We start from the raw sequence: 109165 nt of genomic DNA, 5'->3' as shown, positions 1-109165 counted from the left end.
GAAGGCGATCCGGTTCATGGAGGAGTCGGTGCAGGCCCCCGACGCGATCACCAGGTCGCGCACCGCCAGCCGCTCGGTCAGCGCGCCGCAGGAGCCGACCCGCACGACCGACCGGACGTCGTACTCGGTGAACAGCTCGTTGACGTAGATCGCGAGCGACGGCTGCCCCATCCCGGAGCCCTGCACGGACACCCGCTGGCCCTTCCAGGTGCCGGTGTAGCCGTACATCCCGCGCACCTCGGTGTAGCACCGCGCGTCCTCGAGGAACGTCTCCGCGATCCACCGGGCCCGGAGCGGGTCGCCGGGCATCAGGACGAGAGGGGCGATGTCGCCGGGCTGGGCGCCGATGTGGGTGCTCATGGGCATGGACCCTAGGACTAACTTCGACACCGTGACATATCCGCACCTCCGCCTCGCCGAGCCCGCCCACGACCGCGTGGGCGTCCACCGCAAGGACGACGCCTGGCTCGACGCCCGCTGGGCCGAGCCGTCCAGCCGGGTGCTGGTGGTCTCGGGCACCCGCGTCCGCCCCCGCGACGGTGCGCTGGAGTGGGTGACGCCCGCCGAGGCGCCCGTCGGCACCCGGGTGTTGCTCGGCGAGCGCGACGGCACGACCTGGTGGGCGGTGATCGCCGACGGCGCACTCGCGGCCGAGGAGAAGGACGCCTGGCTGCCGCTCCGCGGGCTGCTCCCGGCCCTCGCCGGGACGGACACCGACGAGGCGCCGCTGGTCTTCCACGCCCTCGGCCTCGCCGAGTGGCACTGGTCCACGCGCTTCTGCCCCCGCTGCGGCGGCACGCTCGAGCCGCAGGCGGCGGGGCACGAGCTGCGGTGCACCCAGTGCGGTCGCGCGCAGTTCCCCCGCACGGACCCGGCGGTCATCATGCTGGTGACGTACGGCGAGCCGGGCGCCGACGACGAGCGCTGCCTGCTCGGTCGGCAGGCGGTGTGGCCCGAGGGCCGCTTCTCGACGCTGGCCGGCTTCTGCGAGCCGGGCGAGACCCTCGAGGACGCCGTACGGCGCGAGGTCGCGGAGGAGGTCGGCGTGCCGGTCGGGCAGGTCGACTACTTCGGCAACCAGCCGTGGCCGCTGCCGGCCAGCCTGATGCTCGGCATGGTCGGGCGCGCGCTGTCCACCGACATCGTCGTGGACGCCGACGAGATCGAGGACGCCCGGTGGCTGACGCGCGCCGAGATGCGGGAGCAGGCCGAGGCCGGCACGCTCGTGCTCCCGGGCGGCGTCTCGATCAGCCGCTCGCTGGTCGAGCACTGGTACGGCCGTCCGCTCCCCGGCGCCTGGTGACCGGGACGGTCACGAGGACGGGGACGGCCGTCGTCGTCACGCCAGGGAGGCGATCTTCTCCTTGACCTGGGCCAGGGAGGGGTTGGTCTGGGCGGTGCCGTCGGCGAAGACCAGCGTGGGGACCGTCTGGTTGCCGTTGTTGGCGGACTCGACGATCTGGGCGGCCTCGGGCTGCTGCTCGATGTCGACCACGTCGTAGGTGATGCCCTCACGGTCCAGCTGGCTCTTCAGCCGGTGGCAGTAGCCGCACCAGGGGGTCGTGTACATCGTGAAGCTGCTCATCTGGGACTGTCGCCTCCGCCATCTAGGGTCGTCGTTAGCACCCGATACAACCATCTCGACCCAGGAGTTGTTCCTTGGCCCACGACCTGCTCGCCGCGCTCGACCCCGAGCAGCGGCGCGTGGCGGAGGCGCTGCGCGGACCGGTCCGCGTGCTGGCCGGCGCCGGGACCGGCAAGACCCGCGCGATCACGCACCGCATCGCCCACGGCGTGGCGACGGGCGTCTACGCGCCCTCCGAGGTGCTGGCCGTGACGTTCACGACCAGGGCCGCGGGGGAGATGCGCGGGCGGCTGCGCGGCCTCGGCGCCGGCGGGGTCCAGGCCCGCACGTTCCACTCCGCCGCGCTGCGCCAGCTGCGCTACTTCTGGCCCCACGTGCACGGCACCGAGCTGCCGCAGCTGATCGAGTCCAAGATCGGGCTGCTGGCCACCGCCGCCCGGCGCCAGCGGCTGAGCTCCGACCAGGCCCTCCTGCGCGACCTCGCCTCGGAGATCGAGTGGGCCAAGGTCAGCAACGTCCACCCCGACGACTACCCCCGGCTGGCCGAGGCCCGGGGCCGCTCGGTGGCCGGCCAGGATCCCGAGACCGTGGGCCGGGTCTTCGCCGCCTACGAGGAGGTCAAGCGCGCCCAGGGCCGCATGGACATGGAGGACGTGCTGCTCCTCACCGCCGGGATGCTGCTCGAGGACGAGCGGGTCGCGGCCCAGGTGCGCCGCCAGTACAAGTGGCTGGTCGTCGACGAGTTCCAGGACGTCTCGCCGCTGCAGTCAGCGCTCCTCGACCTGTGGCTCGGGGGGCGTGACGAGATCTGCGTCGTCGGTGACCCCGCGCAGACGATCTACTCCTTCGCGGGCGCCAACGCCGACTACCTCACCGGCTTCGCCGCCAAGTTCCCCGGCGCGACGTCGGTGGAGCTGGTCCGCAACTACCGCTCCACCCCGCAGGTGGTCGAGGCGGCCAACACCCTGCTCGCCGGCACCGGCACGGAGTCCGTCCAGCTCCGCGCGCAGCGACCCGCCGGCCCGGCCGTGACGTTCACGCCCGCGCCCGACGAGGTCGCCGAGGCCCAGCAGATCGCCCGCCGCATCCAGGCCCTGCGCAGCGAGGGCCGGGCGCTCTCGGAGATCGCCGTGCTGTTCCGCATCAACGCCCAGTCGGAGGCCTACGAGGAGGCCTTGTCCGACCTGAAGATCCCCTACGTCATCCGCGGCGCCGCGCGCTTCTTCGACCGGCCCGAGGTGCGCGAGGCCGTCACCCGCATCCGCGGGGCCGCCCGGTCGGGCAGCTCCGAGGTCGACGGGGGAGAGGGCGGCGAGCTGGTCGACGTCGTCAAGGCCACGTTGGCCGGCATGGGGTGGACCGCCGAGGCCCCGTCCGGCCGCGGCCAGACCCGCGACCGGTGGGAGTCCTGGCAGGCGCTGGTCAGCCAGGCCGAGGAGTTCGCCCGGGGCGACGGCGCGACGCTCGGTGCCTTCGTCGACGACCTCGACCGCCGCGCGACCGAGCAGCACGCGCCGGTCGCCGAGGGCGTGACCCTGTCGACGTTCCACGCCGCCAAGGGCCTGGAGTGGGACTCGGTCTTCCTGTGTGGGCTCCAGGACGGCACCCTCCCGATCACCTACGCCGACACCCCCGCCGCGATCGAGGAGGAGCGCCGGCTCCTCTACGTCGGCATGACCCGCGCCCGCGTCGACCTGGCGCTCTCCTGGGCCCAGGCGCGCAACCCCGGGCAGGCCGCGCGTCGCAAGCCGTCGCGCTTCCTCGCCCCCCTCCTGCCGGCCTCCGCGAGCCGCGAGCCCGCCGCGGAGCGTCGCAGCCGCGTGGCCAGCTGTCGCGAGTGCGGCAAGCCCTTGCGCACCGGCGCGGAGAAGAAGCGCGGGCGCTGCACCGACTGCCCGGCGTCCTACGACGAGGCGCTGTTCGACCGGCTGCGCGAGTGGCGCAAGGAGCGCGCCGGCGAGGACGAGGTGCCGGCGTTCGTGATCTTCACCGACGCGACGCTGCAGCTGATCGCCGAGCACAAACCCCAGTCTCCACAGGCTTTGCTGCGCATCAGCGGTGTCGGCGAGGGCAAGTTGGAGCGCTACGGCGAGGAGCTCCTCGACCTGCTGGTCTAGAGGGCTCGGAAGAAAAACAGGAAATACTCATAAAATCGTTTGCTCATTACATCGGGGTGGCGGTAACTTTCCGTCACCAAGCAAATCGCGCACCACGGTCCTGACAAGACCGGCGCCCAAGGAATCGAAGGAGGTGGCCCGCATGATCACCAACACCATCACGATGACGACCCCGACCAACCAGGGGATGGCGTCCGGCTTTGGCATGCCCGCGTGCCGCCACGCTGCCTTCGGCACCCCGGTGACGGGCCGGCGCTCCGTCGATCTCCGAGGTCTGGAGATCGCCCGCGACCGCGTCGTCATCAAGGGAGAGGTGGCTGTCGCCGCCTACGTCCCGGGATCCCACGCCTGGAGTCCGCCCATCTGTTGACACCAACAGACTGGCTCACCTCCAGGCCGCGGACTCCCACCAAGGGATCCGCGGCCTTTGTGTTTCTCAAAGGCCCTGATCCCCCGCCACACCAGCACCACCACCGCGATCAGGTCACCGACAGGAGGTGAGATAGATGACCATCAGCGTTCTCGACCGCACCGCCGGGCCGCAGCGGGACCAGGAGACCACCCTGGGACAGCTGCACGACCAGGCCGGTCACGTCGACGCGGAGCGGCTGCCCTGCCGGGTCAACAACCCTGAGCTGTGGTTCGCCGAGTCCCCGTCCGACGTGGAGTTCGCCAAGGCCCTCTGCCAGGACTGCCCCGTCCAGGCGATGTGCCTCAGCGGAGCCCTCGACCGGCGTGAGCCCTGGGGCGTCTGGGGCGGCGAGCTGTTCCTGCAGGGAGCAGTGATCCCCCGCAAGCGTCCGCGCGGCCGACCCCGCAAGAACGAGGTCGCCGCGTAGCGGCTGCCCCGCCCATCGGAGCACCTTCTCGGAGAGCACCACCCACCACTCATGAACTCGAACCAGAACCGGAGTACCGACATGAACCACCTCATGACCGAAGACCTGGCGCGCGCGCACATGTCCGCGCGCCTGGGAGAGGCGCACCAGCTGCGCATGGGCAGCCGTGTGGCCCGTGCGCGCCGACTCAGCCGCAAGGCTGAGAAGGCTGCGCAGCAGGCGCGCCTCGCCCTCGCTCGCGCTCTGTAGGACCCGGGTGATCGGTCACGATCACCTCCACCCTGATCGCGGGTGAACCCCGGGAGCCGGGTACGACGAACCCTCGTCGTGCCCGGCTCCCTCCCATTTCCCGCCCCGGCCGCTAGCCTCGGGCCATGGTCACGTGCGACTTCTGCGGACGCCAGGAGCCCGACGAGGCCGCCACCCTGACGTGGACGACCTCGGTGGAGAACGGCCGCCACCGCCGCTACTGCGACACCTGCTCCCGCGAGCACCTGCGGGCCATGGAGGGCAAGCTCGACAGCGAGTGGTGGTAGGCCGCTCGCGCGGGCGTCGCAACGCTCCGGCGGTTGAGGTGCGAGGGCCGCCAGGCCCGAGCCTCGAAACCCCGTGCGCCGACCAGCAGGCGTGAGCGACGGCCCCGACGCCTAGACCAGCATCAGACCCGCAGGCAGCTGGTCCCAGGCGCAGCCGCAGTGGGGGTGGCGGAGCCAGGGGCGGGGGATCGGGGTGTCGGTGGGGCCGAGCTCGAGGGTGGTCGACCAGGTGGAGGGCTGGTCGCCCTCGACGTAGCGGAGCAGGTCGCGCACTGCCCACGCGGTGGCGAGGTGGGTCAGGACGGGGTCGGCGGGAGGACCCGGGACCCGGGGCTCGAGCGTGACCTGCTCGATCACCAGGGCCCGCCTCGGGTCGTCCTCGGCCAGGCCGGCGTCGACGCAGCGCAGGCACGCGGTGGTGCCGGGCAGGACGAAGGGGCCCAGGCGCACGGTGCCGAGGCCGGTCGCCAGCACGAGGTGCGGGGTGCCGTCACGGACCAGGTCGTCGAGGGCGGAGCGCGAGAGCTCGCCCTCGGAGGCGACGAGCCACACGTCGGCCTCGGAGCCCGGCTCGCAGACCGCGACGCCCGCCTGGTGCAGCAGCCGGACCGCGACGTCGGCGACGGCCGCGCCCGCCCAGACGCCGACCCGGACGCGCTGGCGGGCCTGGATCCGCGCGGCCGTCGAGGGACCGAACTGCGCCCACGCGGCGCGGGCGGGGTCGTCGTGGCGCAGCCGGTCGAGAGCATCGGCGTCGACCAGCAGCGCGGCGTCGTGCAGGCCCCGCAGCACCAGCCACGCGGAGTCCTCGAGCTCGGGCAGGGGCCGGCCGGCGGTCAGGTCGTCGAGCAGGCGGCGTACGACGGGTCGGTCCGCGACCACCAGCCGGTGTGGGGCGTCGGTGCCGACGCGCAGGTGGGCGTCGTCGTGGCGGGCGACCGTGAGCCCGGGGCGCAGGGCGGGCCGGCGGGGGAGGCCGGGGAGGGGAGGGGCAGCCATGGCCCCAGCCTCGCACCGCGGGGGCGTCGGCCGCCGGGCTCGTCCACAGGCCCGGAAATGCCGGACGGCGGCGCCGTCCCCGAGGGGAGGGCGCCGCCGCGCAGCGTGTGGGGCGTGTCAGCCGTCGATCACGCCTTGCCGAGGATGCGGTTCAGGTTGGTGCTGCAGACGGGGCACACGGCCTTCGCCATGCGGGTGCCCTTGTCGTTCACCCTCACCTCGCCCTCCGCCTCGCGCTTCTCCTTGCACTTCACGCAGTAGAACTCGCCGCTCCAGGTCTCCGCCATGACGGCCTCCTTGCCTAGTCACTCACTTCGGTCGTCGCGACGGGGATGGTGGGGAAGCCCGCCGGAAGGGCGGCAGCGGTGCTGCCGAACCGATTCGACCCTACGGCACCCCCTCGCGCCGGCGCGGCAGGCGCTCCGCGCGCCCGGGACCGGGCCGCGACCGCCTGGGACGGCCTCGGGAGGCCGCTCAGTAGGGTGCGGCCATGGCCGATCTCACCCATCTCCGTCTCGAGCGCCCCTCCCCGGGAGTCGCGCTCCTCGTCCTCGACCAGCCCGAGCGCCGCAACGCGATGTCGGAGGAGATGACCTCCTCCTGGGTCGCCGCCATCGACGAGCTCGCCGCCGACCCGACCGTGCGCGCGGTGGTGGTCACCGGCGAGGGATCGGCCTTCTGCTCCGGCGGGGACACCTCGTGGATCGCCGGGGAGCCCGACGCCACCGTCGACCGGCTGCGCACCCGGATGATCGGCTTCTACCGGGCCTGGCTCTCCATCCGCCGCCTGGAGGTGCCCACGATCGCCGCGATCAACGGCGCCGCCATCGGCGCCGGGCTGTGCGTGGCCCTGGCCTGCGACCTCCGCTACGCCGCCGCGGGCGCCAAGGTGGGGGTCCCGTTCGTCAAGCTGGGGATGCACCCCGGCATGGCCGCCACCCACCTGCTCCCGAACGTCGTCGGCCCGGCCGTCGCCCGCGACCTGCTGCTGACCGGCCGGATCGTCGAGGCCGAGGAGGCGCTGCGCCTCGGCCTGGTGTCCGGCGTGCACGAGCGCGAGACGTTCCTGGAGGACGTGCTGGGCACGGCCGCCCAGGTCGCCGCCACCGCCCCGATCGCGAGCCGGCTCACGAAGCTGGCGCTGGCCGACGGGGGCCACGCGGACGTCGAGTCCTGCCTGCAGTGGGAGGCGCTGGCCCAGCCGGTCACCCTCGCCACGGCCGACCTGCAGGAGGGCATCCGCGCCAGCCGCGAGCGACGGGCGCCGGAGTTCACCGGCCGCTGAGGTAGGGGCGACGGCGGCGCGACTGCGGGTCGGAGGTAGAGGCCCCCGCGCCGCCTCCCGACATTCGCCTTCCCCTTGCGCATGTCGGTCCGCGACCCGGGGGCCTCGTCCGTCCCGAACGCTAGGGACCCGCGGCCCCGCGGTCAACGGGCGTCGATCCCCACCTGTGGACAAGGTTGTGGAGAACTCTGTGGAGAACTGGCTGCCACCGGTGGAAACACGGCGATCTGCCGGGACTGGCCTGTGGAGGACACGCCCGGGACCTGCCCGGACGCGGCCCTGACCTGGGACGATGGTCGTCCACCGGGTGTGGACGAAAAGATCCCGGTGTCTGGCACCGACCGGACGCCGATCCGACAGCCGAGAGAGGCACCTCGATGAGCACCTACGCCGCCGGCCCGGTCGCCGCCCTGCGCCGGATCGCCTTCCTCCTGGAGCGGGCCCGCGAGGACACCTACAAGGTGAAGGCCTTCCGCGGGGCGGCGGCAGCGATCCTGCCGCTGCCCGCCGACGAGGTCGCCCGTCACGTCGAGGAGGGCACGCTCACCGACCTGCCCGGAGTCGGCGCGAGCTCGGCCAAGGTCATCGCGGCCGCGGTGCGCGGCGAGCTGCCCGAGCGTCTCGCCACGGCGGAGGCCGACCTGGCCGGGCCGCTGACCGACGGCGGCGCCGACCTGCGCTCGCTGCTCCGCGGCGACCTGCACTCCCACTCCGACTGGTCCGACGGCGGCTCCCCGATCGAGGAGATGGCGATCACCGCCATCGAGCTGGGCCACGACTACCTCGTGCTCACCGACCACTCGCCCCGGCTCAAGGTCGCCCACGGGCTGAGCGCCGAGCGGCTGACCCGCCAGCTCGCGGTCGTCGAGGCCGTCAACGAGCACCTCGCCGGCAGCGGCTTCACCCTGCTGAAGGGCATCGAGGTCGACATCCTCGACGACGGCGGGCTCGACCAGACCGACGACATGCTGGCCCGCCTCGACGTCCGGGTCGCCAGCGTGCACTCCAAGCTGAAGATGGACGCCTCCGCGATGACGCGCCGCATGATCGGCGCGGTGCGCAACCCCTTCACCAACGTGCTGGGCCACTGCACCGGACGGCTGGTCACCGGCGGGAGGGGCACGCGCCCGCAGTCGCAGTTCGACGCGAAGGCGGTCTTCGAGGCGTGCGCCGAGCACGACGTGGCGGTCGAGATCAACTCCCGGCCGGAGCGTCGCGACCCTCCGACGGCACTGCTGGAGGTGGCTCGCGACAGCGGCTGCCTGTTCTCGATCGACAGTGACGCGCACGCCCCGGGGCAGCTCGACTTCCTCGTCCTGGGCTGTGAGCGCGCCGAGGCGGCCGGCATCGAGGCCGACCGGATCGTCAACACGTGGCCGCGGGAGCGGCTCCTGGAGTGGGCGCGCCAGTAGATTCGGCCCATGACGGAGCCCGAGGGACCTCCGGCGTCCCCGGCGCCCGAGGTGGAGGTACGCCGCAGCGAGCGGCGCCGCCGTACGGTCTCGGCCTACCGCGACGGCCATCGCATCGTGGTGCTCGTGCCGGCGTCGCTCACCTCCGACGAGGAGGCCGAGTGGGTCCGCACGATGGTCGAGCGGATCGAGCGCGCCGAGCGGCGGCGTCAGCTCAGCGACGACGACCTGATGTCGCGGGCCATGCGTCTCAGCGACAGCTACCTCGGCGGGCTCGCGGCTCCCGAGTCGGTGCGCTGGGTGGAGAACCAGCACACCCGGTGGGGCTCCTGCACCCCGGGCGACCGGAGCATCCGGCTGTCCGCGCGGCTGCAGGGCATGCCCAGCTGGGTCATCGACTACGTGCTGGTCCACGAGCTCGCGCACCTGATCGAGCCCGGTCACGACGCCGGCTTCTGGGCCTGGGTCGACCGCTACCCCCAGGCCGACAAGGCCAAGGGCTACCTCGAGGGCTGGTCGGCGGCGGCGCGGCTCGACCCGCCGCCCGGCTCCGACGTCGACTGAGCCCCCGCGGCGCGCGCCACCGCCAGGTCCACCAGCTCCACCAGGTCGCTGCCCGGGTCGGGCAGCGCCGCGACCGGCCACCAGGCCACGTCGAGCGACTCCTCGCTCGCCTCCGGTACGGCGCCGGGTGCGGCCACCGAAAGGAACCGGACGTCGAGGTGGTGGACGTCGCCGTCGGGCCCGCAGAACGGCACCGCGTGCTCGCTGAGCTGCACCGGCACGGGGTCGAGCCGCAGTCGGGTGAGCCCGCCCTCCTCGGTCGCCTCGCGCAGCGCCGCCCCGGCCAGCGTCGGGTCGCCCGGCTCGCAGTGGCCCCCGAGCTGGAACCACCGCCGGGCCTTGGCGTGCAGCGTCAGCAGCACCTGGGTGTGATCGGCGCTCAGCACCAGCGTGCTGGCCGTGAGGTGGTCGGGCCGGCAGTCGCGGGAGAGCCCGTCGGGATGCGCCTCCAGGTGCGCGACGTAGCGCAGCCGCAGCGCCTCCTGGACGGGCGAGGGCGCCGCCCAGCCGCGCAGCGCGGCCAGCGCGTCGGCGTGGAGCGTCACTCGCCGTCGAGCAGCTTGCGCAGCTCGGCGTCGAAGTCGTCCTCGGTCAGCGACTCGGGAGCGCCGGCGTCCTCGCGGAACCCGAGCGGGTCGTCGAGGTCGGCCGACGTCGGCAGCAGGTCGGGGTGCAGCCACACCCCGTCGCGAGCCTCGACGCCCTGACGCTGACGCAGCGAGCCCCACAGCGTGGAGGCGTCGCGCAGTCGGCGCGGTCGCAGCTCCAGCCCGACGAGGGCCGCGAAGGTCTCCTCGGCGGGGCCGCCCGCGGCGCGACGGCGGCGCACGGCCTCCTGCAGGCGCTGGGCCGCGGGCATCCGCTCGGCGGTGGCCTGGTTGACGACCTCGTCGACCCAGCCCTCCACGAGCGCGAGGGCGATCTCGAGCCGCTCGAGCGCGGCGCGCTGGGCCGGGGAGGGCGGCATGTCGAACAGCCCGCCCTCGAGCAGCTGCTGCATGGACTCGGGGTTCTGCGGGTCGACGCCGCTCATCTGCTCCTGGATGCGCTCCTGGAGGCCCTCGACGTTGATCTCGACGCCGCTCGCGACGTCGGTGACCGCGCCGACGAGGTGCTCGCGCAGCCAGGGAGCGTGGGCGAACAGGCGCTGGTGGGCGGCCTCGCGGAGGGCGAGGAAGAGGAGCACGTCGTCCTCGGTGACGTCGAGGCCCTCGGCGAACGCCGTGACGTTGGCGGGGACCAGGGCGGCGCGGCCCGGCGCCGAGAGCGGCAGGCCGATGTCGGAGGCGGTGAGGACCTCGCCGGCGAGGCTGCCCAGGCCGGATCCGACCTGGTTGGCCAGCATCGCGCCCATGGCCTTGCCGAGGATGCCGACGATCGGACCGGCTGCGGCCTGGGCCTCGGGCGGGAGGGCCTTCGCCAGACCGGTGACGGACTGCTCGGCCACCGGGTCGACGAGCACCTTCCAGGAGTCGAGCGTCGAGACGATCCACTCGGCGCGGCTCCAGGCCGCGGTCGAGGTGACGGCCGAGGGGATCTCGGTGACGGCGTCGAGCCAGTGGTCGGCCAGCCGTACGGCGTCGGCGACCGCGTCCTGCTGGCGCTGCGTCGGGCTGGGATCGGGCTGCTGCGCGACGGTCTTGCGGGCGACGTCCTGGGCGACGTCCCAGTTGAGGGCGCCGTCGTAGGGCTGCATCATCGCCTGGATCTGGCCGAGGATCTGGCTGAGGTCGGGCATGCCGGCGCCGCCGGGCCCGCCCAGACCGCCCACGCCGCCGAAGCCACCTGCGCCGCTGAAGAACTGCTCGAACGGCGTGCCCTTGAAGGGGTTCGCGCCGTCGTCGGGGCCCTCGCCGGAGCCGCCTCCGGATCCTGTGCTCATGACCCCACGGTAGCGCCGTCCGGCAAGTCGTATGGTCGTCGTGTGACCCATCCCGCCGTCCGCCTGGTCGATCTCCGTGACACGCCGCTGAGCGTCGAGGAGGTGACCGGGGTGCTCGACGACCCGACCGACGGGGGAGTGACGGTGTTCATTGGCCGGGTCCGCGACCACGACGGCGGCAAGGGCGTCTCCGGCCTCGACTACTCCGCCCATCCCACGGCCCTCGAGCGGCTGCGCGAGGTCTGCGACCTCGTGGCGGCACGGCACGAGGTGCACGGCATCGCCGCCGTGCACCGCGTCGGTCACCTCGACATCGGCGACGTCGCCGTGGTCGTCGCGGCGGCCGCGGCCCACCGCGGGCAGGCGTTCGACGCCTCGCGCGACCTCATCGACACGCTCAAGGACGAGGTCCCGATCTGGAAGCACCAGGTCTTCGGCGACGGCACGGACGAGTGGGTCGGGGCGCCCTAGGCCCTCTCACACCCCTTCGTCTGCGGTCCACGCGGCGAGCGTGTCGGGACCGGTCGCGGCCGTCCGCGCGCCGTACGCTCGAACGCGTGGAGATCCTGCTGTGGCTCGTGCCGCCCGCCGTCGTCACCGTGGTGGCGATGCTGTGGGTGAGCTGGCTCGGCCGCGAGGGCCGGGGTGAGGTGGACCGCGAGGTCGCCGTGCGCCGCCTCGGCGAGGCGCTCGACCGGCCCGCACGCACGCAGAGGTACGCCGCACCCGCCCCGGAGCGCGACCGCAGCACCGGCGTCGCCGTCCGTCCGTCGCGTGCGACGCCCCCGGCCACGCCCGTGCGTCCCGTCGTCGAGCCCCCGGAGCGCCGCGTCTCCTGAGCCCGATCCGGCGCTGCCGAGCCTTGGCCGGGGTGAGAGGGTGGCGCCATGAGTCAGCGCCTGTTGGCCGCGATGATCGCGGGACCACTGGTGCTCGTGCTGCTCGCTTCCGCGGCGTTCCTGCCGCTGGACTACGTCACCTACAAGCCCGGCTACACCGTCGACGTGCTCGCCGAGGCCGACGGCGCGGAGATCATCCAGGTCGACGGCCACCAGTCCTACCGCGACGACGGGGAGCTGCGGATGACCACGGTGCTCGTCTCCCTGCCCAAGGACGACGAGGGCAACTGCGGGAGCGGGTGCCGCAAGAACCTCTACGACCTGATGGCCGCGTGGGTCGACCACGACGACGCCGTCTACCCCTATGACGCGATCTACGACGAGGACGAGACCCAGGAGTCCAACGACCGCGACGGGGCCGTGGCGATGGTGACCTCCCAGGACGCCGCGATCGCCGTCGCCATGCGCGAGCTCGGCCTGAAGTTCACCGCCGCCGTCGACGTCAGCTTCGTGGAGGAGGGCATGCCCGCCGAGGGCAAGCTGCTTCCGCGCGACATCCTGCTCGAGGTCGACGGCGAGAAGATCACCAAGGCCCAGCAGATCTACGACGCCGTGCAGTCCACGCCGTCGGGCGAGAGCCTCGACCTCAAGATCCGTCGCGACCGCACCGTGCTCGACGTGACGCTGAAGCCACGCACCGTCGACGGCCAGAAGCTGATCGGGATCACCCCGGGCAACGGCTACGACTTCCCGTTCGACGTGCGGGTCAACATCGACCCCGACATCGGCGGCCCGAGCGCCGGGCTGATGTTCTCGCTGGCGATCTACGACACCCTCACGCCGGGCTCCCTCACGGGTGGCAGGACGGTGGCCGGGACCGGCGAGATCGCCCCCGACGGCACGGTGGGCGCGATCGGCGGCATCCCGCAGAAGATCGCGGGCGCCCGCGAGGACGGCGCGCAGCTCTTCCTGGTGCCGCCCGACAACTGCCGGGAGGCGCTCGGGGCCGACCCCGGCGACATGCGCCTGGTGCGGGCCACGACCATGCACGAGGCGCTGGGCGCCATCCAGGACTGGGTCGCCGACCCGGACGCCGACCTTCCCTCCTGCGAGGACGCCGCATGACGCTGACCGACCCACTGGACGCCGACCCGGCGCTGGCCTCCGCGATCCTCGAGATCGAGAGCCACCTCGCCCAGGGCGGCTGGGACCAGCCCGCGCGGCTCTACGCCCTGGTCGACACCGCGCGCCTGGTCGACCACGAGCCGGCCCTCGCCGCGGCGATGGGCCTGGACAACTCCTCCGAGCAGGGGTCCCTGACCGCGATCGAGCAGGACCAGCTCAGCCCCGAGGTCGAGCTCGAGCGGGCGCTGGAGTCGATCAGCTGGCCGCCCGAGGTCCTGGGCTGCGCGGCGGTCGTGGAGCGCCTGGTGCTGCCGCCGGACGCCGACGAGCAGATCCCCGACGACGAGACCGAGGCGCAGCGCTACGCCCGCGAGCACCCGGACCGGCAGGAGGTGCGCATCGTCGCCGGCGCCACCCGCCACGGCTCGACGTACTGCGCGCTGCGCCTGCGCGCCCACGACGACGACCAGTCCGTGGTCGGAGGCATCGACCTGGTGCCCGGCCTGCTGGCGCTGCTCGGCGCCACCCTTGACGACGATCCCGCCGACGAGCTGGCCGCCGAGCCCGCCGACGAACCCGCAGAACCCGAGGAGAACCCGTGAGTGAGCTGTTCGACGACGACCCCCGAGACCCCGCACCGCCCCCGGCCTCGCGCCGCTCGCGGGCGCTGGTCATCACGGGTGTCGTGCTCATCGTCTGCTTCTTCGGGCTGACGACGTTCGCGGCGATCTACACCGACCGGCTCTGGTACCGCTCGGCCGGCTACGGCAGCGTCTTCACCACCCTGTTCTGGACCCGGGCCGGCCTCTTCGTCGCGTTCGGCGCGTTCATGGGCATCGTGGTCGCGGTCAACGTCGTGCTGGCGTTCCGCTTCCGGCCGCTGTTCCGTCCGTCGTCGCCCGAGCAGGGCGGCCTCGACCGCTACCGCGACGCGGTCACCCCGATCCGCACCTGGATCGTCGTGGGCGTCGCGCTGCTGCTCGGTCTGTTCGCCGGCACCTCCGGAGCGGGGGAGTGGCGCAACTTCATGCTGTGGCGCAACTCCCAGGACTTCGGCAGCAAGGACGCCTACTTCGACCGCGACATCGGCTTCTACGTCTTCGACCTGCCGTTCCTGCACTACCTGGTCGACTTCACGATGGCGACGATCGTGATCGCGCTGCTCGCGGCGGCGGTCACCCACTACCTCTACGGCGGCGTGCGGCTGCAGGCCAGCCGGGACCGCCTCTCCGGCGCGGCCCAGGTCCAGCTCTCGGTGCTGCTCGGGCTCTTCGTGCTGGTCAAGGCCGGCGACTACTACCTCGACCGCTTCGACCTGGTCAACCAGTCCGGTCGTCTGATCACCGGCATGACCTACGCCGACGAGAACGCGATCCTGCCGGCCAAGACCATCCTCATGGGCATCGCCGTGATCTGCGCGATCCTCTTCTTCCTCAACGTCTGGCGCCGCACCTGGACGTTGCCCTCGGTCGGTCTCGCGCTGCTCGCCCTCTCGGCGGTGCTGCTCGGCATGATCTGGCCCGGCATCGTCCAGCAGTTCCAGGTCAAGCCCTCCGAGGCCGACAAGGAGGCGAAGTACATCGCCGCCAACATCGAGGCCACGCGGGCGGCGTACGACCTGACCGACGTGGAGAGCGAGCCCTACACCAGCAACGCCGCGGCCGACCCGAAGCAGGGCGGTCCGCTGGGCCAGCAGACCTCCTCGGTGCCGCTCGTCGACCCCAAGCTGGTGCGCGCGACCTTCCAGCAGAACCAGCAGGGGCGCAACTACTACTCCGTGGCCGACGTCCTCGACGTGGACCGCTACGAGATGAACGGCAGCGAGCGCGCGCTGGTGCTCGGGGTGCGCGAGCTCAACCAGGACGGCATCAACCCCAGCGACCAGAACTGGTCCAACCTGCACACCGTCTACACCCACGGCAACGGCGTCATCGCGGCGTACGCCAACCAGCGCGGCGCCGACGACAACAGCCCGGGCACCGACATCCAGTGGGCCGAGGGCAACCAGGGCGCCGACCAGGACGCGCTGACGCAGGCGACCGGCGGCTACGAGAGCCGGATCTACTTCGGTGAGGACAGCCCCGACTACTCCGTGGTCGGCAAGGCGAAGGCGGACTCCGGCGACGTCGAGCTGACCCTCGCCGGACCCAACGAGGACGAGGACGACACCACCACCTACGACGGCCAGGGCGGCGTCGACATCGGCTCGACGTTCAACCAGCTGATGTACGCGGTCAAGTTCGGCGAGCCCAACTTCCTGCTGTCGGGCCGCGTGCACGGCAACAGCCAGGTGCTCTACAACCGCACCCCGCGCGAGCGGGTCGAGAAGGTCGCGCCGTGGCTGACCGTCGACGAGGACGCCTACCCGGCGATCGTCGACGGCAAGGTCGTGTGGATCCTCGACGGCTACACGACGACCGACCGCTACGCCAGCGCCGAGCGCGAGTCCTTCGAGGAGATGACCGACGACTCCCTGCAGGAGGACACCGGCCTCGCGACGCTGCCGACCGACGAGATCAACTACATGCGCAACGCGGTCAAGGCCACGGTCGACGCCTACGACGGCACCGTCACGCTCTACGAGTGGGACGAGGAGGACCCGATCCTCAAGGCCTGGATGAGCGCCTTCCCCGACACCGTGATGGAGAAGTCGCAGATCTCCGACGAGCTGCTCGAGCACCTGCGCTACCCCGAGGACCTGTTCAAGGTGCAGCGCTACCAGTACGCCCGCTACCACATCACCGACGCGGACGACTGGTACCAGGGCAACGACCGCTGGGAGGTCCCGGAGGACCCCGACAGCACCCGCAACCTGCAGCCGCCGTACCGCCTGTTCGTGGACGAGACGCCGGCCGACGCCGCCGACGCGGCAGCCCAGGAGACGTGGTCGCTGACGTCGACCTTCGTGCCGTACCGCAAGGAGAACCTCGCGTCGTTCGTGTCGGTCAACTCCGATGCGACGTCGGAGGACTACGGCAAGATCACGGTGCGCGAGCTGACAGACCAGAACACCCAGGGTCCGGGGCTGATCGCCAACGAGTTCAGCAACGACGAGAACGTCCGTGACGCGCTGCTGCCCTACACCTCGGGCGACTCGCCGCCACGCTTCGGCAACCTGCTCACGCTGCCGGTCGACCAGGGGCTCATCTACGTCCAGCCGGTCTACGCCGTGCGGTCGTCCACCTCGGGCTACCCGATCCTGCGGTTCGTCCTGGTCTCCTACGGCGGCGAGGTGGGCGTCGGCACGACGATGACGCGCGCCCTGGCCGACGCGCTGGGGGCCTCGGAGTCCGACGTCGCCCCGGGAGACGGCGGTGAGACGCCTCCGGACACGGAGGAGCCACCCGCGCCGACCGGCTCCGTCGAGGAGCAGATCCGGGACCTCCTCACCGAGGCGCAGGAGGCCTTCGACGCCGCCGACGCCGCGCTCAGGGCAGGCGACCTCGGCACCTACGAGGAGGAGACGACCAAGGCGCAGGAGGCCGTCAACCAGGCGGTCGAGCTCGCCGACGAGCGCGACGGGGGCGCCGCCGGCGACGACGCGACCGCCGAGGAGACGCCCGCGGAGTGACCCGATTTGGACCGCCCCACCCCGTCCGGTAACGTTCTGTTCAGCGACGCGGGGTGGAGCAGTTCGGTAGCTCGCTGGGCTCATAACCCAGAGGTCGCAGGTTCAAATCCTGCCCCCGCTACCACGCCGAGAGGCCCTCACAGTCTGACTGTGAGGGCCTCTCGCATGTGCGCCACCATCGAGCTTCGAGTGCCTGGCAGTACAGTCGTCCCGGTCACGAAACGCTACGAGTAGCGACCCGCTTCACGGAGGTCGAATGTCCGGCACCCTCGAACCGTCCAGCACCCGTGCCAAGGCCGGGCGACCCCGGCAGGCAGATCTCGATGAGCGGTTGGAGGCGGCCGTCCTCACGCTGCTGCACGAGGCCGGACCGGGTGCGGTGACCGTCGAGCGCGTGGCGGAGAGGTCAGGCGTCGCCAAGACGTCGATCTACCGTCGTCATGCCAACCGCGACGCGTTGTTGACCGCGGCCCTGACGAACGCGATCGGCGTTCCCCAGGTGCCGCGCGAGGGCACGGTGCAGGACAAGATCCGGTTCGCGCTGGGGCAGGCGTGGCGTCAGATGGGCGACGTCCTGGGGCCGGGAGGCCTCGCCGCGATCGTCGGGAACTCCGATCCTGCGTTCACCGAGCTCTTCCGTGCCGCGCTACGGCCCTACGACGAGGCGCTCGTCCAGCGGATCGACGACGACTCGCATGCCGGACGGCTTCGGCCCGGCCTCGACGCGGACGGCATCGTCAGCCTGATGCTCGGCGCCTACCTGGGCGCGCTCGTGCGTCACGGTGAGGTGGCGCCCGACCGGCTGGATCGCAGCATGGAGCTGCTCTGGACGATCATGGCGGACCGGGGCTGAGGGACGCACGCTCGACCGGGTGACACCTACCAGTTCGCCGGGGGGTCACTGGCCGGGAACGATCCGCGCCCCCAGATCTCGGGAAGGTCCAGCCCTGTCGGGTCGTCCGCATCGACCGCGCCGGGAGCGGGACGTGGTGGGGCGATGAGCTCCGCGGTCGGGAGTCTCGTAGGCGTGGGTGACGGGGTCATCGACTTCTTCACCTCGTGACCTGCGCTGGTCGGCGGGGCGGTCACGATGAGGTGGAGGACGCTCGCAAGGAGGAGGCCGGTTCCGGTCGCGGTGAGGGCGACGAGTGCGGCTAGAGCCAGGAAGTCGTTCACCGTGGTACCTCCGTCGGTCGGTCGGTGGGGCGGGGCGGCGGGATCGGGTGCCGTCTAGATACGAAACGAGGCGCGTAGCGTAGATATTCCCAGAAGCGGAATATAAACGCTACGCGAATCGTTGCGTATGTAAACGGAAGGAGATCCCCCATGACACTCGCCCATCTGATCTGGTTCATCGCCACCGCGGTCATGACCACCACGGTGCTGACCGTGGGCACCCTGGCCGCTGCCGACCTGCTCCCTCAGCGTCGGCGCGCACGACACCCGGCCACCGAGCCGCGTGAGCGTAGAGATGAGGACTCGTGAGCATCACCGTCCAACTCGTCGTGCTCATCGCTGCGGCAGCAGGGGCCTGCGTCCTTGCCTTCCTGGCACTCTCTCGGGCGGACCGGCGATCGGCGGACGACCGCGATCCGACCGCTGCCGTTGCGCGTTTCCGCCGGGCCGTCGTGACGTACCTCGACGTCGGCGCCTGGTCCGGGCGGACCTATCCGCTCGGCGCGGTCGTGGCGGGGTACGACGGCAAGGAGCACGGCCGCGCCGCCCTGGTGTGGGCCGCGCAGGAGGCGGCGCGTCGCGACGCGCCCCTGGTGGTGCTCCACGCCGCGAACTACCCCGGGATGACCGGCCCTCCCGGCACCGGTCTCCACCACCGCGACCCGGGGGCGCTGGAGGCCGCCGACGAGCTGACCGCTCGTGGCGTGGCCGAGGCCGTCGCCGCCGTTCCCGGTCTCGACGTCCTGGGCGCGACCGAGGTCGCCTCCGCGGGTCGGGCGCTCGTGGAGGCCAGTCGCAAGGCGTCCTTGGTCGTCCTTGGCAGCCGCGGGCACCGCCGCCTCGTCGGTACGTGGCGACGCTCGGTCGGTCTCGAGGTGACCAGTCGGGCGTACAGCCCGGTGGTCGTGGTGAGAGGGGAGTCAGCGGCGGTCCACGTGACGCGCGCAGATCTGCTCGGTCCCCCGCTAGATTGTCGGCGTGGAGCACGAGGATGACGGCACTCTGCCCGTCCTGGTGGCCGCCGGTGTCCTGGTGCGGAACGGCCGACACGTCCTGCTCCAGAAACGGGGCGATGACGGCTCCTGGGGTCTCCCCGGCGGCGCGCTGAACCCGGGCGAGACTCTGGAGCAGGCCGCCCGGCGAGAGCTGCTGGAGGAGACCGGACTCGTGGCAGGGGAGCTGGTCCTGGTCGACGTGTACTCGGGACCGGAGTTCGTGGTGTCCTACCCCGACGGGTTCTCCGCCTACGTCGTGGGCGCCACCTACGAGGCGACCGAGACCACCGGCACGCTCACGGCGGACGGTGGCGAGACCCTGGCGCTCGAGTGGTTCGACCGTGATGACGTCACCGTCCCGGTCAACCCCTTCAACCAGCACCTGCTCCGGAGGGTCGGGCTGGAGCTCGGCTCCGGGTAGCGCTTGCTCGGCCAGAGCTCAGTCGGAGCCTCGAGGCAGCGGCTCACCTAGCGTCGTGATCCGTCGGCCGGCGAGTGGCCGGGTCAGCAGGACCTCCTGCGTCTCCGCCACCACCACGGCAGCGCAGGACAGCTGCTCGGGGTTGGGCAGGTGCGTCACGGTCACGGCGACGTCGACGACGTCGTCGGACTCCGTGACCCGGGGCTCGTACTCGGTGAAGCAACGCGACGAGCCGTAGGTGACGGCAAGGCGCACGCGGCCATCGGCAGCAGGCGTTGCCAGCTCGTAGCTCACCGCTCCCATCACGGTCGGAGGAGGGACCGGCCCTGCGCCGTGCGGCCAGGCAAGCGCCACCGCTCCGAGACCGCACGCCGACGCAAGCCCCAGGGCCACCAGTCTCCGTCCCATCTGCTCGCCCATGCCGGTCCGACGGCGCCGCCCAGCGGGTGGTTCCACGGTGGTTCCCCGGCGACGCGTGCTTCCCCTACGGTGAGGGCCGACGTCCTGTCCGGGCAGGCACGAGGACTGGAGGGCGACATGCGCGACAGCGATGCTCCTGGGGGCGGGGTGCGGGTCGCGACGTGTGAAACGCCCGGCTCGCTCGCGGCGGCCGTGGGCCTCTTCGACGAGTACCGGCACCACTACGGCGCGCCGCGCGAGGCGGACGGCCGCACGCTCGGCTGGCTCACCGAGATGCTGGGTTCGGGCCTGCTCACGGTGCACCTGGCGTGGGCGGGCTCGGCGGACGCTCCGATCGGCCTGGCGACCAGCCACGTGGTCCCCGCCTCGCTGGCGATGGGGTCGTTCTGGCAGCTGCGCGACCTCTACGTGGCCCCGGGGCTCCGTCGACGGGGGGCGGCGGCCGCGCTGGTGACGGCGGTCCGTGCCGCTGCACTCGCGGCAGGTGCGACGCGGCTCTCGCTCGTGACGGAGCCGGACAACGAGGCCGCGCTCAGCCTCTACGGAAGGCTCGGCTTCGCGCCGGTCGAGGGCCTGACGTCGCTCAGCCTCGACCTCGGCCGGCCGGAGGTCGGCGCGTAGTCCACCCGTGAGCAGCACGGACGCGGGCGACCGCGACCGGCCTCCCCCTACTCTGTGGCGCATGGACGACCCCCGATGTTGTTGCCCCCTGCTGCTGCCGGAGCCGGCCGGGGGTGAGGGAGCCTGATGGACAGCCAGACGCTGCTGAACGTCGCGCTGGTGCTGGTGTTCGTCCTCGTCGGTGGGGTCTTCGCCGCCACCGAGATCGCCCTGATCTCCCTGCGCGAGAGCCAGCTGACCGCGATGGAGCGCCAGGGCGGGCGCGGAGCGCGGGTCGCGTCAGTCGCGCGCAACCCGAACCGGTTCTTGGCGGCCGTGCAGATCGGGGTCACGGTCGCCGGCTTCTTCTCCGCCGCGTACGGCGGCTCGACGCTGGCGCCGGACCTGGCGCCGTACCTCGAGGACGTCGGCATGGGCGAGGACGCCGCCCAGACCACGGCGCTGGTCGTGCTGACGCTCCTGATCGCCTACCTCTCGCTGGTGCTGGGGGAGCTGGTCCCGAAGCGGCTGGCGCTGCAGAAGTCCGCCGGCATCTCGCTCGCGGTGGCTCCCGTGCTCGACCGGTTCGCCACGCTGATGCGCCCGGTCATCTGGCTGCTGTCGCTGTCCACCAACGCGCTGGTCCGCCTGCTGGGAGGCGACCCGAACGCCGCCGGCGAGCAGCTCTCCGAGGAGGAGCTGCGCGACCTGGTCTCGACGCACGAGGACCTCGACGAGCAGGAGCGCCGCATCCTCAGCGACGTCTTCGCCGCCACCGAGACCACCATCAAGGAGGTCATGCGCCCGCGCGGCGACGTGTCGTTCGTCGACGGCGCCATGACCGTCGGCGAGGCCGCGCTGCGGGTCCGGGAGCTGCCGTACTCGCGCTACCCGGTCACGGGGGAGGACTTCGACGACATCGTCGGCTTCCTCCACGTCCGTGACCTGCTCGGGACCGAGCGTGACGACCCGCGGACCGTGGCTGACCTGGCGCGACCGATCCTGATGCTGCCGGGCAGCAAGCTCGTCCTGCCCACCGCGGCGACGATGCGCCAGGAGCGGGTGCACCTCGCCGTCGTCGTCGACGAGTACGGCGGCACCGACGGCATCGTGACGCTGGAGGACATCGTCGAGGAGCTGGTCGGGGAGATCCGCGACGAGTACGACACCCAGGAGTCACTGCCCTCCGACGACCCGACCCAGGTGGACGGCGGCACCACCCTCGAGGACTTCGCCGAGGCCACGGGCGTGACGCTGCCCGACGGCGGCTACGAGACCGTGGCCGGCTACGTGATCGCGGTGCTCGGCCACATCCCCGGTCCCGGCGAGAGGGTGGCGGTCGACGGGGCGGCCGACGGGGCCGTGCTCGAGGTCGCCGAGGTGGTGGGTCACCGGGTCACCCGGCTCAGCCTCCACCGCGACCCGTAGCCGGCCGCCGGGTCGTCGGCTCAGGCGCCGATGCGGGGCGGCGGGACGGAGATCAGGTGCAGCATCTCCAAGGAGACCGGTGGGACGGCCCGTCGCTGGTCCGGGCCGGGTGCGCGGCTGACGGTGACCCAGCGCTTCGCGGTCCCACCCCCCACGCCGTCAGCGGGCGACCTCGAGCACCTGCATCTGCACGCCGTTGCCGTAGGTGGCGTGCTCCGTCAGCCGCAGCTGGGTGCGCTCCCGGTCGGCCTCGCTGAAGAGCCGCTTGCCCGCGCCGAGGAGCACCGGGAAGACCAGGAGGTGGTAGCGGTCCACCAGGCCGGCGTCCGCCAGGGCCTGCCCGAGCTCGGCGCTGCCGTGGACGAGGAGCGGGTCGCCGTCGGCACGCTTGAGCTCGGCGACGTCGTCCACCGAGCGCAGCACCGTGGCCGGCCACCGCGGGTCGTCCTGCTCGAGGCTGCGCGAGACGACGTAGCGGGGCATGGCGTTGTAGCCCGCGAACTCCTCCATCGTCGGCCAGACCGGGGCGAACTCCTCGTAGGAGCGACGACCGAGGAGCAGTGCGCCGGCCTCCTGCTCCTCGCGAGCCTTGAGCGCGTAGACGGCCTCGTCGAACTCGACGTCCTTGAAGGTCCAGCCGGCGCTGCGGTGCTCGCCGCCGCCCGGCGCCTCCATGACGCCGTCGACGCTGACGAAGGCGGTGATGATCAGGGTGCGCATGGTGGTCTCCTCGGTGAGGTCGGTGGTGCCTGTCGACCTCACCACGAACGGGACCGGGCCGCCACGACAGGCGCGCCGGGAGATCTTCACGTCCTTCGCAGGCCAGCCGGGTCCGGATCCGGGCGCCGGGTACTGGGGTCGGTGAGCCATGACCCGACCGACCACTTCGTGCACGTCCGCGGCGCGACCGAGCACAACCTGCGCAACGTCGACGTCGACCTCCCGCGCGACGCGATGGTCGCCTTCACCGGGGTGTCGGGGTCCGGCAAGTCGTCCCTGGCGTTCGGCACCATCTACGCCGAGGCGCAGCGCCGCTACTTCGAGTCGGTCGCGCCGTACGCCCGCCGGCTGCTCCAGCAGGTCGGGGCGCCGCACGTGCAGGAGATCACCGGGCTCCCGCCGGCCGTGGCCCTGCAGCAGCGTCGCGGCGCACCGACGTCACGCTCCAGCGTCGGCACGATCACCACGCTCTCCAACCTGCTGCGCATGCTCTACTCCCGCGCGGGCAGCTATCCCGCGGGCGCCGAGCGACTCGGGGCCGAGGCGTTCTCGCCCAACACCGCGGCGGGCGCCTGCTCGCGTTGCCACGGCCTCGGCGTGGTGCACGACGTGGCGGAGGAGCTCCTCGTCCCGGACCAGGAGCTGAGCATCCGCGAGGGCGCGATCGCGGCCTGGCCCGGCGCGTGGCAGGGGGCCAACCTGCGCAGCATCGTGATGGGCCTGGGGATCGACGTCGACCGCCCGTGGCGGCGGCTGAGCAAGAAGGACCGCGACTGGCTGCTCTTCACCGAGGAGCAGCCCTCGGTGCTCATCAAGCCCGAGCGGGACCGGATCGACCACGGCTACTACGGCAAGTTCTGGAGCGCCCGCCAGCACGTCCTGCACGTGCTGTCGGACTCCAAGAGCGAGCGCATGCGCGAGCGGGTGCTGCGCTTCATGCGGTCCACGCCCTGCCCGGACTGCCGGGGCACCGGGCTGCGGCCCGAGGCGCTGGAGGTCACCTTCGCCGGCCTGACGATCGCCGAGGTCAACGCCCTCTCGCTGGTCGACCTGGTCGAGCACCTGCGACCGACGGCCGAGCTGGCCGACGCCGGCGCCGCGGTCTCCTCGGCCGACTCCGGCGAGACCACCGAGGTCGCGGTCCGGATCTCGGCGGACCTGGTGACGCGGGTCCGGGTGCTCCTGGACCTCGGGCTGGGCTACCTCAGCCTCGGGCGGGGCTCCACCACGCTGTCGCCCGGCGAGGCGCAGCGGCTACGGATCGCGACGCAGCTGCGCTCGGGGCTGTTCGGCGTCGTCTACGTGCTCGACGAGCCGTCGGCCGGGCTGCACCCGGCCGACGCCGAGCCGCTGCTCGACGTGCTGGACCGGCTCAAGGCAGCGGGCAACTCGCTGTTCGTGGTCGAGCACGACCTCGACGTCGTACGGCGTGCGGACTGGGTGGTCGACATCGGTCCCGGCGCGGGCGAGGGCGGGGGGCGGGTGCTCTACTCCGGTCCGGTCGCCGGCCTCGAGGACGTGGAGGAGTCGGCGACCGGGCAGTACCTCTCGGGCCGGGCGCCCCGGCTCGAGCACGAGCCGCGGGAGCCGCACGGCTGGCTGCGGCTGCGCGGGGTGACCCGCCACAACCTGCAGGACGTCTCGGTCGACGTCCCGCTGTGCGTGCTGACCGCCGTGACCGGCGTCTCCGGCTCCGGCAAGTCGACCCTCGTGACGCAGGTGCTGTCCGAGCTCGTGCGCGGCCACCTCGGGCTCGCGCCCGACGACGAGGAGGAGGCCGAGCTCGAGGTCGACGTCGAGGACGCCTCCGGCCTCGAGGCGTTCGACCGGCTGGTGCGCGTCGACCAGCGCCCCATCGGCCGCACCCCGCGGTCCAACCTGGCGACGTACACCGGGATGTTCGACGCGGTGCGCAAGCTCTTCGCCGCGACCGACGAGGCGCGTGCCCGCGGGTACGCCGCCGGACGGTTCTCCTTCAACGTCGTCGAGGGCCGGTGCGAGACCTGCCAGGGCGAGGGCTTCGTCTCGGTCGAGCTGCTGTTCCTGCCCGGCACCTACGCGCCCTGCCCGACCTGCGGCGGTGCGCGCTACAACGCGGAGACGCTGGAGATCACCTACCGCGACCACACCGTGGCCGACGTGCTGGCGATGTCGGTGGACGACGCGGCCGAGTTCCTCGCCGACGTCCCGGCGGCCGCGCGGAGCCTCGAGACGCTGCGCGACGTCGGCCTGGGCTACCTGCGGCTGGGGCAGCCGGCCACGGAGCTCAGCGGCGGCGAGGCCCAGCGCATCAAGCTCGCGACCGAGCTGCAGCGGGCCCGGCGCGGTCACGCGCTCTACCTGCTGGACGAGCCGACGTCCGGGCTGCACCCGGCCGACATCGCGCTGCTGCTGCGCCAGCTGCACCGTCTCGTCGACGCCGGCAACACGGTGGTGCTGGTCGAGCACGACCTCGACACGATCGCCACCGCCGACTGGGTGATCGACCTCGGGCCGGGGGGCGGCGACGCGGGTGGCGCCGTGGTGGCGACCGGCACACCGGCCGAGGTCGCGCGCGCCGAGGGGAGCGCGACGGCGCCGTACCTGGCGAAGCGGCTCAGCTGAGGCCGTCGGCGATCGTCGCGAGCGCGTCGGCGAGCTCGGCGGGGCGGCTGTACATCGGCCAGTGGCCCGAGTCGAGGTCGACGTACTCGACGTGCGTGGCCCTCGCGAGCTCGGGGAGGTCGCCCGACGCGACCCAGGCGCGGGCCTCGTCGGGGGAGTACTCGGGGCAGACCATGACGACCGGGACGTCGTAGCGGCGCTCGTCGGCGAGGCGGACGACGCCCGTGACGACGGCCTCGGGCACGTCGACGACCACGGCCTCCATCCGGCGGCGCGCGTTGGCGTCGAGGTCGGCGGTGTCGGGCCCCTCGAACGGCTCCCAGCCGGGGAACGCGAGGACACCGTCGCGGGGCTCGAGGTGCCCGAAGTAGGCCTCGCCGTCGGCGCCTGGGAACCCACCGACCAGCGCCGCTGCCGCGACCCGCTCCGGCCGGGCGTCGGCGGCGATCCAGGCGAGGGTGCTGGCCCCGGAGTGGCCGACGACCAGCGGTCTGCCCTCGGCGGCGTCCACGGCCGCCACCACCGCGGCGGCCTGGTCGTCGAGGGTGGCGGACGCGCCGTCGCCCTGTCCGGGGAGGGTGAGTGCGACCGGGCGGTGGCCACGGGAGGTGAGGCCCGGGACGACGTCGTCCCAGGCGGAGCCGTCGAGCCAGAGGCCGGCGATGAGGATGATGTCCATGCCGTCACGGTAGAACGGGATCCGGACGGTCTGCTTCCGCTATGCGGCAGGCCGGACCTAGGCTGCCGGTCATGGCCCCGGAGAGCAGCCCGACCTCGCGGGCGCTGATGGCGCTCGAGGTGCTGCGGTCCCGCCCCGTGACCACGGCCGACGAGCTGGGCGCCCGGTTGGGCGTGACCGAGCGGGCCGCGAGGAGGTACGTCGCGATCCTGCGGGAGGCCGGCGTCCCGGTCGAGTCGGAGCGCGGTCCGCACGGCGGCTACCGCCTCGGCCGGGGCACCCGGCTGCCCCCGGTGAGCTTCACCCAGGACGAGGCCCTGGTGCTGGTGATGGCCGTGCTGGACGGCCAGTCGACGTCCTCGGACAGCACCGGGCTGGTCGGCGCTGCCCTCGGCAAGGTGGTGCGGGCGCTGCCCGACGGGGTGGGACGCGAGGCGGCCGCCCTGAGCGAGCACGCCTCGGCGTCGCCGCGCGCGGGCGCCGCACGACCCGATGCGGCCACCACGAGTGCCCTGGTCGCCGCGGTCGCGGAGCGCCGTGTGGTGGTGCTCGCCTACCGCAGCGACGCGGGGGAGGCCTGGGAGAGCGAGGTGGACCCCTGGGCGGTCGTGGTCCGCTTCGGTCGGTGGTACCTGCTGTGCCACTCCCACCGGGCCGACGCGGTCCGCACCTTCCGCATCGACCGGGTCGCCGGGGTCCGACCGATCGAGCGGCACTTCGACCCGCCCGAGGACCTCGACCCGGCCGCCGCGCTGGAGCACCACCTCGGCTCGGGCTGGCAGCACCCCACCCGGGTGGTCTTCGAGGCCTCCGTGGACGAGGTGAGGCCCTGGCTGCGCGGCCCGATGGGACACCTGGGGCCGCACGCCGACGGCTGCGTGCTCGTGGGCAGCACCCGCAACCCGACCATGTACGCGCAGGAGTGGCTGGCCGGCGTGCCGTTCGCGTTCCGCGTCGAGGAGGGCCCCGAGCTGCGCGAGGCCGTGGCCGTCCTCGCCGCCCGGCTCGCTCAGTCGATCGGGCGCAGCTCCTCCGCGTAGGACATCGACACCCGGCGCAGGACGCCGTTGTCGCCGACGGCGTACTGGCCCATGCGCCACAGCGGTGGGCTGTAGACGTGCACCGAGATCGAGCCGCGCTCGGCGCCGTTGAGCCGGTGGATGTGGTCGGGGCCGAAGGAGAAGACCCGCCCCGCCGGGATCCGGGTCTCGACACCTCCGGAGGCCAGGGTGAGGTTGTTCTCCGCCAGCTCGCCCGCCACGACCGCCACGGCACCGGAGGAGGAGTCGTGGTCGTGCCAGCCGGTGTCGTTCTCCGGGGTCCAGCACAGCAGCCAGACGTCGACGTGGGCGTCGCGGTGGAGGGAGGCGTAGACGCGCTCGTCGTCGTCGAACCCGACGTGGTGGGCCCACGAGGCCGGGTCGGCGGCGATCGTCGCGGCGAGTTGCGCCAGCTCGTCGGGGTCGAGGTCGCGGTCGGGCAGCGCGCCGAGCGTCACCCGGCCGGCCTCGGTGGCGATGTCCCTCGCCTGCTCCGCCGGTACGGCGGTGATGGTCAGATCGCTCGCGGCCACGGCTGGTCCTCCACTCGGTCCTGCACTGGGTGCTGCACTGGGTCCTGCACTGGGTGCTGCACGGCGGTGAGGTCGGGCACCGCGTCGACCCCGAGCAGGCGACGTGGGTTGGCGACGCGCACGGCGTGGGTCGCCGCGTCGCCGAAGAGCCGCTCGAGTGGCGCGCCGTACGGCCGGTCGCTGCCGAGCACGAGCGCGTCGATCCCGAGCACGCGCACGAGCGCGTCCAGCGCCTGCGCGCCGTACGACGAGGTGTCGAGGAAGACGGCGGGGTCGACGGTGAGCGGGTCCCCGCCGCGGGTCACGTGCCGCTCGTGGTGCACCGGGGCCAGGCCGGCGCCGGCGCCGAAGAGCACCCGCAGCGAGGGGAACAGCGAGCGGCCGCCGACGGCGTGCCAGGCCCACCAGGCGGCCTGCATCTGGCCGGTGTAGGCCACGACGGGCGCCCACCAGTCGGGGACGGGCCCCGCGGTGGGATCGCCGGAGGCGGGACCGGGGTGCACGAACACCGGCACCCCCGCCTCCTCGGCGACGCGCAGGACGCCACCCGCGCGCTCCCAGGCGGCGGGGGACAGCAGCTGGGTCGCCGGCAGCTGCACTCCGACGAAGCCCTCGGCCAGCAGGCCCGCCAGTCCTTCGAGGTCGGGCTCGACGACGGGGACCGAGGCCCAGGCCGCGAAGTGGTCCGGCAGGCGCCGGGCCCCCTCGTGCCAGGCGGCGATCAGTGGGGCGCCGACGGCACGGGGCAGGTGCTCGATGCCCAGCGGCGCCGAGAGCGAGACGCAGGCGAGAGCCACCTCGCTCTCCAGGTCCTGCTCGATCCGGCGCCGCACGTCGTGGTGCGCCGGGTCGACCTCGTAGGCCGGCTCGCCGTGCGTGTGCAGCGTCCACCCGCGCAGGTACGGCGGGCGGGTGCGGGCGCGCAGTCGGTCCAGCAGCTCCTCGGGCCAGAGGTGCTGGTGCACGTCGACCGCGGTGGGCTCTCCCATGTCTCCTCCTCTCGCTCTGTCATCGAGAAAGAAGAGTAACCCACTGCACTTAGTGCGCTATGCATCGGCGCGCCGGACGGTCAGCGCCGGACGGTCGCCTTCACCGTGAACAGCCGGTTGTCGGCGCGGGGCGTGCCCGCGCAGGTGTAGGGCTGGTTCTGGCGGCAGCGGAACCGCGTGCTGGTGTTGACCAGGGTGAGGATGGCGCTGCGCGTCGTGCGCCGGGAGAACGCGATCGAGGTGACCCCGCGACCCTTGCGGTTGAGGGCGACCGGGCGCCTGACCCACTTCCCGCGGGTGGTCTTGACGATCAGGTAGGCCCGTCCGCCGACGGCCCGGCGCGGCGCCGTGACCTTGATGCGCAGGCGCCACTTCTTGCCCTTGAGGGTGGAGTCGGGGCGGAGCACGACGTGCTTCGCGGCCATGTGGTCCACGCGCGTGCGCAGGCTCGTGGTGCGCGTGCTGCGGCCGAGCGTGGTGATCCGGGTGGCGCGGGCGGCCGGCCAGGCCTTGCCCTCGGGGTAGGTGCGTGCGGGGATGGTGTTGGCCGAGGCGTAGGCGCTGAAGACCTTCGGGAAGCCGCCGCGCGAGCGGAGGACGGCCTTGAGCGCAGGGGTGGAGTCTCGTCGTCCCGCGCCGCGGTAGGCGCCGGCCTTCTGCCAGACCTTCTTCACGATCGATCGCCCGTGACGTCGGCTGAGGTACTCCCAGAACGCCCAGTTGCCGTACTGGGCCGAGCTGTTGGGCTGCGAGAGGTCCAGGGGCACCTGGGGCTGCGCCACCTGGCCGTAGGGGAGGTAGCGACGGTTGTCGTTGGCCGAGTCGGCGAACTGCTCCTCCATCCACGTGGCCGTCGACTCCATCAGCCAGGTGTCCTCGCGGAAGTCGTAGCCGAACTGGATGGCGTGGAAGAACTCGTGCGCGGCGGTCACGCGCAGGCTGGTCAGGGGCGGCGCCCCGAACTGCGCCTTCGCGAAGTCGTTGTCGAGCACGCAGAAGCCCGACGCGACGCGACGGGTCCCCGGCACGAGGTACTCCGGCGCGCAGTAGCCGTAGATGAACTGGTTGCCCAGCTCCTTGAGGTAGACGTCGAACTTGGGCCCGCTGGAGTGCCGGCGGTCGGTGCGCGGCTTGCGGTAGCCGAGGCGGCCGACCTCGTACCTCCACACCTTGTCCATCATGCGCAGCGACGTCATCGCCCAGGCCTTGCTGGGTGGAGCGTCGGCGGTGGAGTTCACCCAGTGCAGGCACACCTTGCGCGAGCACTTGCGGGTCGACGGCACCGTGTAGCCGTTCTGGTAGGGGTCGGCCGCGCCGTCGGTGGGCCGGGCCAGCAGCCGGTCAGCCTGGAGCCGGTCGTCGTCGGAGAGGCGGGCACGGGCGCCGAAGAGGTCGCGCAGGGCCAGGGTGGCGTCGGGACGCGCGCTGGGGCCGGTCGTCCGCTCGCGCTTGACCGGGGCGAAGGCGCGGACGGCGCGCTGGAGCGCGTCGTGGGCGGGGTCGTCCTGACCCGGGGTGGTGCGGGGGATCGCGGTGGGGGCGGAGGCGTCGGCCGTCGTGGAGAGCACGGGCATGGCCGTGACGGCGGTGGCGAGGGTGACCAGGACGGCGGCGAGGGAGCGGCGCATCGGTGTTCCTTCGGTCGAGATGTCCCGTGAGCGGAGGAAGGTCACGGGTCGAGATCAGCGTCCCCGGCGCGCCGGAGAGCGAAACCAGTCAGCTGCCGCCCGAGATCTTCTCGATGAGGGCCGTGGTGGAGATCGCGGGGGTGCGGGCGAGGTAGACGACCTCGCAGATGTCGCCGAACTCGTCGAACTTGCCGGCCCAGTCGTCGCCCATCACGAGGACGTCGGCGGCGTACTGCTGGATGTAGTGGCGCTTGAGCTCGAGGCTCTCCTCCACGAACACCTCGTCGACCGGCTTGAGGGCGGCGACGATGGCCAGCCGCTCACCCTGGCTGAAGACGGGCTCGCGGCCCTTCTTGCGCAGGTTCAGCTCGTCGGCGGAGACCCCGACGACGAGCCGGTCGCCGAGGGCGGCGGCGCGCTCGATCACCTTGAGGTGGCCGACGTGGAAGACGTCGAAGGTGCCGAAGGTGATGACCGTGCGCGGTGCCGGGGAAGACATGGGCGCGATTCTGGCACGCGGGGGCGCGTCCACCGCGGACGTGGGCCGTGGGTGAGGATGGTGTCGATGAGCTCTCCCGCCGCCCCCGCCCTCGCTGTCGGCGACCCCGCCGCCGACGCCCTGCGCCGCAGCGCGCTGCGGCGCATGCGGACGGTCGCGGTCTCGCTGCTGCTCTTCGCCGCCGCCGTCTACGTCCTCACCCTGGACGAGGAGGGCTGGCTGGGCTTCGTCAACGCCGGGGCCGAGGCGTCCATGGTGGGTGCGATCGCCGACTGGTTCGCGGTGACCGCGCTCTTCAAGCACCCGCTCGGGCTGCCCATCCCGCACACCGCGCTGATCCCCAAGCGCAAGGACGACCTCGGCAAGGGGCTGGAGGAGTTCGTGGGGGAGAACTTCCTCCAGGAGGACATCATCCGCGAGCGGATCGCCTCGGCCCGCGTGGCGGAGCGGGCCGCCGGCTGGCTCTCCGCGCCGGAGAACGCCCAGCGCGTCGTCGACGAGGTCGCCGACCTGGCCCGCATCGCGCTGTCGAAGGTGCGCGACGACCACATCGAGGCGCTCATCCACGAGGCGCTGGTGCCGCGCTTCCGCGAGGAGCCGATCTCGCCCCTGCTCGGCTCGCTGCTCACCGAGGCACTCAACGACGACCTGCACCACGGCCTGGTCGACATCGCGCTGGAGGAGCTGCACGGCTGGCTCGAGGCCAACCCCGACACGGTGCAGGACGTGCTGCTCGAGCGGGCGCCGTGGTGGGCGCCGGAGCGGATCAACGAGCGGGTCAGCTCGCGCATCCACCTCGAGATGGTGCACTGGGTCGGCGACATCCGCACCGACCCCGACCACCGCGCGCGCCAGGCGCTCGACTCGGTGCTGCGCCAGCTGGCCGAGGACCTGCTCCAGGACCCCGACACCCAGCAGCGCACCGAGCGGCTCAAGGAGCGGCTGCTGGACCACCCGTCGGTGCTCGCCTCCAGCATCTCGCTGTGGGACGCGCTGCGCCGCGCCCTCACCTCCTCCCTCGAGGACCCGCAGGGCGCCGTACGCCGCCGGCTGCAGCAGGAGGTCTCCTCGCTCGCGCACCGGCTCTCGACCGACGCCACGCTGCGGGAGCGCATCGACGCCCGCGCCAGCGACCTGGCGGTCTTCGCCGTCTCGCGCTACGGCGAGGAGGTCACGGCCGTCATCACCCACACGATCGAGCGCTGGGACGGCAAGGAGGCCGCGCGCCGCATCGAGCTGCACGTCGGACGCGACCTGCAGTTCATCCGCATCAACGGCACGATCGTCGGCGGTCTGGTCGGGGTGCTGATCCACACCGTCTCGGTGCTGGTTCACTGAGGGACATGAGCGAGCCCCAGGACGTCCCCATCAGCGACGAGTCGATCCGGCTCGGCCAGTTCCTCAAGCTGGCCAACCTCGTCGAGAGCGGCGCCGAGGCCAAGCCCCTGGTCGCGTCCGGCATGGTGCGGGTCAACGACGAGGTCGAGACCCGCCGCGGCCGCCAGCTGGCCCAGGGCGACGTCGTCACGCTCGCCGGGCAGAGCGCCCGTGTCGCCCACGGCGAGGCCACCGACAACTTGCCCTGGTAGCGCTGGCGACGCAGAACGACCCCGGCCGCCACCGGCGGTCGGGGTCGTTCGGGGGTCAGACGGTGATCGGGTGCTGCGGTGCTAGCGGACCTCGAGCAGGTCGACCACGAAGATCAGGGTCTCGCCCGGCTTGATGGCGCCGCCGGCGCCGCGGTCGCCGTAGCCGAGGTGCGGGGGGATGACGAGCTGGCGGCGGCCGCCGACCTTCATGCCCTGAACGCCGGTGTCCCACCCGGAGATGACCTGGCCGACGCCGAGGCGGAACTGGAGGGGCTCGCCGCGGTTGTAGGACGCGTCGAACTCCTCACCGGTGGAGTGCGCGACACCCACGTAGTGCACCGAGACGGTGCTGCCGGCCGTGGCCTCGGCGCCCTCGCCCTGGGTCACGTCCGTGACGACGAGGTCGGTCGGGGGCTCGGGGTCGAAGAAGTCGATCTCAGGCTTGTCCATGTCCACCAGCCTAGCCCGCGCGGATCGGGTGGCCGTGGCGGGAGGGCGGCGCCGGTGACCGGCGCGTCCCGTCAGCGGGCGCTGCGCCGGCGCGGCGCGGAGGCCGCGCGCTCTTGCGCGACCTCGGCCTCCACCTCGCGCCGGGCGCGTCTGCGGGCCTGCTCGAAGTAGGTCTTCGGATCGGCGAGGGCCCGCGCGATCCGGTCGTCCTGGCGAGGCTTGAGGAGCTTCTGCGTCATCGATGCCGCCCTCCTTCGTGGTCGTTCCACTGTGCCATACGGCTCTGGCGACACTTTAGGCATCGGCTCCGACACTCCGGGCACGGCTGAGGCGCCCATGCGTCCCGAGGTCTCACGCACATTGCGCCAAGGCGGCGGCCAGGGCCGACGCCATCAGGTTGAGCAGGTGCAGGTCGTCGTTCGTGAGGGCTCCCGCGTCGAGGGCGTCCAGCGTCAGCATCCCGTAGGCGTTCTGACCGGCGATGACCGAGACGGAGATGAACGTCCGGTAGTCCCGTGCCTTCGAGAAGTCCCAGCCGGGTGGTGGGTCGGCCTCGATGTCGCGACACAGGAGGTTCTCGCCGGCCAGGACCATCCCGATGGCCGCGTCGCCGGCGGGGGTGCCGGTGACGAAGGTGGTCGTGGGCGAACCGGTCCTCCCGACGTGCAGGATCGGGACCAGCCGGGGCGGAGTCTCGTCCGTGAGCTCGAACCAGCACGACCGGGAGCGCTCCTCCCCGATGAGGCTGGAGGCGGCGTTGAGCACGAAGGGGACGGCCTGAGCGATGAGCTGCTCCCGCACCGCGCGATCGGGCTCGGCGGAGATGCCGCCGAGCTGCCGCAGGATGGGGTCGAGGGCGTCGTTGACGGCCGCGCGCGTCTCCGCCCGGGCGCGCACCTCCCGGTCCACGGCCGACAGCTCCCTGCCCTGGGCTCGCATCGCCCGTACCTGCGGGACGCCGAAGGCAAGACCGGTGAGCGCCAGGTGGAGGGCGAGGAGGAGCCACCTCGGCCACCCCTGGACCGCGGTGACGGCGTAGGCCGCTCCGGTGGAGCCGACCACCACGAGCACGGTGAGCGCGAACCAGACCAGGTCGCGGCGTCGCGGGGGTCCGGGTGGCACGGGTGCGTCGGTCACGGGGGTCGGCTCCATCGGACGGGGCCGACGACGCTAGGCCCCGCCGCCGACAGCCTCAGGTCTGGTGGACGTAGCTGTCGAGCTGGTCGCGCTCGAAGGTGAGCTGCCCGATCTTGTGCTTCACGACGTCGCCGATGCTGATGATCCCGACGATCGACCCGTCCGCGCAGACGGGGATGTGGCGGAAGCGGCGCTCGGTCATCGTCTGCATGACGCCGTCGAGGTCGTCCTCGGGCGCGCAGGTCTCGACGTCGCCGGTCATGATCGAGCCGACGACGTTGTTGATGACGGTGCCGTCGCTGTGCAGGTGGCGGACGACGTCGCGCTCGCTGACGATGCCGTCGAGGCTGGTGCCGTCGGCGCTGACGATGACGGCACCGATGTTGTGCTCGGCGAGGAGCGCGAGGAGCTCGCGCACCCCCGCCTCCGGTCCGATGGTGATGACCTCGGTGGAGGCCTTGGCCTGGAGGATCTCGCCGATATGCATGCCGCGGACGTTACTGCTGCGGCGACTCCCTGGCCAGGGTCTCAGTCGCGGGGCGGTCCGTCGGTGCGGCGGCGGGCGGAGATGTCGGAGACCGACGCGGAGCCCGGCGCGCGCCACTCGGGGTCGTCGGCGTGGTCGGGCAGCGACCCGAGGAACGACAGCGCAGCCTCGTGCAGGTGGCCGTTGGAGGCCAGGGCGTTGCCGCCCCACGGGCCGTCGGAGCCGTCGAGGGAGGTGAACCGACCGCCGGCCTCGCGCACGATGATGTCGAGGGCTGCCATGTCGTAGACCTCGAGCTCCGGCTCGGCGGCGAGGTCGATGGCGCCCTCGGCGATCAGCATGTAGGACCAGAAGTCGCCGTAGGCGCGGGTGCGCCAGCAGCGGCGCATCAGCGAGAGGAAGTCGTCGAGGCGCTCGCGCTCGTCCCAGCCGTGGAGCGAGGCGTAGGAGAGCGACGCGTCCTCCAGGCGGCGGACGTCGGAGACCTGGCACTGCGTGGCCTTCAGCAGCGAGCGGCCGGTCCAGGCGCCGTTGCCGACCGAGGCCCACCAGCGGCGCTGCAGCATCGGCGCGGAGACCACGCCGAGCACGACCTCGTCGTCGACGACCAGCGAGATCAGCGTGGCCCAGACGGGGACGCCGCGCACGAAGTTCTTGGTGCCGTCGATGGGGTCGACGATCCAGCGGCGCTGGCTGTGCCCGGTGGAGCCGGTCTCCTCGCCGGTGATCGCGTCGCGGGAGCGGACCCGCGACAGCGTGCGCCGGATCCCGTCCTCGACGGCCTGGTCCGCATCGGTCACGGGGGTCAGGTCTGGCTTGCTCATCACGTGCAGGTCGAGCGACTTGAAACGCGCGGTGGTGAGCGAGTCGGCGTCGTCGGCGAGCACGTGAGCGAGACGGAGGTCGTCGGTGAAATCGGTCGCCACACGCACAGGCTACTTTCAGCAAAGTGGTTTAGCGTTCATCTATGGAGTTCAACGGACTGCCTCTTCATGCGCTCGTCGTCCACGCGGCGGTCATCTTCGGGCCCGTGTCGGCGCTCGCCGGACTGCTCTACGCCCTGGTGCCGCGCTGGCGCGACCGGTTGCGGTGGCCGTTGGTGGCCACCGTCGCCATCGCCTTCGTGGCGATCTGGGTCGCCTACTTCTCGGGCGAGGACCTCGAGGAGGCCAACACCTACGGCGGTCCGCTCGCTGCGCTGGTCGAGACCCACGAGGAGCGCGCGAACATCCTGCGGCTCTCGGTGACGGCCTTCGCGGTGCTGTCGTTCGTGGCCGCCTGGTGGCACACCCGCACCGGCCCGGTCCGCCACGTGCTGAGCGGTCTGGTCGCCGTCTCCGCCGTCCTCACCCTCGTCTACGTCTACCTCACCGGCGACGCCGGCGCGCAGATCGCCTGGTACGGCATCGAGGGCTGACGGGAGACACGTCAGTAGTCCGGCACGCTCCGCGCCGCGAGCAGCCGACGGAACGACTCGACCCGCTCGGGGTCGGCCTGGCCCTCGGTGACCGCGACGTCGAGGCCGCACTCCGGCTCGTCCTCCCCGTGCGTGCACCCGCGGGGGCAGTCCTCGGTCATCTCGTCGAGGTCGGGGAAGGCCTCGATGAGGTTCTCGGGCCGCACGTGCGCGAGCCCGAACGACCGGATGCCGGGGGTGTCGATGATCCAGCCGTCGTCGTCGGGCAGCGGCAGCATGTAGGCGGACGTCGAGGTGTGCCGGCCGCGGCCGGTGACGGCGTTGACGATGCCGACGTCGCGGTGTGCCTCGGGCACCAGCGCGTTGACCAGCGTCGACTTGCCGACCCCGCTGGAGCCGACGAGCACGCTGGTGCGCTCCGCCAGCCTCTCGCGTACGGCGGTCAGGTCGCCGCCGCGGCTGGTCACCACCCACGGCACCCCCAGCGAGCGGTAGGTGCCCAGCAGCGTCTCGGGGTCGGCGAGGTCGGCCTTGGTCAGGCACAGCAGCGGCTGCATGCCGGCGTCGTACGCCGCCACGAGGGCCCGGTCGATCAGCCGCGGCTGCGGCTCGGGGTCGGCGAGCGCGGTGACGACGACCAGCTGCTCGGCGTTGGCGACGATGATCCGCTCCACGGGGTCGTCGTCGTCGGCGGTGCGCCGCAGCGTGGTGACCCGCTCGTTGACCTCGACGATGCGCGAGAGGGCGCCGTCGTCGCCGGAGACGTCGCCGACGACGCGCACCCGGTCGCCCACGACGACGCCCTTGCGTCCCAGCGGCCGGGCCTTCATGGCCATCACCTTCCGCCCGTCGACGAGCAGCGTGTAGCGGCCGCGGTCGACGGTGACGACGACGCCCTCGACGGCGTCGTCGTAGGTGGGCCGGTCCTTCGTGCGCGGCCGGGTACGGCGGCGTGGCCGCTCGTAGTGCTCCTGGTCCTCGACGGAGTAGCGGTTGGTCACAGCAGGGAGGCCCAGAAGGTCGCGAAGTCGGGGAAGGTCTTGGCCGTCGTGCCGACGTCCTGCACGAGCACGCCGTCCACGGCGGCGGCGACGATCACGCCGGCGTGGGCCATGCGGTGATCGGCGTAGGTGTGGAAGAGGCCGCCGTGCAGCGGGGCGGGGCGGATCGAGAGACCGTCCGGGTGCTCGGTGACGTCGGCCCCGAGCGCCCCCAGCTCGGTGGCGAGGGCGGCGAGCCGGTCGGTCTCGTGACCGCGGATGTGGGCGATGCCGCGCAGGTGGGACGGCGAGTCGGCCAGGGCGCAGAGCGCGGCGACGGCCGGGGCCAGCTCGCCGACGTCGTGCAGGTCGTGGTCGATGCCCTGGAGCCGATCGGGCCCGCGCACCCGCAGCCCGTCCGCGACGAAGTCGACCTCGCAGCCCATCAGCGTCAAGATCTCGCGCAGCGCGTCACCGGCCTGGGTGGTCTCCCGGGGCCAGTCGCGCACGGTGACGGACCCGCCGGAGAGCGCCGCGAGCGCGAGGAACGGGGCGGCGTTGGACAGGTCGGGCTCGATGTCGTGGTCGAGCGCCCTGACGGGCCCCGGGGCGACGGCCCAGCGGTTGGCGTCGGAGTCGTCGACGGCCACCCCGTGCTGGCGCAGCATCGCGACGGTCATGTCGATGTGGGGGAGCGAGGGCACCGGCTTGCCGTCGTGGCGCACGTCGACGCCCTCGTCGTAGCGCGCTCCGGCGAGCAGCAGCGCGGACACGAACTGCGAGGAGCCCGACGCGTCGACGACGACCCTGCCGCCGCGGACCCGGCCGGTGCCGTGGACGCGGAAGGGCAGCGCGCCGCGGCCCTCGTCCTCGACCCGGATGCCGAGCGAGGCGAGCGCCGCGAGGACCTGCCCGACGGGGCGCTTGCGCATGTGGGGGTCGCCGTCGAAGGCCACGACCCCGGTCGACAGGCCGGCCACGGGAGGCACGAAGCGCATCACCGTGCCGGCGAGCCCGCAGTCGACCTCGGCGTCCCCGGCGAGCGCGCCGGGGGTGACCCGCCAGTCGTCACCGGAGGTGTCGACGGCGGCTCCCAACGACGTCAGGGCGGCCGCCATCAGCGAGGTGTCGCGCGAGCGCAGCGCACGCCGTACGACCGACGGGCCGTCGGAGATCGCCGCGAGCACCAGCGCACGGTTGGTCAGCGACTTGCTGCCGGGCAGCGAGACCACCGCGTCGACGGGGTCATGGGCGCGGGGGGCGGGCCACGGGTCGGCGACGGTCACAGGCGGAACTCTAGGGCGTGCAGCCCCGCGTCAGGTCAGCTGCGCCTTCGCGAGCTTGGCCTCGCGCCGCGCGGACTTCGCCAGGTGCTTGGCCTCGCGCTTCGCGTCGCCGGCGGCACGACGGGCGCGCCAGGCGACCCCGGGCTTGCCGTCGGTGTCGCCGGCGGCGATGAGCAGGCCGCCGAGCATCGAGACGTTCTTGAAGAAGTGCAGCTGCTGCTGGGTCTTGGTCTGGGAGTCGTCGGCCTCCCAGAAGCGGTGGCCGGCGGCCGTGGTCGGCAGCAGCGACGCTGCGAGCACCAGGGCCGAGAGCCGGGGGGCGCGGCCCGTGGCGAGGGCGGCGCCCGCGAGCAGCTGCGCTCCGGCGTTGATGCGGACCAGCGTGGTCGGGTCCTCGGGGATCGGCAGGCCCGTGGCCTTCTTGACCTGGGGCACCAGCCTGTCGGTGACCGGCTGGGCCTTCGCCGCGAGGGCGGGGGCGTTGCGCAGGGCGTTGACGCCACCCACGACGAACATGGAGGCGAGCATCGGACGGGCGAGGAGTCGGCTGACGGTCATGCCCCTATTCCTACCCGACCCCGGGGCGGCCACACCCACCTCAGGGGGTGAGGCCGCGATCCGCCGCCTCCGGCCGACGCCCAGGAGGGCTCCCGGCGGCTAGATTGCTGTCATGTGCGGCCGCTATGCCTCCAGTCGCAAGCCCGAGGACCTCATCGAGGAGTTCGAGGTCGTGGAGAGCCGGGTCGACAAGGTCCTGGAGCCCGACTACAACGTGGCGCCCACCAAGGAGGTCTACGCCGTCGTCGAGAGACCCCCCTCGAAGGAGAGCGACGAGCCGCCCGAGCGCCAGCTGCGGGTGCTCAGGTGGGGCCTGGTGCCGTCGTGGGCCAAGGACCCCGCCATCGGCAACCGGATGATCAACGCCCGGATGGAGACGGTCGCGGAGAAGCCGGCCTACAAGCGCGCCTTCGCCCGCCGCCGCTGCCTGCTGCCCGCCGACGGCTACTTCGAGTGGTACCCCACCTCCCAGCTCACCGCGAAGGGCAAGCCGCGCAAGCAGCCGTTCTTCATCCGTCCCCAGGACGGCGGCACGCTGGCCATGGCGGGTCTCTACGAGATCTGGCGGGACCCGACGCGTGCGGACGACGACCCCGAGCGCTTCCGCTGGACCTGCACCGTCATCACCACCCAGGCCGAGGACTCGCTGGGCCACATCCACGACCGGATGCCGATGATGGTCGAGGCCGACCGTTGGTCGTCCTGGCTGGATCCGGCGGCGCCCCAGGACTCGCTGCTCGATCTGCTGGTGCCCGCGGCGCCGGGGCGGCTCGAGGCGTTCCCGGTGTCGACGCTGGTCTCCAACGTCCGCAACAACGGCCCCGAGCTCGTGGAGCCGCTGCCGCTCGACGAGGTGCTGGAGTGAGCAGCGAGCGGGTCGTCGACACCCCGCACGGCGAGGGCCGCCTGGTCACCGCGCGAGCCCGCTCGCCGCGAGCCACGCTGCTGCTGGGCCACGGCGCGGGCGGCGGCATCGAGTCGCGCGACCTCGAGGCCCTGGCCCGTCACCTGCCGCGCCACGGCATCACGGTCGTCCGCTTCGAGCAGCCGTGGCGTCGGGCCGGCCGCAAGATCGCCACGCCACCGGCCACGCTCGACGCCGCCCTGCGCGCCGCCGCCGACGCGATGCGCGTCCGCACGCCGCTGGTCCTGGGCGGGCGGTCCGCCGGCGCCCGGTCCGCGGCCCGGTCGGCGCAGTCGCTCGGGGCAGCCGGCTGCCTGGCGCTCTCCTTCCCGCTGCACCCGCCCGGGCGGCCCGAGAGGTCCCGCCTCGGCGAGCTGACCGCCGTACGTCTGCCGACGCTGGTGATCCAGGGGGAGAACGACGCCATGGGGCGACCCGAGGAGTTCCCCGACGCCACCGACCTGTGCGTCGTGCCCGGTGGCGACCACGGCCTCAAGGTGCCCGCGCGAGGGGCGATCAGCCAGGAGGAGGCCATGGAGATCGTGGTCGAGGCGACCCTGGAGTGGGTCGTGCGCGAGATCACCGGGAATGACGCGCGCCGATGAGAGGTTATGCCCTTCGTGATGGCGCTACTCGAAAGACCGGTCCCGGTGGACCCCCGGCTAGGCTGGGGGACGATGACTGACACTCCCGTCGACGCTGACGTCGACCTCAACGACCCCGAGGCCACGGGCCCGGCCGACGCCGACATCGACGTCGCCACCGAGACCGACGCCGACCGCACCGCGCGCTTCGAGCGCGACGCGCTGCCGTTCCTGGACCAGCTGTACTCCGCGGCGATGCGCATGACCCGCAACCCCGCCGACGCCGAGGACCTCGTCCAGGAGACGTTCGCGAAGGCCTACTCGTCGTTCCACCAGTTCCGCCCGGGCACCAACCTCAAGGCGTGGCTGTACCGGATCCTGACGAACACCTTCATCAACACCTACCGCAAGAAGCAGCGCCAGCCGCAGCAGTCGATGTCCGAGGACGTCGAGGACTGGCAGCTCGCCCGCGCGGAGTCTCACAGCTCGAGCGGCCTGAAGTCCGCCGAGATGGAGGCGCTCGAGCACCTGCCCGACTCCCAGGTGAAGGACGCTCTGCAGCGGCTCCCCGAGGAGTTCCGCCTCGCGGTCTACCTCGCCGACGTCGAGGGCTTCGCCTACAAGGAGATCGCCGAGATCATGGACACCCCCATCGGGACCGTGATGTCGCGGCTCCACCGCGGCCGTCGCCAGCTGCGCGACATGCTGTCCGACTACGTCCGCACCAACGACCTGCTCCGGGTCGGCCACGACGGAGGCCAGTCATGAGCGAGCACCAGCACCCCGACGAGATCTCGCGCGAGGAGTGTGCCGACTACCTCGAGCGGATCGTCTACTTCATCGACAACGAGCTCGACGAGGCCGACTGCTCCGCGGTCCGCGAGCACCTCGACACGTGCAACCCGTGCCTGGTCAAGTACGACCTCCAGCGCACGGTGAAGTCCGTCGTCGCCCGGTCCTGCTCCGAGACGGCGCCGCTCGAGCTGCGCGAGCGCGTGCTCTTCCGGCTGCGCGAGGTCCAGGTCCAGATCACCGAGCACTGAGCACTGAGGCTCTCCCATCACTCGCACCGCCCGCAGGGTGACGTCGTGAGCACGACCACCCTGGTGTTCGACGTCCTCGGCACGCTGCTCGACGAGGACGGCGGTCGGCTGGCTGCGGCCGAGGAGGTGGTGGGCGCCCCCGCCGTGCAGCTCGTGGCCCGCTGGGAGGAGCTGTCGCAGGCGGCGACCCTCGCGATGCGCGAGCGACGACGTCCCTACGCCGTCGCGGAGGCGGTCAGCGCCGAGGCGGTCGCGGCCGCAGCGGCCGAGATGGGCGAGCGGCTCACCGAAGCCCAGGTCGCCCGGCTGGTGGGCTCCGGCCGACAGCTCGAGCCGTTCCCCGAGGTGGCCGACACCCTGCGGCGACTCGCGCCGTCGCTCGCGCTCGTCGCGCTCACCAACGCCGGGACCGCCCAGGCGCACGCCATGTCGCGCTCGGCGGGGCTGCGCTGGACGAGCCTGGTCTCCGGGGAGACCATCGGCGCCTACAAGCCCGATCCCCGCATGTACGAGCACCTGGTGCGCGCCCTCGACCTGGACGTCCGGCAGTGCGTCTTCGTCGCCGCTCACCCGTGGGACCTCGACGCGGCGGCGCGGCACGGCTTCCGGACGGCGTACGTCGACCGGGCGTCGAGCTCGCCCGACCTGATGGCGGCGTATGCACGCAGGTTCGACCACGTCGCGGCCGACCTCACGTCGCTGGCGAGGCTCCTGAGCATGCGGGACCGCTGAGAATCTGCGACGGTCGCAGTCTCACCAGGTAGCGGTCCGCGGACCCGCCGCGGCCTCGACCCGAGGAGCACCCGATGAGCGCGTTCTTCCCCTGCCTGTGGTTCGACGGCGACGCCGAGCAGGCGGCCACCTTCTACGCGAGCCTGCTGCCCGACAGCCACGTCGACAAGGTCTGGCGGTCCCCGGCGGAGACCCCCGCGGGACCGGCGGGCATGGTGCTGGTCGTCGACTTCACGATCGCCGGCCAGCGCGTCCAGGGGCTCAACGGTGGCCCCGACTTCAGGTTCAACGAGGCGATGTCCTTCGTCATCGACTGCGCCGACCAGGCGGAGGTCGATCGGCTCTGGGAGGCGCTCACGGCCGACGGGGGAGAGCCCGGTCCGTGCGGCTGGCTCAAGGACCGCTTCGGTCTGTCCTGGCAGATCACGCCGCACCGCCTGGAGGAGCTGCTCGACGACCCCGACCCCGAGCGTGCGCGCCGGACCATGGAGGCCATGCTCGGCATGGGCAAGCTGGACGTCGCCGAGCTCGAGCGAGCGGCCGACGGCGCCTGAGGGCGGTCGCGTCCCTCTCAGCGGGTGAGCGCGACCTGCAGCCGCTCCAGCGCGTAGTCGAACGCCTGGTCCAGGTCCCCGTCCAGCCGGAACGCGCCCGCGAGCTCCATCGTGATGAAGCCCGTGGTCCAGGCGGTGACGAGTCGGGCCGCGTCCAGCGCCTCAGCCGGTCCGACCAGGGCCTCGGCCGCCTGCAGGATCGCGGAGGTCGCGCGTGCGAGCGACTCCGCGTCGGCGATCGAGGACAGGATCAGCCGGAAGCCCTCCGGCTGCTCCTGGGCGTAGGCGCGGAAGGTGCGGGCGACGCCGGCGATCGTGGTGTCCGCGGGGTCGAGGCGCTCCACGAGGCGGTCGATGTGAGCGGTGGCGACCAGGCGCAGCAGGGCGTCGCGGTCGCGGACGCGCTTGTAGAGCGACGGCGCCCTCACGCCGACCCGCTGCGCCACGGCCTGCATGGTCACGTGCGCCCGGCCGCCGCCCTCGAGGAGGTCGCAGCCGGCGGCGACGATGTCGGCCAGCGAGGTGCGTTCGGGTGCGGGCATGGAATGTCCTCTCGGAAGGCTATTGACAGTAGCCATCATGGCTAACTACCGTAGCCATGTCTACCACGCCCTCCGAGGAGCCCACCATGAAGATCGCCCCGCACCTGCACCGCATCGGCAACGACGTCGTCGCGGCCTACCTGATCGACACCGACGAGGGCGTGACCGTCATCGACGCCGGCCTGCCCGGCCACTGGCGCGAGCTGCGCGCCGAGCTGAAGGCCATGGGCCGCACCCTCGACGACGTCCGCGGACTCGTCCTGACCCACGGCGACGGCGACCACATCGGCTTCGCGGAGCGGCTGCGGCGCGACCACGGCGTCCCGGTCTTCGTGCACGCGGCCGACGCCGAGCGGGCGCGCACCGGCGACAAGCCTCCCACCGCCATGGGCCCGAAGCGCCTGGGGCCGCTGCTGCGCTTCGCCTCCTACGCGATGAGCAAGGGCGGCTGGCGCACGACGTACCTCACGGAGGTGACCGAGGTCGCCGACGGCGACGTCCTCGACCTGCCCGGTGCTCCGCGCATCATCGGCATGCCCGGGCACTCGCCGGGCAGCGTCGCGATCCACGTGCCGGTGGCCCAGGCGGTCTTCGTCGGTGACGCCCTCACCACGCGGCACGTCCTCACCGGCCGCACCGGGCTCGGCCCCGCTCCGTTCACCGACGACCCCGCCCAGGCGCTCGACTCGCTCGGACGGCTCGCGGGCCTGGACGCCACCTGGGTGCTTCCCGGCCACGGCGCTCCGTGGCGCGGCGACCTCGCCGCCGTCGAGCGGGACGCCCGTCGGGCGGCCGACAGCGCCTGACCGGGACGGCTACTGGCCGCGGCGCTCGTGCAGGCGCTGCTGGGCGGCGTCCAGGTAGGCCAGGCACGGCGCCTCGGCGCCGGGGTGGCGCTCGACGAGGTGGAAGGTCCAGCGGTCCATGGAGGCCATGAAGCCGTTGTCCTCGCCGGGCCGGTACGCCGACCACTGCAGGTGCCCGCGCACGGTGCACTCGGTGCAGGAGATCTTGTAGACGAACTGGTCCTGCTCGTCGACGTCGATCCTGACCTTCGCCAGTGGCCCCGCCTCGGCTGCGGCCTTTCGCTCGCGGGCCGATCGGCTCGCCACCATGTCCTACCCCTGTCCTCGGTCCGCGCAGCCTACCCAGCGTCCACGGGCGTCAGCGGCAGGCGTCGGCGGCTGACGAACCGACGGGCCGTGCCGTCGACGGGATCGGTGAAGGCGAGCTCCGCGGCGAGCAGCTGGAGCGGTCGGGTGAAGTCGTCGACGGAGGTCTCCCGCACGACCGGGTAGAGCGGGTCGCCGACGATCGGGATGCCGAGACCGTGCAGGTGCAGCCGCAGCTGGTGGGTCCGGCCCGTGCGCGGCGTGAGCCGGTAGACCGCCAGGTCGCCGGCGCGCGACTCCAGCTCGACGAGCGTCTCGGCGTTCACCGGCGCGTCGGGCACGACCTCGGCCCGCCACTCGCCACGGGTCTTGCGGACGTGGTCGCGCACGGTCGTGGGCAGCTCGAGGTCGACGCGCCACGGCGCGAGCGCGCGCGGTAGGTCTTGCGCACGGTGCCGTGCTCGAACATCACCTGGTAGGCGCCGCGCCAACGCTGCTCGGTGGCCATGAGCAGCACGCCGGAGGTGACCCGGTCGAGGCGGTGCAGCGGCGAGAGCTCCGGCAACCCGAGCTCGTCGCGCAGCCGCACCACCACGCTCTGCCGCACGTGCTGGCCGCGGGGGATGGTGGAGAGGAACGCCGGCTTGTCCACCACCACGATCCGCTCGTCGCGGTGCAGCACGTCGAGCGTGCCGGGCACCTCCACCTCCTCGCGCAGGTCGCGGTGGAACCACACGAACGTGTGCGGCCGGTAGGGGTCGCCGTCGCGCACGACCCGCAGGTCGTCGTACACGAACCGCTCGTCCTCCAGCATGCCCTCGACGTCCGTGCGGCCGTCGAGACGGTGCCGCAGCCAGTCGCCCATCGTCGACCACGGCGCGACGTCGCCGGCCGGCTCACGGTCCGGCGTCCGCAACCAGGCGGCGCTGAGCCCGTGGCGCGGCGGCAGCGGGGAGCGGGGAGGCACCAGCCGAGGCTAGACGTCTCGGCGTGGCGGGTACGTTCGGAGGCACCACCGACGTGAGGACCCGAGCGTGATCGAGCTGACCAAGGGCCAGGAGCTGGCGCTGACCACCGACGACGGGCGGCCGCGCACCCGCCTGCACGTGGGTCTGGGCTGGGACAAGATCCCCACGGCCGGGATGATGGGCACCGGGGCGCCCGACGTCGACCTGGACGCCTCCGCGGTGCAGTTCGCGGGCGACCAGCTCTTCGACCTGGCCTTCTACAACAACCTGCGCACCCGTGACGGCTCCGTGGTCCACCTCGGCGACAACACGACCGGCTCGGGGGAGGGCGACGACGAGGTGATCACGGTCGACCTCGAGCGCGTCCACGGCCCCGTCGACACGATCATCCTGCTCGTCAGCAGCTACCAGGGCCACAGCCTCACCTGGATCGACCGTGCCTACGTGCGGCTCGTCGACGAGCACGAGGAGGAGTTCGCGCGCTTCCGGATCACCGCCGGCGTGCCCGAGACCGGCATGGTCATGGCCAAGCTCGTGCGCGACGGTGCCGGCTGGGCACTCGTCGCCCTCGGCGACGGCATCGCCGTCAAGCTGCCCACCGAGTCGGTGCAGGCGCTGCGGCCGTACGTCGCACGGTGATGTTTCACCAAGGTATGCAGGGAAGACGTCACTTCCCTCGGTCTGCAGCGCCCGGGAAGTGACACGTCGGCTGCATACCTTGGGGAAACGTCACCGGGGCGGCGGCCCCGTAGTGCAACGAACCCCCGGCCGGTGGCGGGGGGTTCAGTGCAACTGCCGAGCGGTGCGCTCAGGCGTTGGGGCGCTTGCCGTGGTTGGCGGCCTTCTTCTTGCGCGCGCGGCGCTTGCGTCCGGTCTTGCCCATGGTTCCTCCTCGAATCGGGTCGCGACCCGCTGAGGGCCAAGGGTCAGTTTCCCAGACTTCACACCGCAGGAGAAATCCGGCTCAGGAACTTCGCGGAGTCGACCACCACGCGGGTCACCTCGCCGGTGGCCACGACCTTGCCGGGAGCCCCCGACTCGGCGTGGCGAGCGGCGACGGTGAAGCGGTGCAGTCGCCCGTCGACGTACGACGCCGAGGCGCTCACCTCGAGCACCTGCCCCACGGGGCTGGCGCCCGTGTGCTCCAGCGCGACGCGGGTGCCGACGCTGGTCGAGCCCTCGGGCAGCGACGGGTCGATGGCGGCGCACGTGGCCGCCTCCATCCACGCCAGCAGGCGGGGGGTGCCCAGCACCGGGAGGCTGCCGGAGCCGACGGCCTGCGCGGTGTCGGCGTCGGTGACGGTGAAGGTCAGGGCGGCGTCCATGTCAGGGCTCCTCGGGAGTCAGGGGGAGACGGAAGCACAGCAGCTGGACGCCCGGCTCGGGCTGCCAGTCGCGCTCCGGCACCCGCCGGAAGCCCGCGCGCTCGTAGAGGCGGTGCGCGGCGTGCATGTCCTCCAGGCTGCCGAGCACGACCGCGCGGGCGCCGTCGGCGCGGAAGCGCTCGACGGTGAGGTCGAGCAGGGCCCGGCCGACGCCGCGACCGTGCGCGGCGGGGTCGACGGCGAGCATCCGGAACTCACCCTCGCCGGGCTCGGCGCGCTGCGCCCACGTCGAGCCCTCGGGACAGATGGTGACCGAGCCCAGGACGGCGCCCTCTTCCTCGGCTACCCACACCTCGGCGTCGCGGTCGCGGGTGGCGGTGTCGGCCAGGCGCAGCGCGTAGCCGGACCGGGGGCCGTCGTCGCCCAGGAACGGCACGTACGCCGCCACGGTGGCCCGCCCGACCGCGTCGTAGTCGTCGGGCGCCGCCCGTCGCAGCCGCATCAGATCCCGAAGGTGGCGCGCGGGTAGGCGGCGTCGACGTCGGTGATGATGTTGACCAGGTAGGGCACGTTCGCCGCGAAGGCGCGGTCCAGCGCGGCCCCGATCTGGCGCGGGTCGGTGACGGTCTCGCCGCCGCCGCCGAGGGCCTTCACCACCTCGTCGTACGCCGTCCGGGGCGCCAGGTCGGCGACCACGTCGTAGCCGTAGAGCATCTGCATCGGCCCCTTCTCCAGGCCCCACGCGGAGTTGTTGCCCATCACCATGACGACGGGGAGCTGGTGGCGGACGAGGGTGTCGACGTCCATCAGCGAGAAGCCGGCCGCGCCGTCGCCCAGCAGCAGGACCACCTGCGCGGAGGGGCGGGCCAGCCGGGCGGCGATCGCCGCGCCCAGTCCGGCGCCCAGGCAGCCGTACGGGCCCGGGTCGAGCCAGCCGCCGGGGCGCTGGGGCTCGACGAACTTGCCGGCGAAGCTCACGAAGTCGCCGCCGTCGCCGATGACCACCGCGTCCTCGGCCAGCCGCGGCACCAGCTCGCCGTAGATGCGCGCAGGGTGGATCGGGTCGGCCTCGGCGGTGAGCAGCTCCCGGTCGCGCGCGGCGGCGGCCCGGGCGGTGTCCTGGAGGCTGGAGACCCACGACGTCCAGTCGGGCTTGGACCCGCGCTCCAGGGCCGCCTGGAGGAGGTCGAAGACGGAGGTGAGGTCGCCGGAGACCGAGGCGGCGAGCGTCGCGTGCCCGGAGAGCTGGCCGGGGGAGTCGGCGACGTGGACGACCTGGGCGGGCTCCGCGCCGTCCTTGCCGCCGAAGATGCCGTAGCCGAGCCGGAAGTCCAGGGGCGTGCCCACGACGACCACGAGGTCCGCGTCGCCCAGCGCCTGGCCGCGCGCCTTGGTGGCGAGCAACGGGTGGCCGCCGGGGACGATCCCGCGGCCCATGCCGTTGGTGATGACGGGGACGCCGACGTCCTGGACGAAGCGCAGCGCCGCCTCCTCGGCCCGGTCGGCCCAGACGTCCGTGCCGAGGATCAGGACGGGGCGGGAGGCGCCGGCCAGCAGCGCCGCGATGCGGGCGACGGCGTCGCCGTCCGGCTCGGCGCCGCGGGTCGAGGAGCGGGTGGGCGCCGGGCCGGAGGCGGAGCTGAAGAACTCGTCCATCGGGACGTCGACGAAGACCGGGCCGCGGTGCGAGGAGCCGGCCGCGGCGAAGGCGGTGTCCATGCCCCCCAGGATGTCGCCGGCGGTGTGGAGGGTGGTCGCGAGCTTGGAGACCGACTCGACGATCGGCGGCTGGTCCAGCTCCTGCAGGCTGCCGCTGCCCCACCGGTTGGCGGGCGCCCGGCCGCCGACGACGACCATGGGGGACCCGGCGAACTGGGCCTGCGCGATGGCGCTGACGCCGTTGGTCACCCCGGGTCCGGCCGTGAGCACCGCGAGCCCAGGCACGCGCGTCAGCTTGCCGGTGGCCTCGGCCGCGAACGCCGCGGTCTGCTCGTGGCGCACGTCGAGCAGGCGCATCGGCGGATCGGCCTTGACCGCCCCGTCGTACATCGGGAACACGTGGGCGCCCGACAGCGTGAACATGGTCTCCACGCCGTAGGCGCGCGCGACCGCGACGGCGAGCTCGCCGGAGTGTCCCTCGATGTCGCCGGTGGTGGTGCCGTCCGTGGTCTGCTCCTGGGTCATGCCCGCAGGCTACTCAGGATCCAGCACCAGCTCGTTGGTTGACCGCAGCGCGTCGACGAGCAGCAGCATCAGGTCCGCGCGGATCGCGGGAGGGCGCTGGCCGAGCGCGAGCTGGAGGTACAGCGCGCGCAGGAAGGCCTCGGCGTCGCCACTGCGGAGGTAGGGGTCGCGGTCGGGCGACCGCTGGTGGGCGGCGGTCGCGGTGACCGCCTCGAGCCACGGCTCGACCAGGTCGAACGGCACCCGGTTGCGGCGCAGGACGCTCATGGCGGTCCGCGCCAGGCGGTCCGGCTCACCGGCCGTGAGCAGCCGGTCGGCCGGCACGGCCAGCCGCTCGGCGACGACGTCGAGGATGACCACCAGTTCGGCGGCTCCCACGTGCGGGGACCGGGCGAGCGTGCCGAGGGCGTCGGCGCCGTGGGCGACGGCGTGGGCCCAGCCCTTGTCGGGCACGAAGCCACGCAGGTCGCGCTCCTGCAGGACCCAGGTCGCGAGCCGGTCGCCCCAGTCGAGCACCGTGCCGCCGGGCACCAGCGGGCGCTCGTTGTCGCGGGCGATGCACTCGCCCAGGACCAGCGCCGAGAAGCTGCGCCGGAAGACGGTGTCGGTGTCGCGCTCGCCGAGGCCCACGCGCAGGCCCGCCGCCATGCCGTCGCCGAGCCCGCGCAGCAGGTCGTCGTAGACCCCGCGCTCGACCCAGGTGGCCAGGGCGGGGAGCGCGAGACCGTCGCGCAGCCCGGGGTCGACGTCGCCGAGGAGGCGGGTCAGCTCGGCGGTCAGGTCGGCGAGCGGACGGTCGGTGGGGACGGCGAAGTCGTCCTCGTGGACCTGCCTCCAGTACGCCGCCGACATGCCACCCATAGTGCCAAAGCGGGGCCGCTGCGTCGCCCCGGGGTCTCACGGCCCGAGGGCCCTCGGGCCACGCTCTAGGGTGACGGCGTGCCCTCCCTGACCGAGCTCGTGCGCAGCCACACCGACCTCGACGAGGCCGACGTCGCCTGGCTCATGCTGCTCCAGGCCGACTGGCAGATCATCGCCGACCTGTCCTTCGCCGACCTGGTGCTGTGGCTGCCCGACCAGGCCGGCAACGGCTTCTGGGCGGGCGCCCAGATGCGCCCCACGACGGGCCCCACGGCGTACGTCGACGACATCGTCGGGACCTTCGTGCCGGCCGGTCGCCGCGCGATGCTCGACGAGGCGTGGTCGCGCGGTCGTCTGGTGCGCGAGGGCGACCCCGAGTGGCGCGACGACGTGCCCGTGCGGGTCGAGACCATCCCGGTGCGCCGCCAGGACCGGGTGATCGCCGTCATCGCCCGCAACACCAACCTGCTCGGCGTGCGCACCCCGAGCCGGCTCGAGCTGTCCTACCTGCAGACCGCGGCGGACCTGACGCAGATGATCGCCGCGGGTCACTTCCCCTCCGCCGGCCAGCGCAGCGACCACGCCGACTCGCCGCGCGTCGGGGACGGCTTCCTGCGCGTCGACGCGGCGGGGCGGGTCGTCTACGCCAGCCCCAACGCGCTGTCGGTCTACCGCCGGCTCGGGCTGTCCGGTGACCTGGCCGGCCTTGCGCTGAGCGACCTGACGCGCGACCTGGTGCCGCCCCGGCGCCGTCCCGACGAGGAGACGCTGAGCGCGGTGCTCGGCGGCCGCGTGCACCGCGACACCGAGATCGGCACCGACGCGGTGTCGCTGATCGTGCGCGCGATCCCGCTGCGGCCGCAGGGCGAGCACATCGGCGGGCTGATCCTGGTCCGCGACGTCACCGACCTGCGCCGGCGCGACCGGGAGCTCGTGACGAAGGACGCCACGATCCGCGAGATCCACCACCGCGTGAAGAACAACCTGCAGACGGTCGCCGCGCTGCTGCGCCTGCAGGCCCGCCGGATCGACTCCGAGGAGGCGAAGCTCGCGTTGGAGGAGGCGGTGCGCCGGGTCGGCTCCATCGCGATCGTCCACGAGACGCTGAGCCAGGCGGTCGAGGAGAACGTGGAGTTCGACGAGATCGCCGACCGGCTGGGCGCCATGGTCGCCGACGTCGGCTCCCAAGGTGGGCGGGTGCGGGTGCGCCGCGACGGGACCTTCGGCGTCCTGGCCTCCGAGTCGGCCACCGCCCTGGCGATGGTGCTGACGGAGGTCCTGCAGAACGCGGTCGAGCACGGCTACGACGCCGAGGACCTCGACCTCGACGGCACGATCACGGTGACGGTGCGCCGGCTCGTGGGGCGGCTGCACGTGACCGTGGACGACGACGGGCGCGGGCTGCCCGAGGACTTCGACCTGGACGGGTCCTCGAGCCTGGGGCTGTCGATCGTGCGCACGCTCGTCGAGTCGGAGCTGGGCGGTCAGCTGGCGCTGGGCAGGCTCCCGCACGGGTCCGGCACGCGGGCGGAGATCGACGTGCCGGCGGAGTGACGGCGGTCGCTCGGAGGAGCGGGACTCAGGCGGTGCGCACGCGGGAGCGGGCGTTGCGGCGCTTGAGCGCGCGGCGCTCGTCCTCGCTGAGGCCACCCCAGACCCCGTGGTCCTGGCCGGCCTCGATGGCCCACGCGAGGCACTGCTCGCGCACGTCGCACCGACGGCACACCTGCTTGGCCTCCTCTATCTGGAGGATGGCCGGACCGGTGTTGCCGATCGGGAAGAACAGCTCCGGATCCTCGTCGAGGCACGCGGAACGGTGACGCCAATCCATGGGGTGTGGATCTCTCTTTCGCATTGAGTGCAGGCAGGGGCTTTCAAGCCTGCGGGCGCGCGTGTGAACGCAAAAGTGAAGAGTTTCACGAGCGCTCCACCAGACTCCCAACTAAACCGGCACGATTCAAGCCTTTCGGGTGGTCTTGTGGGTCACAGGCACTGCCGCTGGGTGCCCCGTACCCTTCCCGGGTGCCCACCACACCCCTGCCGAACCCGCCTCAGCTCGTCGTCGCCGCCTCGCTGGCGGCGGTCCAGGGCGTCCTGCTGGTGCTGCTGGCCGTGCTCGAGGTCGCCCACGTGTCCGCCGAGCACCTGTCGCTGGGCGTCACGACCAGCGTGTTCTTCGCCGTGTACGGCGCGGCGCTGGTGGGCTGTGCCTGGGCGCTGACGCGCCAGCAGTCGTGGGCGCGGGGGCCGGTGCTGCTGACCCAGCTGATCCAGCTGGGCCTGGCCTGGAACCTGCGCGACTACCCCGGGCTGGCGGTCCCGATGGCCGTCGTCGCGGCGATCGTGATCGCGGGGATCATCCACCCGGCCTCGATGGCGGTCCTCGCCGACGACCCCACCGGGTCCCGGCGCGAGGACTGATGGTCTAGTCCTCCTCCTCCAAGGAGGTCCGCAGCTGGTCGAGCGTGCGGGTGAGGAGGCGCGACACGTGCATCTGCGAGACGCCGATCTCCTCGGCGATCTGCGACTGCGTCATGTTCTTGAAGAAGCGGAGCAGGAGGATCTTCTTCTCCCGCGGGTCGAGCCGGTCCAGCAGCGGCTTGATCGACTCCCGGATCTCGACGTGCTCGAGACCGGCGTCGTCGATGCCGATGGCATCGAGCATCGAGGCGGAGCCGTCGTCGGAGTCGTCGCTGGCGTCCAGCGAGAGGGTGGAGTAGGCGTTGCTGGACTCGATGCCCTCGACGATCTCCTCGACCGTGCAGCCGATGTTCTCGGCCAGCTCGCGCGCGGTGGGGGAGCGACCCAGCGACTGCGTCAGCTCGGCGGAGGCCGCGCCGATCTGCATGCGCAGCTCCTGGAGGCGCCGCGGCACCCGGATGGCCCAGCCCTTGTCGCGGAAGTAGCGCTTGATCTCGCCGATGATCGTGGGCGTGGCGTAGGTGGAGAACTCCACGCCGCGGTCGGAGTCGAAGCGGTCGATCGACTTGATGAGCCCGATGGTGCCCACCTGGACGAGGTCCTCGAACGGCTCGCCGCGGTTGCGGAAGCGACGCGCGCAGTGCTCCACCAGCGGCAGGTGCAGGTGGACCAGCGAGTCCCGCGCACCCTCGCGGGACGCCTGCGGGGCGGTGTCGTCGTGCAGCTCGAGGAACAGCTCGGCGCTGCGTCGGCGGGTCAGCTCGACGCCCGTGGGCGCCTCGCCTTCCGGCGGGACAGGCTCGTCCCGAGAGGTCTGGGGGTCCATGTCAGAGTCCGGGGACCCCGAGCGACGACTGCATCGTCATCGTCACGACGTACCGGCCGCCCTCGGACGTCGCCGTGGCACTGGTGGCCAGCGTGGTGAGCACCTGCCAGGCGAAGCTGTCGTAGTCGGGCTCCGGCGAGGAGGCCGCGGTGACCCCCACCGAGATCGTCAGCTCGCCGGGGGCCAGGTAGAACCGGCAGATCAGGTCGGTGCCCGCGTCGGCCTCCGGCAGCACCAGGGCGGACGCCTCGCCCACGGCGATCCGCAGGTCCTCGATGTCGTCGATGGTGAAGTCCAGGCGGGCGGCCAGTCCGGCGGTGGTGGTGCGCAGGACCGAGGCGTAGGCGCTGTCGGCGGGGAGCCGGAGCTCGACGTCGGCCTGCTCGCGCTGGTGGTCGCCCTGCTGGGGCGTGCCCGTCACCGACATGTGTTTCGTCCTTCGTTGAAGCGAGGCAGGTCGTGGAGGACCCTACTGCGGACAGGGCGTGCACCGGCCGAGGCCGGTCACTCGGCGTGTACCCGGAGCGTGCACGGGACAAACGCCGGACCCCCGAACGCCGCGACGCCGCCCCGGTCCTCACGGACGGGGCGGCGTCGGGTCGGTCGCGCGGCGGGTCGGTGCCCCGCCGAGGACGTCAGGCCTTCTTGGTCTCCCAGAAGATCTCGGCGATCTCGTCGATCTTGGCGAGCAGCTCGTCGGCCTTGCCGGCGTCCAGCTCACCCTTGGTGCCCGAGGCGCCGGCCAGCTTGGTCGCCTCGTTGACCAGGGTGTGCAGCTGCGGGTACTTCTCGAAGTGCGGGGGCTTGAAGTAGTCGGTCCACAGCACCCACAGGTGGTGCTTGACCAGCTCGGAGCGCTGCTCCTTGATCAGGATGGCGCGGGTGCGGAAGTCGGGGTCGTCGTTGTCGGCGACCTTGGCGATGATGGCCTTGATCGACTCGGCCTCGATGCGGGCCTGGGCGGGGTCGTAGACGCCGCAGGGAAGGTCGCAGTGGGCCGAGACCTCGACCGTGGGGGCGAACAGTCGCGCGAGCATGCGTGTCCTCTCGTCGTGGGTGAAGCGTGTGCTTGCGACACTACTCCGCATGGGGAGGCGGTCACGAGGGGCGTTCTGGGGTTGGGCACTGGTCCGCAACGACTCGATGCTGCCGACGCTGCGCCCGGGTGACCGGCTGCTGGTCTCCTACCGCCGGCGGCCATCGGTCGGCGACGTCGTCGTCGCGTCGTTCCCCGACGGGATCCTGGTCGTCAAGCGCGCGGCGGAGCGACGTACGACGGGGTGGTGGCTGCTCAGCGACAACCAGGCGGTCGGCGTCGACTCGCGTCACCGCGGCACGGTCGCCGACGACGACGTGCGGGCCGTGGTGGTGGGGCGGGCCTGGCCGCGTCCCACGCTCCGGCTCTGAGCGACAGCCGCCGCGAGGACGCCCACGCGCCATCTGGGACGCCCCTGGCCGGCCTCTCGCGCTGTGGAAGGATCGCGCCTCGTGGCCACCGCTGACGTCCCCCCGCACCCGCACTCCGGCGACCCGGTCTTCGACCTGCACGTCGGCGGCAAGATGCAGGTCGTCTCGACGACGGCCCTGACCGGCCCCGCCGAGCTGTCCCTGGCCTACACGCCGGGCGTCGCGCTCGTGTGCGAGGCCATCGCCGCCGACCCGACCATGACGCAGCACTACACCTGGGTGCCCAACGTCGTCGCCGTCGTCACCGACGGCACCGCGGTGCTCGGCCTCGGCGACATCGGGCCGTCGGCCGCGATGCCGGTGATGGAGGGCAAGGCGGTGCTCTTCAAGCAGTTCGGCGGCGTCGACGCCGTGCCGATCTGCCTGGACACCACCGACACCGAGGAGATCATCGAGACCGTCGTGCGGCTCGCGCCCAGCTTCGGCGGGATCAACCTCGAGGACATCTCGGCCCCGCGCTGCTTCGAGATCGAGGACCGGCTCAAGGAGCGCCTCGACATCCCCGTCTTCCACGACGACCAGCACGGCACCGCCGTGGTGGCGCTGGCGGCGCTGAAGAACGCGCTGCGGCTCACCGGACGTGAGGCGGCCACGACCCGCGTGGTCATCTCCGGCGCCGGAGCGGCCGGCGTCGCCGTCGCCAAGATCCTGCTGGAGGCCGGCATCGAGGACCTGGCCGTCACCGACCGCAAGGGCGTCCTGCACTCCTCGCGCGGCGACCTGACGCCGGTCAAGCGCGCCCTCGCCGAGCTCACCGCCGACCGCACCGGACGCACCGGCTCGCTGGCCGACGTCCTGGACGGCGCGGACGTCTACATCGGCGTCTCGGGCGGGACCGTGCCGGAGGAGGACGTCGCCCGGATGGCCCCCGAGTCGATCGTGTTCGGCCTGGCGAACCCCCACCCCGAGGTGCACCCCGACGTGGCACGCCGCCACGCGCGGGTCGTCGCCACCGGGCGCTCGGACTTCCCCAACCAGATCAACAACGTCCTGGCGTTCCCGGGCATCTTCCGCGGCGCGTTCGACGTGCACGCGACCGCCATCACCGAGGGCATGAAGCTGGCCGCCGCCGAGGCCATCGCCGACCTGGTCGGCGATGACCTGTCCGAGGACCTGGTGATCCCCTCGCCGTTCGACCCCCGCGTCGGTCCGGCCGTCGCGGCCGCCGTCTCGGCCGCCGCCCGGCGCGACGGCGTCGCCCGCCGGTGAGGGGTTCGCGCATCTGCTGAGGCTGGTGTGACGGGTGGGGCGACAACCGGCACTCAGCGTCGGCAGTTGGTCCCACCCCGGGCCGAGCCAAGCGTGGAAAGGCTCAGCCCGAGCTCGAACTGCCGACGTAGGTGACCGATAGGCGGGCCCGCGCTGTTTGCGGGCGGCGCGGCGAAGCCGCCGCCGCCCGTGCGCCGCCGAAGCAGCCCGGGAGAGGCTCGGAGTCAAGGACGCCCGCAGGGCGCCGCGAAGCGGGCGCCGCCGTAGGCGATCCTTGACGCCGAGACCCGGGCTGCTAGCGCTCGGGCCAACACCAGCCCCAGCAAACAGCGTGGTTTCGAGGCTCGCTGGCGCTCGCACCTCAACCACCGTGGGTTCGGTCGGCGTTCGGCTCACGGGGTCTCGACGGGCGCTCGTCGCTGACGCTCCTCCCTGCTCGACCACCGGGGGGTCGTCGTTTCGGGGCTCGCTGCGCCCGCACCTCGACCACCGGGGTGGGCATCCGGGTCGCGGGGACGTGACGTCAGTAGGGTCGGAGCATGTTCGCCGTCTACGCCGACTCCTTCGCCGCCGCCGACTCCGACGACCCGCTCGCGGGCCTGGTCGTGGGGGAGCGCCCCGAGCCGGAGGTCCCCGCCGGCTGGACCCGGGTCAGGGTCAAGGCGGCCTCGCTGAACCACCACGACCTCTGGTCGCTGCAGGGCGTCGGGCTGCGTGAGGAGGCGCTGCCGATGATCCTCGGCTGCGACGCCGCGGGCCTGGACGAGGACGGCAACGAGGTCGTGGTGCACGCGGTGATCTCCGACCCGTCCTGGCGCGGCGACGAGACCTTCGACCCGAAGCGCTCGCTGCTCTCGGAGCGCCACCAGGGCACGTTCGCGGACACCGTGGTCGTGCCGTCGGCCAACGTCGTGCCGAAGCCGGCCTCGCTGTCGTTCGAGGAGGCGGCCTGCCTGCCGACGTCGTGGCTGACGGCGTACCGGATGCTCTTCACGCGCGGCGACCTCAAGGCCGGCGACACCGTGCTGGTGCAGGGCGCCGGAGGCGGCGTGGCCACCGCGCTGATCATGCTCGGCCGCGCCGCGGGGCTGCGGGTGCTGGCCACGTCGCGCGACGAGGGCAAGCGCTCGCGGGCGCTCGAGCTCGGCGCGCACGACGTGTTCGAGTCCGGCGCCCGGCTGCCGGTCAAGGTGGACGCGGTGATGGAGACCGTGGGCCGCGCGACGTGGTCGCACTCGATCCGGGCGCTGCGCCCCGGCGGGAAGATCGTCATCAGTGGCACCACGTCGGGCCCGAAGCTCGACGACGCCGAGCTGACCCGCATCTTCTTCCTGCAGCTCAGCGTCATCGGATCGACCATGGGCACGCGCGCCGAGCTGGCGTCGCTGGTCTCGATGCTCGACGCCACGGGGGTGCGGCCGCTCGTCGACCGGGCGATCCCCATGACCGAGGCTCGCGACGGCTTCGCCGCCATGAGCGCCGGCGACCTGTTCGGCAAGGTGGTCTTCACCCGATGACCGCCCACCTGGTCACCGGCGCCGGATCGGGCATCGGCGCGGTCCTGGCCGACCGGCTGCACGCCCGCGGCGACCACCTCGTCCTGCTCGCCCGCTCGACCGAGCGCGCCGCCGAGCTCGAGTCGCGCTACGCCGGCAGCACGGTGCTCGTGGTCGACCTCGCCGACCTGGACGCCGTCGCGGAGCTGGACGGGCTGCCCGACGAGCTGGCCTCGGTGCACCACGTCGCCGGCGTCGTCGAGCTGGGTCCGGTCGCGGACCAGGACCCGCGGGCCCTCCGTGAGCAGGTCGACGTCAACCTCCTGGCCCCCGCGCTGCTGACCCGCCGCTGCCTGCCCGCCGTACGGCGCGCGCGGGGGACGTTCGTCTTCGTCAACTCCTCCGCGGGGCTGAGCGCGAGCGCCTCGTGGTCGGCCTACGCCGCTTCGAAGTTCGGGCTGCGCGGCTTCGCCGACTCCCTGCGCGCGGAGGAGGTGGAGCACGGCGTGCGCGTCACGACCGTCTTCCCGAGTCGCACGGCCACGCCGATGCAGGAGAAGGTGCACGAGCAGGAGGGCCGCACCTACGACTCTTCGAGGTGGATATCTCCCGAGACGGTCGTCGACACGATCCTGCACGTGCTCGACATGCCGGGCGACGCCACGATCCCCGAGGTGACCGTCCGGCCGGTCGTCCCGCGGGCGACCTAGGGGCTCAGGGCTTCGAGCGCCAGTTGAGCGCGCCGATCAGCACCATGCGCAGCTGGACGCGGGCGTCCTCCATGATCTGCTTCTCCACCTCGGGGGTCTCGGGGGAGCGGACGACGGCCTCGGCGGTCGCGACCATGGCGGTCACGATCAGCGAGGACAGGATCCGCAGGTCCTCCGGCGACCAGTCCGCCGTCCCGGGGAGGCGGGCGAGGTCGGTGGCGAGCTCCTGCTGGCAGAGCTCGATCTCGCGGTTGATCGCCGTGCGGACGCTCAGCGGGCCCGCCCCGCGCTCGCGGACGATGAACTGGAAGTGCTGGCGCTGGCGCCGCACGTGGTCGACCAGGATGTCGATGGAGGAGTCGATGGTGTAGTCGAACGCCGGGTCGCTGCGGCGTACGTCGAGCAGCATCGCGCGCAGCGACACGAACGACTCGTCGACCAGCGCCAGCCCGAGGTCCTCGATCGAGTCGAAGTGCCGGTAGAACGCGGTCGGGACGATGCCGACCTCCTTGGCCACCTGACGCAGCGACAGGGCGACCAGGGAGCTGTCCTCGCAGAGGGTCAGCGCGGCGTCCAGGATCGCGCGCCGTGTGCGCTCCTTGCGTTCGCCCCGGGTGACGGTCACGCCACCAACCTAACAGTGGACATGTGTGCACTGTCACGGCACGTGCCGTTGGTGGGACGCGCGGGCCGGGTGACAATGGGCGGCATGAGCCAGCGACCGGACCACCTGTCCCACCAGGAGATCGGCAAGGACGCGATCGAGTCCGCCGTCAAGGCCGCCGCCGTCGCGGCCGGCGAGGTGGCGACCATCGTCTCCCGAGCCGTGCAGGAGGTCGCGGGCGCGCTCGGCGCCTTCGCCACCGAGCTGTACGAGATCAAGGACGCGTCCCAGAAGGCCGCCGAGGAGCAGGGCCGCGAGGACCCGCAGGACTAGCGCGACGCGCGGTCCCAGCGGCGCTGCTTGAGCGCCAGGTGGAGGTCCAGCCGGACCAGCCCGTCGCCGAGGTCGGCGTCGAGCACCGTGGCGAGCCGTTCGAGGCGGTAGTAGAGGCTGCTGCGGTGCAGCCGCAGGCGCGCGGCCGTGGCCCGCACGTCGCCGGCGAGGTCGAGGTAGGCCTCCAGCGTCTCCAGCAGCATCAGCCCCGACGTCGCCGCGTCGAGGACGGCGAGGGGGTCCGGGTCCGGTGGGCCGCCGACCGTGTCGAGGCGTCGGTAGACGCCCAGGGCCGACCAGTGGGCGGGGGACGGCACCGAGGGATCGTCCCGTGCGAGGCGCGCCGCGAGCACGGCCTGGCGTACGAGCGCGGCCCCCGCGCCCTCGCCGGGCGCGCCCTGCTCGCTGACGCCGACCGGCGTACCGAGGGGCGCGGCGGCGAGGGCCGCGGCGAGCTCGGCGTCGGAGGAGACGACGACCGGCGGTCGGTCGTCCGCGGTCGCCACGACCCGCGCCCGTGCCCGGGCGCCCCTGCCGGCCCCTCGGTCGGGGACCAGGGCGGCCAGGTCGTCCGCTCCCCGACGGAGGACGGTCAGGTCGCCGTCGTCGAGCGCCCGGGCGTCGTCGACCATCCAGAGCAGGGCGACGCAGCGGCCGCGTGAGCGGACCGGCAGGCAGCGGCGCGCCGACAGCTCGAGGGCCTCGTTGGCGGTCACGCGCTGGAGGGAGTCGGTCGTCGTGTCGACGTGGCGCAGCTGCCACGCGTGGACGTCGGCGGCGACGCTGCGGCGCAGGATGCTCGCGACCCGGGCCCGGTCGCTGTCGTCGCCGCGGATGCTGTGGGCCAGGAGGCTCCCGTCGGGGGCGTCCAGCGTGAGGCTGCGCCCGAGGGCGTCGGCGAGCGCGTCCAGCCGGTCCTGCACGTCTCCCGCGACCACCGCGCCCCCCTCGTCGTTCGTACAACTGTAGGAGAGCCGGGCCGCAGGTCCGTGCACGAGCCCGGTGCGCGGGCGTCGGGTCCGGACCTAGGTTGGCGCGCATGACACGCGCGCTGCAGCACCGCCCCTGGGTCCCGGCCCCCAGCGAGGCCCTCGTCTCCGACATCGCGGAGCGCACGTCGGCCGCGTCGCCGGCCGACCTGCTCTCCGAGCTCGACCACCTCATCGCCGAGAACGACCGCATCCACAACGTGGAGACGCTCAACCTCAACCCTGCGACGAACCTGATGAACCCCCGGGCGGAGGCGATGCTCGCCGCGCGCCTCGGCTCGCGCGCCTCCTTGGGCTACCCGGGCGCTAAGTACGAGACCGGCCTCGAGGCGATCGAGCGCATCGAGGTGCTGGCGGCCGAGCTCGCGGCGGAGGTCTTCGGGGCGTCGTACGCCGAGATCCGGGTGCCGTCGGGCGCGATCGCGAACCTCTACGCCTTCCTGGTGACCTGCGAGCCGGGGGACACGATCATCGCCCCGCCGCCGAGCATCGGCGGCCACGTGACGCACCACGCCGGCGGCTCGGCCGGCATGTACCGGCTGCGCACGGTGTCCGCGCCCGTCGACGCGGCGCGGTTCACCGTCGACGTCGACCGGCTGCGCGACCTGGCGCACGAGACCCGACCGGCGCTCATCACGCTCGGCGCGAGCATGAACCTCTACCCCCACCCGGTGGCGGCGGTGCGCGAGATCGCCGACGAGGTGGGCGCCAAGGTGCTCTTCGACGCCGCGCACGTGTGTGGGCTCGTCGCCGGTGGTGCCTGGCCCAACCCGCTCGCCGAGGGCGCGCACCTGATGACGATGAGCACCTACAAGAGCCTCGGCGGCCCTCCGGGCGGCCTGATCGTGACCAACGAGGCCGACCTCGCGCAGCGCCTCGACGCCGTCGCCTACCCCGGCCTGACCGCCAACTTCGACGCCGGCAAGGCCGCGGCGCTGGCGGCGACGATGGTCGACTGGCAGGCCGCCGGGCCGGCGTACGCCGCGATGATGGTCGAGACCGCGGCCGCGCTGGCCGACGGGCTGGCCGCCGGCGGTGTCCCGGTCTTCGTCGGTGCCGACGGCCACACGCGCTCCCACATGGTCGGCGTCCTCGCCGCGTCGTACGGCGGCGGGCAGGCCGCGGCCCAGCGGCTGCGGCAGGCCAACCTGCTGGCCTGCGGCATCGGGCTGCCCACCGACGAGGTGCCCGGAGACACCAACGGGCTGCGGCTCGGCACGCCGGAGGTCGCCCGGCTCGGCATGACCGGCGCCGACATGGCCGACCTGGCCGGCTTCGTCGCCCGCGGCCTCGACCCCACGGTGGACCCGTCCTCGGTCGGCCCCGAGGTCACCGCCTGGCGTGCGCAGTTCGACGGCGTCCACTTCACCGCGGACCCGCCCGCGTGACGTGACAACCGCGGGCTGACCGTCGGCTCAGCCGAAGGACATGCGGAAGCCCGACATCCGGGCCGAGGCGAGCGGACGCGCACCCGTCAGCCAGCCGAGCGGACCGTCGGGCGCGAAGTCCCAGCGTCCGCGGCACGGCAGGGCCTTGGCTGAGCCCTTCAGGTCCGCGGTCTTCTCGCCGCCGCCCTCGGGAAGCTCGGGCTGCCAGGTGCCGCCCTTGAAGGGCACCCGTACGGCGGCACGGGAGACGTCGGTGAAGCGCGCCGACGCGATCGGGCGCCGCTCGAGGCTCGCGGACCACGAGGTGCGCGAGAGGGGACCGGTGTGCCTGCTCTCGAAGGTGAAGTCGCACAGGTCCTTCGGGATCGCCCACAGCTCCCGCCCGCCGGCGACCGAGGCGGGGGAGTCGACCCAGATGTCGGTGATGGACACCCGACCGCCGTGCGTCTTGCCCGTCGAGCGCGCCACCAGCAGCTCGGAGTAGGTCAGCGGGCTGCCCTCCTCGTAGCTGACGAAGGCGGCGCCGTAGACGCCCGCGGGGCGGGAGGCGTCGACGTCCTCACGCACCTTGAACAGCGTCAGCCACAGCGAGCCGACCATGTGCCAGGGGGCCGCGGGGTAGAGCCGGGTCTCGCCGGTGTGCTCCGTCATGGGTGCACCCTAGGCGACCCGTCGCCGGTGACGCGGTCAGTCGTCGGGGTCGTCGAGGCGCGCCAGCCACGTGGCGAAGCGCTCCACCGCGGTCTCGAACTCCGGGTGGATGTCGGTGAACTCCTGCAGGCGCTCGGCGAGCCACGCCAGGGTGACGTCCTCGTCACCCCGGCGCTTCTCGAGCTCCTCGATGCCACGGTCCGTGAAGTACATCGACGACCCGTCAGGCGAAGGCCCTGTCGAGCAGGTCCTTCTGCTCGGCGGCGTGGCGCTTGACGGTGCCGACGGACGGCGAGCTGGACGCCTCGCGGGTCACGGGGACCACGTGGGCGTCGACCTCGTGCCACACGTTGAGCGCGTAGTGCGGCCACGGGCCCATGTTGCTCGGCTCGTCCTGCACCCAGCGCACCTCCTTGAGGTGGGGGTAGCGCGCGATCTCGGCCTTGATCTCGTCGACGGGACGCGGGTAGAGCTGCTCGACCCGCGCGATCGCGAAGCGCTCGTTGTTCTCGCGCTTGGCCCGGTCGACCATGAGGTCCCACGTGACGCGGCCCGAGCACAGCAGCAGGGTGTCGACCTTCTCCGGGTCGGCGGCGTCGTCGCCGATGAACGGGCGGAACGTCCCGCTGGTGAAGTCGGACGGCTGCGAGGCCGCCTCCTTGCGCTTGAGCATCGACTTCGGCGTGAAGACGATCAGTGGGCGGTGCCGCTCACCGAGCGAGTGCCTGCGCAGCAGGTGGAAGTACGACGCCGGCGTGGACGGCTGGGCCACCACGAACGCGTCGTCGGCCGCCATCGTCATGAAGCGCTCGATGCGGGCCGAGGAGTGGTCGGGGCCCTGGCCCTCGTAGCCGTGGGGCAGCAGCAGCACCACGCCCGACTCCTGGCGCCACTTGGTCTCGCCCGAGGAGATGAACTCGTCGATGACCGTCTGGGCGCCGTTGACGAAGTCGCCGAACTGAGCCTCCCACAGCACCAGCGCCTCGGGGCGCGCGACGGAGTAGCCGTACTCGAAGCCGAGGGCGGCGTACTCGGAGAGCAGCGAGTCGTAGACGTAGAAGCGGCCCTGGTCCTCGGTCAGCGAGGAGAGCGGGGTCCACTCGTCGGCGTTCTTGCGGTCGATGATCGTCGCGAAGCGGGACACGAACGTGCCGCGCCGCGAGTCCTGTCCGGCCAGCCGGACCGGCCGCCCGTCCATGAGCAGCGCGCCGAACGCGAGGATCTCGCCGGTGCCCCAGTCGATGGGGCCCTCGGTGATCGCGGTGGCGCGGCGCTGCAGCTGCGGCATCACCTTGGGGTGCACGGTGAAGCCGTCGGGCGGCGTGACGTAGGCGTCGGCGATGCGCTTGAGCGCCTCCATCGGGATGGCGGTCCCGGTCTCGCCGGCCGGCTTGTCCGGGTAGTCGGGCACGGTCGTCCACTCCGAGGGCTGGCTGCTGGCCTCGCGCACCTCGGTGAAGACGCGCTCCAGCTGCTGCTGGTAGTCGCGCAGGACCTGCTCGGCCTCCTCGATCGTGATGTCGCCACGACCGATCAGGGACTCGGTGTAGAGCTTGCGGACCGACCGCTTCTGCTCGATCAGGTCGTACATGAGGGGCTGCGTGTACGACGGGTCGTCGCCCTCGTTGTGACCGCGGCGGCGGTAGCAGACGAGGTCGATGACGACGTCCTTGTTGAAGGCCTGGCGGTACTCGAAGGCGAGCCGGGCGACCCGGATGCACGCCTCCGGGTCGTCGCCGTTGACGTGGAAGATCGGCGCCTGGACCATCCGCGCGACGTCGGTGCAGTAGAGCGAGGAGCGCGACGAGCCGGGGGAGGTGGTGAACCCGACCTGGTTGTTGACGACCAGGTGGATCGTGCCGCCGGTGCGGTAGCCGCGCAGCTGGCTGAGGTTGAGCGTCTCGGCGACGACGCCCTGGCCCGCGAAGGCCGCGTCGCCGTGGACGAGCAGCGGCAGCACGGGGTAGGCCGCGCCGCGGTCGAGCACGTCCTGCTTGGCGCGCGCGATGCCCTCGAGCACCGGGTCGACGGCCTCGAGGTGAGAGGGGTTGGCCGCGACGGAGACCTTGATGGTGGCACCGCCACCGGACTCGAACTCGCCCTCGGCGCCGAGGTGGTACTTCACGTCGCCGGAGCCCTGGACCGTGCGCGGGTCGATGTTGCCCTCGAACTCGCGGAAGATCTGGGAGTACTTCTTGCCGACGATGTTGGCCAGCACGTTGAGGCGGCCGCGGTGGGCCATCCCGATCGTGACCTCGTCGAGGTCGGCCTCGGCCGCGGCCTCGCAGATCTCGTCGAGGACCGGGACCGTGGTCTCGCCGCCCTCGAGGCTGAAGCGCTTCTGACCGACGAACTTGGTCTGCAGGAACGTCTCGAACGCCTCGGCCTGGTTGAGCTTGAGCATGATCCGCAGCTGCTCCTCGCGGGGCGGCTTCGTGTGCGGCTGCTCCACGCGCTCCTGGATCCAGCGGCGCTGCTCGGGGTCCATGATGTGCATGTACTCGATGCCGGTGGTGCGGCAGTAGGAGTCACGCAGGATGCCGAGGATCTGGCGCAGCTTCATGAAGCGGCGACCCTCGCCCCCGAAGGAGCCCGTGGCGAACTCGCGGTCGAGGTCCCACAGGGTCAGCCCGTGCGACTCGATCTCGAGGTCGGGGTGGCTGCGCTGGCGGTACTCGAGCGGGTCGGTGTCGGCCATCATGTGGCCGCGCACGCGGTAGGCATGGATCAGCTCGAGGATCCGGGCCTGCTTGCTGATCTCGTCGTCGTGGGACGTCGAGATGTCCTTGCCCCAGCGGATCGGCTCGTAGGGGATCCGCAGCGAGCGGAAGATGTCGTCGTAGAAGTCGTCCTCGCCGAGCAGCAGCTGGTGCATGCGCTTGAGGAACTCGCCCGACTGGGCGCCCTGGATGACCCGGTGGTCGTAGGTCGAGGTCAGGGTCATGACCTTGCTGATGCCGTTGCGGGCGATCGCCTCGTCCGAGGCCCCCTGCCACTCGGCCGGGAACTCCATCGCGCCGACGCCGATGATCGCGCCCTGCCCGGCCATCAGTCGCGGCACGGAGTGGACGGTGCCGATGCCGCCGGGGTTGGTCAGCGAGATCGAGGTGCCCTGGAAGTCGGTGACGGCGAGCTTGTTGTCGCGCGCCTTGCGCACGACCTCCTCGTAGGCGGTCCAGAACGCCGCGAAGTCCATCGTCTCCGTGGCCTTGATGCTGGGCACGAGCAGCTGACGGGAGCCGTCGGGCTTCGGGACGTCGATGGCGAGACCGAGGTTGATGTGGGCGGGGGTGATCAGGTTGGGCTTGCCGTCGCGGGTCTCGAAGCCGCTGTTCATCTCCGGCATGGAGCGCACCGCGCGCACCAGCGCGTAGCCGATGAGGTGCGTGAAGGAGACCTTGCCGCCGCGGGCGCGGGCGAGGTGGTTGTTGATGACGGTGCGGTTGTCCCAGAGGAGCTTGACCGGGACCGAGCGCACGGACGTGGCGGTCGGGACGGTGAGCGAGGCGTCCATGTTGGCGGCGGTGCGGGCCGGCGCGCCGCGCAGCACGGTGTACGTCGGCTCGTCGCTGGCCGCGGCGGGCGCGGTGGGGCGCGACTCCTTGGGCATCGGCTCGCTGGTGCCCTTGGCGGGCTCGGCGGCCTTGGAGTCGGGACGCGGCTTGGCGACCGGGGCCGGCTTGGACTCGCCACCCTTGTCGGCCGGCTTGTCAGCGGGCTTCTCGGCCGGCTTCTTCGCAGGCGCGGCCTGCTGGTCCTTCGGCTCGTCGGAGGGCTGGCGCGGAGCGGGCGCCGAGGGCTTCTCCGCGGCGGGCTTCGCCGGGGCCTTCGTCGCGGCGCCGTTGCTGGCGCCGTTCGCCGGGGCGCCGGCGCCGTTGCTCTTGAAGTAGTCGGCCCACGTGGGGTCGACCGACCCCGGATCCGCGGTGTATCGCTCCCTCATCTCCTCGACGAGCCACTCGTTCGCCCCCAGGGACGACGAGGGCTGGGGGGAGCTGCCTGAGGACTGGTTGCCTGACGACTGCGGCACGACTTGCTTCGCCTCTTCCGATGAGCGGGCGGGGATGTGGGTGCCCTCAAGGCTAGACCCACTGGCCAGCAAATACCCGACCGAGGCCTGCCATTCGGGCAGGCTGGGACACGTTCTACCGTCGTGGCGCCTTCCCGAGCCCCGACACCGACCCGAGAGGACCCGTCTCGACCATGGTCACACCTCGACCCCGTGCCCACCGGAGGGTCACCAGCAGGGCCGCCAGGAGCGTCTCCGCGGTGGCCGTCGCCCTCGCGCTGACCGCCTCGGTGAGCGCGTGCTCCGGCGACGACGAGCCGGAGGCGGACCCGACTCCGGCCTCGAGCCCGGCTCCCGAGGCCGCGGCGCCCCTCGAGACGACCGCCCGCCTCGGCACCGTCGTCGGCAGGCTGGGCCGACCCGAGCGGGCCCGGCTGCAGGAGACGGTCACCGGCGTGGTCGACGCCTGGATCGACGCCGCCTACCTCGGCGACTTCCCGCGGACCGACTTCGCCGGCGCCTACCCCGGCTTCACCAAGGGTGCCGCCGCCGACGCCCGCGCGGACGCGCGGCTGATGAGCAACCAGCAGGTCGGGTCCCGCGTCGACGACGTCGTCGCCGTACGCCGCCAGGTCGTCGTCGACGCCCTGGCCACCCGGAAGCGGGCCGTCGCCGTCACCGCGCGCTTCGTGCTGGCCATGGACCTCGAGGGCGACGTGCAGCGCACCGACCGCGTCCGCGGGCGCCTCTTCCTCACCCGGGCCGACGGTGCCTGGAAGGTCGTCGGCTACGACGTCGACAGGGGAGTGGTCCGATGAGGCGCCTCGTCCGCACGCTGACCCTCGGCCTGGTGCTGGTGGTGGCGGCCCTGGTCGTCCCCAACTCCACGGTGGCCGCCACCCAGGCGGCGCTGGTGAAGGTCGACCGGGCCCAGGGCATCGACTACGGCGACGTCATCTGGATCCTGGCCGTCGGCTCCGACGCGCGACCGGGCGAGGACATGCTGCGCACCCGCGGCGACGCCCTCCAGCTGATCGGCCTTGACACGAAGACCGGAGCGGCCACGACCATCGGCATCCCGCGCGACTCCTACGTGCCGATCCCAGGCCGGGGATCGGACCGCGTCAACGCCGCCCTCTACTACGGCGGGCCCCAGCTCCTGGGCAGGACGGTCGGCGACCTCGTCGGCATCCAGCCGGAGTACGTCTTCGTCACCCGCTTCCCGTTCTTCGAGGACATGGTCGACGAGATCGGCGGGATCCACGTGCGCAACCCGCGCTTCTTCTCCGACTCCAACCTGAAGTCCAACGGCTTCAAGGCCGGGCGCATCCACCTCGACGGCTACGGCGCGATGGCGTTCGCCCGCATCCGCAAGACGCTGCCCGGCGGTGACTTCGACCGCTCCGCCAACCAGCAGCGGGTCCTGCGCGGCATCCACGGCACCATCCGCAAGAACGCCCGTCGTCCCGGCTTCATCGAGCGTGGCGTCCTCACGGCGATGAAGCACCTCCACACCGACCTCCCACCCTCCGAGCTCTTCCGCCTCGCCCAGGCCGTCGCCCAGGTCGACCCCCGCAAGATCACCTCCTGCGTCGTCCAGGGCGGCATCGGCGACGTCGGCGGCGCCAGCGTCGTCCTCCCCTACGTCGACCAGGCCCGCCGCTACGGCGACCAGGCCCGCAAGGACGCCACCATCGACAAGTGCTGACAGGTCGGTGGTTGAGGTGCGAGCGCAGCGAGCCTCGAAACCACCCCGCCACCACGGTGGTTGAGGTGCGAGCGAAGCGAGCCTCGAAACCACATCGCCGCACCCATCCGGTGGTCGAGCAGTGAGGAGCGTCAGCGACGAGCGGCCGTCGAGACCCCCGCACCTCTGGCTGTCTCCTCGGGGCCGGACTGGGGTGCCGCGCGCGTAGCCGGTCGCGTCTCCGCGTCAAGGATCGCCTGCGGCGCCCGCTTCGCGGCGGCTTCGCCGTCCTTGACCCGGAGCCTCTCTCGACCGGCTTGACGGCGCACGGGGCGGACACGGCTTCGCCGCGCCGCCCGCGCAATGCGCGGCACCCTCCGCTGGTGAGGTTATCGGGGCTGCTGTGACTGGTGGTGCCACGAACGGCACTCAGCGTCGGCAGTTGGTCACCACACCAGGCCCGCCAAGCGTGGAGACGTCGGCGTCAGGCGCGAACTGCCGACGTAGGTGACCGATAGGCAGGCCCCGGGCTGCTAGCGCGCGGGCCACACCCGAGCCACGCAAGAGACCCAGATTCGATGCCGATAAGTGTGTGCCCCCGGCAGGATTCGAACCTGCGGCACCTGGTACCGGAAACCAGTGCTCTATCCCCTGAGCTACGGAGGCGTCGCCCCGCGAGCGAGGCGGCGCCCACCCTACAACCGACGGGCCCCGTCACTGCACTCGGCCTCCGGGTCCCACCGCAGATATCGATGCGGGGAGGCGCGCCCTGCGCCGATAGGCTTCCGGGGTGACTCCTGAGCAGCTGTCCTCCGCGATCGTCGACGTGCTGACGACGCTGTCCACCGAGGGTGCGATCACCCTCCCGGACGGCGTCCCGACGACGGTGACGGTGGAGCGACCCCGGCAGAAGGGGCACGGCGACTACGCCACGAACGTCGCGATGCAGCTGGGCAAGAAGGCCGGGATGAACCCGCGTGCGTTCGCCGAGCTGGTGGCCCAGCGGCTGACGGAGGTCGACGGGGTCGGCGGCGTCGAGATCGCCGGACCGGGCTTCCTCAACATCAGCGTCGAGGCCGGCGCACAGGGTCAGGTGGCCCTCGACGTCCTCGCCGCCGGCGACCTCTACGGGCACAACGAGACGCTCGCCGGACAGCGCATCAACGTCGAGTTCATCTCCGCCAACCCCACCGGGCCGCTGCACCTCGGCCACACCCGGTGGGCGGCGGTGGGCGACGCCCTGGCCCGGGTGCTGGCGGCGGCCGGCGCCCAGGTCGACCGCGAGTTCTACATCAACGACCGCGGCAACCAGATGGACCTGTTCGGGGCCTCCCTGGAGGCCGCCGCGCTCGGACAGCCGATCCCCGAGGGCGGCTACCAGGGCGGCTACGTCGTCGACCTGGCCCAGCGCCTGGTCGCCGCCGACCCGCACCTGGTGGAGCTGCCGGAGGGGGAGCGCCTCGTCGCGTTCCGCGAGGCCGGGTACGCCGCCCAGCTGACCGAGCAGCAGGAGCAGCTGCGCACCTTCCGCACCGAGTTCGAGACCTGGTTCTCCGAGCGCTCGCTGCACGACAGCGAGTCGGTCGCCGACACCCTGCGCTCGCTGACCGAGAAGGGCCACGTCTTCGAGGCCGACGGTGCCGTGTGGATGCGCACGACCGACTTCGGCGACGACAAGGACCGGGTGCTCATCCGGTCCAACGGCGAGCTCACCTACTTCGCGAGCGACACGGCGTACTACCTGAACAAGCGGGCGCGCGGCTTCGACCTGTGCGTCTACCTGCTGGGCGCCGACCACCACGGCTACGTCGGGCGGCTGCGGGCCATGGCCGCGTGCGCGGGAGACGACCCCGAGGCCAACATCCAGGTACTGATCGGCCAGCTGGTGAAGATCATGAAGGACGGCGAGGAGATGAAGCTCTCCAAGCGTGCCGGCACCATGGTCACGCTGGAGGAGCTCACCGACGAGATCGGCGTCGACGCGCTGCGCTACACCCTGGGGCGCTACCCGGCCGACTCGCCGCTCACCCTCGACGTCGCGCTGATGACCAAGCAGTCCAGCGACAACCCGGTCTTCTACGTCCAGTACGTCCACGCGCGCGTGGCCTCGATCCTGCGCAACGCCGCCGACCTGGGCCTGGAGCCCGGCACGGAGATGGGGCTGCTCACCCACGAGAAGGAGGGCGAGCTGCTGCGCGCCCTCGCCGAGCTCCCACGCGTGGTGGCGAGCGCCGCCGAGCTGCGCGAGCCGCACCGGGTGGCGCGCTACCTCGAGGACACCGCGGGCATCTACCACCGCTTCTACGACAGCTGCCGGGTGCTGCCCATGGGCGACGAGGAGCCCAACGAGCTGCACCGCGCACGGCTGGCGCTGGTCGCCGCCACGCGGGTCGTGTTCGCCAACGGTCTCGCGCTGCTGGGCGTCTCGGCGCCCGAGCGGATGTGATCCGGTGACCCACGAAGCCGGCTGGGCGCACGCGCCCGGCGCCCTGCGCGGGCCAGCGTGGCTCCGGGAGCCGGCCGACCCCAACGCGCTGGTGCCGTCGCTGTGGTCGGGCACGGCCACCAAGACCGACGGCGACCTGACCGTGGGCGGGGTGGCACTGGCCGACCTGGCCGCGGAGTTCAACACCCCGGCGTACGTCCTCGACGAGGAGGACTTCCGGGCCCGGGCGCGCGCCTTCCGCGATGCGTTCGCGGACTACGACGTCTACTACGCCGGCAAGGCGTTCCTCTGCACCACCGTCGCCGCGTGGGTGGCCGACGAGGGGCTCAGCCTCGACGTGTGCTCGTCGGGCGAGCTGACGGTCGCGCTGCGCGCGGGCTTCGACCCGGCCCGCATCGGCTACCACGGCAACAACAAGAGCTACCCCGACCTGCGCCGCGCGGTCACGGCCGGTGTCGGGCGGATCGTGGTCGACTCCTTCGTGGAGATCGAGCGGCTCGCCCAGCTCACCGCCGACCTCGGCACGACCGCCTCCGTGATGGTGCGGGTCACGGCGGGCGTGGAGGCGCACACCCACGAGTACATCGCGACGGCCCACGAGGACCAGAAGTTCGGCTTCTCGATCACCTCCGGCGACGCCCTCGAGGCCGTACGGCGCGTGGTCGCCGCCGACGGGCTCGAGCTGCGCGGCCTGCACTCCCACATCGGCAGCCAGATCTTCGACTCCTCGGGCTTCGAGGTCGCCGCCCGACGGGTGCTGGCCCTGCACGCCCGCGTGGGGAGCGAGCTCGGTGTGACGATGCCGGAGATGGACCTCGGCGGCGGCTTCGGCATCGCCTACACGACCCAGGACGACCCGTCCGAGCCGGCCACGCTCGCCGCCGAGATGAGCGAGATCGTCGCGCACGAGTGCCGCGCGCTCGGGATCGAGCGCCCGCGGCTCTCGATCGAGCCGGGCCGCGCCATCGTGGGCCCCGCCATGTGCACCCTCTACACCGTGGGCACCGTCAAGCCGGTCGCGCTCGACGGGGGAGCGGTCCGGACCTACGTCTCGGTCGACGGCGGGATGAGCGACAACATCCGCACCGCCCTCTACGACGCTGACTACTCCTGCACGCTCGCCTCGCGCGCCTCCGACGCGCCGCCGATCCTGACGCGGGTCGTGGGCAAGCACTGCGAGGCCGGCGACATCGTGGTGAAGGACGAGTTCCTGCCCGCGGACGTCGCTCCCGGTGATCTACTGGCCGTCCCCGGCACCGGCGCCTACTGCCGGTCGATGGCGTCCAACTACAACCACGCCCTGCGGCCGCCGGTGATCGCGGTGCGGGACGGGGTCGCACGCGTGGTCGTGCGGCGCGAGACTGAGGACGACTTGTTGGCAACGGACATGGGTGCTTCATGAATGACAAGCCACTGAAGGTGGCCGTGCTCGGCTGCGGCTCGGTGGGCTCGCAGGTGGTGCGGCTGCTCCAGGAGCAGTCCGGCGACCTCGCGGCCCGCATCGGCAGGCCCGTCGAGCTCGCCGGGGTCGCCGTGCGCCGGATCGACGCGCCGCGGGAGGTCGAGGTGCCTGCGGGCCTCCTCACGACCGACGCGGAGGGCCTGGTCGCGCGCGACGACGTCGACCTCGTCGTCGAGGTGATCGGCGGCATCGAGCCCGCCCGGACGCTGATCCTCTCGGCGCTCGAGCACGGCGCGTCGGTCGTCACGGCCAACAAGGCGCTGCTGGCCGAGGACGGGCCGACGCTCTTCGAGGCCGCCGAGAAGGCCGGCCGCGACCTCTACTACGAGGCCGCCGTCGCCGGCGCGATCCCGATCCTGCGGCCGCTGCGCGAGTCGCTCGCCGGTGACCGCGTCACGCGGGTGCTGGGCATCGTCAACGGCACCACCAACTTCATCCTCGACAAGATGGACACCTCCGGCGCGGGCTTCGCCGAGGCGCTCGAGGAGGCCCAGGAGCTCGGCTACGCCGAGGCCGACCCGACCGCCGACGTCGAGGGGTTCGACGCGGCGGCCAAGGCCGCGATCCTCGCCTCGCTCGCGTTCCACTCCCGGGTGACCGCCTCCGACGTGCACCGCGAGGGCATCTCCGAGGTCACGGCCGCCGACGTGCAGTCGGCTCGCGACATGGACAGCGTGGTCAAGCTGCTGGCCATCGCCGAGCTGATCCCCGGCCCCGACGGCGACGACGCCGTCGCCGTGCGCGTGCACCCCGCGATGATCCCGCGCTCCCACCCGCTCGCCAGCGTGCGCGAGGCCTTCAACGCGGTGTTCGTGGAGTCCGAGGCCGCCGGCCAGCTGATGTTCTACGGCCCGGGCGCCGGTGGCGCGCCGACCGCGTCGGCCGTGCTGGGTGACCTCGTGACGGTGGCCCGCAACCACCTCGCCGGCACCCGTGGCGCCGGCGAGTCGGCGTACGCGGACCGGGCGGTGCTGCCGATGGGGGAGACCCGCACCCGCTACCACGTCGCGATCGACGTCGACGACCGCGCCGGCGTGCTCGCCTCGGTGGCGCTGGCCTTCGCCGAGCACGACGTGTCCATCCAGACCGTCCGCCAGGAGGGTCGCGGCGACGACGCCCAGCTGGTCGTGGTCTCCCACGAGGCCACCGACGCCCAGCTGAGCGCCACCGTCGAGCACCTGCGCGAGATGGACATCGTCCGCGACGTCACCTCCGTGATGCGCGTCGAGGGGACGTCCGAGTGAGCACCGAGCCGGCCGCCGCCCGCGCCCACCAGTGGCGCGGCGTCATCGAGGAGTACCGCCCGCTGCTGGAGATCCCCGAGGGCACTCCGGCCGTCACGCTGCGCGAGGGCGGCACGCCCCTGGTCTTCTCCGAGTGGCTGTCCGGGCTCACCGGCGCCGAGGTCTGGCTCAAGGTCGAGGGCAACAACCCGACCGGGTCCTTCAAGGACCGCGGCATGACGACCGCGATCTCGGTGGCCAAGGCCGACGGCGCCGAGGCCGTGGTCTGCGCCTCCACCGGCAACACCTCGGCCTCGATGGCCGCCTACGCCGCCAAGGCCGGCCTCAAGCCGCTCGTGCTCGTGCCCGAGGGCAAGATCGCGGCCGGCAAGATGGCGCAGGCGATCGTGTGCGGCGCCCAGGTGATCATGGTCCGCGGCAACTTCGACCACTGCCTCGCGCTGGCTCGCCAGCTCGCCTGGGAGTACCCCGTCGCGCTGGTCAACTCCGTCAACCCCGCTCGGCTCGAGGGGCAGAAGACCGCCGCCTTCGAGATCTGCGACTTCCTCGGCGACGCGCCCGACTACCACCTGCTGCCGGTGGGCAACGCCGGCAACATCGCGGCCTACTGGCTGGGCTACACGCAGTACCACCGTCTCGGCCTCGCCACGAGGACCCCGGTGATGCGCGGCTTCCAGGCCGAGGGCGCCGCCCCGCTGGTCACCGGCGAGCCGTTCCCGGACCCCGAGACTAAGGCCACCGCCATCCGGATCGGCAACCCCGCCTCGTGGAAGCTCGCCGAGGCGGCGCGCAACGAGTCCGGCGGCAGCTTCGCCTCGGTCACCGACGACCAGATCCTCTCCGCCCAGCGCGACCTCGCCACGCACGACGGGGTCTTCGTCGAGCCGGCCTCCGCGGCCGGCGTCGCCGGGCTCCTGCAGGAGCTGGCGCAGGGCCAGAGCTACGTCGGCGCGACCGTCGCCGTCACCGTCACCGGCCACGGCCTCAAGGACACCGCCACCGCGCTCGAGGGCTTCACCAGCGGCGGCCAGAGCATCGTCGACACGGTGATCGACGCCGACGTGCTCGCCGCGGCCCGCGCCGCCGGTCTCGCCTGATGGTGGCCTTCGTCGAGGGCGCCGTGCGCGTCTCGGTGCCGGCGACGTCGGCCAACCTGGGACCCGGCTACGACTCGCTGGGCCTGGCCCTCGACCTGCGTGACCGGCTGGAGGCCGAGGTCCTGGCCGAGGGCCTGGTCGTGGAGGTGCAGGGCGCCGGGGCGGACGACGTACCCCTCGACGAGTCTCACCTCGTGGTGCGGTCGATGCGTGCCGCCTTCGACGCCTGCGGCGGCCAGCCGTCAGGGCTCCGCCTGTCCTGCACCAACGTCATCCCGCACGCCCGCGGGCTCGGCTCGTCGTCGGCCGCCATCGTCGGTGGGCTCGCCCTGGCGAGGGCGCTCGTGGTGGACGGGGAGCGGCTCCTCGACGACGACGCGCTCTTCGGGCTGGCCGCCCGCCTCGAGGGGCACCCCGACAACGTCGCGCCGGCCGCGCACGGCGGCTTCGTGATCTCCGGGCAGGAGGACGGCGAGTTCTACGCCGTCGGCTCGCCGGTCGACGCGTCGATCGGCGTGGTGGTCTTCGTGCCGCCGACGGCCGTGTCCACCGAGGTGGCGCGCGGCCTGCTGCCCGCCCAGGTGCCGCACGCCGAGGCCGCCGCCGACGCGGGCCGCACGGCCCTGCTCGTGGCCGCGCTGGCCGGTCGGCCCGACCAGCTCTGGCGCGCGACCCGCGACTACCTCCACCAGGACTACCGCCGTCCGGCCATGCCGGAGTCGCTGGCCCTGGTCGACGCGCTGCGCGCCGACGGGGTGGCGGCGGTCGTCTCCGGCGCCGGGCCGACCGTCCTCGCCTTCCGGGTGGAGGACGGCGACGACGACGCACTGCTCGCGCGGGCCCCGGAAGGCTGGGCGGCGCTGCCGCTCGCGGTCGACCACGACGGCGTACGGGCGGGCTGAGCGACCGCGGCGCCGGCCGCCTGGCGCAGTGATACATTGACGCTGCGCCAGTGGCCACCGACCCTCGGTCGGTCGGAACCCCCAGCGCACCACCCCTCCCTCTTGATCTGCGGCTGTGCCGCGCATCGCAAGCTCTCCCTCCTCTGTGGGGAAGACGCCGAGGTGGGGCACTGACCAGCAGCCGCGGTGGTTCCACCAGCCGGCACTGATCGTGGGAAGGACCTCACGTGACCGACACCCTCGACTCCACTCCCGAGCCGGCCGCCCCGGCCGCCAAGAAGCGCGGCGGCGGACTGAGCTCCATGCTGCTCGCGGACCTCAAGTCCATGGCCGGCGGCATGGGCATCGCCGGCGCCGGCAGCATGAAGAAGGCGCAGCTGGTCGACGCCATCAAGGCGGCCCAAACGGGTGGCCAGTCCGGTGACCAGCCGGCGGCCCGGACGCGTCCGGCCCAGACCGCCACGGTCGAGCGCACCGAGCAGCCCGAGCGCACCCAGCAGCCCGAGCGCACCCAGCGGACCGAGCGCAGCGAGCAGCCCGAGCTGCCGCGTGCCGAGAGCCGCGAGCCGGCTCCGCCCGAGGTCAAGACGCGCACCCGGCGCCGCGCCGTCGCGCCCGCCCAGGGGCAGCCCGTCCAGGACCAGGCGCCGCGCGAGCAGCCCGCCCAGGAGCAGCCGGCGCGCGAGCAGCGCCCCGAGGCGCGTGACACCGACGACCGGCGCGAGCGCAACCGCGACCAGGACCGCGACCAGGGCGGCCAGAACCGCGACCAGAACCGCGACCAGGGCGGCCAGACCCGTGACCAGGGCGGCCAGAGCCGCGAGCAGAAGCGTGAGCAGAACCGCGAGCAGAACCGCGACCAGAACCGCGAGCAGAACCGCGAGCAGAACCGCGAGCAGAACCGCGACCAGGGCGGTCAGCAGCGCGACCAGGGGCGTGAGCAGAACCGGGACCAGGACCGCGACCAGGGGCGTGACCAGAACCGGGACCAGAACCGGGACGCCGAGGAGGGCGGCGGTCGCAACCGTCGCCGCCGCGGGCGCGAGCGCAACACCAACCGCCCCGCCGGTGCGACCGGTCAGGCCGGCCCCGGCAACCAGCGCAGCGAGCCGGACACCACGATCCTCGAGGACGACGTCCTCGTGCCGGCGGCGGGCATCCTGGACGTCCTGGACAACTACGCCTTCGTCCGTACCAGCGGCTACCTCCCCGGGACCGAGGACGTCTACGTCTCGCTGTCCATGGTGCGCAAGTTCGGCCTGCGCCGCGGCGACGCGATCGTCGGCGACGTACGCCAGCCTCGTGAGGGGGAGAGCAAGGCCAAGTTCAACCCGATGGTCCGGATCGACAGCGTCAACGGCGCCGACCCCGAGACCGCCAAGCACCGCGTGGAGTTCCAGAAGCTCACCCCGCTCTACGCCTCGGAGCGGCTGCGTCTCGAGACCGAGCCAGGCAACCTGATCGGCCGCGTCATCGACATCGCCGCGCCGATCGGCAAGGGGCAGCGTGGCCTGATCGTGTCGCCGTCCAAGGCCGGCAAGACGATGATCATGCAGTCCATCGCCAACTCGATCACGACCAACAACCCCGAGTGCCACCTGATGGTCGTGCTGGTCGACGAGCGCCCGGAGGAGGTCACCGACTTCGAGCGCTCGGTCAAGGGCGAGGTCATCTCCTCGACCTTCGACCGCCCGGCCTCCGACCACACGGTGGTCGCCGAGCTCGCCATCGAGCGCGCCAAGCGGCTGGTGGAGCTGGGGCACGACGTCGTCGTGCTGCTCGACGGCATCACGCGTCTGGGTCGCGCCTACAACCTCGCGGCCCCTGCCAGCGGCCGGATCCTGTCCGGTGGCGTCGACTCCGCCGCGCTGTACCCGCCCAAGAAGTTCTTCGGGGCCGCGCGCAACATCGAGAACGGCGGCTCGCTCACGATCCTGGCGACCGCGCTGATCGAGAGCGGCTCGAAGATGGACGAGGTGATCTTCGAGGAGTTCAAGGGCACCGGCAACATGGAGATCCGGCTGCGCCGCGACTTCGCCGACAAGCGCATCTTCCCCGCGATCGACGCCGTGCAGTCCGGCACCCGGCGCGAGGAGCTCCTGATGAGCAAGGAGGAGCTCGCGATCATCTGGAAGCTGCGCCGCGTGCTCTCCGGGCTCGACGGGCAGCAGGCGCTGGAGCTGCTGCTGGAGCGCCTGAAGAAGACCCAGACCAACCTGGAGTTCCTCATGCAGGTGCAGAAGACGACGCCGACGGCGACGTCGAAGGACGACTGAGCGGCGGCACCGCTAGTCTGTCGCCGCAGTCTTCACCGAGCGAGAGGTACGACGTGGCACGGATCGTGGTCGCGGATGACGATGTGGACATCCGCGAGCTGGTCGAGTTCAAGCTCTCGACGATGGGCCACCAGATCGTGGCCGTCGGGGACGGCGCGGCGGCGGTGGCGGCCTGCCAGGCCGAGCGGCCGGACCTCGCCGTGCTCGACGTGATGATGCCCGGCACGTCCGGGCTGGACGCGATCCGGCTGATCCGGGCCGACCCGACGCTCGTCGACCTCCCGGTCATCCTGCTCACGGCTCGCGCCCAGGAGTCCGACGTCGAGACCGGCTTCGACTCCGGCGCCGACGACTACATCACCAAGCCCTTCAGCCCCCGCGAGCTCGCCTCCCGGGTCGAGGCCCTGCTCACCCGCTCCGCCGGCACCGACTGACCCAGCCCCGCCGGCCCGGGATCGCCGCCGGCGCGGGAGTTTCGCCGGTCGACCGGCGAAACTCACGCTTCCGGGCCCAAGTTTCAGCAGGGAAGCTCCAGATTCGCCGGGCGGCGGGGCGAAACTCACGCTTCCGAGCCGAAGCTTCAGCGGTCAAGGTCCAGAATCGCCGGTCGACCGGCGAAACTCCCGCCCGGCGCACGACCCCGCACGCGGGGAATTAGGCGGGGGGATCCGGCGTTCTCTATCCTGTTCGACGGTTCCGGTTCACGTGCCCGCACGAGGTGGGGACGACCCGGCGACTCTCCCAGAGATGGGAACAGAGAGGACATCATGAAGAAGGACATCCACCCGGACTACGTGACGACCCAGGTGACGTGCACCTGTGGCGCCGAGTTCACCACGCGCTCCACGATGACGAGCGGCAACATCAAGTCCGACGTCTGCTCGCAGTGCCACCCGTTCTACACCGGCAAGCAGAAGATCCTCGACACCGGCGGCCGCGTCGCCCGCTTCGAGGCCCGCTACGCCAAGAAGGCCGACTCCTCGAAGGCCGACAGCAAGTAGCTCAGCCCACAGCGCCGACCCCCTGCCTCCATGCAGCGGGTCGGCGCTCGTGATTTGTCCGCCGCCACCTCCCTAGGAGTCCGCATGTTCGAGGCCGTCGAGGGCTACCTCGCCGAGCACGCCGAGCTCGAGTCGCGCCTCGGCGCGCCCGAGACCCATGCCGACGCGCGGCTGGCGAAGACGCTGAACCAGCGCTACGCCGTCCTGACCTCGATCATCACGGCCTGGCGCGACTGGCAGCAGTACGACGGGGACATCGAGGCGGCCCGGCAGCTGGCCGCCGAGGACCCGACGTTCGCCGAGGAGGTGGACGCGCTCGTCGAGCAGCAGGCCGCGGCCGCCGAGCGGCTGCGCTACCTGCTGATCCCGCGCGACCCCGCGGACGACAAGGACACGCTGCTCGAGATCAAGTCCGGTGAGGGCGGCGAGGAGTCGGCGCTGTTCGCCGGGGACCTCGTGCGGATGTACACCCGGTACGCCGAGGCGCGCGGCTGGAAGGTCGAGATGATCGACGCCACCGAGTCCGACCTGGGCGGCTACAAGTCCGCCACGCTCGCGGTGAAGGCCAAGGGCACGCCGGCGCCGGGGGAGGGGCCGTTCGCCCAGCTCAAGTTCGAGGGCGGCGTCCACCGGGTGCAGCGGGTGCCGGTCACGGAGTCGCAGGGCCGCGTGCACACGAGTGCCGCCGGGGTGCTGGTGCTCCCCGAGGCCGAGCAGGTCGACGTGACGATCGACGACAACGACCTGCGCATCGACGTCTACCGCAGCAGCGGCCCCGGCGGCCAGAGCGTCAACACGACCGACTCCGCAGTGCGGATCACGCACGTGCCGACCGGCATCGTGGCCAGCTGCCAGAACGAGAAGAGCCAGCTGCAGAACAAGGAGCAGGCCATGCGGATCCTGCGTGCCCGGCTGCTGGCGGCTGCTCAGGAGGAGGCCGACGCCGAGGCCAGCGAGGCCCGGCGCAGCCAGATCCGCACCGTCGACCGCTCCGAGCGGATCCGCACCTACAACTACCCCGAGAACCGCATCTCCGACCACCGCACCGGCTACAAGGCCTACAACCTCGACAGCGTGCTTGACGGCGACCTCCAGCCGGTGCTCGACTCGTGCATCCAGGCGGACCTCGACGCGCAGCTCGCCGCGCTGGAGTCCTGATGCCCGAGCGTCGCCGTCTGGTGGCCGCCGCGGTCGAGCGGCTCCGGGGCGCCGGGGTCGCGAGCCCCGAGCACGATGCGGCCGAGCTGCTGGCGCACGTGCTCGGCACGAGCCGCGGCCGGCTGATGCTGGTCGACGACGTGGAGGACGCCGTCGTCGAGCGGTACGACGCCGTGCTGGCCCGCCGGGCGGCGCGCGAGCCCCTGCAGCACCTGACCGGCACGGCGGCGTTCCGCCACGTCGAGCTGCTGGTCGGCCCGGGCGTCTTCGTGCCGCGCCCCGAGACCGAGCTGCTCGCCGGCTGGGCCGTCGCCGAGGCCTCCGCCCGCCAGGATCCCGTGGTCGTCGACCTCGGCACCGGCTCGGGTGCCATCGCGAAGGCGATCGCCGACGAGGTGCCGGCCGCGCGGGTGCACGCCGTGGAGCTCGACGAGCCCGCGCACTCCTGGGCCGAGCGCAACCTTGCCGGCACGGCCGTCGACCTGCGCCAGGGCGACCTCGGCACGGCGTTCGACGACCTGCTGGGCGCCGTCGACGTCGTCGTGTCCAACCCGCCCTACATCCCGCTCGACGCGTGGGAGTCCGTGGCGCTCGAGGCTCGCGACCACGACCCGCACCTCGCGCTCTTCTCCGGTGACGACGGTCTGGACGCGATCCGCGTGGTCGAGCGCCGGGCGGCCGAGCTGCTGCGCCGCGACGGGGTCGTCGGGGTGGAGCACGCCGACGCGCAGGGCGAGTCGGCGCCGGCAGTCTTCGTGGCGACCGGGCGCTGGACCGACGTGCGCGACCACCCCGATCTGGCCGGGCGTGCGCGCTTCCTGACGGCTCGACTGGCACGATGAGGCCGTGAGCACCCGCTACCCGACCGGCAGCCCGGACGAGCTGGAGGCCGCGGTGAGCGCGGCGAGCGTGGCGATCCAGCAGGGCCGGCTGGTGGTCATCCCCACCGACACCGTCTACGGCGTGGCCGCCGACGCGTTCGACGCCGACGCGGTCAAGGGCCTGCTCGCCGCCAAGGGCCGCGGTCGCGAGATGCCCCCGCCGGTCCTGGTCAGCGCCGCCTCGACGCTCGACGCGCTCGCCGTGCGGGTGCCCGGCTACGCCCGGGCCCTCGTGGAGGAGCTGTGGCCGGGGCCGCTCACGCTGGTGTGCCACATGCAGACCTCGCTGCGCTGGGACCTCGGCGACACCCGCGGCACCGTCGCGGTGCGCATGCCCGACCACCCGGTCGCCCTCGAGCTGCTCGAGCGCACCGGCCCGCTCGCGGTCAGCTCGGCCAACCGCACCGGCATGCCGGCCGCGACCGACGCCGAGCAGGCCGAGGAGATGCTGGGCGACGCGGTCGAGCTGATCGTCGACGCGGGGGAGTCGCCCGGCGGCGAGGCGTCCACCATCGTCGACGTCACCGGCACCCAGGGGCGGATCCTGCGCCGCGGTGCCCTCTCGCTGGAGCGCCTCAACGAGGTGCTGGAGCCGCACGGCGCCACGCTCACCGACGAAGGCTGAGGCGTGCGCGAGTACATCCTGGTCTTCCTCATCGCCGCGGCGGTGACCTCCCTGCTCACCGTGGTGGCGCGCGAGATCGCCCTGCGCACGGGTGCGGTGGCCAAGGTGCGCGACCGCGACGTGCACGCCGAGCCGGTGCCCTACCTCGGCGGCATCGCGATGCTCGGCGGGCTCGTGGCGGCCTACCTCGTCGCCCGCGAGCTGCCCTTCCTCTCCAACGCCGGCCCGTTCGTCTTCGAGGACTACAAGCTGGTGATCATCGCCGGGGCGATGGTCTGCGGCATCGGCGTGCTCGACGACATCTTCGACCTGGACGCGCTCACCAAGTTCGGCGGCCAGGTGCTCGCCGTGGGGCTGCTCACCTACTCCGGCCTGCAGTTCTACTTCTTCCCCCGTCCCGACGGCTACCAGTTCCTCCTGGACCCCGCCCAGGGCGCGATCCTGACCGTGGTGGTCGTGGTGGCGACCGTCAACGCCGTCAACTTCGTCGACGGCCTCGACGGCCTGGCCGCGGGCGTCGTCGGCATCGGCGCGGCGGCGTTCTTCCTGTTCAGCTACCAGCTGGCCAACCTCAACTCCGCACCCCTGGCGACGACCGCCGCCCTGCTCTCGGCGTCGCTCGCCGGTGCCTGCGCGGGCTTCCTGGTGCACAACTTCCACCCGGCCCGGCTCTTCATGGGCGACAGCGGCTCCATGCTGATCGGGCTGGTGCTGTCCACGACGGCGCTGACGATCACCACGCAGTTCCGCGGCAACGAGCTCACCCAGGGCGCCGACGGGTCCCAGGCCAGCCTGCTGCCGTTCCTGCTGCCGCTGGGGCTCCCGGTGCTGATCCTGATCGTGCCGCTGGCCGACCTCGTCCTCGCCGTCGTACGCCGCACGCGGGCGGGCCGCTCGCCGTTCGCGCCCGACAAGCAGCACCTGCACCACCGGCTGCTGGAGATCGGGCACTCCCACCGTCGTGCGGTCGTGATCATGTGGCTGTGGGCCGCCCTGATCGCCTTCGGCACGGTCCTGGCCAGCCTCTACACCGGCCCCCGGATGTGGCTGGCGCTGGGCGCCATGGCGGCCGTGACCGTCGCGCTGACCTTCGTGCTGCCGCGCTTCGCCCGGCCCCTGGCCGAGCAGCCCCCCGAGCCCGTGCAGGAGTCGGCCGAGGCCCCGCCCCCCGACGAGGGCGAGGCCGCGGATTCGGAGCCCTCCGGGACTTTGTGATAGTTTTCACGAGCACCCGAGAGACCCCCACCAGGACGGCCGCCGATGATGACGACCGAAGCTCCCCGCACCCCGCAGGTTGACCGCGACAGCGGTGTCAGCGTGCTGGTCGGTGCGTCCGTGGCGGCTCTGGCGCTCGGCCTGGTCCTGAGCGTGGTCGGCGCGTTCACCGCCGGCTCGGCCGCGGCCCTCGGCGCCCTGGTCGGGACGGCCCTGGTGGTCGTGGTCCTGGCCGGCAGCTCCCTGGTGGTCAACCTGGTCGCCGGCATCATGCCCACCGCGGCGCTGATGTTCGCGCTGCTCACCTACACGATGCAGGTGGTGCTCATGGGGCTGGTGTTCGCGGCCCTCTCGGCGTCGGGCCTGCTGGACTCCACGCTGAACCGGTCGTGGCTCGCCGCGGCGGTCATCGGGGGCGTCGCGATCTGGCTCGTGAGCCAGGTCCTGCTGGTCACCCGCCGGCGCATCCCGGTCTACGACCTCCCCTCCGAGGCGAGTGAGCGATGACCCACCACGACTGCTATTGTCCGGTTCGCGATGGCTCAGGAGATTCCCCCTGCGGAGCACGACGACGGACCTCGCGGAGACCCCTGGCTCGCCTTTGGGTACCTGGTGTCCGGTGTGCTTCTGTACGGGTTCGTCGGCTGGCTCCTCGATCGTTGGCTGGGAACGTCGTTCCTGGTAGCGCTCGGGATCCTGCTGGGTGCCGTGCTCGGGACCTTCCAGACCTGGGCGCGCTTCCGGTTCCGGGGCGATCGCGACACCGACCAGAGTCAGACGTAGTGCACGAGTTGGCAGTGACGACACAGGAGACACGTTGAGCGGCATCGGCAGCGCACTTGTCCCGCAGGCCGCGGGGATCCGGGCGGAGGGCTTCACGCCTCCGGGGCCGGCCGACTTCGACCTGCCTCCGATCGGCGGCGACTTCGGGACGTTCCACGCCTTCGGGCAGGAGTTCGTCCTCGGCGTCACCAAGCCGATGCTGCAGCTGGTGCTCTCGGCCGTCCTGATCTTCGGCTTCTTCTACCTCGCCTCGCGCAAGCGGGCGATGGTGCCGGGCAAGATGCAGTTCGTCGGCGAGGAGGCCTACGGCTTCGTCCGCAACTCGCTGGGCCGCGACATCATCGGCGCCCACGACTTCATGAAGTTCGTGCCGTACCTCTTCACGCTCTTCCTCTTCCTGCTGGTCAACAACCTCTTCGCGTCGGTGCCGTTCATCCAGTTCCCGACGTTCTCGCGCTCCGGCATGGTCTACGCCCTCGCGATCCTGAGCTGGCTGATCTACAACATCGTCGGCATCCGCAAGCACGGCTTCGTCGGCTACTTCAAGCTGCAGTCGGTGCCCGCGGGCATCACCGGCCCGATCCTGATCCTGCTGGTGCCGCTGGAGTTCCTCTCCAACATCCTGGTCCGCCCCGTCACGCTGGCGCTGCGACTCTTCGCCAACATGTTCGCCGGCCACCTGCTGCTGATCCTGTTCGCCCTCGGTGGCGAGTACCTCATCTTCGAGATGAGCCTCGCCTACGCCCCGGTCGGCATCCTCGCGTGGGTGCTCTTCGTGGCCGTCGCCTTCCTGGAGATCCTGATCCAGTTCCTCCAGGCGTATGTGTTCGTCCTCCTCAACGCCATGTACATCCAAGGCGCGCTGGCCGACGAGCACTGAGCTCCACGCACCAACCCCCAGCTGTACAAACTGAGATAGAAACAACCGAAAGGAAGATTGCCGTGGATGGCACTCTGAACGGCTCTGTCAACATGATCGGCTACGGCCTGGCGGCCATCGGCCCCGGCATCGGCATCGGCCTGATCTTCGCGGCCTACATCAACGGCGTCGCCCGTCAGCCCGAGGCCCAGTCGCGCCTGCAGTCGATCGCGATCCTCGGCTTCGCGCTCGCCGAGGCCCTCGCCATCATCGGTATCGCTCTCGCGTTCGTCCTGAGCTGACCTCCGTCCTCCCGACGTAGGCCGACCGAACACAAAGGACTGCCATGCAGACACTCATCCCCACGCTCGTCGTGAGGACCGCCGAGGGCGAAGAGGGCGAGCACGAGCTCAACCCCCTCGTACCGCACCTCGCCGAGCTCGGGCTCGCGCTCGTCGTCTTCGCCATCCTCTTCTTCCTCGTGAAGAAGTTCGTGGTGCCGGCGTTCGAGCAGACCTTCGCCGAGCGCACGACGGCGATCGAGGGCGGGCTCGCGGCTGCGGAGACCAAGCAGGCCGAGGCCGACGCCAAGCTCGCCGAGCTCGAGAAGCAGCTCGCCGACGCTCGTCACGAGGCGGCGCGCATCCGTGAGGAGGCGCGCGAGCAGGGCGCCCAGATCATCGCGGAGATGCGGGAGCAGGCGCAGACCGAGGCCACGCGGATCACCGAGCACGGCAAGGCCCAGATCGAGGCCGAGCGCCAGCAGGCGGTCACCTCGCTCCGTGCCGAGGTGGGCGCGCTCGCGACCACCCTTGCCGGCCGCATCGTCGGGGAGAGCCTGGAGGACGACGCCCGCTCCGCGCGCGTGGTCGACCGGTTCCTCGCCGACCTCGAGGCCATCGAGTCGACGGGCGCCGGCAGCTCCAGCGGCAACGGGGCGGTCTGATGTCCGTGCGTGGCGCTTCTGCCGAGGCCGTGGCTGGTCTGCGTGACCAGCTCGCGGGGGTCCCGAGCCCCGGCACCGGCCTGGGTCAGGACCTCTTCGGTGTCGCAGGGGTGCTCCGCTCGGAGCCGGCCCTGCGTCGCCTGGCCACGGACGTCTCCACCGACTCCGGCGCCAAGTCGGGGCTGGTGCGCTCGATCTTCGCGGGCAAGGTCGACCAGGCCGCTCTCGACCTGGTCGCCGACGCCGTCTCGCGACGGTGGACCGCCACGCGCGACCTGGCCGACGCCCTCGAGCTGCTCGGCGTCATCGCGGTCGTGCGCTCGGCCGGTGACCAGCCGGCCCAGGCCAGCCGCCTGGCCGACGAGCTGTTCGTGATCGGCCAGACCATCAACGAGAACCCCGAGCTGCGCTCCGCGCTGGGCGACCCCGCCCGGTCGGTCGACGACAAGCGCGCGCTGCTGCGGGGCCTCCTGGAGGGCAAGGTCCTCCCGGAGTCGCTGGTGCTGGCGGAGCAGGCGCTCTCGGGTGCCTACCGCACGGTGGGCCTCGCGCTCGCCGACTACCAGAAGGTCGCCGCCTCGGTGCACGAGGAGAGCGTGGCGAAGGTCCGCGTCGCCCAGGAGCTGAGCGACGACGAGCGCACCCGCCTGCAGCGGGCGCTCACCCGGCAGTACGGCCGTGAGGTCCACCTCAACGTCGTCGTCGACCCGTCCCTCCTCGGAGGCATGCGGGTGGAGATCGGTGACGACGTCATCGACGGCACGGTGGCAGGCAAGATCGACGAAGCACGACGGAAGCTCGCCGGCTGACGCCGGCAACCCCCACCAAGCAGATCATCCAGAGTCAGAGAGTAGGCAGACATGACGGAGCTTTCGATCCGTCCGGACGAGATCCGGGACGCGCTCCAGAAGTTCGTTTCCGACTACAAGCCGGAGGCCGCCGGCAAGGAAGAGGTCGGCACGGTCGCCGAGGCCGGTGACGGCATCGCGCGGATCAGTGGTCTGCCCTCGGCCATGGCCAACGAGCTCCTCGAGTTCGAGGACGGCACGCTCGGCCTGGCGCTCAACCTCGACACCCGCGAGATCGGCGCCGTCGTCCTCGGTGACTTCGACAAGATCGAGGAGGGTCAGACCGTGCGCCGCACGGGCGAGGTCCTCTCGGTCCCCGTCGGCGAGGGCTACCTCGGCCGCGTCGTCGACCCGCTCGGCAACCCGATCGACGGCCTGGGCGACATCGAGACCGACGGCCGTCGTGCTCTCGAGCTCCAGGCGCCCTCCGTCATGCAGCGCAAGTCGGTGCACGAGCCGCTCGCCACGGGCATCAAGGCGATCGACGCCCTGACCCCGATCGGCCGCGGCCAGCGCCAGCTGATCATCGGCGACCGCGCCACGGGCAAGACGACCGTCGCGATCGACACGATCATCAACCAGAAGCAGTACTGGGAGACCGGCGACCCGTCCAAGCAGGTCCGCTGCATCTACGTCGCCATCGGCCAGAAGGGCTCGACCATCGCCTCCGTGCGTGGCGCCCTCGAGGAGTCCGGCGCGCTGGAGTACACCACCATCGTCGCGGCCCCCGCGTCCGACAGCGCCGGCTTCAAGTACCTCGCCCCCTACACCGGCTCGGCCATCGGCCAGCACTGGATGTACCAGGGCAAGCACGTCCTCATCGTGTTCGACGACCTGACCAAGCAGGCCGAGGCCTACCGCGCCGTGTCGCTGCTGCTGCGCCGCCCGCCGGGCCGCGAGGCCTACCCGGGCGACGTCTTCTACCTCCACAGCCGGCTGCTCGAGCGGTGCGCCAAGCTGTCCGACGAGCTGGGCTCCGGCTCCATGACCGGCCTGCCGATGGTGGAGACCAAGGCCAACGACGTCTCGGCGTTCATCCCGACCAACGTCATCTCGATCACCGACGGCCAGATCTTCCTCCAGTCGGACCTGTTCGCGGCCAACCAGCGCCCCGCCATCGACGTGGGTGTCTCGGTCTCGCGCGTGGGTGGCTCGGCCATGACGAAGGCCATGAAGGCCGTCACCGGGTCGCTCAAGGTCGACCTGGCGCAGTTCCGCGCCATGGAGGCGTTCGCCATGTTCGCCTCCGACCTCGACGCGGCCTCGCGCCAGCAGCTGGACCGCGGGCAGCGCCTGATGGCCCTGCTCAAGCAGCCGGCCTACTCGCCGTACCCGATCGACGAGATGACCGTGTCCCTGTGGCTCGGCACCTCGGGTCGCCTGGACCGCGTGCCGGTCGACGACGTGCTCCGCTTCGAGCGCGAGTTCCTCGACTACCTGCGCCGCTCCCACGACGGGATCCTCTCGGCCATCCGCGAGTCCCTGAAGTTCGAGGACGACACCGAGTCCTCGCTCTCCGACGCGTACGACTCCTTCCTCAACGAGTTCGAGACCTCCGACGGTGGCTCGATCAAGGTCGGCCACGAGGCGCAGGCCGAGGCGTTGTCGGACGAGGAGCACGAGCAGGAGCAGATCGTCAAGCAGAAGCGAGGCTGACGCATGGCCCTCTCGCTGCGTGAGTACCGCGCGCGGATCAAGTCGACGGAGTCGATGAAGAAGATCACGCGCGCCATGGAGCTCATCGCTGCGTCCCGCATCATCAAGGCGCAGCAACGGGCTCAGGCGGCAGCGCCTTACGCCCGCGAGCTGACGCGTGCGGTGTCGGCCGTCGCGACGTTCTCGAACGTCGACCACCCCCTGACGCGGGAGGAGGAGAGCCCCAAGCGGGCCGCCGTCCTCATCGTGACCAGCGACCGCGGTCTGGCGGGTGCCTACTCCTCGAGCGTGCTCAAGGAGGCCGAGCGTCTCGCCGAGAAGCTGCGCGACGAGGGCAAGGAGATCGACTGGTTCATCGCCGGACGGAAGGGCGAGGCGTACTTCAAGTTCCGCCAGCGCCCGATCATCCAGGCCTGGACCGGCGCCTCCGACCAGCCGTCGTACGACACGGCCGCCGACATCGGCCGCGTGCTGATCGAGGCGTTCCTCAAGGAGCAGGGCGAGGACGGCGACGTCGACGAGGTCCACGTGGTCTACACGCGGTTCCGCTCGATGCTGGTCCAGGAGCCCACCGCGGTGCGGCTCCTGCCGCTCGAGGTCGTCGAGGCCGAGGAGGGCGTGGAGCAGCCGCAGGCCGACCTGCTCCCGCTCTACGAGTTCGAGCCGTCCCCGGCCGAGGTCCTGGACGGGCTGCTCCCGCAGTACGTCCAGAGCCGGATCTTCTTCGCGCTCCTGCAGGCGGCGGCCTCCGAGCTCGCCGCCCGCCAGAAGGCGATGAAGTCCGCCACGGACAACGCCGACGAGCTCATCAAGAAGTACACCCGCATCGCCAACCAGGCCCGCCAGGCCGGCATCACCCAGGAAATCAGCGAGATCGTGGGCGGCGTCAACGCGCTGGCCGACGCCAACTCCGGCAACGACTAGCAGAGTGAGTGAAGAGACATGACTGCCACTGTTGAAGAGACCCAGACGGGCGCGGGTGCCACGAGCACCGGCCGCGTCGCCCGCGTGACCGGCCCCGTCGTGGACGTCGAGTTCCCCGCGGACGCGATGCCCGACATGTACAACAAGCTGGAGGTCGACCTCGACCTCAACGGCGAGACCAAGACGCTGATCCTCGAGGTCGCGCTGCACATCGGCGACGGCATGGTCCGTGCCATCTCGATGCAGTCGACCGACGGCCTCGTGCGCGGCGCCACGGTGACCAACACCGGCGGCCCGATCACGGTCCCCGTGGGTGACATCACCAAGGGTCACGTGTTCAACGCGACCGGTGACGTCCTCAACCTCGAGGAGGGCGAGGAGTACGAGGTCAAGGAGCGGTGGGGCATCCACCGCAAGGCCCCGGCCTTCGACCAGCTCGAGGCCAAGACCACGATGTTCGAGACCGGCATCAAGGTCATCGACCTGCTGACGCCCTATGTCAACGGCGGCAAGATCGGCCTCTTCGGCGGTGCCGGCGTCGGCAAGACGGTGCTCATCCAGGAGATGATCGCCCGCGTCGCCAAGGACCACGGTGGTGTGTCGGTGTTCGCGGGTGTCGGTGAGCGCACCCGTGAGGGCAACGACCTCATCGAGGAGATGACCGAGGCCGGCGTCATCGGCCAGACCGCCCTGGTGTTCGGCCAGATGGACGAGCCGCCCGGCACGCGCCTGCGCGTCGCCCTGTCCGCGCTGACGATGGCGGAGTACTTCCGCGACGTCCAGAACCAGGACGTGCTGCTCTTCATCGACAACATCTTCCGGTTCACCCAGGCCGGCTCGGAGGTGTCGACCCTGCTGGGCCGGATGCCCTCCGCCGTGGGCTACCAGCCCAACCTGGCCGACGAGATGGGTCAGCTCCAGGAGCGGATCACCTCGACGCGAGGCAACTCGATCACCTCGCTGCAGGCGATCTACGTGCCCGCGGACGACTACACCGACCCCGCGCCGGCCACGACGTTCGCCCACCTGGACGCCACCACGGAGCTGTCGCGCGAGATCGCGTCGCTCGGCATCTACCCCGCGGTGGACCCGCTGACCTCGACCTCGCGGATCCTCGACGCCCAGTACATCGGGCAGGAGCACTACGACTGCGCGATCCGGATCAAGCAGATCCTGCAGCGCAACAAGGAGCTCCAGGACATCATCGCGATCCTCGGTGTCGACGAGCTGTCCGAAGAGGACAAGATCATCGTGTCCCGCGCGCGCCGCATCCAGCGGTTCCTGTCGCAGAACACCTACGTCGCCAAGCAGTTCACCGGCATCGAGGGCTCGACGGTGCCAGTCAAGGACACCATCGAGGCGTTCAACAAGATCGCCGACGGCGAGTACGACCACGTGGCCGAGCAGGCCTTCTTCATGTGCGGCGGTCTGGACGACGTCGAGGCGAAGTGGGCCGAGATCCAGAAGAACCTCTGATGGCCGCCTCTGAGGGCGACGCTCTGCAGGTCGAGCTCGTCGCGGCCGACCGGACCGTGTGGTCCGGTCAGGCCACGATGGTCATCGCGCGCACCGTCGAGGGTGACGTCGGCGTGCTCAAGGACCACGCGCCGCTGCTGTCGCTGCTCACCGACGCGGTCGTGGAGATCTCGGCCGAGGAGGGCGACGTCGTCGTCGCCGCGGTCGACGGTGGGTTCCTCTCGGTGGCCAACAACCGGGTGTCGATCCTGTCGGAGCGCGCGATCCTGGCGACCGACATCGACGTCTCGGCGGCGCAGAGCGAGCTGGAGGAGGCGCGCTCGTCCGACGCGGACGACGCCGAGGCGCGCATCCGCCGGGCCGAGTCCCGGATCCGGGCCGCGGAGCGCTCCTGACCAGCACTGATGCACATCCACGAACGGCGGCCCGCGATGAGGGCCGCCGGGCGGGCACCCGATAGGCTTTGCGGACCGAGGGGGGATGGGACCGAATGGCGTGGTGGCAGTGGCTGATCGACATCGCCGGTGTCCTCCTGCTCCTGGTCCTGCTCTACGGTCTGGCGCTCGTCGTACGCCGCCGGCTGCTCTCGCGGCACGGCGGCACCTTCGAGCTCAGCCACCGGGTCCGACCCCAGAAGGCCGGTCGCGGCTGGGTCCTCGGGGTGGGTCGCTACTCCGGCCAGAACCTCGAGTGGTTCCGGCTGTTCTCGCTCGCGCCGCGGCCCAAGCGCACCTGGGCCCGTGACGACCTCTACTACGACGGGCGCCGCGAGCAGCGGGGCGCCGAGCAGGTCTCCCTCTACCCCGACCACGTCGTGATCCACTGCCAGACGGCGGCCGGCGAGATCGAGCTGGCGCTGAGCCAGGCCTCACTCACCGGGTTCCAGTCCTGGCTGGAGGCGCGCCCGCCCGGCACCGACTGGTCGAGGTGACGACCCCGCTGCCCGCCTCGAAGCGGGCGGTCGCCGCCGCGTTCGCGCTCAACGGCGTGATGATGGCGACGCTGATCTCGCGGATCCCGTCGCTGCGCGAGCGGCTCGACCTCGACAACGGTGCGCTCGGGCTGCTCCTGCTGGCGATCGCCCTGGGCTCGGTCCTGTCGCTGCCGGCGAGCGGACGGCTGATCGCCTGGAGCAGCGCCGCGAGCGTCGTCCGGCTGGGCGCCCTCCTGGGTGCCGTCGGCCTGGTGACGACGGCAGTGGGTGCGTTCACCGCCGGGTCCGTGGCCGCGGCCGCGGTCGGGCTGTTCCTCTTCGGCGTCGGGAGCGGCGTCTGGGACGTGGCGATGAACGTCGAGGGCGCCGAGGTCGAGCGGCTGCTCGGGCGCACGATCATGCCGCGCTTCCACGCCGGCTGGTCCTTCGGCAACATCGGAGGGGCTGGGGTGGGCGTGGCGATGGCGGCTTGGGACGCCCCCGTGCCGGCCCACCTGGGCGTCGTGTCCGTGCTGGCCCTGGTCGCCGCCGTGCTCGCCGTGCGCGACTTCCTGCCTGTGCGTGCGGAGGAGGACCACCCGACCGAGCGGCCCCGGTCGGCCTGGACCGAGCCGCGCACGCTGGCGATCGGCCTCATGGTGCTGACGTTCGCGGTCGCGGAGGGCTCGGCCAACGACTGGCTCTCGCTGGCGATCATCGACGGCTACGACGCCGAGCACTGGGTGGGCGTGGGCGGCTACGCCCTGTTCGTGACGGCCATGACGGTCGGACGGCTGCTCGGCCCGCTGGCCCTGGACCGCTTCGGCCGTCGGTCGGTGCTGTGGGCCTCGGTCGCGGCGGTGGCGGTCGGCACGCTGCTCACCGTGCTCGGCGGGCCCGTGCTCGCGGTGCTCGGCATCCTGGTCTGGGGCACCGGTGCGTCCCTCGGCTTCCCGGTCGGCATGAGCGCCGCGGCCGACGACCCGGTCCGCTCGGCGGCGCGGGTCAGCGTCGTCGCCACGATCGGCTACGCCGCGTTCCTCACCGGACCGCCCCTGCTCGGCGCTCTCGGCGACGCGGTCGGCACCCTGGACGCGCTGCTCGCGGTGACGGTGCTGATGGCGCCGGCGGCGGTCGCCGTCCTCGCCGTGGGCCCCTCCGTCAGGCGCCCGGCTCCCACCTCGTCGTGACGGGGTCGGCGGAGAACGCGCGCCGCACCTGGGTGTCCGCGCCGGTCACGACCACCTCGAGCTCGTCGACGCCGGCCGCCGCGAGACGCTCGTAGAGCCGTCGCGCAGGGCCGGTGACCCCGGCGGCCGCCCGGGCGGCGGGGGAGTCGGCGGTCAGCTCGAGCCGCACCAGGCGCAGCGGTTGCTCGTCGTCGACGCTGAGGACCACCCGTCCACGGGGAAGGCCGCCGAGCTCGGCGGTGTCCTCGGCGACCAGCGCCCACAGGTCCGCGATCTCGGGCGTCAGGCCCGACTCCACCTCGAGCGCGAGGTCGGGTCCGGTGAGCCGCCAGCGCAGCCCCGCGGCCGTGAGCGCCTGGTCGGTGCTCGCGTCGCGCACGAGCGTGCCCGAGGCGGCCGCGTCGGTGGGAAGCACGGCCGTGAGCGTCACCTCGTCCGCACCCGTCACCTCGAGCTGGGCCGGGGCCTCGAGCACCTCGGTGGCGCCGACGAGGAGGGCCAGGTCGCCCGCCAGGTCACGGCGGTCCAGGTCACCGGGCCCGGAGGTGTAGGTGGAGGCGTCCGTCGGCCGCGGGCCCGGGTCGTCTTCGGGGCGTCGGGGGAGGAAGGGGGTCGCGTCGGCATCGTCGTCGAGCTCGACGGCCAGTGCCGGGGAGGCCTCCCAGTCCAGGCCGGCGAGGGTGTCGAGCAGGCGAGGGGCGAGCCCGGACGCCTCCTGCGCGGTGAGGTCGTCGCCGACCGCCACCGACACGGCCGCGCTGGGGGCCACCTTGAAGCTGCCCCCGACCCAGGCCGCATCGGCGTCGACCACGCCGTCCACGCCGGACAGCCGCTGCTCGGCGCGCCCCGTGTCAGGGGCTCCGGAGCACGCCGCCAGCCCGACGAGGACCAGCGCGAGGCCGGCGACGGCGATGGGTCTCATGCAGAGGCGGGTGCCCCGCGCTCGCCGCCGGGAACCCACAGCACGTCCCCCTGCTCCCGGTTCGCGTGTCGGGCCAGGATGAACAGCAGGTCCGAGAGCCGGTTGAGGTAGGTGATCGCGAGCTTGTTCATGGTGTCCCCGTGCTGCTCGAAGGCGGCCCACGCCGACCGCTCCGCACGCCGTACGACGGTGCGCGCGACGTGCAGGTGCGCGCCGCCGGGCGTCCCTCCGTTGAGGATGAAGGACCGCAGCGCCGGCAGCGACTCGTTGTAGTGGTCGCACCACGCCTCGAGCCGGTCGACGTAGTCCTGCTCGATGCGCAGCGGCGGGTACTCCGGGTCGGGCACCACCGGGGTGCAGAAGTCGGCGCCGACGTCGAAGAGGTCGTTCTGCACGTGGGTCAGCACCGCGACGACGTCGTCGTCGAGCGTCCCGACCGAGAGCGCCAGGCCGAGGGTCGCGTTGGCCTCGTCGACGTCGGCGTAGGCGTGCAGGCGGAGGTCGTTCTTGGATGTCAGGCTCATGTCGCCGAGCCGGGTCTCTCCGCCGTCGCCGGTGCGGGTGTAGATCCTCGTGAGGTTGACCATGCGGCCGACCCTAGTGGGGGGCTCCGAGGGTCTCGCGGCGCGCCCGGGCCCGAGGTCCGGAAATTTCCACCCCTGCGGGTGCAACCTCAGGGGAGTGGTGCGCGTCATAGTGGGTGACAGAGGTTCTTTGCTCCGAGGACGAGGCAGGCATGGACATCGCGTTCGATGGACCCACGCTGGTGCTCAGCGGCGACTTCGACGTGCGCAGCACGTGGGAGGTGCGCAACGCCCTGCACGACCACCTGCACACCTACGACGACGTCGTGGTCGACCTCAGCGGCGTGACGACGGTCGACCACACCGCCCTGAAGGTCCTCGCCTTCGCCACCCGTCTCGCCGTCCGCGACGGCCACCACCTGACGTTGCGCGGCTGCGGACCCGCCGTGCGCCGGATGCTCCACATCTCCCGACTGATCCGTGTCGTCGAGCTCGAGCGCGAGGTCGCGAGCGCCTGATCGGCCCCTCCGGGACGCGCTCCCGTGTCGGATAAGCCACACGCTCCACGGGTTACCACGTGGTAGGTCTCGTCCTACTCTCGGACCCATGACCGAGAAGGACCGCCCCTGGGTGATGCGCACCTACGCCGGGCACTCGACCGCGACGGCGTCCAACGCGCTCTACCGCGGCAATCTCGCGAAGGGCCAGACCGGCCTGTCCGTCGCCTTCGACCTGCCGACCCAGACCGGCTACGACCCCGACTCGCCCCTCGCCCGCGGCGAGGTCGGCAAGGTCGGCGTCCCCGTCCCGCACCTCGGTGAGATGCGCAAGCTCTTCGACGACATCCCGCTGACGTCGATGAACACCTCGATGACGATCAACGCCACAGCCATGTGGCTGCTCGCGCTCTACCAGGTCGCCGCGGAGGAGCAGAACCCCGACCTCTCGCCCGAGGACGTCGCGGCGCAGCTCGCCGGCACCACCCAGAACGACATCATCAAGGAGTACCTCTCGCGGGGGACCTACGTCTTCCCCCCGGAGCACTCGCTGCGCCTGATCAGCGACGTCATCGCCTACACGGTCCACCAGATCCCGAAGTGGAACCCGATCAACATCTGCAGCTACCACCTGCAGGAGGCCGGCGCCACGCCCACCCAGGAGCTGGCCTACGCGCTGTGCACCGCGATCGCCGTGCTCGACCAGGTGAAGGCCTCCGGCCAGGTCGAGGAGGCCGACTTCGAGAAGGTCGTCGGGCGCATCTCGTTCTTCGTCAACGCCGGCGTCCGCTTCGTCGAGGAGACGTGCAAGATGCGCGCCTTCGTCGAGCTGTGGGACGAGATCACCCGGGAGCGCTACGGCGTGCAGGACCCCAAGATGCGTCGCTTCCGCTACGGCGTGCAGGTCAACTCGCTGGGGCTCACCGAGGCCCAGCCGGAGAACAACGTCCAGCGGATCGTGCTCGAGATGCTGGGCGTGACCCTCTCGAAGAGCGCCCGCGCCCGCGCCGTGCAGCTGCCCGCGTGGAACGAGGCACTCGGGCTGCCCCGGCCGTGGGACCAGCAGTGGTCGCTGCGGCTGCAGCAGGTCCTGGCCTTCGAGTCCGACCTGCTGGAGTACGACGACATCTTCGACGGATCGCACGTGATCGAGGCCAAGGTCGCCGAGCTGGTCGACGGCGCCCGCGCCGAGATCGACCGCGTGCAGGCCATGGGCGGCGCCATCACGGCCGTCGAGTCCGGCTACATGAAGCAGGCGCTGGTCTCCGCGCACGCCGCACGTCGCGGCCGCATCGAGAGTGGCGAGGAGAAGGTCGTGGGCGTCAACGTCTACGAGACGACCGAGCCGTCCCCGCTGACGGCCGACCTGGACGGCGCGATCATGGCCGCCGACCCGCAGGCCGAGCAGTCGGCACTGAGGTCGGTCGAGGAGTGGAAGGCGCAGCGCGACGAGACCGAGGTCGCCGACGCGCTGGCCGCGCTCGCGCAGGCCGCCAAGACCACCGAGAACCTGATGGCGGCCACCCTGGTCGCCGCCCGGGCGGGTGCGACCACGGGGGAGTGGGCCGGCACCCTGCGCGAGGTGTTCGGCGAGTTCCGCGCGCCCACGGGCGTCAGCGGCGCGGTCGGCGCGGCCGAGGCCGGCGCCGAGCTGTCCGCCGTACGGGAGCGGGTGCGGGAGACCGGTGACGAGCTGGGCGGCCGGCTGCGGCTGCTGGTCGGGAAGCCGGGCCTGGACGGGCACTCCAACGGCGCCGAGCAGGTGGCGGTGCGGGCCCGCGACGCCGGCTTCGAGGTGATCTACCAGGGGATCCGGCTGACCCCCGAGCAGATCGTCTCCGCGGCGGTCGCCGAGGACGTGCACTGCGTGGGGCTCTCGATCCTGTCCGGCTCCCACATGGAGCTCGTCCCCGACGTGCTGACGGGCCTGCGCGAGGCTGGGCTGGGCGACGTCCCGGTCATCGTCGGCGGGATCATCCCGGACTCCGACGGACGGCGGCTGCTCTCCCTCGGCGTCGCCGCGGTCTTCACGCCGAAGGACTTCGGGCTGACCGAGATCATGGGCGGCATCGTCGACGTCATCCGGCGCGCGCACGACCTGGACTGACGCCCTCCGACGTGGGCGGGCTCACTGCTAGGCAAGGCTTGCCTCTGTTAGGCTCCCCTTCGTGCCCAAGAAGAAGGCGTCGAGCAAGTCGTCGGTGAGGAAGCTCCCGAAGACCGAGTGCTGCGTCTCCAAGTCCAAGTGCGGGCGGTGCCCGCTGCGGATGCTCAAGGAGGGCACGCTGCCCGAGGGCTACACGGTGAAGAAGCGCAAGCTCGTCACGGTGGACGGCAAGAAGGTCACCAAGAAGAAGCTCGCGAAGGCCGCCTGACACACTGGCGGTCCGCCGACGAAAGCCGAGGATCCCCATGCCCGCAGCCCGCTTCGCCGAGCAGCTCAACGTCCAGATCGGCAACGAGCTCGCCGCGCACAACCAGTACCTCGCCTGCGCCGTCTACTACGACGACAAGACGATGCCGCAGATGGCGGCGTTCTTCTACGCCCAGGCGCTCGAGGAGCGCGACCACGCGATGATGATGGTCCAGTACCTCCTGGACACCGACGTCGACGCGGTCATCCCCGGCGTCGAGGCCCCGGTCTCCTCCTTCGCCGACGTCGTCGCGCCGGTGGCGCTCGCGCTGTCGCAGGAGAAGCGGGTCACCGAGCAGATCAACGGCCTGCTGCGGATCGCGCGCGAGGAGCACGACTACGCCTCCGAGCAGTTCATGCAGTGGTTCATCAAGGAGCAGGTCGAGGAGGTCGCCACCATGAGCGACCTGCTGGCCGTCGTCACCCGCAACCAGAACGACATCGAGGACATCGAGGAGTACGTCGCCCGCGAGCAGAAGACCGGCGAGGTCGACCCGACCGCGCCGCGCGTCGCGGGAGCCTGACCCCGGGCTCCTCGCCCACACCGGCCTCGCGTGGGGCAGACTCGCCGGATGAGCCGAGTCATCGTCGTGGGCGCCGGGGTCGTCGGACTGACCTGCGCGGTCCGCCTGCTCGAGGCCGGCCACCGCGTCGACGTCGTGGCCCGCGACCTGCCGCTGGAGACCACCTCCGCCGTGGCGGCGGCGCTCTGGTACCCCTTCGGCACGGCCGCCGACCCCCGGGTCGCGGCGTGGGCGGCTCGCTCCTACGAGGTCTTCGACTCGCTGGCCGCCGTTGACGCGACCGGCGTACGGATGGTGGAGGGGACCGAGGTCGTCGCACCCGGCACGCCGGACCCGTGGTGGGTCGACGCCGTGCCGTCGCTGACGCGGGTGCCCGACGGGTGGAGCCTCGTGGCGCCGGTGGCGCAGACGCCGGTCTACCTGCCGTGGCTCGCGGGTCGGGTCGAGGAGCTCGGCGGCACCCTGACGCGGCTCAACCTGCGGGTGCTGCCCGAGGGCGGCGACGTGGTCGTCAACTGCTCCGGCATCGGCTCGCGGCTGCTCGCCTCCGACGGCGCGGTCACGCCCGTCCGCGGACAGGTCGTCCACGTCGAGCAGCACGGACTCGAGCGCTGGTGGCTGGAGGCTGGTGGTTCGCCGCTGTACGTCGTGCCGCGGACCGAGGACATCGTCGTCGGCGGCACTTACGAGGAGGGCGACTGGAGCCGCACCCCCTCACCCGAGACGGCGGAGGCGATCCTGGCCCGCGCGGCACTGCTGGTGCCCGAGCTCGGCTCCGCCCGGGTGCTGCGGCACCGCGTCGGGCTGCGTCCCGCCCGCCCGTCGGTGCGGGTCGAGCGGGACGGCCGCGTCGTCCACTGCTACGGCCACGGCGGTGCCGGCGTCACGCTGAGCTGGGGCTGTGCCGACGACGTCGTCGCGTTGGTGGGGTGAGGGAGGGAGTTTCACCGGGTACCCGGTGAAACTCACGCTCCCGGCGTGAAGCTTCGCCCCGGAAGCGTGAGCTTCGTGCAGGCGCTGGGGCGGACGTGACGCGTGGGTCAGCGTGACCCGCCCGCGACAGGGACCCGGCCGCGTCGGCGCCGGTGCGCGACGACGGCGAGGACGATGCCGACCGCGAAGCCGATCAGCAGCCCGACAGCGGCCCCGGGATCCGGTACGACGGCGGCGCCGACGATCGCGCCGGCGACCGCGACGGTCATGGCGATGACGGCGAGGACCATGCGGTGCACGACCTCGCCCAGGAACAGCTGCGTGAACGACGCCTCGCTCGCCGGCCCGACCCCGTCCGCGGAGCCGCCAAGCCCACCGATCGGCCCGCCGTCCGTCCCGCCGTCCGTCCCACCGGGCTCGCCGACCGGCCCGCCCACCGGCAGGGCCTGGACAACGGCGTCGGGGTTGATCGGGCCGTAGACATGGGGGAAGGTCTCGGGGCCCTCGCCGACGCGCTCCTCGACGACGGGGGAGGTGAGACGGTCGGTGTCGATCACCAGGAGCACGAGCGGCTCGGCGACGTCGGCGTAGTAGCGCTCGCGCACGCCCTGCCACTGGTCGGCGCGGCTGGCGTGGATGAAACCCTCCTCAGCGAGCGTGCGGCCGGTCGTCGAGGTGGTGTAGGCGCCGGAGTCACGAGCGGCGTCCCACTCCGCGACCGTGGCGAGGTGGAAGATCCGCATCAGACGAGTCGGTGACTGGTGTCGTGGGGGCCGCGCCGTGGATCAGCGCTGCGCCTGTCACCGAGGGTCTGGAGGGCGGCGTAGGACGTCGTGGGGCTCAAGGCCCGACTCCCTGTCGTCCGAGCGAAGGCACGGTGCGTGACACATCGGGATCGCTCGTCATGACCGTCACCGTATGCCGTGTCCTCGGCTGCTGCCAGCGAAGCCAGCCCGCCTGTGGATCCCGATGGAGCGGAGGGAGACGCCAGGGCCGGCGGTCCGCCGGACGTCAGCACACTCGGTGGCTGGCCCGAAGGTGCCGCGCACCGGGCCGTTGCCGGTCAGAAGCCGGCCGCGGTGAAGAAGCGTGAGGTGACGGGTCGGCTGCTCGACGCCGTCGATGCAGTCGACACGTGCTTCCTCTGGGAGGGCAATACGCTTCTCCCGGCAGCCTCCGACATCGTCGTCGAGATGGAGTCCTGGATCGAGTCCTCGGAGCCCGGCGCGCCGACCCTCCGCCTCGAGGTGGCCTTCGCATCGGAGAACCCGGGGCTCATGGCGCTCAACGAGCCAGCTCGGTTGTAGGGCGCTGCGAGGGCGGACTCCTGGAGGAACCGATCGCTGGGTCGTCGACTCCGTGCAGCAAGGGTCGCTGAACCCGCAGCTACCTCATCTCTCGGGAAACCGGACCAGTTCGCGATCCCAGTCATCGACCGCCCGAGCAAGATCGGCCGTGGACAGCTCGAGCCGCACCTCGTGACCGAGGCCCTGGTCTCCGTCGCTCGATCCTCTGGGCGGACGTGACTCGGCGTCGAAGTGCACCACGAGGCTGATCATGCCGTGGTCACTCCCCGTCAGCTCGAACGTCAGGTTGGGCTCAGTCAGCCACATGCGCAGTTCGTCGGGTCCTGCGGTCTTGACCGTCGCCGCATTCGAGTCGGCGAGCCCCCGCAACCAGCCGGACAGTTCGCGAGCCTCCCAGGTCGTCATGCAGGGATCGTGGAAAGCCCACGAAACATGGCCGTCCCACACCCTTCCTCGGATCATGAGCCAGTTGGCGTCCCAGTCACGCTCTTCGGAGGTCGAGCGCCCGCCTCCGAACTGATACGCGGAGATGGCGAGTTCGACGAACCGTCCGTCGAGGGACACGAGCTCCATCGTGGTGCTGCAGCTAGAAGAGTCGGTGGCTCGGGTCGTCGAGGCCGCGCAGGGCGTCGTAGTCGACGACCGCGCAGGCGATGCCGCGGTCGGTGGCGAGGACCCGGGCCTGGGGCTTGATCTCCTGGGCGGCGAAGATCCCGCGCACCGCGCCGTTGCCGGTGAGCAGCGGGTCGCGGTTCAGCAGCTCGAGGTAGCGGGTGAGCTGCTCGACGCCGTCGATGTCGCCGCGGCGCTTGATCTCCACGGCCACGCTGACCCCCAGCGCGTCGCGGCACATCAGGTCCACGGGGCCGATCGCGGTGGGGTACTCCCGCCGGACCAGCGTCAGCCCCTCCGCGAGCGTGCCCGGGTGGTCGGCCAGGAGCGCCTGGAGATGCTTCTCGACGCCGTCCTTCTGCAGCCCCGGGTCGATCCCGAGGTCGTGGGAGGAGTCGCTGATGACCTCGGCGAGGAGGATGCGCAGGGTGTCGTCGGTCTTGGGGTTCGTGACCGTCCACTCCACCTGCCCGTCCTCGGTGGTGCCCTCGCGCAGCGTGCACGGCGGCGACATCCAGTTGAGCGGCTTGTAGGAGCCGCCGTCGGAGTGGACGAGGACCGAGCCGTCCGCCTTGATCATCAGCACCCGCGTCGCCATGGGCAGGTGCGCCGTCAGGCGTCCGGCGTAGTCGACCTGGCAGCGCGCTACGACGAGTCTCACGGGCGACGAATCTACAGTGGTCCCCGTGACCGACCACCAGGGTGCCGTGACCGTCCGGCACGCCCGCGCCGCCGACCTGCGCCACCTCGCCGCGATCGAGGACGCCGGGGTGCCCCTCTTCGAGGAGGCGTACGGCGACCTGACCGGCGACGCGCTCTCCTCGCCGGCCCCCGACGGGCGCGACCGGGTGGGCGAGCCGGGCTTCCTGCTGGTCACGGGGGAGGTGGGGGAGCCGACCGGCTTCGCCCACGTCACGTACGTCGACGGCTCGGCCCACCTGGCGCAGCTGTCGGTCCACCCGAGCCGGATGCGCCGGGGCCTCGGCTCGGCGCTGGTGCGGGAGGCGATGCGGGAGGCGTGGCACGCGGGCTACGCACGCATGTCGCTGACGACGTACCGCGACCTGGCTTTCAACGGGCCGTTCTACGCCGGCCTCGGGTTCGCCGAGGAGACGCGCCCAGAGCCGTTCGAGGCCCGTCAGCTCGAGCGCGAGCACCGGCTCGGCCTGGACCGGCACGGACCGCGGGTGGTCATGTCGACGCGCCTCCGAGGATCGGTCGCACCCTAAGTTACTGGTGAGTTAGCCCACAGCCCAGCGCCGCCGGGCCGTGCGATGATGCGCCGCATGACGAGCACGCCTGAGACCTCCGCCCGCACGTTCACGACGATCGGCGTCATCGGTCTCGGCACGATGGGCGCCGGCATCGCCGAGGTCTTCGCCCGCCACGGCTTCGCCGTCGTGGGGGTCGAGCAGGGTGAGGAGGGTCTCGAGCGGGGCCGTCAGCACCTGGCCAACTCCACCGACCGCGCCGTCAAGCGCGAGAAGCTCACCGAGGCCGAGCAGGCCGAGCTGCTGGGCCGGATCACGTTCACCACGTCGCTGGAGGACCTCCGCGACGCCGACTTCGTCATCGAGGCGGTGGTGGAGTCGCTGGCCACCAAGAAGGCGATCTTCGCCGAGCTCGACTCGATCGTCTCGGGCGAGGCGATCCTGGCGACCAACACCTCCTCGCTGTCGGTCACCGAGATCTCGACGGCCAACTCCTCCCCGGGCCGGGTCATCGGCGTGCACTTCTTCAACCCCGCGCCGGTGCAGAACCTCGTCGAGATCGTGCGCACCGTCGTCACCGAGCCGGCCGTGCTCGACGACGTGAAGGGGCTGGTGGCGCAGCTGGGCAAGAGCCCGGTCGTGTGCGGCGACAAGGCGGGGTTCATCGCCAACACGCTGCTGTTCGGCTACCTCAACCACGCCGCGTCGATGTTCGAGGGCAGGTACGCCTCACGCGAGGACATCGACGCCGCCATGCGGTTCGGCTGCGGCTACCCGATGGGCCCGCTGGCGCTGCTCGACCTGATCGGCCTGGACACCGCCTACGAGATCCTCGAGACCATGTACCGCCAGGGCCGCGACCGCCTCCACGCGCCGACGCCCATCCTGAAGCAGATGGTCATGGCCGGCCTGCTCGGTCGCAAGACCGGCCGCGGCTTCTACACCTACGAGGGCCCCGACAGCCCCGTCGTCGTCGACGACGACAAGACCCCGTCCGCCGACGAGCAGCCGCAGCTGCGCCACGACATCAGGCAGGTCGGCGTCGTCGGCACCGGCACGATGGCCAGCGGGATCGTGGAGGTCTTCGCCAAGGCCGGCTACGACGTCCTCTACGTCGGCCGCAGCGCCGACAAGGTCGCCGGCGTCACCGCGACGATCACCAAGAGCTTCGACAAGCAGATCCAGCGTGGCAAGGCCACCGAGGAGGCCAAGGCCGAGGTGCTGGCGCGCGTCAGCGGGTCGACCAGCCTCGACGACCTCGCGTCGGTCGACCTGGTGGTCGAGGCGATCGCCGAGGACCTCGCCGTCAAGACGACCCTGTTCGAGAACCTCGACGAGATCTGCAAGCCCGGCGCGATCCTCGCGACCACGACCTCGAGCCTGCCGATCATCGCGATGGCCAAGGTGACCAGTCGCCCGCAGGACGTCGTCGGGATGCACTTCTTCAACCCGGCGACGGTCATGAGGCTGGTGGAGGTCGTCTCGACGGTCGCCACGTCCGAGGACGTCACCGAGACGACCCGGGCCCTGTGCGCGAAGGTCGGCAAGGTCGCGGTGTCCTGCGGCGACCGGGCCGGCTTCATCGTCAACGCCCTGCTGTTCCCCTACCTCAACGACGCCGTCAAGATGCTCGAGGCGCACTACGCCACCGCCGACGACATCGACCTCGCGATGAAGCAGGGCTGCGCGCTCCCGATGGGCCCCTTCGAGCTGCTCGACGTGGTCGGCAACGACGTCTCGCTGGCGATCCAGCGCGAGCTCTACCTGGAGTTCCGCGAGCCGGGCTTCGCGCCCGCTCCACTGCTCGAGCACCTGGTCACGGCCGGCTACCTCGGCCGCAAGACCAAGCGCGGCTTCCGCGACTACAGCCGGCGCTAGAGGCTGACGCGCAGCGTCAGCATCGGCGAGGCGGCCCGCGGGTCGTCCTCGTCGACCACGGCGACCACGCGGCCGCCCGCCGGGCCCCAGTCGGCGACGGCCAGCCCCTCGACCTTGGCGACGCGCCCGCCGACGCTCGGCAGCGCGGCGACGGCGCGCACCCGGTCGCCGTGGACGACGGCCAGGGCCGAGCCGAGCACCGGGCCGTCGTCGTAGGCGTTGGGGCTGTCCTCGGCGGCCGCGCTCACCAGCAGCGACCCGTCGGGCAGCGCCACGGCGTCGGTGACCGCCAGCCCCACGCCGCCGATCACCCCCAGCTCATAGCGTCGTACGGCGGTCGGCTGCAGGTCGGCGGGCTCCGCGCGACCGGCGACCGTGGCCACCACCGCGGCCAGGTCGAGGTCGACGCTGCTGCTGGGCAGGCCGGCCGCGGGACGACCCCGGTGGAACCACCGCAGCGTGCCGTCGAGGGAGCAGGCACCCTCGAGGTTCAGCTGACCGGGCGCGAGGCCGAGCAGCTCCGTGACCCGGGCGTAGAGCGGCGAGAGGTCACGGGCGAGCGTCCACGTTGAGCCGTCCCGCAGCCCCATCAACACCGCGCGCGTGCGGGCCGGCGTGGACCCCGAGCCCAGCAGCAGGACCGCGGGCCCGTCGTCGAGCGCCACCGCCACCGCCGCCTCCAGGTCGGGCTTGAGGTGCTTGGTCCCCTGGGCGGTGGAGAACGAGTCGTGGCCGGCCACGGGCGGGAGCAGCCGCACCGGCGTGCCGGCCCCGGTGCCCGGGCGCAGCCAGCAGCCCACGGTGGCGTCGTCCTGCGCGACGAGAAGGCCGTCGCCGAGCGGCGCGACGGCGGAGGCGGCGCGGACCGGTGTCCCGTCCTCGAAGCGGAGGGCCGTGACGGCCTCGAGGTCGACGCGCACGTCAGCCGCGTGGGTAGCCGCGCCGGACGGTGCGGTCGAGGATCCCGAGCGTGCCACGCAGCGCGCCCTCGGTGAGGACCGGGAAGATCCCCGAGTCGCGCCACTCGGGAGCGATCGTGGACCAGTCGTAGAACGACGTGACGCGGGTGCCGCCGGACTCCTCGTCCGGCTCGAGGCGGTAGCCGTAGACGTGACCGATCTGCGGCCGGATGCGGCCCAGCACGGTCCACGAGATCAGCCGGTCGGGCTCGTAGTCGCGGATCGTGACGGTGACGTCGTAGCGGCCCATCTCGGGGTAGTCGTTCAGCGCCTCGCGGTCCATGTGCACCACGAAGCTGTCGCCGGCGGCGCGCACCGGCTCGCCCTCGGCGTCCTGGAGCATGCCGGAGGAGTCGATCGCGACATGACCGTGCGGGTCGCAGAGCAGCGCGAAGATGTCGGCCGCGGGGGCGGCGATCAGGCGCTCCGCCTCGAGTCGGGTGTCGGTCACGCTGCGATCATGCCAGCATCGCCCCATGACGACGCCCGACCTCCCGCACCTCGTCGACCGGTGGGCCGAGGGCTTCGCCCGATCCCGCCAGGTGGCCTACGCCCGCTACGGCGACGTGATCGAGGTGGAGGTCGACGGCGGCGGCCGGCGGTTGGAGCTGGTCCTGACCGAGCCGGCCCGAGAGCTGCTCGGAGCGACGGCGGCGCGGGCCGCGTCGGCCCCCGACGTGTGGGTGACCGCCTTCTCCGTCGACCGCTCCGAGCATCCCGCCCCGGAGGGGATGCGTATGCGGCTCGACGGGGAGGTGCTCATGAGCCGGGCGCTGGCGGTCGATGGTCCCGCCCCGGACGGGGTGGACCTCGAGGTGCACGGCAAGCGGCTGCAGGCGGTGGTCCGCGCCGGTGACGAGGTCGCTGCCAGCGGCTGGGTGACGGTGCTGGGCGAGCACGCGATCGTCGACCGCGTCGGGACGGCGCCGGCCCACCGGCGTCGCGGGCACGCGAGCCGCGTCATGAGTGCGCTCGAGCGCTGGGCGTGCGAGAACGGCGCCCGCACCGGCCTCCTGGCCGCCTCCCCGGAGGGCCAGGCCCTCTACGCGAGCCTGGGCTGGGACGTGACGGCCCGCATGACCACCTGGTGCGGCCGGAGCGAGGCGCAGGACACGCCCTAGGCTCGCACCATGCGCCGAATCGCTCTGCTGCTCGTCCTCGTCGGGCTCCTGGCCGGTCTGGCCGCTCCGTCTCACGCCGACGTGCGGCCGATCCCGTCCGGCTCGGACGTCGACTACCAGCTCGGCGGGCCTAAGCGGCTCCCGGCCCATGTCGGGATCATCGTGCGCGACCGCACGGAGAGGCCCGCGGCCGGACGCTACAACGTCTGCTACGTCAACGGCTTCCAGACCCAGCCCGACGCCAAGCGCTTCTGGCGCCGCCACTGGTCGCTGGTCCTCAAGCGCGGTGGCCGCCCGGTCGTCGACGAGGCATGGGGGGAGTGGCTGCTCGACCTGCGCACTCCCCGCAAGCGCCAGGCCCTCGCCCGGATCGTCGGTCGGTGGACCGCCGGCTGCGCCAACGACGGGTTCGACGCGGTGGAGTACGACAACCTCGACTCCTTCACCCGCAGCCAGCGGCTGATCAAGCGTCGTCACGCCGTCGCCTTCGCTCGCCTGCTCGTGCGACGGGCACACGCGGAGGGTCTGGCCGCCGGGCAGAAGAACCTCGCCGACTACGACGGGACGGCCGTCGGGTTCGACTTCGCGGTCTCCGAGGAGTGCGGGCGCTACGCCGAGTGCGGTGACTACGTCGACCACTACGGCGACCAGGTGCTGATGGTCGAGTACCGCCGGGTCGACTTCCGTCGCGCCTGCCGCCGCCACGGCGACCGGGTCCCGGTGGTGCTGCGCGACCGGGCGCTGAGCCGGAAGGGAGTGCGCGTGTGGTGCTGAACACCGCGACCCTGGGGCAGTCGGGCCCCCTGGTGGTGTTCCTGCACGGGCTCTTCGGCCAGGGGAAGAACTGGACCTCGATCGCCAAGACGCTGGCCGAGGACCACCGCGTCCTGCTCGTCGACATGCCCAACCACGGCCGCTCCGACTGGCACGACCGCGTCGACTACCTCGACATGGCCGACGAGGTGGCCGCCCTGTTCTCCGCCGAGGACCCCGTCGCGCTCGTGGGCCACTCGATGGGCGGCAAGACGGCCATGGTGCTCGCGCTGCGCCACCCCGAGCTGGTCGAGCGCCTGTGCGTCGTGGACATCTCGCCGGTCGACTACCACGGACTCACGGAGTTCGGTGACTTCATCGTGGCCATGCTCGGGCTGGACCTCGACGGGCTCACGCGTCGCAGCGACGCCGACGAGGCGCTGGCGGGGGCGGTGCCCCACCGCACCGTGCGCAGCTTCCTCCTGCAGAACCTGCGCCGCGAGGGCGACTCCTGGTCGTGGCAGCCCAACCTGACGGTGCTCGGCCGGGATCTCGCGACCCTGGGTGGCTGGCCGGCCGACCGCCTCGCGGGTCTCGAGCCCTACCCGGGGCCGGTGCTGTGGGTCGCCGGCCAGACGTCGGCGTACGTCACCGACGACTACGACGCGGCCATGGACCGGTGGTTCCCGCAGAAGCGCAAGGTGACGGTGAAGAACGCCGGCCACTGGGTGCACTCCGAGCAGCCCGAGGTCTTCACCGAGGTGCTCCGGCGCTTCCTCGCGAGCTGACCCTCGCGCCCCCTTGGTCAGCCGCCCGCGGCCTGGCGGGCGCGGTAGGCGGCGACGGCGTTGCGGTTGCCGCAGGAGGTCGAGCAGAAGCGTCGCGAGCGGTTGCGCGACAGGTCGAGGACGACGCCGTTGCAGTCGTCGTCGGCACACAGCGCGAGCCGCGACATCTCGTCGGTGCGGATGACGTCGATCATCGCCATGGCGGTCTCGACGATGATCCGCGTCGCCAGCGGGGCGTCGTCGTCGACGGCGTGCAGGTGCCAGTCGAAGGGGTCGTGGCGCACGAGCTGGGGCAGCGCCCGGCCGTCGCGCAGCATCTCGTTGACCAGGACGACGGCGTCGTCGCGCTCGGCCGTGAGCAGCTCGCGCAGCCGCGGCCGCAGGGCGCGGACGGCGTCCAGCTCGGCCCGGTCGCCGTCGCGGCGACCCGTGTAGCCGTAGTCGTGGAAGAACGCCTCGAGGTCGCCGGCGGTGGACAGGGTGTCCTCGTCGTCGTCCTCGGTGTTGACCAGTGTCGCGGCGGCCTGGAGGGACAGCTCGGTGTCATGGGCGAAAACCACGTTGACAGGTTACCGCATCCCGAATAGTGTCATGACCCATGACGACTTTGACCCGTGACGACGACACCCTGGCCCCGACGGGGGCGTCGCGCACGGTCACCGGCCTGGCGCTGGCCCTGCTCTCGGCGGCCACCTTCGGCCTCTCCGGCGCCCTGGCCCGCGGCCTGCTCGACACCGGCTGGACCCCCGGCTCGGTGGTCCTCGTGCGCATCGCGCTGGCCGCGGTGGTCGTCGCACCCTTCGGCGCCTACGCGATGCGCGGGCGCTGGAGCGTGCTGCGTCCCAACCTCGGGCTGGTGCTCACCTACGGGCTGCTGGCCGTCGCGGGGGCCCAGTTCTGCTACTTCTCCGCCGTCGGCCACATGCAGGTGGGGCCGGCGCTGCTCATCGAGTACACCGCGCCCGCCGCCGTCGTGGTGTGGCTGTGGATCCGCAAGGGCGAGCGCCCCGGCCGGCTCACGCTCGCCGGCGCCGGCCTGGCCGCGCTCGGCCTCGTGCTGGTGCTGGACCTGCTCTCCGGCGCCGACCTCAGCGTGCCCGGCGTGCTGTGGGCGCTCGGGGCCATGGTCGGCTGCGCGGCGTACTTCCTGATCTCGGCCGACGAGGGCAACGGGCTCCCGGCCCTGGCGCTCGCAGCGGGAGGCCTCGTCGTGGGCGGGGTGTCGCTGGGCCTGCTCGGCCTGGTCCGGGTCCTGCCCATGACGGCCTCCACGCAGGACGTGACGATGGCGGGGGAGACCTTCGCCTGGTGGGTGCCGCTGCTCCTGCTCGGGCTCGTCACCGCCGCGGTCGCCTACGTCTCCGGCATCTTCGCGATCCGCCGCCTCGGCTCGCGCCTCGCGTCGTTCGTCGCCCTCACCGAGGTGGTCGCCGGCGTCCTGTGGGCCTGGCTGCTGCTCGACGAGCTGCCGAAGGCGCTGCAGCTCGTCGGTGGCCTGCTCATCCTCGTGGGCGTGGTCGGGGTCAAGCTCGGCGAGCGCGAGGTCGCCGACGCGACGCTCCTCGGCGACGAGGCGTAGCGCTCAGCGCGCGTCCTGGCGGCGTACGACGACCTCGCGCATGATCAGCAGGATCGCCGCCGCCGTCGGGATCGCCAGCAGCGCGCCCACGACGCCCAGCAGGCCCGCCCCGACGAGCGCCGCGATCACGATCACCGCACCCGGCAGGTCGACGGACTTCGACATCACCCGTGGGTAGACCAGGTAGTTCTCGACCTGCTGGTAGATCAGGAAGAAGATGGCGCAGAGGATGCCCATCTTGACGTCCGTGGCGAAGGCGATCGCGGTGACGACGACCGCGCCGATGGTGGCCCCGATCATCGGGATCACGTCGAGCAGCGCGACGACGAAGGCCAGCGCGACGGCGTAGTCGCCCAGTCCGATCGCGAAGAGGAACACCAGGGTCGAGACGCCCGCGCAGAGCGCCACGATGAACGCGCCGGAGACGTAGCCGCCGACGTTGCGCACGATCTGGTCGCCGAGCAGGCTCACGCGGGTGCGTCGCGAGGCCGGCGCCAGGCGGTAGAAGGCCTGCTTGGTCTTCTCGAGCGAGCTGAGGAAGTACAGCGTCAGGACCAGGATGATGAACGCGTTGAACAGCGCGCCCAGGATCTTCAGGCCCACGCCGAGGACGCCGCCGAAGAGGCCGCTGACGAAGTCGCCGTTGGCGACGTAGTCCTGGACCTTGGAGATGATGTCGTACTCGTCGTCGAGCTTCTGGATCTGGCGGTTCTCCTGCAGCCGCTCCAGCCACTCCGGGGCGTTCTTGGAGATGGCGGTGACCTGGTCGGTGATGACCGGGACGATGGCGACGACGAAGAGGGCGACGGCGCCGAGGAACGCGGTGATCACCGCCGTCACGGCCCAGCTGCGGCGCAGGCCGCGGTGCTCCAGCGCCTCGACCGACGGGTTGAGGCCGGCGGCGAGGAACAGCGAGACGACGATCAGGAGCAGCGTCGAGCCGATGCCCATGAGGGCGGACCACAGGAAGTAGGCCAGCAGCGCGCCGAGCGCGCCGAAGAACCCGAGGTAGAACGGCGAGCGGTGCTCGAACGGCGGGCCCTGCACGCCGTACTGGCGGTCGTGCTCGGCCAGCTCGCCGTCGTGCACCGCCTCCACCTGGGCGGCGGTGTCCTCCGCCCGGTCGGCTGCGTCCTCCGCCCGGTCGGCGGCCTCCTCCGCTGCCTCGACGTGCTCCTTGCTCAACTCTCGTCCTCGCCGAAGCCGGCGACGACGTCACGGAGCGAGGCGAGCTGGGCGGTGATGGCGTCACGGCGCTTGGTCAGGCGGTCGAGCTCGGCACGGCGCGCCGCGATCTCGCGCTCGATCTCCGCGGTGCCCGTGGACTCGACCGACTCGGCCTGGCTGCGGGCGGTGGCGACGACCTGCTCGGCCTCGCGGCGGGCGCGGGCCAGCAGGGCCTCCGCCTCGGCCTGGGCGGCGGCGCGGCCCTCGGCGGCCTGCTTGCTGGCCTCGCTCGCGCGCTTCTCGGCGGCGGCCGCGCGCTGCTCGGCCTCGTCCACGAGTCGCTTGGTCTCGGCGGTGGCGCTGTTGTGGTGGTCGGTCGCCTCGCGGGCGAGCCGCTCCTTCTCCACCGCGAGCGTGCGGCGGGCCTCCTGCACCTCGCGGTCGGCGGCGGCGCGGGCCTGCTCGACCTCGCGGGTCGCGGAGGTGCGCATCTCGCTGGTCTCCTGCTGGGCGGCGAGCCGGACCTGGTCGGCCTCGCGGCGCGCCGAGGCGAGGAGGTCCTCGGCCTCGGCCTTGGCCATGCTGCGCTCCTGCTCGGCGTCGGCGAGCACCCGCACGCGGGTCTGCTCCAGCTCCTGGAGCTGGACGGTGCGCATGTCCTGCGCCTCGCGGGTGGCCTCGGCGCGGATCGCCTTGCCGTCGCGGGCGGCCTGCTCACGGATCTCGGTGGCCTCACGCTCCGCGGTGGTCCGGATCTCGTTGGCCTCCTCCTCGGCGAGGCGCAGCATCGCGCTGGCACGACCGCCCAGTCCGGCGTAGGAGGGGGACTGCACCTCGGAGAGCTGGTGGCGGGCGTCCTGGAGCTCGTTCTCGAGCTCCATCAGGCGCTGCTCGGACTGCGTCAGGCTGGCGCTGAGGCCGGCCTTGTCGCGGGCGAGCTGGGTGATGCGGGCGTCGACGGCGGCCTTGTCGTAGCCGCCACGACGTACGACGGGCAGGTCGCCGGAGGGCGGCGGCGGCATCGGCGCGGCGGGGCGCTGGGGCGCGGCTGCGGGCGGGGGCGCCGCCTGCGTGCGGTCGGCAGCC

126 protein-coding genes, 2 tRNA genes and 1 pseudogene (1 of these 129 cut by a window edge) are annotated in these 109165 nt (G+C 72.2%); 80 read left to right on the top strand and 49 right to left on the bottom strand.

Annotated elements, in window-relative coordinates:
- Window positions 1-360, bottom strand: the 5' portion of a protein-coding gene (gene deoD, locus IRQ30_RS05285) for a purine-nucleoside phosphorylase (protein ID WP_193611951.1). 357 nt of this gene lie to the left of the window's left edge; the window shows 360 of its 717 coding nt (coding positions 1-360); the start codon lies at window positions 358-360; the stop codon falls past the left edge of the window.
- A gap of 31 nt (window positions 361-391) precedes the next feature.
- Between deoD and nudC the strand changes: the two genes are divergently transcribed.
- The gene (nudC, locus tag IRQ30_RS05280) at window positions 392-1303 is read left to right on the top strand and encodes an NAD(+) diphosphatase (RefSeq protein WP_193611950.1); all 912 of its coding nucleotides are present in this window, start codon (window positions 392-394) and stop codon (window positions 1301-1303) included.
- Between the two features lie 36 nt (window positions 1304-1339).
- Here nudC and IRQ30_RS05275 read toward each other — a convergent pair whose 3' ends face one another.
- Entirely contained in the window at window positions 1340-1585 is a 246-nt protein-coding gene (locus IRQ30_RS05275; protein WP_193607389.1) for a mycoredoxin, read from the bottom strand.
- A 74-nt stretch (window positions 1586-1659) separates the two neighbouring features.
- Between IRQ30_RS05275 and IRQ30_RS05270 the strand changes: the two genes are divergently transcribed.
- From IRQ30_RS05270 to IRQ30_RS05250, 5 genes are all read left to right on the top strand, one after another.
- On the top strand, window positions 1660-3702 hold the full coding sequence (locus tag IRQ30_RS05270) for an ATP-dependent DNA helicase UvrD2 (protein WP_193611949.1): 2043 nt from the start codon (window positions 1660-1662) through the stop codon (window positions 3700-3702).
- Window positions 3703-3844: 142 nt separating this feature from the next.
- A complete protein-coding gene (locus IRQ30_RS05265) occupies window positions 3845-4072 on the top strand; it encodes a hypothetical protein (RefSeq protein ID WP_193611948.1) in 228 nt (75 codons plus the stop codon).
- 136 nt (window positions 4073-4208) lie between these two features.
- Window positions 4209-4541 (top strand): WhiB family transcriptional regulator, encoded by a 333-nt coding sequence (locus IRQ30_RS05260; protein WP_193611947.1) that lies wholly within the window; start codon window positions 4209-4211, stop codon window positions 4539-4541.
- A 51-nt stretch (window positions 4542-4592) separates the two neighbouring features.
- Window positions 4593-4790 (top strand): hypothetical protein, encoded by a 198-nt coding sequence (locus tag IRQ30_RS05255; protein WP_193607393.1) that lies wholly within the window; start codon window positions 4593-4595, stop codon window positions 4788-4790.
- A gap of 125 nt (window positions 4791-4915) precedes the next feature.
- Window positions 4916-5077, top strand: coding sequence for a hypothetical protein (locus IRQ30_RS05250; protein WP_193611946.1), 162 nt, complete (start codon window positions 4916-4918; stop codon window positions 5075-5077).
- Window positions 5078-5188: 111 nt separating this feature from the next.
- On the opposite strand, the gene IRQ30_RS05245 is transcribed toward IRQ30_RS05250, so the two are convergent.
- Together IRQ30_RS05245 and IRQ30_RS05240 are read right to left on the bottom strand one after the other, a co-directional pair.
- Window positions 5189-6076, bottom strand: coding sequence for a hypothetical protein (locus IRQ30_RS05245; protein WP_193611945.1), 888 nt, complete (start codon window positions 6074-6076; stop codon window positions 5189-5191).
- 128 nt (window positions 6077-6204) lie between these two features.
- Window positions 6205-6363, bottom strand: a complete 159-nt coding sequence (locus IRQ30_RS05240; protein ID WP_091026547.1) for a DUF5679 domain-containing protein — start codon at window positions 6361-6363, stop codon at window positions 6205-6207.
- A 203-nt stretch (window positions 6364-6566) separates the two neighbouring features.
- On the opposite strand from IRQ30_RS05240, the gene IRQ30_RS05235 reads away from it, so the two are divergent.
- The 3 genes from IRQ30_RS05235 (at window position 6567) to IRQ30_RS05225 (ending at window position 9337) form a co-directional block, all read left to right on the top strand.
- Entirely contained in the window at window positions 6567-7361 is a 795-nt protein-coding gene (locus IRQ30_RS05235) for an enoyl-CoA hydratase/isomerase family protein (protein ID WP_193611944.1), read from the top strand.
- Between the two features lie 377 nt (window positions 7362-7738).
- Window positions 7739-8773 (top strand): PHP domain-containing protein, encoded by a 1035-nt coding sequence (locus IRQ30_RS05230; protein WP_193611943.1) that lies wholly within the window; start codon window positions 7739-7741, stop codon window positions 8771-8773.
- Between the two features lie 9 nt (window positions 8774-8782).
- Window positions 8783-9337 (top strand): M48 metallopeptidase family protein, encoded by a 555-nt coding sequence (locus tag IRQ30_RS05225; protein WP_193611942.1) that lies wholly within the window; start codon window positions 8783-8785, stop codon window positions 9335-9337.
- Here IRQ30_RS05225 and IRQ30_RS05220 read toward each other — a convergent pair.
- Both IRQ30_RS05220 and IRQ30_RS05215 read right to left on the bottom strand, forming a co-directional pair.
- Window positions 9274-9882, bottom strand: a complete 609-nt coding sequence (locus tag IRQ30_RS05220) for an NUDIX domain-containing protein (RefSeq protein WP_193611941.1) — start codon at window positions 9880-9882, stop codon at window positions 9274-9276. The genes IRQ30_RS05225 and IRQ30_RS05220 overlap by 64 nt on opposite strands.
- Window positions 9879-11219, bottom strand: a complete 1341-nt coding sequence (locus IRQ30_RS05215; RefSeq protein WP_193611940.1) for a zinc-dependent metalloprotease — start codon at window positions 11217-11219, stop codon at window positions 9879-9881. The genes IRQ30_RS05220 and IRQ30_RS05215 overlap by 4 nt, the downstream gene beginning before the upstream one ends.
- Before the next feature lie 42 nt (window positions 11220-11261).
- On the opposite strand from IRQ30_RS05215, the gene IRQ30_RS05210 reads away from it, so the two are divergent.
- From IRQ30_RS05210 to IRQ30_RS05165, 10 genes are all read left to right on the top strand, one after another.
- Window positions 11262-11690, top strand: coding sequence for a molybdenum cofactor biosynthesis protein MoaE (locus tag IRQ30_RS05210; protein WP_193611939.1), 429 nt, complete (start codon window positions 11262-11264; stop codon window positions 11688-11690).
- An 86-nt stretch (window positions 11691-11776) separates the two neighbouring features.
- On the top strand, window positions 11777-12058 hold the full coding sequence (locus tag IRQ30_RS05205; protein WP_338089574.1) for a hypothetical protein: 282 nt from the start codon (window positions 11777-11779) through the stop codon (window positions 12056-12058).
- A gap of 48 nt (window positions 12059-12106) precedes the next feature.
- The gene (locus tag IRQ30_RS05200) at window positions 12107-13183 is read left to right on the top strand and encodes a YlbL family protein (RefSeq protein WP_193611938.1); all 1077 of its coding nucleotides are present in this window, start codon (window positions 12107-12109) and stop codon (window positions 13181-13183) included.
- Window positions 13180-13785 (top strand): PPA1309 family protein, encoded by a 606-nt coding sequence (locus IRQ30_RS05195; RefSeq protein WP_193611937.1) that lies wholly within the window; start codon window positions 13180-13182, stop codon window positions 13783-13785. The genes IRQ30_RS05200 and IRQ30_RS05195 overlap by 4 nt, the downstream gene beginning before the upstream one ends.
- Entirely contained in the window at window positions 13782-16754 is a 2973-nt protein-coding gene (locus IRQ30_RS05190; RefSeq protein ID WP_193611936.1) for a UPF0182 family protein, read from the top strand. Before IRQ30_RS05195 ends, IRQ30_RS05190 begins: the two co-directional genes overlap by 4 nt.
- A 47-nt stretch (window positions 16755-16801) precedes the next feature.
- Window positions 16802-16878, top strand: a tRNA-Met gene (locus IRQ30_RS05185).
- A 132-nt stretch (window positions 16879-17010) separates the two neighbouring features.
- Window positions 17011-17607 carry a TetR/AcrR family transcriptional regulator gene (locus IRQ30_RS05180; protein ID WP_193611935.1) on the top strand — a complete coding sequence of 199 codons (597 nt, stop codon included), beginning with the start codon at window positions 17011-17013 and terminating at the stop codon, window positions 17605-17607.
- Window positions 17608-18080: 473 nt separating this feature from the next.
- Entirely contained in the window at window positions 18081-18239 is a 159-nt protein-coding gene (locus IRQ30_RS05175; RefSeq protein ID WP_193611934.1) for a hypothetical protein, read from the top strand.
- Between the two features lie 143 nt (window positions 18240-18382).
- Window positions 18383-18925: a universal stress protein gene (locus IRQ30_RS05170; protein WP_193611933.1), complete on the top strand. Its 543-nt coding sequence runs from the start codon at window positions 18383-18385 to the stop codon at window positions 18923-18925.
- Window positions 18909-19346 (top strand): NUDIX domain-containing protein, encoded by a 438-nt coding sequence (locus IRQ30_RS05165; protein WP_338089573.1) that lies wholly within the window; start codon window positions 18909-18911, stop codon window positions 19344-19346. The genes IRQ30_RS05170 and IRQ30_RS05165 overlap by 17 nt, the downstream gene beginning before the upstream one ends.
- An 18-nt stretch (window positions 19347-19364) precedes the next feature.
- Here the strand turns inward: IRQ30_RS05165 and IRQ30_RS05160 are convergent, their stop codons facing one another.
- On the bottom strand, window positions 19365-19601 hold the full coding sequence (locus IRQ30_RS05160) for a hypothetical protein (RefSeq protein WP_193611932.1): 237 nt from the start codon (window positions 19599-19601) through the stop codon (window positions 19365-19367).
- 282 nt (window positions 19602-19883) lie between these two features.
- Here IRQ30_RS05160 and IRQ30_RS05155 point away from each other — a divergent pair, with 282 nt between their 5' ends.
- Window positions 19884-20387, top strand: a complete 504-nt coding sequence (locus tag IRQ30_RS05155; RefSeq protein WP_193611931.1) for a GNAT family N-acetyltransferase — start codon at window positions 19884-19886, stop codon at window positions 20385-20387.
- 126 nt (window positions 20388-20513) lie between these two features.
- The gene (locus IRQ30_RS05150) at window positions 20514-21794 is read left to right on the top strand and encodes a hemolysin family protein (RefSeq protein WP_193611930.1); all 1281 of its coding nucleotides are present in this window, start codon (window positions 20514-20516) and stop codon (window positions 21792-21794) included.
- Between the two features lie 159 nt (window positions 21795-21953).
- Here the strand turns inward: IRQ30_RS05150 and IRQ30_RS05145 are convergent, their stop codons facing one another.
- Entirely contained in the window at window positions 21954-22514 is a 561-nt protein-coding gene (locus tag IRQ30_RS05145) for a dihydrofolate reductase family protein (protein WP_193611929.1), read from the bottom strand.
- A gap of 141 nt (window positions 22515-22655) precedes the next feature.
- On the opposite strand from IRQ30_RS05145, the gene uvrA reads away from it, so the two are divergent.
- Window positions 22656-25118, top strand: a complete 2463-nt coding sequence (uvrA, locus tag IRQ30_RS05140) for an excinuclease ABC subunit UvrA (RefSeq protein ID WP_193611928.1) — start codon at window positions 22656-22658, stop codon at window positions 25116-25118.
- Here uvrA and IRQ30_RS05135 read toward each other — a convergent pair.
- Complete coding sequence (locus IRQ30_RS05135; RefSeq protein WP_193611927.1) at window positions 25111-25797, bottom strand: alpha/beta fold hydrolase; 687 nt, start codon at window positions 25795-25797, stop codon at window positions 25111-25113. The two genes, uvrA and IRQ30_RS05135, sit on opposite strands and share 8 nt — an antisense overlap.
- Window positions 25798-25868: 71 nt before the next feature.
- Between IRQ30_RS05135 and IRQ30_RS05130 the strand changes: the two genes are divergently transcribed.
- Entirely contained in the window at window positions 25869-26837 is a 969-nt protein-coding gene (locus IRQ30_RS05130) for a helix-turn-helix transcriptional regulator (RefSeq protein ID WP_193611926.1), read from the top strand.
- Here IRQ30_RS05130 and IRQ30_RS05125 read toward each other — a convergent pair.
- From IRQ30_RS05125 to IRQ30_RS05110, 4 genes are all read right to left on the bottom strand, one after another.
- A complete protein-coding gene (locus IRQ30_RS05125; RefSeq protein ID WP_338089572.1) occupies window positions 26807-27370 on the bottom strand; it encodes a cysteine dioxygenase in 564 nt (187 codons plus the stop codon). The genes IRQ30_RS05130 and IRQ30_RS05125 overlap by 31 nt on opposite strands.
- Window positions 27352-28359, bottom strand: coding sequence for an amidohydrolase family protein (locus IRQ30_RS05120; protein WP_227466992.1), 1008 nt, complete (start codon window positions 28357-28359; stop codon window positions 27352-27354). The genes IRQ30_RS05125 and IRQ30_RS05120 overlap by 19 nt, the downstream gene beginning before the upstream one ends.
- 80 nt (window positions 28360-28439) lie before the next feature.
- Window positions 28440-29987: an MXAN_6640 family putative metalloprotease gene (locus IRQ30_RS05115; RefSeq protein ID WP_193611925.1), complete on the bottom strand. Its 1548-nt coding sequence runs from the start codon at window positions 29985-29987 to the stop codon at window positions 28440-28442.
- Between the two features lie 88 nt (window positions 29988-30075).
- Window positions 30076-30486: an FAD synthase family protein gene (locus IRQ30_RS05110; RefSeq protein WP_193607417.1), complete on the bottom strand. Its 411-nt coding sequence runs from the start codon at window positions 30484-30486 to the stop codon at window positions 30076-30078.
- Window positions 30487-30552: 66 nt separating this feature from the next.
- On the opposite strand from IRQ30_RS05110, the gene IRQ30_RS05105 reads away from it, so the two are divergent.
- Window positions 30553-31824: a DUF445 domain-containing protein gene (locus IRQ30_RS05105; RefSeq protein ID WP_193611924.1), complete on the top strand. Its 1272-nt coding sequence runs from the start codon at window positions 30553-30555 to the stop codon at window positions 31822-31824.
- 5 nt (window positions 31825-31829) lie between these two features.
- The gene (locus tag IRQ30_RS05100; RefSeq protein ID WP_193611923.1) at window positions 31830-32075 is read left to right on the top strand and encodes an RNA-binding S4 domain-containing protein; all 246 of its coding nucleotides are present in this window, start codon (window positions 31830-31832) and stop codon (window positions 32073-32075) included.
- A gap of 81 nt (window positions 32076-32156) precedes the next feature.
- Here IRQ30_RS05100 and IRQ30_RS05095 read toward each other — a convergent pair whose 3' ends face one another.
- The 5 genes from IRQ30_RS05095 to IRQ30_RS05075 all read right to left on the bottom strand — a co-directional run bounded on the left by IRQ30_RS05095 (window position 32157) and on the right by IRQ30_RS05075 (window position 35075).
- On the bottom strand, window positions 32157-32525 hold the full coding sequence (locus IRQ30_RS05095) for an FKBP-type peptidyl-prolyl cis-trans isomerase (RefSeq protein WP_193607420.1): 369 nt from the start codon (window positions 32523-32525) through the stop codon (window positions 32157-32159).
- 71 nt (window positions 32526-32596) lie between these two features.
- Entirely contained in the window at window positions 32597-32764 is a 168-nt protein-coding gene (locus tag IRQ30_RS05090; RefSeq protein WP_193607421.1) for a hypothetical protein, read from the bottom strand.
- Between the two features lie 112 nt (window positions 32765-32876).
- Window positions 32877-33662, bottom strand: a complete 786-nt coding sequence (locus IRQ30_RS05085; protein ID WP_193611922.1) for a GAF domain-containing protein — start codon at window positions 33660-33662, stop codon at window positions 32877-32879.
- A 55-nt stretch (window positions 33663-33717) separates the two neighbouring features.
- Complete coding sequence (locus IRQ30_RS05080; RefSeq protein WP_193611921.1) at window positions 33718-34149, bottom strand: CBS domain-containing protein; 432 nt, start codon at window positions 34147-34149, stop codon at window positions 33718-33720.
- 41 nt (window positions 34150-34190) lie between these two features.
- Complete coding sequence (locus tag IRQ30_RS05075) at window positions 34191-35075, bottom strand: inositol monophosphatase family protein (RefSeq protein WP_420827596.1); 885 nt, start codon at window positions 35073-35075, stop codon at window positions 34191-34193.
- Window positions 35076-35116: 41 nt separating this feature from the next.
- Here IRQ30_RS05075 and IRQ30_RS05070 point away from each other — a divergent pair, with 41 nt between their 5' ends.
- Window positions 35117-35566: a DUF2231 domain-containing protein gene (locus IRQ30_RS05070; protein ID WP_193611919.1), complete on the top strand. Its 450-nt coding sequence runs from the start codon at window positions 35117-35119 to the stop codon at window positions 35564-35566.
- Window positions 35567-35577: 11 nt separating this feature from the next.
- Here IRQ30_RS05070 and rsgA read toward each other — a convergent pair whose 3' ends face one another.
- From rsgA to IRQ30_RS05055, 3 genes are read right to left on the bottom strand one after another with little or no spacing between them, the layout of a single operon-like run.
- Window positions 35578-36567, bottom strand: a complete 990-nt coding sequence (gene rsgA, locus IRQ30_RS05065; protein WP_193611918.1) for a ribosome small subunit-dependent GTPase A — start codon at window positions 36565-36567, stop codon at window positions 35578-35580.
- Entirely contained in the window at window positions 36564-37832 is a 1269-nt protein-coding gene (gene aroA / locus IRQ30_RS05060) for a 3-phosphoshikimate 1-carboxyvinyltransferase (RefSeq protein ID WP_193611917.1), read from the bottom strand. Before aroA ends, rsgA begins: the two co-directional genes overlap by 4 nt.
- Before the next feature lie 30 nt (window positions 37833-37862).
- Complete coding sequence (locus IRQ30_RS05055) at window positions 37863-38390, bottom strand: DoxX family protein (RefSeq protein ID WP_193607428.1); 528 nt, start codon at window positions 38388-38390, stop codon at window positions 37863-37865.
- 112 nt (window positions 38391-38502) lie between these two features.
- Here IRQ30_RS05055 and IRQ30_RS05050 point away from each other — a divergent pair, with 112 nt between their 5' ends.
- From IRQ30_RS05050 to IRQ30_RS05025, 6 genes are all read left to right on the top strand, one after another.
- The gene (locus IRQ30_RS05050) at window positions 38503-39255 is read left to right on the top strand and encodes an SOS response-associated peptidase (RefSeq protein ID WP_193611916.1); all 753 of its coding nucleotides are present in this window, start codon (window positions 38503-38505) and stop codon (window positions 39253-39255) included.
- On the top strand, window positions 39252-39899 hold the full coding sequence (locus IRQ30_RS05045; RefSeq protein WP_193611915.1) for an alpha/beta family hydrolase: 648 nt from the start codon (window positions 39252-39254) through the stop codon (window positions 39897-39899). Before IRQ30_RS05050 ends, IRQ30_RS05045 begins: the two co-directional genes overlap by 4 nt.
- Window positions 39900-39905: 6 nt before the next feature.
- A complete protein-coding gene (locus tag IRQ30_RS05040) occupies window positions 39906-40646 on the top strand; it encodes a sigma-70 family RNA polymerase sigma factor (RefSeq protein ID WP_420827595.1) in 741 nt (246 codons plus the stop codon).
- Window positions 40643-40921 carry a mycothiol system anti-sigma-R factor gene (gene rsrA / locus IRQ30_RS05035; protein ID WP_193611914.1) on the top strand — a complete coding sequence of 93 codons (279 nt, stop codon included), beginning with the start codon at window positions 40643-40645 and terminating at the stop codon, window positions 40919-40921. Before IRQ30_RS05040 ends, rsrA begins: the two co-directional genes overlap by 4 nt.
- 45 nt (window positions 40922-40966) lie before the next feature.
- Complete coding sequence (locus IRQ30_RS05030) at window positions 40967-41653, top strand: haloacid dehalogenase type II (RefSeq protein WP_193611913.1); 687 nt, start codon at window positions 40967-40969, stop codon at window positions 41651-41653.
- A 74-nt stretch (window positions 41654-41727) separates the two neighbouring features.
- Window positions 41728-42207, top strand: a complete 480-nt coding sequence (locus IRQ30_RS05025) for a VOC family protein (RefSeq protein ID WP_193611912.1) — start codon at window positions 41728-41730, stop codon at window positions 42205-42207.
- Window positions 42208-42224: 17 nt separating this feature from the next.
- Here IRQ30_RS05025 and IRQ30_RS05020 read toward each other — a convergent pair whose 3' ends face one another.
- Window positions 42225-42749 (bottom strand): TetR/AcrR family transcriptional regulator, encoded by a 525-nt coding sequence (locus IRQ30_RS05020; protein WP_193611911.1) that lies wholly within the window; start codon window positions 42747-42749, stop codon window positions 42225-42227.
- A 56-nt stretch (window positions 42750-42805) separates the two neighbouring features.
- Between IRQ30_RS05020 and IRQ30_RS05015 the strand changes: the two genes are divergently transcribed.
- Window positions 42806-43555: an MBL fold metallo-hydrolase gene (locus IRQ30_RS05015; protein ID WP_227466991.1), complete on the top strand. Its 750-nt coding sequence runs from the start codon at window positions 42806-42808 to the stop codon at window positions 43553-43555.
- A gap of 9 nt (window positions 43556-43564) precedes the next feature.
- On the opposite strand, the gene IRQ30_RS05010 is transcribed toward IRQ30_RS05015, so the two are convergent.
- Both IRQ30_RS05010 and IRQ30_RS05005 read right to left on the bottom strand, forming a co-directional pair.
- Window positions 43565-43864 (bottom strand): hypothetical protein, encoded by a 300-nt coding sequence (locus tag IRQ30_RS05010; RefSeq protein WP_193607435.1) that lies wholly within the window; start codon window positions 43862-43864, stop codon window positions 43565-43567.
- A gap of 29 nt (window positions 43865-43893) precedes the next feature.
- Window positions 43894-44726 (bottom strand): annotated as a pseudogene (locus IRQ30_RS05005) (pseudouridine synthase).
- 169 nt (window positions 44727-44895) lie between these two features.
- Between IRQ30_RS05005 and IRQ30_RS05000 the strand changes: the two are divergent.
- Window positions 44896-45468 (top strand): TerD family protein, encoded by a 573-nt coding sequence (locus IRQ30_RS05000; protein ID WP_193611910.1) that lies wholly within the window; start codon window positions 44896-44898, stop codon window positions 45466-45468.
- 169 nt (window positions 45469-45637) lie between these two features.
- On the opposite strand, the gene IRQ30_RS24345 is transcribed toward IRQ30_RS05000, so the two are convergent.
- From IRQ30_RS24345 to IRQ30_RS04980, 5 genes are read right to left on the bottom strand one after another with little or no spacing between them, the layout of a single operon-like run.
- Window positions 45638-45712: a 50S ribosomal protein bL37 gene (locus tag IRQ30_RS24345; RefSeq protein WP_371863162.1), complete on the bottom strand. Its 75-nt coding sequence runs from the start codon at window positions 45710-45712 to the stop codon at window positions 45638-45640.
- A 58-nt stretch (window positions 45713-45770) separates the two neighbouring features.
- Window positions 45771-46154, bottom strand: a complete 384-nt coding sequence (locus IRQ30_RS04995; protein WP_193611909.1) for a thioesterase family protein — start codon at window positions 46152-46154, stop codon at window positions 45771-45773.
- 1 nt (window position 46155) lies between these two features.
- Window positions 46156-46656 carry a GNAT family N-acetyltransferase gene (locus tag IRQ30_RS04990; protein ID WP_193611908.1) on the bottom strand — a complete coding sequence of 167 codons (501 nt, stop codon included), beginning with the start codon at window positions 46654-46656 and terminating at the stop codon, window positions 46156-46158.
- Window positions 46656-48338, bottom strand: coding sequence for an acetolactate synthase (locus tag IRQ30_RS04985; RefSeq protein WP_193611907.1), 1683 nt, complete (start codon window positions 48336-48338; stop codon window positions 46656-46658). The genes IRQ30_RS04990 and IRQ30_RS04985 overlap by 1 nt, the downstream gene beginning before the upstream one ends.
- Window positions 48339-48347: 9 nt before the next feature.
- Window positions 48348-49190 carry a DUF2785 domain-containing protein gene (locus tag IRQ30_RS04980; RefSeq protein WP_193611906.1) on the bottom strand — a complete coding sequence of 281 codons (843 nt, stop codon included), beginning with the start codon at window positions 49188-49190 and terminating at the stop codon, window positions 48348-48350.
- Window positions 49191-49277: 87 nt separating this feature from the next.
- Between IRQ30_RS04980 and IRQ30_RS04975 the strand changes: the two genes are divergently transcribed.
- On the top strand, window positions 49278-50753 hold the full coding sequence (locus IRQ30_RS04975; RefSeq protein WP_193611905.1) for a histidine kinase N-terminal domain-containing protein: 1476 nt from the start codon (window positions 49278-49280) through the stop codon (window positions 50751-50753).
- A 25-nt stretch (window positions 50754-50778) separates the two neighbouring features.
- On the opposite strand, the gene IRQ30_RS04970 is transcribed toward IRQ30_RS04975, so the two are convergent.
- Window positions 50779-51030, bottom strand: a complete 252-nt coding sequence (locus tag IRQ30_RS04970) for a WhiB family transcriptional regulator (RefSeq protein WP_091026397.1) — start codon at window positions 51028-51030, stop codon at window positions 50779-50781.
- A gap of 191 nt (window positions 51031-51221) precedes the next feature.
- On the opposite strand from IRQ30_RS04970, the gene IRQ30_RS04965 reads away from it, so the two are divergent.
- Entirely contained in the window at window positions 51222-51620 is a 399-nt protein-coding gene (locus IRQ30_RS04965) for a hypothetical protein (RefSeq protein ID WP_193611904.1), read from the top strand.
- A gap of 4 nt (window positions 51621-51624) precedes the next feature.
- Here the strand turns inward: IRQ30_RS04965 and IRQ30_RS04960 are convergent, their stop codons facing one another.
- From IRQ30_RS04960 to sodN, 3 genes are all read right to left on the bottom strand, one after another.
- The gene (locus tag IRQ30_RS04960) at window positions 51625-52446 is read right to left on the bottom strand and encodes an RNA polymerase sigma factor SigF (RefSeq protein WP_193611903.1); all 822 of its coding nucleotides are present in this window, start codon (window positions 52444-52446) and stop codon (window positions 51625-51627) included.
- A gap of 1 nt (window position 52447) precedes the next feature.
- The gene (locus IRQ30_RS04955) at window positions 52448-52873 is read right to left on the bottom strand and encodes an ATP-binding protein (protein WP_193607445.1); all 426 of its coding nucleotides are present in this window, start codon (window positions 52871-52873) and stop codon (window positions 52448-52450) included.
- Between the two features lie 208 nt (window positions 52874-53081).
- Entirely contained in the window at window positions 53082-53483 is a 402-nt protein-coding gene (gene sodN, locus IRQ30_RS04950) for a superoxide dismutase, Ni (RefSeq protein WP_193607446.1), read from the bottom strand.
- Between sodN and IRQ30_RS04945 the strand changes: the two genes are divergently transcribed.
- The 4 genes from IRQ30_RS04945 to IRQ30_RS04930 all read left to right on the top strand — a co-directional run bounded on the left by IRQ30_RS04945 (window position 53482) and on the right by IRQ30_RS04930 (window position 57328).
- Window positions 53482-53853: a S26 family signal peptidase gene (locus IRQ30_RS04945; RefSeq protein WP_227466990.1), complete on the top strand. Its 372-nt coding sequence runs from the start codon at window positions 53482-53484 to the stop codon at window positions 53851-53853. The genes sodN and IRQ30_RS04945 overlap by 2 nt on opposite strands.
- Before the next feature lie 153 nt (window positions 53854-54006).
- The gene (locus IRQ30_RS04940) at window positions 54007-55122 is read left to right on the top strand and encodes an NAD(P)-dependent malic enzyme (RefSeq protein WP_193612022.1); all 1116 of its coding nucleotides are present in this window, start codon (window positions 54007-54009) and stop codon (window positions 55120-55122) included.
- A gap of 539 nt (window positions 55123-55661) precedes the next feature.
- Window positions 55662-56639 (top strand): zinc-binding dehydrogenase, encoded by a 978-nt coding sequence (locus IRQ30_RS04935; protein WP_193611901.1) that lies wholly within the window; start codon window positions 55662-55664, stop codon window positions 56637-56639.
- The gene (locus tag IRQ30_RS04930) at window positions 56636-57328 is read left to right on the top strand and encodes an SDR family oxidoreductase (protein WP_193611900.1); all 693 of its coding nucleotides are present in this window, start codon (window positions 56636-56638) and stop codon (window positions 57326-57328) included. Before IRQ30_RS04935 ends, IRQ30_RS04930 begins: the two co-directional genes overlap by 4 nt.
- 4 nt (window positions 57329-57332) lie before the next feature.
- On the opposite strand, the gene IRQ30_RS04925 is transcribed toward IRQ30_RS04930, so the two are convergent.
- Window positions 57333-57953: a TetR family transcriptional regulator gene (locus IRQ30_RS04925; protein ID WP_193607450.1), complete on the bottom strand. Its 621-nt coding sequence runs from the start codon at window positions 57951-57953 to the stop codon at window positions 57333-57335.
- An 84-nt stretch (window positions 57954-58037) separates the two neighbouring features.
- On the opposite strand from IRQ30_RS04925, the gene IRQ30_RS04920 reads away from it, so the two are divergent.
- On the top strand, window positions 58038-58265 hold the full coding sequence (locus tag IRQ30_RS04920) for a hypothetical protein (protein ID WP_193611899.1): 228 nt from the start codon (window positions 58038-58040) through the stop codon (window positions 58263-58265).
- Here IRQ30_RS04920 and IRQ30_RS24095 read toward each other — a convergent pair.
- On the bottom strand, window positions 58262-59203 hold the full coding sequence (locus IRQ30_RS24095; protein ID WP_193611898.1) for a helix-turn-helix domain-containing protein: 942 nt from the start codon (window positions 59201-59203) through the stop codon (window positions 58262-58264). The two genes, IRQ30_RS04920 and IRQ30_RS24095, sit on opposite strands and share 4 nt — an antisense overlap.
- 101 nt (window positions 59204-59304) lie before the next feature.
- On the opposite strand from IRQ30_RS24095, the gene IRQ30_RS04910 reads away from it, so the two are divergent.
- Window positions 59305-60642, top strand: a complete 1338-nt coding sequence (locus IRQ30_RS04910; RefSeq protein WP_193611897.1) for a serine hydroxymethyltransferase — start codon at window positions 59305-59307, stop codon at window positions 60640-60642.
- 27 nt (window positions 60643-60669) lie between these two features.
- Here IRQ30_RS04910 and IRQ30_RS04905 read toward each other — a convergent pair whose 3' ends face one another.
- From IRQ30_RS04905 to IRQ30_RS04895, 3 genes are read right to left on the bottom strand one after another with little or no spacing between them, the layout of a single operon-like run.
- Window positions 60670-61293, bottom strand: a complete 624-nt coding sequence (locus tag IRQ30_RS04905) for an acetoacetate decarboxylase family protein (protein ID WP_193611896.1) — start codon at window positions 61291-61293, stop codon at window positions 60670-60672.
- A 36-nt stretch (window positions 61294-61329) separates the two neighbouring features.
- Entirely contained in the window at window positions 61330-61506 is a 177-nt protein-coding gene (locus IRQ30_RS04900) for a DUF6104 family protein (protein ID WP_167736176.1), read from the bottom strand.
- Window positions 61507-61516: 10 nt separating this feature from the next.
- Window positions 61517-65236: a multifunctional oxoglutarate decarboxylase/oxoglutarate dehydrogenase thiamine pyrophosphate-binding subunit/dihydrolipoyllysine-residue succinyltransferase subunit gene (locus IRQ30_RS04895; protein WP_420827594.1), complete on the bottom strand. Its 3720-nt coding sequence runs from the start codon at window positions 65234-65236 to the stop codon at window positions 61517-61519.
- 326 nt (window positions 65237-65562) lie between these two features.
- On the opposite strand from IRQ30_RS04895, the gene IRQ30_RS04890 reads away from it, so the two are divergent.
- Window positions 65563-66120 (top strand): hypothetical protein, encoded by a 558-nt coding sequence (locus IRQ30_RS04890; RefSeq protein WP_193611894.1) that lies wholly within the window; start codon window positions 65563-65565, stop codon window positions 66118-66120.
- Window positions 66117-67010, top strand: a complete 894-nt coding sequence (locus IRQ30_RS04885; protein ID WP_193611893.1) for an LCP family protein — start codon at window positions 66117-66119, stop codon at window positions 67008-67010. The genes IRQ30_RS04890 and IRQ30_RS04885 overlap by 4 nt, the downstream gene beginning before the upstream one ends.
- 572 nt (window positions 67011-67582) lie before the next feature.
- On the opposite strand, the gene IRQ30_RS04880 is transcribed toward IRQ30_RS04885, so the two are convergent.
- Window positions 67583-67655 (bottom strand) — tRNA-Arg (locus IRQ30_RS04880).
- Window positions 67656-67779: 124 nt separating this feature from the next.
- On the opposite strand from IRQ30_RS04880, the gene argS reads away from it, so the two are divergent.
- From argS to IRQ30_RS04760, 24 genes are all read left to right on the top strand, one after another.
- The gene (gene argS / locus IRQ30_RS04875) at window positions 67780-69435 is read left to right on the top strand and encodes an arginine--tRNA ligase (RefSeq protein WP_193611892.1); all 1656 of its coding nucleotides are present in this window, start codon (window positions 67780-67782) and stop codon (window positions 69433-69435) included.
- Between the two features lie 4 nt (window positions 69436-69439).
- A complete protein-coding gene (lysA, locus tag IRQ30_RS04870; protein ID WP_193611891.1) occupies window positions 69440-70837 on the top strand; it encodes a diaminopimelate decarboxylase in 1398 nt (465 codons plus the stop codon).
- Window positions 70834-72141, top strand: a complete 1308-nt coding sequence (locus tag IRQ30_RS04865) for a homoserine dehydrogenase (RefSeq protein WP_193607461.1) — start codon at window positions 70834-70836, stop codon at window positions 72139-72141. The genes lysA and IRQ30_RS04865 overlap by 4 nt, the downstream gene beginning before the upstream one ends.
- On the top strand, window positions 72138-73238 hold the full coding sequence (gene thrC, locus IRQ30_RS04860) for a threonine synthase (protein WP_193611890.1): 1101 nt from the start codon (window positions 72138-72140) through the stop codon (window positions 73236-73238). The genes IRQ30_RS04865 and thrC overlap by 4 nt, the downstream gene beginning before the upstream one ends.
- Window positions 73238-74140 carry a homoserine kinase gene (thrB, locus tag IRQ30_RS04855; protein WP_193611889.1) on the top strand — a complete coding sequence of 301 codons (903 nt, stop codon included), beginning with the start codon at window positions 73238-73240 and terminating at the stop codon, window positions 74138-74140. The genes thrC and thrB overlap by 1 nt, the downstream gene beginning before the upstream one ends.
- Window positions 74141-74367: 227 nt before the next feature.
- Window positions 74368-76416 (top strand): transcription termination factor Rho, encoded by a 2049-nt coding sequence (rho, locus tag IRQ30_RS04850; protein WP_193611888.1) that lies wholly within the window; start codon window positions 74368-74370, stop codon window positions 76414-76416.
- Between the two features lie 53 nt (window positions 76417-76469).
- Window positions 76470-76850, top strand: a complete 381-nt coding sequence (locus IRQ30_RS04845; RefSeq protein ID WP_193607464.1) for a response regulator — start codon at window positions 76470-76472, stop codon at window positions 76848-76850.
- Between the two features lie 333 nt (window positions 76851-77183).
- Window positions 77184-77417, top strand: coding sequence for a 50S ribosomal protein L31 (gene rpmE, locus IRQ30_RS04840; RefSeq protein ID WP_193607482.1), 234 nt, complete (start codon window positions 77184-77186; stop codon window positions 77415-77417).
- Between the two features lie 84 nt (window positions 77418-77501).
- Window positions 77502-78575: a peptide chain release factor 1 gene (gene prfA / locus IRQ30_RS04835; protein WP_193611887.1), complete on the top strand. Its 1074-nt coding sequence runs from the start codon at window positions 77502-77504 to the stop codon at window positions 78573-78575.
- On the top strand, window positions 78575-79417 hold the full coding sequence (gene prmC / locus IRQ30_RS04830; RefSeq protein WP_193611886.1) for a peptide chain release factor N(5)-glutamine methyltransferase: 843 nt from the start codon (window positions 78575-78577) through the stop codon (window positions 79415-79417). Before prfA ends, prmC begins: the two co-directional genes overlap by 1 nt.
- A gap of 4 nt (window positions 79418-79421) precedes the next feature.
- Complete coding sequence (locus tag IRQ30_RS04825; protein WP_193611885.1) at window positions 79422-80081, top strand: L-threonylcarbamoyladenylate synthase; 660 nt, start codon at window positions 79422-79424, stop codon at window positions 80079-80081.
- A gap of 3 nt (window positions 80082-80084) precedes the next feature.
- Window positions 80085-81296 carry an MraY family glycosyltransferase gene (locus tag IRQ30_RS04820; protein ID WP_193607486.1) on the top strand — a complete coding sequence of 404 codons (1212 nt, stop codon included), beginning with the start codon at window positions 80085-80087 and terminating at the stop codon, window positions 81294-81296.
- Window positions 81297-81341: 45 nt separating this feature from the next.
- A complete protein-coding gene (locus tag IRQ30_RS04815; protein WP_193611884.1) occupies window positions 81342-81803 on the top strand; it encodes a hypothetical protein in 462 nt (153 codons plus the stop codon).
- Between the two features lie 30 nt (window positions 81804-81833).
- Entirely contained in the window at window positions 81834-82079 is a 246-nt protein-coding gene (locus IRQ30_RS04810; protein WP_193607488.1) for an AtpZ/AtpI family protein, read from the top strand.
- 34 nt (window positions 82080-82113) lie between these two features.
- Window positions 82114-82959 carry a F0F1 ATP synthase subunit A gene (gene atpB / locus IRQ30_RS04805; protein WP_227466989.1) on the top strand — a complete coding sequence of 282 codons (846 nt, stop codon included), beginning with the start codon at window positions 82114-82116 and terminating at the stop codon, window positions 82957-82959.
- 92 nt (window positions 82960-83051) lie between these two features.
- Window positions 83052-83240, top strand: coding sequence for an ATP synthase F0 subunit C (atpE, locus tag IRQ30_RS04800; RefSeq protein WP_193607516.1), 189 nt, complete (start codon window positions 83052-83054; stop codon window positions 83238-83240).
- A 44-nt stretch (window positions 83241-83284) separates the two neighbouring features.
- Window positions 83285-83884, top strand: coding sequence for a F0F1 ATP synthase subunit B (locus IRQ30_RS04795; RefSeq protein ID WP_193611883.1), 600 nt, complete (start codon window positions 83285-83287; stop codon window positions 83882-83884).
- Complete coding sequence (locus tag IRQ30_RS04790) at window positions 83884-84693, top strand: F0F1 ATP synthase subunit delta (protein WP_193611882.1); 810 nt, start codon at window positions 83884-83886, stop codon at window positions 84691-84693. The genes IRQ30_RS04795 and IRQ30_RS04790 overlap by 1 nt, the downstream gene beginning before the upstream one ends.
- Window positions 84694-84744: 51 nt before the next feature.
- Entirely contained in the window at window positions 84745-86388 is a 1644-nt protein-coding gene (gene atpA / locus IRQ30_RS04785) for a F0F1 ATP synthase subunit alpha (RefSeq protein WP_193607491.1), read from the top strand.
- A 3-nt stretch (window positions 86389-86391) separates the two neighbouring features.
- The gene (locus IRQ30_RS04780; RefSeq protein ID WP_193607492.1) at window positions 86392-87312 is read left to right on the top strand and encodes a F0F1 ATP synthase subunit gamma; all 921 of its coding nucleotides are present in this window, start codon (window positions 86392-86394) and stop codon (window positions 87310-87312) included.
- Between the two features lie 18 nt (window positions 87313-87330).
- Window positions 87331-88788, top strand: coding sequence for a F0F1 ATP synthase subunit beta (gene atpD / locus IRQ30_RS04775; RefSeq protein WP_193611881.1), 1458 nt, complete (start codon window positions 87331-87333; stop codon window positions 88786-88788).
- The gene (locus IRQ30_RS04770) at window positions 88788-89183 is read left to right on the top strand and encodes a F0F1 ATP synthase subunit epsilon (RefSeq protein ID WP_193607494.1); all 396 of its coding nucleotides are present in this window, start codon (window positions 88788-88790) and stop codon (window positions 89181-89183) included. The genes atpD and IRQ30_RS04770 overlap by 1 nt, the downstream gene beginning before the upstream one ends.
- A 95-nt stretch (window positions 89184-89278) precedes the next feature.
- Window positions 89279-89719, top strand: coding sequence for a DUF2550 domain-containing protein (locus IRQ30_RS04765; RefSeq protein ID WP_193611880.1), 441 nt, complete (start codon window positions 89279-89281; stop codon window positions 89717-89719).
- Window positions 89716-90891 carry an MFS transporter gene (locus tag IRQ30_RS04760; protein WP_338089571.1) on the top strand — a complete coding sequence of 392 codons (1176 nt, stop codon included), beginning with the start codon at window positions 89716-89718 and terminating at the stop codon, window positions 90889-90891. The genes IRQ30_RS04765 and IRQ30_RS04760 overlap by 4 nt, the downstream gene beginning before the upstream one ends.
- Here the strand turns inward: IRQ30_RS04760 and IRQ30_RS04755 are convergent.
- Window positions 90863-91813 (bottom strand): hypothetical protein, encoded by a 951-nt coding sequence (locus IRQ30_RS04755; protein ID WP_193611879.1) that lies wholly within the window; start codon window positions 91811-91813, stop codon window positions 90863-90865. The two genes, IRQ30_RS04760 and IRQ30_RS04755, sit on opposite strands and share 29 nt — an antisense overlap.
- A complete protein-coding gene (locus IRQ30_RS04750) occupies window positions 91810-92400 on the bottom strand; it encodes a cob(I)yrinic acid a,c-diamide adenosyltransferase (protein ID WP_193611878.1) in 591 nt (196 codons plus the stop codon). Before IRQ30_RS04750 ends, IRQ30_RS04755 begins: the two co-directional genes overlap by 4 nt.
- Before the next feature lie 149 nt (window positions 92401-92549).
- Between IRQ30_RS04750 and IRQ30_RS04745 the strand changes: the two genes are divergently transcribed.
- The 5 genes from IRQ30_RS04745 to IRQ30_RS04725 all read left to right on the top strand — a co-directional run bounded on the left by IRQ30_RS04745 (window position 92550) and on the right by IRQ30_RS04725 (window position 96704).
- Window positions 92550-92855, top strand: coding sequence for an STAS domain-containing protein (locus tag IRQ30_RS04745; RefSeq protein WP_134742095.1), 306 nt, complete (start codon window positions 92550-92552; stop codon window positions 92853-92855).
- Between the two features lie 88 nt (window positions 92856-92943).
- Entirely contained in the window at window positions 92944-94941 is a 1998-nt protein-coding gene (locus tag IRQ30_RS04740) for a protein meaA (RefSeq protein ID WP_193611877.1), read from the top strand.
- A 61-nt stretch (window positions 94942-95002) separates the two neighbouring features.
- Window positions 95003-95209 (top strand): hypothetical protein, encoded by a 207-nt coding sequence (locus tag IRQ30_RS04735; RefSeq protein WP_193607518.1) that lies wholly within the window; start codon window positions 95003-95005, stop codon window positions 95207-95209.
- A gap of 37 nt (window positions 95210-95246) precedes the next feature.
- The gene (locus IRQ30_RS04730; RefSeq protein ID WP_193611876.1) at window positions 95247-95771 is read left to right on the top strand and encodes a ferritin; all 525 of its coding nucleotides are present in this window, start codon (window positions 95247-95249) and stop codon (window positions 95769-95771) included.
- A gap of 48 nt (window positions 95772-95819) precedes the next feature.
- The gene (locus IRQ30_RS04725; RefSeq protein WP_193611875.1) at window positions 95820-96704 is read left to right on the top strand and encodes an NAD(P)/FAD-dependent oxidoreductase; all 885 of its coding nucleotides are present in this window, start codon (window positions 95820-95822) and stop codon (window positions 96702-96704) included.
- 107 nt (window positions 96705-96811) lie between these two features.
- Here IRQ30_RS04725 and IRQ30_RS23735 read toward each other — a convergent pair whose 3' ends face one another.
- A complete protein-coding gene (locus tag IRQ30_RS23735) occupies window positions 96812-97447 on the bottom strand; it encodes a DUF952 domain-containing protein (protein ID WP_193611874.1) in 636 nt (211 codons plus the stop codon).
- A gap of 336 nt (window positions 97448-97783) precedes the next feature.
- Between IRQ30_RS23735 and IRQ30_RS04715 the strand changes: the two genes are divergently transcribed.
- Window positions 97784-98011 (top strand): hypothetical protein, encoded by a 228-nt coding sequence (locus IRQ30_RS04715; protein ID WP_193611873.1) that lies wholly within the window; start codon window positions 97784-97786, stop codon window positions 98009-98011.
- 84 nt (window positions 98012-98095) lie between these two features.
- Here IRQ30_RS04715 and IRQ30_RS04710 read toward each other — a convergent pair whose 3' ends face one another.
- Both IRQ30_RS04710 and nucS read right to left on the bottom strand, forming a co-directional pair.
- Complete coding sequence (locus IRQ30_RS04710) at window positions 98096-98575, bottom strand: WapI family immunity protein (RefSeq protein ID WP_193611872.1); 480 nt, start codon at window positions 98573-98575, stop codon at window positions 98096-98098.
- A gap of 22 nt (window positions 98576-98597) precedes the next feature.
- Window positions 98598-99284 (bottom strand): endonuclease NucS, encoded by a 687-nt coding sequence (nucS, locus tag IRQ30_RS04705; protein WP_193611871.1) that lies wholly within the window; start codon window positions 99282-99284, stop codon window positions 98598-98600.
- 25 nt (window positions 99285-99309) lie between these two features.
- Between nucS and IRQ30_RS04700 the strand changes: the two genes are divergently transcribed.
- Window positions 99310-99852 carry a GNAT family N-acetyltransferase gene (locus tag IRQ30_RS04700; protein WP_193611870.1) on the top strand — a complete coding sequence of 181 codons (543 nt, stop codon included), beginning with the start codon at window positions 99310-99312 and terminating at the stop codon, window positions 99850-99852.
- Between the two features lie 57 nt (window positions 99853-99909).
- Entirely contained in the window at window positions 99910-101712 is a 1803-nt protein-coding gene (locus tag IRQ30_RS04695; protein ID WP_227466988.1) for a 3-hydroxyacyl-CoA dehydrogenase family protein, read from the top strand.
- On the opposite strand, the gene IRQ30_RS04690 is transcribed toward IRQ30_RS04695, so the two are convergent.
- Window positions 101709-102632, bottom strand: a complete 924-nt coding sequence (locus IRQ30_RS04690; RefSeq protein WP_193611868.1) for a DUF6910 family protein — start codon at window positions 102630-102632, stop codon at window positions 101709-101711. The two genes, IRQ30_RS04695 and IRQ30_RS04690, sit on opposite strands and share 4 nt — an antisense overlap.
- A gap of 1 nt (window position 102633) precedes the next feature.
- Window positions 102634-103122 carry an SRPBCC family protein gene (locus IRQ30_RS04685; protein WP_338089570.1) on the bottom strand — a complete coding sequence of 163 codons (489 nt, stop codon included), beginning with the start codon at window positions 103120-103122 and terminating at the stop codon, window positions 102634-102636.
- 25 nt (window positions 103123-103147) lie between these two features.
- On the opposite strand from IRQ30_RS04685, the gene IRQ30_RS04680 reads away from it, so the two are divergent.
- From IRQ30_RS04680 to IRQ30_RS04670, 3 genes are read left to right on the top strand one after another with little or no spacing between them, the layout of a single operon-like run.
- Window positions 103148-103792, top strand: coding sequence for a GNAT family N-acetyltransferase (locus IRQ30_RS04680; RefSeq protein WP_193611866.1), 645 nt, complete (start codon window positions 103148-103150; stop codon window positions 103790-103792).
- Between the two features lie 9 nt (window positions 103793-103801).
- Window positions 103802-104566, top strand: a complete 765-nt coding sequence (locus tag IRQ30_RS04675; protein ID WP_193611865.1) for an endo alpha-1,4 polygalactosaminidase — start codon at window positions 103802-103804, stop codon at window positions 104564-104566.
- Entirely contained in the window at window positions 104557-105333 is a 777-nt protein-coding gene (locus IRQ30_RS04670) for an alpha/beta fold hydrolase (protein WP_193611864.1), read from the top strand. Before IRQ30_RS04675 ends, IRQ30_RS04670 begins: the two co-directional genes overlap by 10 nt.
- Before the next feature lie 17 nt (window positions 105334-105350).
- On the opposite strand, the gene IRQ30_RS04665 is transcribed toward IRQ30_RS04670, so the two are convergent.
- Window positions 105351-105893 carry a CGNR zinc finger domain-containing protein gene (locus IRQ30_RS04665; protein ID WP_193611863.1) on the bottom strand — a complete coding sequence of 181 codons (543 nt, stop codon included), beginning with the start codon at window positions 105891-105893 and terminating at the stop codon, window positions 105351-105353.
- 38 nt (window positions 105894-105931) lie between these two features.
- Between IRQ30_RS04665 and IRQ30_RS04660 the strand changes: the two genes are divergently transcribed.
- Window positions 105932-106912 carry an EamA family transporter gene (locus tag IRQ30_RS04660; protein ID WP_193611862.1) on the top strand — a complete coding sequence of 327 codons (981 nt, stop codon included), beginning with the start codon at window positions 105932-105934 and terminating at the stop codon, window positions 106910-106912.
- A 3-nt stretch (window positions 106913-106915) separates the two neighbouring features.
- Here IRQ30_RS04660 and IRQ30_RS04655 read toward each other — a convergent pair whose 3' ends face one another.
- Both IRQ30_RS04655 and IRQ30_RS04650 read right to left on the bottom strand, forming a co-directional pair.
- A complete protein-coding gene (locus tag IRQ30_RS04655) occupies window positions 106916-108097 on the bottom strand; it encodes an AI-2E family transporter (RefSeq protein ID WP_193611861.1) in 1182 nt (393 codons plus the stop codon).
- A partial coding sequence (locus IRQ30_RS04650; protein ID WP_193611860.1) for a coiled-coil domain-containing protein occupies window positions 108094-109165 on the bottom strand: 1072 nt, incomplete at its 5' end. The genes IRQ30_RS04655 and IRQ30_RS04650, both read right to left, overlap by 4 nt.

It is taken from the genome of Nocardioides lijunqiniae (assembly GCF_015024225.1).
Classification (GTDB): domain Bacteria; phylum Actinomycetota; class Actinomycetes; order Propionibacteriales; family Nocardioidaceae; genus Nocardioides; species Nocardioides lijunqiniae.
The sequence above is the reverse complement of the archived record's forward strand: the minus strand, read 5'-3'. Positions and strand labels throughout refer to the sequence as shown.

Coding starts and splice junctions, on each gene's coding strand:
- IRQ30_RS05275 (WP_193607389.1), bottom strand. CDS start 1,585: ATGAGCAGCTTCACGATGTACACGACCCCCTGGTGCGGCTACTGCCAC.
- IRQ30_RS05265 (WP_193611948.1), top strand. CDS start 3,845: ATGATCACCAACACCATCACGATGACGACCCCGACCAACCAGGGGATG.
- IRQ30_RS05260 (WP_193611947.1), top strand. CDS start 4,209: ATGACCATCAGCGTTCTCGACCGCACCGCCGGGCCGCAGCGGGACCAG.
- IRQ30_RS05255 (WP_193607393.1), top strand. CDS start 4,593: ATGAACTCGAACCAGAACCGGAGTACCGACATGAACCACCTCATGACC.
- IRQ30_RS05250 (WP_193611946.1), top strand. CDS start 4,916: ATGGTCACGTGCGACTTCTGCGGACGCCAGGAGCCCGACGAGGCCGCC.
- IRQ30_RS05245 (WP_193611945.1), bottom strand. CDS start 6,076: ATGGCTGCCCCTCCCCTCCCCGGCCTCCCCCGCCGGCCCGCCCTGCGC.
- IRQ30_RS05240 (WP_091026547.1), bottom strand. CDS start 6,363: ATGGCGGAGACCTGGAGCGGCGAGTTCTACTGCGTGAAGTGCAAGGAG.
- IRQ30_RS05235 (WP_193611944.1), top strand. CDS start 6,567: ATGGCCGATCTCACCCATCTCCGTCTCGAGCGCCCCTCCCCGGGAGTC.
- IRQ30_RS05230 (WP_193611943.1), top strand. CDS start 7,739: ATGAGCACCTACGCCGCCGGCCCGGTCGCCGCCCTGCGCCGGATCGCC.
- IRQ30_RS05225 (WP_193611942.1), top strand. CDS start 8,783: ATGACGGAGCCCGAGGGACCTCCGGCGTCCCCGGCGCCCGAGGTGGAG.
- IRQ30_RS05215 (WP_193611940.1), bottom strand. CDS start 11,219: ATGAGCACAGGATCCGGAGGCGGCTCCGGCGAGGGCCCCGACGACGGC.
- IRQ30_RS05200 (WP_193611938.1), top strand. CDS start 12,107: ATGAGTCAGCGCCTGTTGGCCGCGATGATCGCGGGACCACTGGTGCTC.
- IRQ30_RS05195 (WP_193611937.1), top strand. CDS start 13,180: ATGACGCTGACCGACCCACTGGACGCCGACCCGGCGCTGGCCTCCGCG.
- IRQ30_RS05180 (WP_193611935.1), top strand. CDS start 17,011: ATGTCCGGCACCCTCGAACCGTCCAGCACCCGTGCCAAGGCCGGGCGA.
- IRQ30_RS05175 (WP_193611934.1), top strand. CDS start 18,081: ATGACACTCGCCCATCTGATCTGGTTCATCGCCACCGCGGTCATGACC.
- IRQ30_RS05155 (WP_193611931.1), top strand. CDS start 19,884: ATGCGCGACAGCGATGCTCCTGGGGGCGGGGTGCGGGTCGCGACGTGT.
- IRQ30_RS05150 (WP_193611930.1), top strand. CDS start 20,514: ATGGACAGCCAGACGCTGCTGAACGTCGCGCTGGTGCTGGTGTTCGTC.
- IRQ30_RS05145 (WP_193611929.1), bottom strand. CDS start 22,514: ATGCGCACCCTGATCATCACCGCCTTCGTCAGCGTCGACGGCGTCATG.
- IRQ30_RS05135 (WP_193611927.1), bottom strand. CDS start 25,797: ATGGACATCATCCTCATCGCCGGCCTCTGGCTCGACGGCTCCGCCTGG.
- IRQ30_RS05130 (WP_193611926.1), top strand. CDS start 25,869: ATGGCCCCGGAGAGCAGCCCGACCTCGCGGGCGCTGATGGCGCTCGAG.
- IRQ30_RS05120 (WP_227466992.1), bottom strand. CDS start 28,359: ATGGGAGAGCCCACCGCGGTCGACGTGCACCAGCACCTCTGGCCCGAG.
- IRQ30_RS05115 (WP_193611925.1), bottom strand. CDS start 29,987: ATGCGCCGCTCCCTCGCCGCCGTCCTGGTCACCCTCGCCACCGCCGTC.
- IRQ30_RS05110 (WP_193607417.1), bottom strand. CDS start 30,486: ATGTCTTCCCCGGCACCGCGCACGGTCATCACCTTCGGCACCTTCGAC.
- IRQ30_RS05105 (WP_193611924.1), top strand. CDS start 30,553: ATGAGCTCTCCCGCCGCCCCCGCCCTCGCTGTCGGCGACCCCGCCGCC.
- IRQ30_RS05100 (WP_193611923.1), top strand. CDS start 31,830: ATGAGCGAGCCCCAGGACGTCCCCATCAGCGACGAGTCGATCCGGCTC.
- IRQ30_RS05095 (WP_193607420.1), bottom strand. CDS start 32,525: ATGGACAAGCCTGAGATCGACTTCTTCGACCCCGAGCCCCCGACCGAC.
- IRQ30_RS05090 (WP_193607421.1), bottom strand. CDS start 32,764: ATGACGCAGAAGCTCCTCAAGCCTCGCCAGGACGACCGGATCGCGCGG.
- IRQ30_RS05080 (WP_193611921.1), bottom strand. CDS start 34,149: ATGCATATCGGCGAGATCCTCCAGGCCAAGGCCTCCACCGAGGTCATC.
- IRQ30_RS05070 (WP_193611919.1), top strand. CDS start 35,117: ATGGAGTTCAACGGACTGCCTCTTCATGCGCTCGTCGTCCACGCGGCG.
- IRQ30_RS05055 (WP_193607428.1), bottom strand. CDS start 38,390: ATGACCGTCAGCCGACTCCTCGCCCGTCCGATGCTCGCCTCCATGTTC.
- IRQ30_RS05050 (WP_193611916.1), top strand. CDS start 38,503: ATGTGCGGCCGCTATGCCTCCAGTCGCAAGCCCGAGGACCTCATCGAG.
- IRQ30_RS05040 (WP_420827595.1), top strand. CDS start 39,906: ATGCCCTTCGTGATGGCGCTACTCGAAAGACCGGTCCCGGTGGACCCC.
- rsrA (WP_193611914.1), top strand. CDS start 40,643: ATGAGCGAGCACCAGCACCCCGACGAGATCTCGCGCGAGGAGTGTGCC.
- IRQ30_RS05025 (WP_193611912.1), top strand. CDS start 41,728: ATGAGCGCGTTCTTCCCCTGCCTGTGGTTCGACGGCGACGCCGAGCAG.
- IRQ30_RS05020 (WP_193611911.1), bottom strand. CDS start 42,749: ATGCCCGCACCCGAACGCACCTCGCTGGCCGACATCGTCGCCGCCGGC.
- IRQ30_RS05015 (WP_227466991.1), top strand. CDS start 42,806: ATGTCTACCACGCCCTCCGAGGAGCCCACCATGAAGATCGCCCCGCAC.
- IRQ30_RS05010 (WP_193607435.1), bottom strand. CDS start 43,864: ATGGTGGCGAGCCGATCGGCCCGCGAGCGAAAGGCCGCAGCCGAGGCG.
- IRQ30_RS04995 (WP_193611909.1), bottom strand. CDS start 46,154: ATGGACGCCGCCCTGACCTTCACCGTCACCGACGCCGACACCGCGCAG.
- IRQ30_RS04990 (WP_193611908.1), bottom strand. CDS start 46,656: ATGCGGCTGCGACGGGCGGCGCCCGACGACTACGACGCGGTCGGGCGG.
- IRQ30_RS04985 (WP_193611907.1), bottom strand. CDS start 48,338: ATGACCCAGGAGCAGACCACGGACGGCACCACCACCGGCGACATCGAG.
- IRQ30_RS04980 (WP_193611906.1), bottom strand. CDS start 49,190: ATGTCGGCGGCGTACTGGAGGCAGGTCCACGAGGACGACTTCGCCGTC.
- IRQ30_RS04970 (WP_091026397.1), bottom strand. CDS start 51,030: ATGGATTGGCGTCACCGTTCCGCGTGCCTCGACGAGGATCCGGAGCTG.
- IRQ30_RS04960 (WP_193611903.1), bottom strand. CDS start 52,446: ATGGACCCCCAGACCTCTCGGGACGAGCCTGTCCCGCCGGAAGGCGAG.
- IRQ30_RS04955 (WP_193607445.1), bottom strand. CDS start 52,873: ATGTCGGTGACGGGCACGCCCCAGCAGGGCGACCACCAGCGCGAGCAG.
- IRQ30_RS04945 (WP_227466990.1), top strand. CDS start 53,482: ATGCGTGTCCTCTCGTCGTGGGTGAAGCGTGTGCTTGCGACACTACTC.
- sodN (WP_193607446.1), bottom strand. CDS start 53,483: ATGCTCGCGCGACTGTTCGCCCCCACGGTCGAGGTCTCGGCCCACTGC.
- IRQ30_RS04940 (WP_193612022.1), top strand. CDS start 54,007: ATGCAGGTCGTCTCGACGACGGCCCTGACCGGCCCCGCCGAGCTGTCC.
- IRQ30_RS04935 (WP_193611901.1), top strand. CDS start 55,662: ATGTTCGCCGTCTACGCCGACTCCTTCGCCGCCGCCGACTCCGACGAC.
- IRQ30_RS04930 (WP_193611900.1), top strand. CDS start 56,636: ATGACCGCCCACCTGGTCACCGGCGCCGGATCGGGCATCGGCGCGGTC.
- IRQ30_RS04920 (WP_193611899.1), top strand. CDS start 58,038: ATGAGCCAGCGACCGGACCACCTGTCCCACCAGGAGATCGGCAAGGAC.
- IRQ30_RS04910 (WP_193611897.1), top strand. CDS start 59,305: ATGACACGCGCGCTGCAGCACCGCCCCTGGGTCCCGGCCCCCAGCGAG.
- IRQ30_RS04905 (WP_193611896.1), bottom strand. CDS start 61,293: ATGACGGAGCACACCGGCGAGACCCGGCTCTACCCCGCGGCCCCCTGG.
- IRQ30_RS04900 (WP_167736176.1), bottom strand. CDS start 61,506: ATGTACTTCACGGACCGTGGCATCGAGGAGCTCGAGAAGCGCCGGGGT.
- IRQ30_RS04895 (WP_420827594.1), bottom strand. CDS start 65,236: ATGAGGGAGCGATACACCGCGGATCCGGGGTCGGTCGACCCCACGTGG.
- IRQ30_RS04885 (WP_193611893.1), top strand. CDS start 66,117: ATGAGGCGCCTCGTCCGCACGCTGACCCTCGGCCTGGTGCTGGTGGTG.
- IRQ30_RS04865 (WP_193607461.1), top strand. CDS start 70,834: ATGAATGACAAGCCACTGAAGGTGGCCGTGCTCGGCTGCGGCTCGGTG.
- thrB (WP_193611889.1), top strand. CDS start 73,238: ATGGTGGCCTTCGTCGAGGGCGCCGTGCGCGTCTCGGTGCCGGCGACG.
- rpmE (WP_193607482.1), top strand. CDS start 77,184: ATGAAGAAGGACATCCACCCGGACTACGTGACGACCCAGGTGACGTGC.
- prfA (WP_193611887.1), top strand. CDS start 77,502: ATGTTCGAGGCCGTCGAGGGCTACCTCGCCGAGCACGCCGAGCTCGAG.
- prmC (WP_193611886.1), top strand. CDS start 78,575: ATGCCCGAGCGTCGCCGTCTGGTGGCCGCCGCGGTCGAGCGGCTCCGG.
- IRQ30_RS04815 (WP_193611884.1), top strand. CDS start 81,342: ATGATGACGACCGAAGCTCCCCGCACCCCGCAGGTTGACCGCGACAGC.
- IRQ30_RS04810 (WP_193607488.1), top strand. CDS start 81,834: ATGGCTCAGGAGATTCCCCCTGCGGAGCACGACGACGGACCTCGCGGA.
- atpE (WP_193607516.1), top strand. CDS start 83,052: ATGATCGGCTACGGCCTGGCGGCCATCGGCCCCGGCATCGGCATCGGC.
- IRQ30_RS04795 (WP_193611883.1), top strand. CDS start 83,285: ATGCAGACACTCATCCCCACGCTCGTCGTGAGGACCGCCGAGGGCGAA.
- IRQ30_RS04790 (WP_193611882.1), top strand. CDS start 83,884: ATGTCCGTGCGTGGCGCTTCTGCCGAGGCCGTGGCTGGTCTGCGTGAC.
- atpA (WP_193607491.1), top strand. CDS start 84,745: ATGACGGAGCTTTCGATCCGTCCGGACGAGATCCGGGACGCGCTCCAG.
- IRQ30_RS04780 (WP_193607492.1), top strand. CDS start 86,392: ATGGCCCTCTCGCTGCGTGAGTACCGCGCGCGGATCAAGTCGACGGAG.
- atpD (WP_193611881.1), top strand. CDS start 87,331: ATGACTGCCACTGTTGAAGAGACCCAGACGGGCGCGGGTGCCACGAGC.
- IRQ30_RS04770 (WP_193607494.1), top strand. CDS start 88,788: ATGGCCGCCTCTGAGGGCGACGCTCTGCAGGTCGAGCTCGTCGCGGCC.
- IRQ30_RS04765 (WP_193611880.1), top strand. CDS start 89,279: ATGGCGTGGTGGCAGTGGCTGATCGACATCGCCGGTGTCCTCCTGCTC.
- IRQ30_RS04755 (WP_193611879.1), bottom strand. CDS start 91,813: ATGAGACCCATCGCCGTCGCCGGCCTCGCGCTGGTCCTCGTCGGGCTG.
- IRQ30_RS04750 (WP_193611878.1), bottom strand. CDS start 92,400: ATGGTCAACCTCACGAGGATCTACACCCGCACCGGCGACGGCGGAGAG.
- IRQ30_RS04745 (WP_134742095.1), top strand. CDS start 92,550: ATGGACATCGCGTTCGATGGACCCACGCTGGTGCTCAGCGGCGACTTC.
- IRQ30_RS04740 (WP_193611877.1), top strand. CDS start 92,944: ATGACCGAGAAGGACCGCCCCTGGGTGATGCGCACCTACGCCGGGCAC.
- IRQ30_RS04730 (WP_193611876.1), top strand. CDS start 95,247: ATGCCCGCAGCCCGCTTCGCCGAGCAGCTCAACGTCCAGATCGGCAAC.
- IRQ30_RS04725 (WP_193611875.1), top strand. CDS start 95,820: ATGAGCCGAGTCATCGTCGTGGGCGCCGGGGTCGTCGGACTGACCTGC.
- IRQ30_RS23735 (WP_193611874.1), bottom strand. CDS start 97,447: ATGCGGATCTTCCACCTCGCCACGGTCGCGGAGTGGGACGCCGCTCGT.
- IRQ30_RS04695 (WP_227466988.1), top strand. CDS start 99,910: ATGACGAGCACGCCTGAGACCTCCGCCCGCACGTTCACGACGATCGGC.
- IRQ30_RS04680 (WP_193611866.1), top strand. CDS start 103,148: ATGACGACGCCCGACCTCCCGCACCTCGTCGACCGGTGGGCCGAGGGC.
- IRQ30_RS04675 (WP_193611865.1), top strand. CDS start 103,802: ATGCGCCGAATCGCTCTGCTGCTCGTCCTCGTCGGGCTCCTGGCCGGT.
- IRQ30_RS04660 (WP_193611862.1), top strand. CDS start 105,932: ATGACGACTTTGACCCGTGACGACGACACCCTGGCCCCGACGGGGGCG.